Source organism: Thermoflexibacter ruber (assembly GCF_900113045.1).
GTDB classification, from domain to species: domain Bacteria; phylum Bacteroidota; class Bacteroidia; order Cytophagales; family Thermoflexibacteraceae; genus Thermoflexibacter; species Thermoflexibacter ruber.
Genome location: NZ_FONY01000002.1, coordinates 103,523 through 218,865 on the forward strand (window position 1 = coordinate 103,523; position 115,343 = coordinate 218,865).

Annotated in this window: 81 protein-coding genes (1 of these 81 cut by a window edge); 38 read left to right on the top strand and 43 right to left on the bottom strand. The window is 38.4% G+C overall.

Features of this window, described 5'->3' with window-relative positions; translation table 11 throughout:
• From BM141_RS01520 to BM141_RS01555, 8 genes are all read right to left on the bottom strand, one after another.
• A protein-coding gene (locus BM141_RS01520) for a hypothetical protein (protein ID WP_143090750.1) crosses the window boundary here: on the bottom strand, positions 1-902 show its 5' portion. The gene continues 631 nt to the left of window position 1, outside the view; the window shows 902 of its 1,533 coding nt (coding positions 1-902); the start codon lies at positions 900-902; the stop codon falls past the left edge of the window.
• Complete coding sequence (locus BM141_RS01525; RefSeq protein ID WP_143090751.1) at positions 877-1,182, bottom strand: hypothetical protein; 306 nt, start codon at positions 1,180-1,182, stop codon at positions 877-879. The genes BM141_RS01520 and BM141_RS01525 overlap by 26 nt, the downstream gene beginning before the upstream one ends.
• A gap of 19 nt (positions 1,183-1,201) precedes the next feature.
• Positions 1,202-1,579, bottom strand: coding sequence for a hypothetical protein (locus BM141_RS01530; RefSeq protein ID WP_091538822.1), 378 nt, complete (start codon positions 1,577-1,579; stop codon positions 1,202-1,204).
• A 17-nt stretch (positions 1,580-1,596) separates the two neighbouring features.
• Positions 1,597-2,076 carry a hydrogenase maturation protease gene (locus BM141_RS01535; protein WP_091538826.1) on the bottom strand — a complete coding sequence of 160 codons (480 nt, stop codon included), beginning with the start codon at positions 2,074-2,076 and terminating at the stop codon, positions 1,597-1,599.
• An 83-nt stretch (positions 2,077-2,159) separates the two neighbouring features.
• Positions 2,160-3,755, bottom strand: coding sequence for a nickel-dependent hydrogenase large subunit (locus BM141_RS01540; RefSeq protein WP_177217230.1), 1,596 nt, complete (start codon positions 3,753-3,755; stop codon positions 2,160-2,162).
• A gap of 26 nt (positions 3,756-3,781) precedes the next feature.
• Positions 3,782-4,741 (bottom strand): NADH-quinone oxidoreductase subunit B family protein, encoded by a 960-nt coding sequence (locus BM141_RS01545; RefSeq protein WP_091538830.1) that lies wholly within the window; start codon positions 4,739-4,741, stop codon positions 3,782-3,784.
• Between the two features lie 420 nt (positions 4,742-5,161).
• On the bottom strand, positions 5,162-5,896 hold the full coding sequence (locus BM141_RS01550; RefSeq protein WP_091538833.1) for a copper homeostasis protein CutC: 735 nt from the start codon (positions 5,894-5,896) through the stop codon (positions 5,162-5,164).
• On the bottom strand, positions 5,886-7,523 hold the full coding sequence (locus BM141_RS01555) for a tetratricopeptide repeat protein (protein ID WP_091538836.1): 1,638 nt from the start codon (positions 7,521-7,523) through the stop codon (positions 5,886-5,888). The genes BM141_RS01550 and BM141_RS01555 overlap by 11 nt, the downstream gene beginning before the upstream one ends.
• 164 nt (positions 7,524-7,687) lie before the next feature.
• Here BM141_RS01555 and BM141_RS01560 point away from each other — a divergent pair, with 164 nt between their 5' ends.
• Positions 7,688-8,476: an SDR family oxidoreductase gene (locus tag BM141_RS01560; protein WP_091538838.1), complete on the top strand. Its 789-nt coding sequence runs from the start codon at positions 7,688-7,690 to the stop codon at positions 8,474-8,476.
• Positions 8,477-8,536: 60 nt separating this feature from the next.
• Here BM141_RS01560 and sov read toward each other — a convergent pair whose 3' ends face one another.
• The 9 genes from sov to BM141_RS01595 all read right to left on the bottom strand — a co-directional run bounded on the left by sov (position 8,537) and on the right by BM141_RS01595 (position 23,833).
• On the bottom strand, positions 8,537-16,147 hold the full coding sequence (gene sov / locus BM141_RS01565) for a T9SS outer membrane translocon Sov/SprA (RefSeq protein ID WP_091538842.1): 7,611 nt from the start codon (positions 16,145-16,147) through the stop codon (positions 8,537-8,539).
• Positions 16,148-16,523: 376 nt separating this feature from the next.
• A complete protein-coding gene (locus tag BM141_RS01570; RefSeq protein ID WP_091538845.1) occupies positions 16,524-17,999 on the bottom strand; it encodes a TolC family protein in 1,476 nt (491 codons plus the stop codon).
• A 189-nt stretch (positions 18,000-18,188) separates the two neighbouring features.
• The gene (locus tag BM141_RS01575) at positions 18,189-19,223 is read right to left on the bottom strand and encodes an ABC transporter permease (RefSeq protein ID WP_317039422.1); all 1,035 of its coding nucleotides are present in this window, start codon (positions 19,221-19,223) and stop codon (positions 18,189-18,191) included.
• A gap of 23 nt (positions 19,224-19,246) precedes the next feature.
• On the bottom strand, positions 19,247-19,531 hold the full coding sequence (locus BM141_RS23715; RefSeq protein WP_317039423.1) for an ABC transporter permease: 285 nt from the start codon (positions 19,529-19,531) through the stop codon (positions 19,247-19,249).
• A gap of 10 nt (positions 19,532-19,541) precedes the next feature.
• The gene (locus BM141_RS01580; RefSeq protein WP_091538848.1) at positions 19,542-20,828 is read right to left on the bottom strand and encodes an efflux RND transporter periplasmic adaptor subunit; all 1,287 of its coding nucleotides are present in this window, start codon (positions 20,826-20,828) and stop codon (positions 19,542-19,544) included.
• A gap of 539 nt (positions 20,829-21,367) precedes the next feature.
• Positions 21,368-21,595, bottom strand: a complete 228-nt coding sequence (locus BM141_RS22500) for a hypothetical protein (protein WP_143090752.1) — start codon at positions 21,593-21,595, stop codon at positions 21,368-21,370.
• Positions 21,596-21,800: 205 nt separating this feature from the next.
• Positions 21,801-22,190, bottom strand: coding sequence for a MerC domain-containing protein (locus BM141_RS01585; RefSeq protein WP_177217231.1), 390 nt, complete (start codon positions 22,188-22,190; stop codon positions 21,801-21,803).
• A 104-nt stretch (positions 22,191-22,294) separates the two neighbouring features.
• Complete coding sequence (locus tag BM141_RS01590; RefSeq protein ID WP_091538855.1) at positions 22,295-23,434, bottom strand: NAD(P)/FAD-dependent oxidoreductase; 1,140 nt, start codon at positions 23,432-23,434, stop codon at positions 22,295-22,297.
• A gap of 48 nt (positions 23,435-23,482) precedes the next feature.
• Complete coding sequence (locus BM141_RS01595; protein WP_091538859.1) at positions 23,483-23,833, bottom strand: helix-turn-helix domain-containing protein; 351 nt, start codon at positions 23,831-23,833, stop codon at positions 23,483-23,485.
• Positions 23,834-24,430: 597 nt separating this feature from the next.
• On the opposite strand from BM141_RS01595, the gene BM141_RS01600 reads away from it, so the two are divergent.
• Entirely contained in the window at positions 24,431-25,312 is an 882-nt protein-coding gene (locus BM141_RS01600; RefSeq protein ID WP_091538862.1) for a DUF58 domain-containing protein, read from the top strand.
• A gap of 42 nt (positions 25,313-25,354) precedes the next feature.
• On the opposite strand, the gene BM141_RS01605 is transcribed toward BM141_RS01600, so the two are convergent.
• From BM141_RS01605 to BM141_RS01615, 3 genes are read right to left on the bottom strand one after another with little or no spacing between them, the layout of a single operon-like run.
• Positions 25,355-26,422, bottom strand: a complete 1,068-nt coding sequence (locus tag BM141_RS01605) for a DUF4097 family beta strand repeat-containing protein (RefSeq protein WP_091538865.1) — start codon at positions 26,420-26,422, stop codon at positions 25,355-25,357.
• Positions 26,423-26,463: 41 nt separating this feature from the next.
• Entirely contained in the window at positions 26,464-27,045 is a 582-nt protein-coding gene (locus BM141_RS01610; RefSeq protein ID WP_091538868.1) for a hypothetical protein, read from the bottom strand.
• A 4-nt stretch (positions 27,046-27,049) separates the two neighbouring features.
• Positions 27,050-27,646: an RNA polymerase sigma factor gene (locus tag BM141_RS01615; protein WP_245763959.1), complete on the bottom strand. Its 597-nt coding sequence runs from the start codon at positions 27,644-27,646 to the stop codon at positions 27,050-27,052.
• A gap of 198 nt (positions 27,647-27,844) precedes the next feature.
• On the opposite strand from BM141_RS01615, the gene BM141_RS01620 reads away from it, so the two are divergent.
• The 19 genes from BM141_RS01620 to BM141_RS01705 all read left to right on the top strand — a co-directional run bounded on the left by BM141_RS01620 (position 27,845) and on the right by BM141_RS01705 (position 52,665).
• Positions 27,845-29,050: an NAD(P)/FAD-dependent oxidoreductase gene (locus BM141_RS01620; protein WP_091538875.1), complete on the top strand. Its 1,206-nt coding sequence runs from the start codon at positions 27,845-27,847 to the stop codon at positions 29,048-29,050.
• 198 nt (positions 29,051-29,248) lie between these two features.
• Positions 29,249-29,455 (top strand): YgaP family membrane protein, encoded by a 207-nt coding sequence (locus tag BM141_RS01625; RefSeq protein ID WP_091538879.1) that lies wholly within the window; start codon positions 29,249-29,251, stop codon positions 29,453-29,455.
• Positions 29,456-29,458: 3 nt separating this feature from the next.
• Positions 29,459-30,079: a Crp/Fnr family transcriptional regulator gene (locus tag BM141_RS01630; RefSeq protein ID WP_091538883.1), complete on the top strand. Its 621-nt coding sequence runs from the start codon at positions 29,459-29,461 to the stop codon at positions 30,077-30,079.
• Between the two features lie 103 nt (positions 30,080-30,182).
• Positions 30,183-31,607 (top strand): MBL fold metallo-hydrolase, encoded by a 1,425-nt coding sequence (locus BM141_RS01635; protein WP_091538888.1) that lies wholly within the window; start codon positions 30,183-30,185, stop codon positions 31,605-31,607.
• Position 31,608: 1 nt separating this feature from the next.
• Positions 31,609-31,812 (top strand): DUF6132 family protein, encoded by a 204-nt coding sequence (locus tag BM141_RS01640; RefSeq protein WP_091538892.1) that lies wholly within the window; start codon positions 31,609-31,611, stop codon positions 31,810-31,812.
• 91 nt (positions 31,813-31,903) lie between these two features.
• On the top strand, positions 31,904-32,152 hold the full coding sequence (locus BM141_RS01645) for a rhodanese-like domain-containing protein (protein ID WP_091538895.1): 249 nt from the start codon (positions 31,904-31,906) through the stop codon (positions 32,150-32,152).
• Between the two features lie 204 nt (positions 32,153-32,356).
• Complete coding sequence (locus tag BM141_RS22755) at positions 32,357-32,509, top strand: hypothetical protein (RefSeq protein ID WP_177217232.1); 153 nt, start codon at positions 32,357-32,359, stop codon at positions 32,507-32,509.
• Between the two features lie 37 nt (positions 32,510-32,546).
• Complete coding sequence (locus BM141_RS01650; RefSeq protein ID WP_091538898.1) at positions 32,547-34,256, top strand: sodium:solute symporter family protein; 1,710 nt, start codon at positions 32,547-32,549, stop codon at positions 34,254-34,256.
• A 276-nt stretch (positions 34,257-34,532) separates the two neighbouring features.
• Positions 34,533-34,943: an ATP-binding protein gene (locus BM141_RS01655; protein WP_091538902.1), complete on the top strand. Its 411-nt coding sequence runs from the start codon at positions 34,533-34,535 to the stop codon at positions 34,941-34,943.
• Positions 34,944-35,103: 160 nt separating this feature from the next.
• Positions 35,104-36,318 carry a bifunctional phosphopantothenoylcysteine decarboxylase/phosphopantothenate--cysteine ligase CoaBC gene (gene coaBC / locus BM141_RS01660; RefSeq protein ID WP_091538905.1) on the top strand — a complete coding sequence of 405 codons (1,215 nt, stop codon included), beginning with the start codon at positions 35,104-35,106 and terminating at the stop codon, positions 36,316-36,318.
• 289 nt (positions 36,319-36,607) lie between these two features.
• Entirely contained in the window at positions 36,608-36,955 is a 348-nt protein-coding gene (locus BM141_RS01665) for a hypothetical protein (protein ID WP_143090753.1), read from the top strand.
• A 94-nt stretch (positions 36,956-37,049) separates the two neighbouring features.
• Entirely contained in the window at positions 37,050-40,289 is a 3,240-nt protein-coding gene (locus BM141_RS01670; RefSeq protein ID WP_091538912.1) for a SusC/RagA family TonB-linked outer membrane protein, read from the top strand.
• Positions 40,290-40,353: 64 nt separating this feature from the next.
• Positions 40,354-42,075, top strand: a complete 1,722-nt coding sequence (locus tag BM141_RS01675; RefSeq protein ID WP_091538916.1) for a RagB/SusD family nutrient uptake outer membrane protein — start codon at positions 40,354-40,356, stop codon at positions 42,073-42,075.
• Positions 42,076-42,298: 223 nt separating this feature from the next.
• Positions 42,299-43,816 (top strand): FG-GAP-like repeat-containing protein, encoded by a 1,518-nt coding sequence (locus BM141_RS01680; RefSeq protein ID WP_091538919.1) that lies wholly within the window; start codon positions 42,299-42,301, stop codon positions 43,814-43,816.
• Positions 43,817-43,941: 125 nt separating this feature from the next.
• Positions 43,942-47,223: a SusC/RagA family TonB-linked outer membrane protein gene (locus BM141_RS01685; protein ID WP_245763960.1), complete on the top strand. Its 3,282-nt coding sequence runs from the start codon at positions 43,942-43,944 to the stop codon at positions 47,221-47,223.
• Between the two features lie 79 nt (positions 47,224-47,302).
• Complete coding sequence (locus tag BM141_RS01690; protein ID WP_091538923.1) at positions 47,303-49,009, top strand: RagB/SusD family nutrient uptake outer membrane protein; 1,707 nt, start codon at positions 47,303-47,305, stop codon at positions 49,007-49,009.
• A 182-nt stretch (positions 49,010-49,191) separates the two neighbouring features.
• Positions 49,192-49,767 carry a GDYXXLXY domain-containing protein gene (locus tag BM141_RS01695; RefSeq protein WP_091538926.1) on the top strand — a complete coding sequence of 192 codons (576 nt, stop codon included), beginning with the start codon at positions 49,192-49,194 and terminating at the stop codon, positions 49,765-49,767.
• Position 49,768: 1 nt separating this feature from the next.
• Entirely contained in the window at positions 49,769-50,467 is a 699-nt protein-coding gene (locus BM141_RS01700; RefSeq protein ID WP_091538930.1) for a carboxylesterase family protein, read from the top strand.
• Between the two features lie 77 nt (positions 50,468-50,544).
• Positions 50,545-52,665 (top strand): ATP-binding protein, encoded by a 2,121-nt coding sequence (locus BM141_RS01705; protein ID WP_091538933.1) that lies wholly within the window; start codon positions 50,545-50,547, stop codon positions 52,663-52,665.
• 26 nt (positions 52,666-52,691) lie between these two features.
• Here the strand turns inward: BM141_RS01705 and BM141_RS01710 are convergent, their stop codons facing one another.
• Together BM141_RS01710 and BM141_RS01715 are read right to left on the bottom strand one after the other, a co-directional pair.
• Positions 52,692-53,732, bottom strand: a complete 1,041-nt coding sequence (locus tag BM141_RS01710; RefSeq protein WP_091538936.1) for a tyrosine-protein phosphatase — start codon at positions 53,730-53,732, stop codon at positions 52,692-52,694.
• Positions 53,733-53,773: 41 nt separating this feature from the next.
• Positions 53,774-54,544 (bottom strand): glucose 1-dehydrogenase, encoded by a 771-nt coding sequence (locus BM141_RS01715; RefSeq protein WP_091538939.1) that lies wholly within the window; start codon positions 54,542-54,544, stop codon positions 53,774-53,776.
• A 254-nt stretch (positions 54,545-54,798) separates the two neighbouring features.
• Between BM141_RS01715 and nusB the strand changes: the two genes are divergently transcribed.
• From nusB to BM141_RS01735, 4 genes are all read left to right on the top strand, one after another.
• On the top strand, positions 54,799-55,938 hold the full coding sequence (nusB, locus tag BM141_RS01720) for a transcription antitermination factor NusB (RefSeq protein WP_177217234.1): 1,140 nt from the start codon (positions 54,799-54,801) through the stop codon (positions 55,936-55,938).
• 84 nt (positions 55,939-56,022) lie between these two features.
• Entirely contained in the window at positions 56,023-56,325 is a 303-nt protein-coding gene (locus BM141_RS01725) for a YtxH domain-containing protein (RefSeq protein ID WP_091538947.1), read from the top strand.
• Between the two features lie 55 nt (positions 56,326-56,380).
• Positions 56,381-56,911, top strand: coding sequence for a DUF1573 domain-containing protein (locus BM141_RS01730; protein ID WP_143090754.1), 531 nt, complete (start codon positions 56,381-56,383; stop codon positions 56,909-56,911).
• Between the two features lie 103 nt (positions 56,912-57,014).
• Positions 57,015-57,479, top strand: coding sequence for a hypothetical protein (locus BM141_RS01735; protein ID WP_091538954.1), 465 nt, complete (start codon positions 57,015-57,017; stop codon positions 57,477-57,479).
• A gap of 125 nt (positions 57,480-57,604) precedes the next feature.
• On the opposite strand, the gene BM141_RS01740 is transcribed toward BM141_RS01735, so the two are convergent.
• The 8 genes from BM141_RS01740 to BM141_RS01775 all read right to left on the bottom strand — a co-directional run bounded on the left by BM141_RS01740 (position 57,605) and on the right by BM141_RS01775 (position 68,688).
• Positions 57,605-58,135, bottom strand: coding sequence for a YfiR family protein (locus BM141_RS01740; protein ID WP_091538957.1), 531 nt, complete (start codon positions 58,133-58,135; stop codon positions 57,605-57,607).
• A gap of 66 nt (positions 58,136-58,201) precedes the next feature.
• Positions 58,202-58,729 carry a YfiR family protein gene (locus BM141_RS01745; RefSeq protein ID WP_091538961.1) on the bottom strand — a complete coding sequence of 176 codons (528 nt, stop codon included), beginning with the start codon at positions 58,727-58,729 and terminating at the stop codon, positions 58,202-58,204.
• Positions 58,730-59,148: 419 nt separating this feature from the next.
• A complete protein-coding gene (locus tag BM141_RS01750) occupies positions 59,149-59,598 on the bottom strand; it encodes a DMT family transporter (protein WP_091538964.1) in 450 nt (149 codons plus the stop codon).
• Positions 59,599-59,749: 151 nt separating this feature from the next.
• Positions 59,750-62,308 carry an FtsK/SpoIIIE family DNA translocase gene (locus tag BM141_RS01755; protein ID WP_091538967.1) on the bottom strand — a complete coding sequence of 853 codons (2,559 nt, stop codon included), beginning with the start codon at positions 62,306-62,308 and terminating at the stop codon, positions 59,750-59,752.
• A 161-nt stretch (positions 62,309-62,469) separates the two neighbouring features.
• A complete protein-coding gene (locus BM141_RS01760) occupies positions 62,470-63,240 on the bottom strand; it encodes a C40 family peptidase (protein WP_091538970.1) in 771 nt (256 codons plus the stop codon).
• Between the two features lie 287 nt (positions 63,241-63,527).
• Positions 63,528-65,468, bottom strand: coding sequence for a SpoIIE family protein phosphatase (locus BM141_RS01765; RefSeq protein ID WP_091538974.1), 1,941 nt, complete (start codon positions 65,466-65,468; stop codon positions 63,528-63,530).
• Between the two features lie 79 nt (positions 65,469-65,547).
• Positions 65,548-67,254: an AAA-like domain-containing protein gene (locus BM141_RS01770; RefSeq protein ID WP_091538977.1), complete on the bottom strand. Its 1,707-nt coding sequence runs from the start codon at positions 67,252-67,254 to the stop codon at positions 65,548-65,550.
• A gap of 153 nt (positions 67,255-67,407) precedes the next feature.
• Positions 67,408-68,688, bottom strand: coding sequence for an APC family permease (locus BM141_RS01775; RefSeq protein ID WP_091538981.1), 1,281 nt, complete (start codon positions 68,686-68,688; stop codon positions 67,408-67,410).
• 160 nt (positions 68,689-68,848) lie between these two features.
• Here BM141_RS01775 and BM141_RS01780 point away from each other — a divergent pair, with 160 nt between their 5' ends.
• On the top strand, positions 68,849-70,219 hold the full coding sequence (locus tag BM141_RS01780) for a TrpB-like pyridoxal phosphate-dependent enzyme (RefSeq protein WP_091538984.1): 1,371 nt from the start codon (positions 68,849-68,851) through the stop codon (positions 70,217-70,219).
• Positions 70,220-70,751: 532 nt separating this feature from the next.
• Positions 70,752-81,839, top strand: a complete 11,088-nt coding sequence (locus tag BM141_RS01785) for a T9SS type A sorting domain-containing protein (RefSeq protein WP_221407615.1) — start codon at positions 70,752-70,754, stop codon at positions 81,837-81,839.
• Between the two features lie 131 nt (positions 81,840-81,970).
• On the opposite strand, the gene BM141_RS01790 is transcribed toward BM141_RS01785, so the two are convergent.
• The 4 genes from BM141_RS01790 to lon all read right to left on the bottom strand — a co-directional run bounded on the left by BM141_RS01790 (position 81,971) and on the right by lon (position 88,051).
• On the bottom strand, positions 81,971-83,515 hold the full coding sequence (locus BM141_RS01790) for a hypothetical protein (protein WP_091538993.1): 1,545 nt from the start codon (positions 83,513-83,515) through the stop codon (positions 81,971-81,973).
• A 61-nt stretch (positions 83,516-83,576) separates the two neighbouring features.
• Positions 83,577-83,702 (bottom strand): hypothetical protein, encoded by a 126-nt coding sequence (locus tag BM141_RS23610; RefSeq protein WP_262509443.1) that lies wholly within the window; start codon positions 83,700-83,702, stop codon positions 83,577-83,579.
• Positions 83,703-83,975: 273 nt separating this feature from the next.
• Positions 83,976-85,433, bottom strand: a complete 1,458-nt coding sequence (locus tag BM141_RS01795) for a trypsin-like peptidase domain-containing protein (RefSeq protein WP_091538997.1) — start codon at positions 85,431-85,433, stop codon at positions 83,976-83,978.
• 125 nt (positions 85,434-85,558) lie between these two features.
• The gene (gene lon / locus BM141_RS01800) at positions 85,559-88,051 is read right to left on the bottom strand and encodes an endopeptidase La (RefSeq protein WP_091539000.1); all 2,493 of its coding nucleotides are present in this window, start codon (positions 88,049-88,051) and stop codon (positions 85,559-85,561) included.
• Between the two features lie 251 nt (positions 88,052-88,302).
• Here lon and BM141_RS01805 point away from each other — a divergent pair, with 251 nt between their 5' ends.
• Positions 88,303-89,646 carry a hypothetical protein gene (locus BM141_RS01805; RefSeq protein ID WP_091539003.1) on the top strand — a complete coding sequence of 448 codons (1,344 nt, stop codon included), beginning with the start codon at positions 88,303-88,305 and terminating at the stop codon, positions 89,644-89,646.
• A 143-nt stretch (positions 89,647-89,789) separates the two neighbouring features.
• Positions 89,790-91,013 carry an acyl-CoA dehydrogenase family protein gene (locus BM141_RS01810; protein WP_091539008.1) on the top strand — a complete coding sequence of 408 codons (1,224 nt, stop codon included), beginning with the start codon at positions 89,790-89,792 and terminating at the stop codon, positions 91,011-91,013.
• Positions 91,014-91,096: 83 nt separating this feature from the next.
• Here the strand turns inward: BM141_RS01810 and BM141_RS01815 are convergent, their stop codons facing one another.
• Both BM141_RS01815 and BM141_RS01820 read right to left on the bottom strand, forming a co-directional pair.
• The gene (locus tag BM141_RS01815) at positions 91,097-92,800 is read right to left on the bottom strand and encodes a RagB/SusD family nutrient uptake outer membrane protein (protein WP_091539011.1); all 1,704 of its coding nucleotides are present in this window, start codon (positions 92,798-92,800) and stop codon (positions 91,097-91,099) included.
• A gap of 146 nt (positions 92,801-92,946) precedes the next feature.
• Complete coding sequence (locus BM141_RS01820; RefSeq protein WP_245763961.1) at positions 92,947-96,195, bottom strand: SusC/RagA family TonB-linked outer membrane protein; 3,249 nt, start codon at positions 96,193-96,195, stop codon at positions 92,947-92,949.
• 394 nt (positions 96,196-96,589) lie between these two features.
• Between BM141_RS01820 and BM141_RS01825 the strand changes: the two genes are divergently transcribed.
• Both BM141_RS01825 and BM141_RS01830 read left to right on the top strand, forming a co-directional pair.
• Complete coding sequence (locus tag BM141_RS01825; RefSeq protein WP_091539015.1) at positions 96,590-98,014, top strand: circularly permuted type 2 ATP-grasp protein; 1,425 nt, start codon at positions 96,590-96,592, stop codon at positions 98,012-98,014.
• A gap of 48 nt (positions 98,015-98,062) precedes the next feature.
• The gene (locus BM141_RS01830) at positions 98,063-99,016 is read left to right on the top strand and encodes an alpha-E domain-containing protein (RefSeq protein WP_091539019.1); all 954 of its coding nucleotides are present in this window, start codon (positions 98,063-98,065) and stop codon (positions 99,014-99,016) included.
• Between the two features lie 92 nt (positions 99,017-99,108).
• Here BM141_RS01830 and tpiA read toward each other — a convergent pair whose 3' ends face one another.
• Positions 99,109-99,879 carry a triose-phosphate isomerase gene (gene tpiA, locus BM141_RS01835; RefSeq protein ID WP_091539021.1) on the bottom strand — a complete coding sequence of 257 codons (771 nt, stop codon included), beginning with the start codon at positions 99,877-99,879 and terminating at the stop codon, positions 99,109-99,111.
• 185 nt (positions 99,880-100,064) lie between these two features.
• Between tpiA and smpB the strand changes: the two genes are divergently transcribed.
• The 4 genes from smpB (at position 100,065) to BM141_RS01855 (ending at position 104,376) form a co-directional block, all read left to right on the top strand.
• A complete protein-coding gene (smpB, locus tag BM141_RS01840; RefSeq protein ID WP_091539172.1) occupies positions 100,065-100,526 on the top strand; it encodes an SsrA-binding protein SmpB in 462 nt (153 codons plus the stop codon).
• 26 nt (positions 100,527-100,552) lie between these two features.
• Positions 100,553-101,770 (top strand): RsmB/NOP family class I SAM-dependent RNA methyltransferase, encoded by a 1,218-nt coding sequence (locus BM141_RS01845; protein ID WP_091539024.1) that lies wholly within the window; start codon positions 100,553-100,555, stop codon positions 101,768-101,770.
• Between the two features lie 641 nt (positions 101,771-102,411).
• Positions 102,412-103,455 (top strand): ketol-acid reductoisomerase, encoded by a 1,044-nt coding sequence (gene ilvC, locus BM141_RS01850; RefSeq protein ID WP_091539028.1) that lies wholly within the window; start codon positions 102,412-102,414, stop codon positions 103,453-103,455.
• A gap of 84 nt (positions 103,456-103,539) precedes the next feature.
• Positions 103,540-104,376 (top strand): fumarylacetoacetate hydrolase family protein, encoded by an 837-nt coding sequence (locus tag BM141_RS01855; protein ID WP_091539031.1) that lies wholly within the window; start codon positions 103,540-103,542, stop codon positions 104,374-104,376.
• A gap of 53 nt (positions 104,377-104,429) precedes the next feature.
• On the opposite strand, the gene hisF is transcribed toward BM141_RS01855, so the two are convergent.
• The 5 genes from hisF to BM141_RS01880 all read right to left on the bottom strand — a co-directional run bounded on the left by hisF (position 104,430) and on the right by BM141_RS01880 (position 108,787).
• Positions 104,430-105,185 (bottom strand): imidazole glycerol phosphate synthase subunit HisF, encoded by a 756-nt coding sequence (hisF, locus tag BM141_RS01860; RefSeq protein ID WP_091539033.1) that lies wholly within the window; start codon positions 105,183-105,185, stop codon positions 104,430-104,432.
• A 314-nt stretch (positions 105,186-105,499) separates the two neighbouring features.
• Positions 105,500-105,901 carry a GxxExxY protein gene (locus BM141_RS01865; RefSeq protein ID WP_091539036.1) on the bottom strand — a complete coding sequence of 134 codons (402 nt, stop codon included), beginning with the start codon at positions 105,899-105,901 and terminating at the stop codon, positions 105,500-105,502.
• Between the two features lie 94 nt (positions 105,902-105,995).
• Entirely contained in the window at positions 105,996-106,916 is a 921-nt protein-coding gene (locus tag BM141_RS01870; RefSeq protein ID WP_143090755.1) for a hypothetical protein, read from the bottom strand.
• Positions 106,917-106,918: 2 nt separating this feature from the next.
• A complete protein-coding gene (locus BM141_RS01875; protein WP_091539042.1) occupies positions 106,919-107,815 on the bottom strand; it encodes a ChaN family lipoprotein in 897 nt (298 codons plus the stop codon).
• 69 nt (positions 107,816-107,884) lie between these two features.
• A complete protein-coding gene (locus tag BM141_RS01880) occupies positions 107,885-108,787 on the bottom strand; it encodes a histone deacetylase family protein (protein WP_091539045.1) in 903 nt (300 codons plus the stop codon).
• Positions 108,788-108,938: 151 nt separating this feature from the next.
• Between BM141_RS01880 and BM141_RS01885 the strand changes: the two genes are divergently transcribed.
• The 3 genes from BM141_RS01885 to BM141_RS01895 all read left to right on the top strand — a co-directional run bounded on the left by BM141_RS01885 (position 108,939) and on the right by BM141_RS01895 (position 112,949).
• Positions 108,939-109,748, top strand: a complete 810-nt coding sequence (locus BM141_RS01885; RefSeq protein ID WP_177217235.1) for a Cof-type HAD-IIB family hydrolase — start codon at positions 108,939-108,941, stop codon at positions 109,746-109,748.
• Between the two features lie 206 nt (positions 109,749-109,954).
• Complete coding sequence (locus tag BM141_RS01890; RefSeq protein WP_143090756.1) at positions 109,955-112,066, top strand: tetratricopeptide repeat protein; 2,112 nt, start codon at positions 109,955-109,957, stop codon at positions 112,064-112,066.
• A gap of 19 nt (positions 112,067-112,085) precedes the next feature.
• Positions 112,086-112,949 carry a TPM domain-containing protein gene (locus BM141_RS01895; protein ID WP_091539055.1) on the top strand — a complete coding sequence of 288 codons (864 nt, stop codon included), beginning with the start codon at positions 112,086-112,088 and terminating at the stop codon, positions 112,947-112,949.
• Positions 112,950-112,968: 19 nt separating this feature from the next.
• Here BM141_RS01895 and BM141_RS01900 read toward each other — a convergent pair whose 3' ends face one another.
• Positions 112,969-115,323 (bottom strand): TonB-dependent receptor, encoded by a 2,355-nt coding sequence (locus BM141_RS01900; protein ID WP_091539058.1) that lies wholly within the window; start codon positions 115,321-115,323, stop codon positions 112,969-112,971.
• Between the last annotated feature and the right edge of the window lie 20 nt (positions 115,324-115,343).

Below are 115,343 nucleotides of genomic sequence, written 5' to 3' on the forward strand. Positions count from 1 at the left end.
ACCAACTCAGTAAGGTCTTCTGATTCCAAATACTTGATTGCTTTGCTGATATATCCTAAGGATTCTGAAAAGCTATTGTCTATATTAGCAATAAAAGAAGCATCTATAAGTAAGATGCCTGCCTCTGCCCAAATTTGGTTTTTCTCATAAAATTGTAAACATTCCCAAAGTAGTTTTTTCAATTCGGTAACTAATTCAACTTGATAAGGTACAGCTAATTTACTCATCAACGCTTTTACTAAATCAAACTGTAAAGATGCTTTGACATCTTCTCTATTAGTTATTTGCAAAGCTTCTTTAAGCATTTTTTCTGCTTCTGTAGCTTGCCCTATATCTAATAGAAAATTTGCAAAATGCTTAGTTGTGAATAATTTATATTCGTGAGAAGTTGCTCGTTCTATGGCTTGCAAGTATGACTGCTTGATGATTGGAATGTTGTGCTTTTCAAAATAGGCATAGTTATAGGCAATAGCAAGATTGTGTAAATAGCGATATTGGTCAAAGTCAGAGATAATTTTTTGGTTTTTAATTATTTCAAAATCAATAGGATAGCTATTCAAAATACGAATCATAGTATCCCACTCTGTAAGCAAGGAATTTCCTTCTAAGTAGTTCCAAGCTTTCTCAAGATTTCCCAGAAGTCCGAAAATAGTTCCTAAAAACACCTCCTTTGAAAGAGGGAGTGGATTGGGGAAAAGGTAAGGTGGCATTTGGTTGTACCAGTCCAAAGCAATTTGAAATTGCCTTCCATTCACAATGAGTTGAGGCTTTTTTCGAGCAATTAGGGTGTGTATTTGTTCATTATCTACAATTACCTCTACTAACTCACTTAGTCGGTCTTCTATATTAATTAATTGATTTACAGTAGCTAAGTCGTTAATTTGGGTTAATACTAAAAGCATTTTCCTTTGTTTTTTGAGTTCCTCTTGCATCTTTTTGCATACCACGTTTGAAAAGCTCAGCATATATAAGTGCCTTATTTTCAGAGTCATAGTGGTCTATAAATCTACATATAAGCTGTATTGGATTTTCTATCCATACATAGAGCATACACAAATGCCATCTCCCCTTTTCTAAAGAAAGACGGTATCGCACCTCACTGTCTTTAAGCCACTTGCCATTTTTGATGAAGTTCAAGTCACAAGCTAAACCTCTTTGTTCTTGTGAAAATAAAAAGTTCATAATTTTATTTGTCTTTTCTCTAAAACTGAACCACAAGCATTTGTTTTTTCTCACGAATTTCATACTCCAAAGTCCTGTCAATATCTGCTAAATCATTATCAATCAATATCTCGTGCAAGGCTACACTCTTGCAATTATTTTGAGGTAAATCCTTTAACATCTGCTGCGCTGGGTCATGTAACTTTCTAAAAACCTCATCTGTATTAGGTACGATAAACAATCGTTTTATATCTGATTTGAAAGACACGAAGACATGATGTACATTACTAAAGAGAATTTCTGTAATCTCATTGGCAATAACAAGATGACTATTTTTTAAGAAGACCTTTCCTAAGTCTTTTTCTTGCTGCTTTTGTTCTACTAACTTATCGAGGTACTTATTGGGTGGAATAAACATAAACAATGATGAATTAATTATACATTAGGCATCATGTAAACTTCTTTTTCTATCAAATCCACTACTCTATCTCCTGCTCTTTTTACCTCCTCGCTTAACAGTACTTCTAACTTTGTATTGTCTATAGCTATCAAATATACCTGAATGTCAGAGGGATAGTCTTCGCCTAATATTTTCTTGGCATACGAAAGACCTTGATTCCATTTCAAACTATGCAAGAAAACTAAAGGATTGTCTTCTATTGCATCGTCTATTTCGTTAGCAGGCAGTTTAAACAGCGTGCCAACAGACTCACCGGAGTTAATGACTGAATCTACAATAATAATACGCTCATGCCCTTTCAGTTGGAATAATACCTCAAAGGCAGAAGTACCCATATCAAGCAGTGTAATCGCCTCATTTTTTGTAATTTTCTTTTTTAATTTCTCTATGACATATATCCCAACAGCATCATCGCTGCGAACTGGATTGCCAAAGCCCATGATTGCAGTCTTCATTTGTGGAAGTTAAATCAAATGAAACCTGTCAGTTGTTTGAAGTCTGACAGGTTTGAAAATTGAGAGTCGGTTCTGTCCCAGTGTTACAATTTAAAACTTTTAAGTTTTTCTCCATTCTTACCATTATGAGCGTGAACCGTACATACCAAACAAGAATCAAAAGAGCGAGCCACGATACCTACTTCTACAGGGTCATGTGGGTCTTCGATTTCTATACCTGTCAATGCAGCCTCTATCGGTCCGGGATTGCCCTGCTCGTCATTAGGTCCTACGTTCCAAGTAGTAGGAGCGATGACTTGATAGTTTTTAATTACTCCACCTTCTATTTCAATCCAGTGTGCCAATGCGCCACGTGCTGCTTCAGTTGCGCCAAAACCTTGCCCATCAATTTCTTGTGGTTTGATATAAAACTCTGCATCTAAGTCAATCTGAGTAAGCCACTGATTGATAAACTCATATAGTCTTGGAGCTTCGTGCATACGACCCAATACGCGTGTAAATACGCTCGGTCCTAATTTTTGGATAATATCTCCAAATAGAGGGTCTTGGATTTGGTGCGACTTGTTTGCAGGATTGGCATTCATTACTACGCGTGCTAAGGGTCCTGCTTCTGCGGAGTAGCCCATATAACGAGGTGCTTTTGCCCAACTATATTTGCCGTCAAACTTAGTTTCCATGAGGTTTTGCGAAGGAAGTGGCGTTGGCATAGGCTCGTCCCAAGGGTGGGAAGCAGGCACGTCAGCATACCAAGAGTGCTTTACATGTTCCATGACTTGTTTATGGTCAAATACATGATAGTTTTTACCATCAAAAAAGCCACTGGAAGAGATGAGTGCCTCATTTCTTCCTTCAATAGTAGGACGGTTGTATTTGTCTTTGTGCAAATAAGTCCCATAAGCCAAGAACTTGCCTACCCCTTGCCCAAACTTGTCTAAACCGAATTGTAAACCTGCACGAATAAACAAGCCTAAATCACTATTGCGTTGAGATTCATTTTCTTCTACCCATGCCATCATATCGTCCCATGATTTGATTTGTAAATAGCGTTCTATGGAACAGCCAAGCCATACTTTCTCCAACCAGTCGTTTCTAAATTGATTCATAATGGCATGAGCGCGTGTAATATCCTTCAGCGTAGGTGCGCACATTACTCCTCCGGGTATCATATAGCTGGAATGAGGCCACTGACCGCCAAAGAGAGCATATACCTCTACTGGTCTGCCACTTGCGACTACACCTGTTTGGAAGGAAGTACCTACATAGGCAGAAAAACGTTTGGCAACCTCTTGGTAGAGAGGCTTATTAGCAAATTTTTTATTTGCCATATCCGTAGCAAAAATCGCATAAAACCATCGTGGAATACTTTGTATGGTTTCTGTTGCCTGCCCTATTGCTCTCAGTAAGAGTGCATTAGGAGGCAGTTGTGTTTTCCATGCTGTATCCAATGCAGAAGAAGCACAATATAAATGAGAGCCACCACAAATGCCACAAATGCGTGGGGTAACAATCAAACCTGATTGAGGGTCTTTACCCTGCATGATTTTCTCAAAGCCCCGAAACATCGCTGCCTGAGTATGAGCACGTGTAACTACACCATTTTCTATATATACTTTTACGTCTAAGTCACCTTCTACGCGACCTACAGGCGATATATTGAGTTCCTTAACCATTGCTGCCATAGAGATTAATATTTTTTGTAAATTAATTATTTAGAAGTTTCTTTGAGTGCCTTGTTGGTAGGAAGGATTTTTTCCCAGCCTGCACGAATGTAGTATTTTAGCCTACCCTCACCTGTAGGAACGTCTTGAGGTAGGAAGCCTAAGTATTTCAAGGACTTAAATACACTTCCCTTGACCAAATCATGATGTGGGAAACCTGGCTCGGTACAACCTAAGCAGGGATGATTGACCCTTGTTTTACTGGACTGGCGATTCCAAAGAATGCGATTGCAACTTGCACGTGTCATAGGACCTCTACAACCTACTTCGTAGAACAAGCAGCCACCACGCTTACCAAAGTGTCCATCTATTTTTTGAGCAAAATTATTGACATTAGGGCAGCCAGTTTGTACAAAGTCAGTGAAGAAAGTCTTAGGGCGGTGGTATTCATCTATTAAAACGTCTTTTATTCTGCCTGTAGAGATAGCTACCAAAATTTGGGTAATCCAATCAGGATGGGCAGGACAACCGGGAATATTGATAACAGGCAAACCTCCTTTAGATTTATAGTTTGCTCCTAAGAAACCACCTAATTTTTGCTTATGAAACTGCATACCTGTTGATTCACTTGGGTTGGGTGGCACGGCGGGAATCCCTCCCCAAGTGGCACAGTCCCCTATTGCTACCGTGTAAGCTGCAACTGCCGCCAGTTCTTTTACCCAGTCTTTCATAGGTCGGTCGCAAAAGTAATTCATAGTGCCTGTGTTGTTAGGTCCTTGTACGATAGAACCCTCAAAAACAAAAATATCTAATTGTTTTTTACCTTTAATCAGGTCGTTCATCAGGTCAGTAACCTGTTCTCCAATTTCTAAACCAACTGAAGGATGCCAAAGAATATTTACTCCAAAATCTGTAACTAATTCTATTACAGTAGGCTCTTCAGCATTTAGGAAAGACATGGTATTACCACTACATGCTCCCCCTTGTAACCAGAGGACATTTGCCATATTTACTATGTTTTAGTATTTATTAAGTCAAAAAGACTATGGAATATAATGTACTTCTACTTTCGATGTGGAAAGCAAAATAGATTCAGATAGGATATTGCTATTTAATTAAATAAGTTAAGATGAGCAAATAAACTTGCTAAAAAAAATTAAATATTAGTCAATTTATATTAATTCTAAATAATTGGAAATTAGATAATTAATTTGTCTAAAATTTTGCTCTTTTTATAGATGAAAAGTTCGACAAAATAAATTTAATAAAACAAGTATGATTTCTATGAAGATAAGCTAAAAAATGTGATTTAATAAATATAATAAGCTCACCTGCTCTTAGAAAGATAAAAACTTTCAACTGCTTTATATCTAATCTAATAGGATAACACACGAAAATAGATAAGTAATGCCTCCTCCGCAAAAAATTTACAATAGTATTCCTTTCATTTTTCTTATTTTTTCTGCATCTGCAAAACTGTTGACAAACTCAGGAATCCGCAGCTCACCACCCATAAATACTTGATTTTGCTGGTATTGCATATTGCTGCTTACTTTTTTCCTCGCTGAGGAATGAAATTCGGTGATACCTGTCAAGCGATGAATTTTAGCAATATTGCGCTCTGTTACTCCACCTCCAGCCATGATGATAATACGTTGATTGGCTTTTTTTACCAAATCTGCCAACAAATCAGTTCCCTCAAAGGCAGAACGTTCCTGTCCCGAAGTCAAAATCCGACTTGCTCCTAAGCCAATGATGTCCTCTAAGGCTTGGAAAGGTTCTATAGCCATATCAAAAGCACGATGGAAAGTTACTGGTAGAGGGTGGCAATGTTCCATTATGATAGACATTCGCTCTTGGTCTATGGTGCCGTCAGCTTTCAATATGCCCACTACTATACCGTCTGCTCCTAAGTTTTTAGCCACTTTTATATCCTGTTTGATAATTTCAAACTCCAAGTCAGAATATAAAAAATCGCCACCTCTGGGACGAATCAGTACAAAAAGCCCAATTTGAATATGTTTACGACAAAGGGCAATACTCCCTGCGCTGGGGGTAGTTCCTCCCTCAAAGAGATTATTGCAAAGTTCTACACGGTCTGCTCCCCCTTTTTCTGCTTCTATGGCAGAGTGGACGGAGTCTATACAAATTTCAAGTGTCATGTGTATTTCTTTTTGCGTAGGTTTTCTGAACTACTTCTTTAATGACTTTATCTAATTTTTCTGCACTTTCTTGCAAATATTTAATAATTTGTACATTCTCTTCACTACTTGGGTTTTCTTTATCAAAGAGTTGGACAAGACCTAAGATAGTTGCTAAGGGTGCGCGAACTACATGAGAATTGAGCCAGGCAATCTCGGCGAGTTTTTTTTGATTAATTGATTTTTCCAATTCTCGTTTTTTGCGGGTATATAAAATGCCTATGATTAGCAGAGTAGTAAGCATCACAAAAATGATGCTTACAAAGATTAACTGATTGTTTTTATAAGCTATTTGTAATTCCTTTTGCTTTTGCTGTTGATGCAATTTATCTATCATGCTTTGCTTTTGTTGTATCTCAAAATTCGTTTGTAGTTCTTGTATCATTTTTTCTTTTTCCATACTCAGCAAACTATCAGAGATTTTTCTTGATAGAATGTAAAAATTTAGTGCTTGTTGATAGTCTTTTTTCTGATAAAAAATATCATACAATAAATAGCTGATTTCTTTTACTAACTCAGCCGCACCTATCTCTTGAGCCATTTGTAAGGCTTTTTTTGCCTTTATTTGGCTGTTTGCTAAATTGTTTTTATGATAGTCAAAATGAGCAAAATTGAATAAAGTATGAGCAGTTTTTTCTTTGTTTTTTAATTGTTGGTATAAGTTTAGGGCTTCAAAGTAGTACTTTTCTGCCAAAAAATCCTTATTAGTAGATGAGTAAGTATTGGCTAATGCTAAGTAGTTTTCTGCGATACCTTCTTTCTCCTCTATCTGTTTTGAGATAGCTAAAGCATTTTGGAAATAATACAAAGCACTGTCATACTTTTTTTGCTTGTATGACAGACTACCCAGATTGGTCATTGCCATAGAGATGCCTTGTTTATCATCTATACTTTTAGCCAATGATAAAGACTTTTGGTAATAGTAATAAGCTTGGGCATAGTTTTTACGAATATCATAAATATTCCCAACATTATTAGAGGTATATCTTTGCCCTTCTTTATCATCATTTTGCTCAAATAATTGTAGAGCTTTTAAGTAATAGTACGAAGCTGAGTCATAATTGCCTTGTACTTCATGTATCATTCCAATATTATTTAAGCCAACAGGTACACCTTCTCTATTGTTGAGCTTTGTATCTAATTCTACTGTTTTACGGAAATACTGAAATGCCTTTGCATACATGCCTTGTTCTTTGTAAACTAATCCTAAGTTATTGTAAGCACTTGCAAGTCCCTCTTCGTAATTGATTTTTTGACTAATTTTTAAAGTACTATCTAAGAGGTAGGTAGCTGAGTCATAGTTGCCTCTAAGCCAATGGTTTACCCCTAAATGATTTAGAAAAGTGGCTATACCTTTTTTATAATTTAACTTCTGTGCCAAAAGTAAACCTTGTTTTGCCCAAAATACGGCACTATCAGGTTGGGAAAATCTGTATATCCTTGATAGGGAGGATATATAGTCTATCTTTAAGTGGTTGGTAGGTGTATTTTTTATCAATAAACTTAAACTATCTACTTCTGACTGAGCATAGAGATAGGGAGTAAAAACAAGAATAAGTGAAGTTACAAAGAGAAGTTTACTGAACATACTTTAAAAGCGATAATCACAACAAATATACGCTTCACAACGATTATTTTAGATTAATTTTGGAAAACTCAGATAAATCGGATAACTTTCCAAGTAATATTGAGATTAAGTTTTTATCATTTTAGTTTTTTCCAAAAAAATTAATACAAGCCTTACAAACAACAATGAATCTTTCTTTACTAAACAAACAAGCAGTAGTGGCAGGAAGTACTCAAGGCATAGGCAAAGCAATCGCCGTTGAGTTAGCCAACTTAGGGGCAAGCGTTACCCTTTTAGCACGTAACGAGGAAGCCTTAAAAAAAGTATTAGCCGAGTTAAATATTTCTCAAAATCAAAAACATGACTATCTTGTCGCTGACTTTGCCAACTCAGAAGACTTAAAAACCAAAATCTATCAGTATGCTTCTCAAAAGGAGGCAGTACATATCCTTATCAATAATACAGGCGGACCTCCTGCGGGTAATATTTTTGAGGCAGATGTGCAGCAATTCCTCAATGGATTCTCTGCTCACATTATTTGTAATCAGCATCTTAGCCAAGCTCTTGTTCCTTTGATGAAAAAAGAGGGTTATGGGAGAATTATCAACATTATCTCTACTTCCGTCAAAGTACCCATAGCAGGTCTGGGAGTTTCTAATACGATTAGAGGGGCAGTTGCCAACTGGGCAAAGACCTTAGCTACTGAGCTTGCTCCTTTCGGGATAACAGTAAATAATATTTTACCGGGCTATACCAAAACAGCACGTTTGGACTCCTTAATGGCTACGCGTGCCAAAGGAGCGGGTATTTCTGCTGAGGAATACAGTGAAAAACTCAAGGCTACTATTCCTGTACGCAGGTTTGGAGAAGCAGAGGAGATAGCTTATGCTGCTGCTTTTTTAGCTTCGCCGTCGGCTGCCTTTATTACAGGTATCAACTTGCCTGTAGATGGTGGTAATACTCCGTGTTTGTAAAACGAACAGCCAGCTCTATGTAAATTTCTCATAGAGTTGGCTGTTATAATTTTTTATTAGCTACTGTGCTAAGTTAAATCTCACCCTAAGTCCAAAATTGGTGTTGGTACGCTTAAATGAATTAGAAATATAAGGCTGATTGATAGAGCGGTCAAAGTAAAACTGTACATTGACTCGTTGATTGACCGCGTATTGGATAGTAGGACTAATCTGAATGTTCAGATTTCCTGCGGTTACAGTAGTTACTTGCTCTTCGTCATCATTCAAGCGTCTTTGCAAAGTGCGAGTATCGCGTGCGGTCAGTGCTAAGCGAAAGGTCAAGTCATTTTTAAGTACTTTATAGCCTCCGTCAATCTTAAAAGGAATCTTCAGTCCTGCTTTAGTATAGCTTACATCTACGGAAATATCGGTATTTTTCAACTCTGTAACCTGAACGTTAGTAAGATTAAGAGCAATACTTCTTTGCTTGCGATATTGGATATTAAAAGTCATATTGCTAACAGTACGCAAATTGACTCCGAGTAATGGATTAAAGTTCTCTGTAATATTGACTTGATTCATCACCAACACAGGTACAAGGTCGCCTGTAAGCGGGTCAAATGCCGCCAAAGGAATATCCTGTTCTCTAATATTTAAGTCCACATAAGTAGGTCCGTAAAACAATGATGAGGTATAACCGCCTACGTTGTAGTCAGAAGTATAGGAATGGGTAATTTGTACACTTCGGAACATTCTTTTGAACATATCTAAGTTGGATAGTCCAGAGTAAGTAATTCTCCAATTAGGCATAGGAATTTGAGGGAATGCAGACAGAGATTGCCCAGAGGCATCTTTCCCTGAATAGGCTGCTAAGAAGGCAGGAATAAGGACATCTTGGGAGTTGAGGCGATACTCCGTAGGCTCGGGATTTGCTGCATCTAAGCGTGCTTTGATAGTATTTCTATAAGCAATCATGTTGTCAAACAAAGGAGAATTAAAAGCGGCATCATCTCTGGCAAAAGTTGTCCTCAATGAGAAAAAGGAAATGCTATACTGCCCACTGCGAGTAGTAGTTTCAGAGCGGTGTTGCTCCAAAGAAGTATTAAATCTAAATACCTCTGAATAGTTAGCACTTCTGATTTTCTTTGCATCTAATTGCATATCAAAGTCTTTGAAAGGCTCTACGGTTACTCTCAACCCTAAATTAGTAGTATTACCCTGAGCAAAGGAGTTGTTTTGCAGTGGACTGCGAGAAAGCCAACCGTTTTGCGAAGCCATATTTTTAATATTAGAGTTTTGACTTCCCAAAATAAAGCCTACTCCTGGTGCCCCGTTGTTTTGGTCTATTCCAAAATAACTTGGAACGCTTAGCACTCCTGGGAAAACAGTGGAGTTGTTAGCGGAATAAGTAAAATTTACTTTTTGTACTGACATCAGTAAGCGAGTAATCACCTGAACAGGTTTAGCGGGTGGCTTACGAGGCAGTTTGTCTTTTTGCTGTTTCTCCTCTATTTCCTTGATTTTGTCTGCAAACTTTTTTAGTTTTTTTTCTATTTTCTCCAAACGCTTTCTGTACTTGAGCGTATCGCTTGCACTTAGCTTTTCTGCTTTAATAGTATCTACTCGCACGGGCAGCAAGCTCTTTTTCCAGTTGCTTACTTTTTCCTTGTACTTGCTTATTCTTTTAGCAAATTTAGCTGTATCGTATCGCAAGTCTTGGATTTTTAGTTCGTACTTGTCTATTTTCCTGATGAGTCGGCGAACCTTTGCTTTGGTTGTGTCAGGAAGGTTTAAGTTTTTACTTTCTAAAACAATAGGCTTCCCTGACAAGCGAGCTTCTATACCTGCTTTCCTTTTCTCGTATCGTTTAATTCTTGCTTGTAGTCGCCGCTTTTTCTCTTCGCCTCTTGGAGGTAACTGTACAGTTTTATTTGGATTATTGACCTGCTGAAGAAAACGACTTTTATCATATAACTTTCTCAGGTTCAACTGTCCTTGCAAATTGACGTTATTATTATTTTGCATATTATTCCCCAGAGTATCGGCTATGCCTACTGCGCCTGCCGTCCAAGTATAGCCTGCCTGATAGCGAACATCTGCATCTAACCAATCAGTAATGGGAAATTTGTCAAAAGGTAATTTATAAGTCGCCCCAATGGTCTGCTGGTAGTTTTTCATACGACCTAAACGCAAAACATTGCGAATGACCGAATCTCGCTTAGTAACTTCACGGTTAGGGTCCACCAAGTCGCGATTGATTTCGCCCAGCGGCTCGTCTATCATCGCAAAAACTTGAGATTGGTAATCTACATTTAAGTTGCGAGAAATCCCCCAACGCATTTGGTAAAATCTATTGAAAGTAAAGGCTTTTTCATACAAAGGCAAAATGCCCAAGGTAGTCAGGTCAGCATTGCGAAGCTGGGTTTTTACAAAACGTCTATCTACATCAGCTCTGATATTGATGTTGTTGGGTAAAGGGTTAAGGTTAAAGTCTTTGATAAATTTTAAATACTTGGAATCTAATTCTGTACTTTTCTTGAAAGGCTCCCAAGCAGGACGCGTACTGGTATAAGCATACCCAATACCTACTCGGGTAAAACGCTCATTGTATTCGTCTATTCGTATATTCCTGTTTCTCAAATCATTGTAGGAATAGTTTAGTACAAAATTCGACAAACTCCAAAGTTGGGGCTTGGCACCGGGTTTGGGGTTTGTATATTTGACATTGGTAAAGTTGATACTGCGGCGTATGCCTTCCTCTCTGACCAAACGCAAAAACGCATCGCTATCGGTATTAGGTCGAGTTTCTAACGCCAAGTCCAAAGGCATATCTGGGTCTAATGGATTGAAATAAGGTGTAGATAAGCGTCTTTCATAGCTGACAAACATAGGCAGACTGATGCCCAATTTGCCAAGTAAAAATTTGTCTAACTTGACATTGGCAGAAATATCATACTCTAAGTTGTGGTCGCGGGTACGAGCAGAGATTTTGTCTTGGATTCCCCCAAAAAACGGCGAGCTATACCTAACAGAAGCATTGACCAAAGCTAAGTCTGCTAATTGGGTATTTAAGCGAGCTGTTGCCGCCCAGCCTGCACGATTGTTAAAACCAGCTACTCGGAGTTCATTGACCCAAATACATACTTGCTTAGGAGCTTCATCTGCACTTTCTGGATTACGCAAGCCAATCATTAGGGTTTGTACTGAACTAATATCGGGATTACCCACTACCGTCAGTTTAAATCTATCTACCGTTTCGCTATAAGGGATTCTCAATGAAAGGTTTTGGCGATTGCGATTGGCTTTGAGGTTTATCAAATCTTGGATAGCTACATCTATTTCGTTTTCTATTGCCCAAATCAGTCGCGGGTCTTGTGTTCCTTTGGGGGTCATGACCAGAGGCACTTCAATTTCATAGAAATTTTCTTTAAAATCTGTTCCCAGACGCAAGAAAGCAGTCATTTCCCCGTCTTTGGTGGTTTCACTTTCCGCATGGATAAACATTTTTACGCGGTCATAGTTCACCATATCTAAGATGATGTTTTTATATACTGCTCTGCTATCCCTATCTCCTAAATTATCTACACAAAGCCTCAAAGACTGTTCGTTTCTGCGGGCATTGGTGTTAGAGGCAAAATCCAAATCTCTAATAAAACCCGGAGGCAGTACATAGGGAGTATTTACTCCGTCAAACGCTCCATTTTCTTCTGCATTTACTGAGGAAACTGTAAACTGAGCATTATAAGGCTCTTTGGGCAGGGTAAAACCGGGCTGAGTCAAATCCTCTAAGAATGGTCGCCATTGTGTGCCTACAAACTGAAACTGAGCCAGACGTAAGACCACAGGTTGTTGCCAATCTGTAAGATAAGTACGAATAAAACGGATAGATTTAAAGTTCTCAATATTGCCAAACTTACTATCAAACTTTCGGATAGGTATGCGAAACTGATACCAAGTAACCTGCTCGCCTCCTGCATTGGCAATGACCTTAGAAACCACATAGGGATTGTTTGCTAAATTATTGGGGCGTAAATCTACTTGGTACTCAAAGTAGGTTTCTAAGTCATTGAGGGTATTATCTCTGTTCAAATCTTCATTGTCAGGGAAAGTAGAAGAAGAGGCTGTACCTGCATTGGCAGGAGAGTTGCCGTCTTGCCCATTAAAAAAGCGATAGCGGTCAAATACAGAAAATTCTCCACCACCAAAGGTTTCATCTAAATAATACCTAAAATTATCTCCAGAGGGGTCTTGCTCAAATTGGTTATAGACGTTGGGGGCTAATACTCCTCTGATTCTGTCTAAATATCTTCTGAAAAAAGTTCGCTCCTCCTCATCGGTTAGCCCATCCATACCTACATCTTGGCGTTCTCTGGCTCCATTTTCTGCGGAAAAGGCATTGGTCAGGTAAGGCTGTCGGGTAACTTTTCCCCAAGGAGTGATAGAAAAATCTCTTTGATTGTCATTAGAAGGAAGCCCATTTTCAAAGCCATGACGTGAATCTGGAATATAATCTTCTGAAATACTACCAATGTTAAAAACGAGTTTACCACCTGTATTGTTGTTGGTTCTAACGACCTGACCATTGATATTTCTTGAGATTTGCCCCGTTGTCCCTTGAATAAAAGGGTCTAAAAGCCAAAACTCTATGTACTGAACGTTAATATTGTCAAAATCAATATCATGAGTAATTGCTTTGGTAATAGAAGCGAAGTTGCCTCTTGGGTTTTTCAAAGTCCCGTTGTTATTCAAGTCTGGATTGTAGTTATACATACCACGCTCGTCGGGATAGTAGGCTAAATCTAAGGTAAACTCAGGCTGATTGATAATTTGAGGGTCTCTCCCTTTGAAAATTTCGTTGAAAAGGATTGCTCTCGTATAGTGATTGAAGGGTGCGCTGACCACAGGTCTTTGTCCTAAACCTCCCGTACCTGCCCCTTGCGTAGCGAAAGCAGTGATGTCTATGCCGTACCAAGCCAATTTTGCCCTTTTGTAGGCATAAGCTAAAGTATCAGTTTTATTGGTTGGTAAAAACTGAAAAGGGGTAGTTCCCAAAGACCAAGTTTGTGCTTGACGAGTCAAATCATAGGGAATTTCTGCCGCCTCAAAGTCATCTATATAAGAAGTACCTCCATCTTTGCCAATGAGCTGATTAGCTCCCGGTATAATGGTAGCAAACTCTCCCGCAAAGGTAAAATTAGAAGGTTCTTTGGTACTTATAAATGGCAGTTTATCAATAAGTTTAGTCAAAATAGGCGCATCTTTCCTGATATTGACCCCTAAGCCAAACATCGTATTGCGTGTGGGTTCTGTACCTATGCTAACCCTTGTGATGTTCGGTCTTTCGTTCAGGTGCATGAGCGTGCCTGTGAAGCGAATATCTTTGCTAAATCTGTATTCTATATCAGTGCCAAAAAGGTTACGTGTTTGGAAATTGAACAAGTCAGAGCGTTCATATTGGATGATAATTTCTTTTCCTGAACGTAAAACTCCCTCATTGGTAATTCTTACTCGCCCAAACTGATAATCCACAGAGAAATCGCGTCCCTCTTGCAAAACTGTTCCACCTGCTCTGACGCTTACAGAGTTAGGAGAAATATTAATCCCCGGCAGTTGGATTTCTGTACCTAAGGCAGATTGAAAACTTCCTTTTAAGAAAAACTTACTTTTACTCGTCAAAAGAATCGCGTCTGCTTTCGTTCCTCTATACAACTCATTAAAAACGTATTTGTTAATGAGTTGTCTTTCCAATTCAGGGATAAATTTGCTTTCCAATTTACTCCCAAAAGGTTCAAGGACAGGAAAGATAATTTTCCCTAAGCGTGCATCTATAGTAACTCCTTCAATATAATCAAAATTGCCGTCAGGCTGCGGGTCGTTGTTCTGATTGAGCTTGTCCATATTCAGCACTTGCACCAAAGGAATGTCTTTGAAATTTACTCCCTCTTGTAGATTAGGGTTGTCAATGCCTGTGATGTCATCTCTGTAAATAATTCTCAACTGAAAGTTCTGACGGTCTAACTGATTGGTTTGCAAGCCGTAGATATTTTTCATCATCAAATCCCACATTGGCAAGTCTGTACGAATCGTAGAAGGTCGTAACATTTTCATAATGATGACATTATTGGCAGGTTGGTTTTGATAACTTTCGGTGAGTTCGCCTACTTTGTACCTTTGACCATTGTAAGTATATTCATAAGAAACAGCTAAAATCTCATCGTTTCGTAAAGGCGTTACCAAAGAGATGTAGCCTAAATTGGCATTAAAGGTGTATTCTCTTTCGTCTAATTTCCTTGCACCTCTAAGTAGCTCATAATCTGTCCCTTTCACCAGCCTATATTGGTCTTCTAATATCCTACTTACTTGGTCGACATCTCTAATAGCTTGATTTTGAGTAACTGTTTGAAAGAGCTGGTTAGCATCATTGTTAGAAGGGGAAGCAGGATTAAACTGACCAATAGCAGGGTTATCTTTTCTGAAAGGATTGCCTTCTCCCATGTCCATAAAAGCTACTACATTGCGAAGAGTTTGCGTATTGTTATTTCTATTGGTTACATATACTTCCAAGCGAGTAACTACCACCCCAGAAGTTACTACGGGGATAGTGCGCAAAGAAGGCTCATAATTACCTCTAAAAAAATGCCCTAAGAAAAAATGTCTATTATCTTCATATTGGTCAGCACGAATCTCGAACTGCCGAGCCTGCGCTCCGCCTCTTACTCTGAGGGTCTCGGCTGTTCCTCTTTGATTAGAAACAATCGTACTTACCCAAAGTTTTCCAAAACGCAAGCGCGTTTTTACCCCCAATAGATTACGTCCTCCTGTAATCAAACTGTTACTTGTGGGCATACTTACGTTCCCAATTTGTACCTCCTGAACGATGTCCTCCTCAGAAGAAGAATATCCTATTTTAAAATTGTTTTCGTATTGGAAAGTACTTTTGGTATCCCAGTTTACATTGAGATTGAGTTTCTCACCTATTTTTCCTATAAGATTCATCTGGATTTGTTGGTCAAAAAATAAACCTCCGTTGCGTTGTTGGCGAATAGGAATCTGCGGATTGTCAATGCGTTGCCACCTTCCGCCAAAGTCGAGCATGACAGAGCCATTGGGCTGTAGGTCTAAATTACTTCCCCCGAAAAGTCGGTCAAAAGTTTTTCCAAGAGGAATAAGAGGAATTGCTCTATTCCCTCCACCAGAAGTAACTGTTCCTGCTCCGCCTTGCGATTCAGTCAGTTTTTTCCAATATTGACGATTGAGTTCCTCTGACCTGATTTTCAAGTAAGTATCAAAAGGAATATTAGAGGCGGGTCTAAATTCATTATCTCCAATTTTTTCATATACAGTGTAAAACTTGCCACTACTGTCCAGCTCTATGCGGGTATTAAAACCACTTGGGTTTCTCATGAGTAGGGGCGAGGTACGCTGACGAAAAGGAGAGAAAAAGCCACCATACTGCGAGCCATACCTATCTCTAAAAAATAAAGAGCGTTTAGTGGTGTCTTCTAATGGCAAGTTTAGTAGATTGGAAGTCAATAAACTGAAACTATGTTTGGTAAGGTTATGATAATCTACACCTGCTGACTTTTGTTTTTTTTCTTCTTTTTTTGATTCCGCTAATAGACTCCCGTTCAATAAAATAAATTGGGCGAAAACCAAAGCAAAAGTGGAAAGAATATTATTTTTTACAAACATACTATTTTGGGAATTCTTCTAAATAGAACACTAAATTTGGTGTATCATTATCTCATAGGCGTAGTAGTTTTGAGGTTTTGATATTATAAGGTTGCAAGATAGAGTAGTTTTTTAACTTTCTTGTTCATGCAAAGCTAAAAAATGAAAAAAAGAAATCCAAATGTTAATTTTCTAATCGCAAGAAAAAATATATAGCTCATAAGATTGTAGTAGCCTTATTATCACTTTTTTGTGCTTTTTTAGAAATATTCTAATTTTAACACTGTGCCGAGAAAAAGATTGTAAGGGAAAGACAAAGGCGGGTTTGATGATAGTAATGCTAACATAATTTGTGCATCATTACTGCTCCCCCATTTGCCTTATATCCCCTCCAACATTAGTTTTGGTAATAAATGGTTTCCTTCTTCTCGAAATCGTAGAGCGTGAGTTGGCGGAGTTCGTAGTAAGCTGACCAAAAGCTACGCAAAGAAGTGAGATACTGCCTTTTGGCATCATCTTTTGCTTTCAAAATATTAATCAACTCATTAATCGTAATTTTGGCAATGAGGTAGCGGTTTTGAGCAATGTCATAGCTTTTCTGTGCCACCTCATCTGAGCGTTTGGATACTTGCAGCTGTTCTCTGAGAATCTTGAACTGTCGTACTTTTTGCAGGACTTCCTGCTCGAAAGCAAGTACATCTTGGCTTACGATGGACTTAGTAACCTCTTCATTTGCCAAAGCAGTTTGGATTCTTGCTTTCTGCCTCCCCCAATCCAAAATCGGGATTTGCAAGCCTATGTTAAAAATTTGCTGATTTTGCACATTGGCATAAGCCTCGCCAAAACTTGCCGCTCTGTTCGTAAAACCGATAGAACCAGTGATATTGATGTCTATGCCGTTATCGCCTCGTGCTTGGGCTACTTGCCTTTCGCTCTCCAAAATCCTACGTTTGAAGGAAATATATCTTTCTCTATTTGCTTTAGCCTGCTCTAAGGCTACTTGTTCGTCTATCTCGAAGGTGGGAATTTCCTCTGGGGCTACTAAGGTAAAATCACCTAAGTTTGCCCGATTGCCCAAGAAATTTTTAAGGGAAAGTAGATTATTTTGAAAATCCAATTGGGCTTGCGAAAGTTGTTGGGAGGCATTCATTACCCCCAACTCTAATTGAAGCAACTCATTTTCAGCGATTCTTCCCATTTCGTAGCGACCTTGTGCGATTCTGTAAATAGTATCGTTGTTTGCCAAATTCTTTTTTGCCAAATCCATAGTGATTTGCGAGAGCAAAAGGTCAAAAAATAAGCCCGTAGCCCTTACAGAAAGCACTTCTATATCTTCGGAGTATTTTTTTTGTGATTCCTCATAGCGCAATGGTTCTATCTTCTTGTCCCAAAGCAATTCATTAAAAACAAAAAGAGGTTGCTCAAAGCTGATAAAAGCAGGTGTTGCTAAAAAAGATGTGCTGCGATTATCTCCCAAAATATCAAGGCGTTGCAAGCCTGTATTTACCCAAATAGCCCCTCCCGTAGCACTAATGACCTGCCGAAGTCCCAAAGTGAGGTTATTTTGAGCAAAACTTTGATTGATGAAAGCTACTTGCCCGTCAGGAAGAGTAATTGGGTTAATAGCTCTGTTAAAATTGGGCAAGGTACCTCTAAGCACCAGCTGCGGTTTGTAGTTAGATTGAAAAGTGCGATATTGCCAATAGCGGTTATTTTTGGTATTTTTGGCAACTAAGGCTGAGGGAGATTCGCCTTTAGCTATGTCTATGACTTGTTTAAGCGTAAGTTGTCGCTGTGCCTGCGTTTGCGTACTTGCAAATATCCATAGGCAAAGCAAAAGTTTTTTAATGAGGTTTAAGTTTTTAATTCGCATATTGAACTAAGGTTTAGATTTTTCGCCCTGTTTCTTGGGCAAACAACTGATAAGTAAATAAAAATAAGGTAATTGCAATCAAAAATTTCATTTTCAAAATGGTTTAATTTAAACAATGTATTGCTTTCAAACAAATTCAAATTACCTCAAACTTGTATTCAATCATAAGCTGTAAATGATGGATTATTTTTATTCATACCTAAGCGAGGTAATAGGGTCTTGCATTGCGGCACGCCTTGCAGGGGTAATGCCAAAAACGATACCTACCGAAGCCGCTACAAAGAAAGACACAAAAATAGAACTCCCTGATACAATCGTAGGAATCTTAGCAACTTGCTCTATAGACTGAGCCAGCACCACGCCCAGAATAATGCCTATAAACCCTCCCGCTACACTAATTAGCGTTGCTTCGCACAAAAATTGGGTAACAATGTCCGATTTTTTTGCCCCCAGCGAAATCCGCAAGCCTATTTCTTTGATGCGTTCTAAGACAGAGGCAAGCATGATGTTCATAATGCCAATTCCACCTACTAAAAGCGAGATACCAGCAATTACGCCCAGTACAATGTTAAAAATATCTTTGGTACGCTGTTGCTGTTTTAATAATAGTTCAGGGATAGTAATTTCATAATCTACCACTCCGCTATGCCTGCGGTTAAGCATACGCCCAATAATTTCAGAGGTTTTGTCCAACAATTCTGTTTTTTCTATTTGCACTACCAAGCGGTCAAGTTGGTGATAATTGACAGGTTCTTTACTTTTATTCTGTCCTTCTTCGTTTTCATTATTGGCTCGTTGTATCATGGCTTTGGTTACTAAACTGCGGTTTACATAACGCATGAGCAACGTTTTGACGGGCGTATAAACGTCCATATCGTAGTTCCTGATGCCCAGATTAGTCGCAGTATTTTGTGTTACCCCTCTCTGCTCCAAAACACCTATGATTTTGAGCCAATGTTTCCCACATTTGATATACTTCCCGATAGGGTTTTCCTTGCTAAAAAAACGCGTTTGGATACCCCGCCCAATGATACATACTTGGTCGCCGTATTCTAAGTTCTTCTGATTGAATAGCGTACCTTCGGAAAGCTTATAATTGAGCAAGCGAAAATAGGCAGGCTCTACTCCTACCAACTTGGTTTGTCGCTGTACTCCATCTTTGACGATAAAGGTTTCTAATACTATTTCAGGACTTACCGACTGAACATTGGGAATATGTTGCAAAATACTTTGAGCATCTGCAAGGGTTAGCCCTGCGGAAAGGTGAGATTTTTTTCCTTCGAGTTAGTGGTGCTTTCTTGGTTCTCTTCCTTCTTCTTCTCGACAACAGGGGTAATTACTATGTTATTGACACCTACCAACTTGATTTGTTCCAAAATTTCTTGCTGCGCTCCATTGCCAACAGCCAACATCGCAATTACCGCAGATACGCCAAAGATGATACCTAAAGCAGTAAGAGTAGCACGAATTTTATTAGCAAAAATCGCTTCCCAAGCAATGGAAAGGTTAAATAAAAAACGGGTGAGATTCATAGTTTAAGTTTTATTTATGTCTGACTTCTGAAACTGCTTTTTTCTCGTCTTTTTGCCCTTCTAAGCGTACTAATTCTATGTTGGAGGCATTGGAGGGTATAGAGAGCATGACTGACTCGTTTTCGTTCAAACCTGCTAAAATCACTGCTTCGTTGTCGTTGGTTTTTCCTAATTTGACTTCTTGCTTTACCAAGCCTATGCCACTTTTCTTAAATACATAAGTAACGCCATTCTCATTATGCACGCTTTCCAAAGGTACAAAAAGCACATTTCCAAGGGTTTCAGCGATGATGAGATTACTGGTAGTCATGGAGGGGAGCAGGGTGGTGTCTTTCTCACTTACCTCTATATCTACCTCGAAAACCTTAGAATCAGAGTTGGGCTTTTGCTCTCCTACATTAGCTACGGTAATTACCTTGCCTGAGTATTTCTTTTCAGGGAAAGCGTCTAAGCCGATATTAACCATTTGCCCAACTTTAATTTTCTGAATATCTACTTCATTGACATAGGTTTTAGAAAGCATGACCGACATATCAGGTAGCGTAGCCACTACGGGATTCCAACTTGCTATCCTCGCGCCTTCTCTCTTTTTCTGTCCGTTCCAATCTCTTGCATAAATCAACATTCCCGCTTTAGGGGCTTTGATGTTAAAATCTTCTAACAATTTTTGGATAAAATCTACGGCACGCTGTGCTTTTTCTACGTTTGCTCCTGCCTCTTGCAGTTTGGCGATGGCTTTTTCTCGTTTGATTTTATAGTTTTCAGAGGCTTGTTTGAAGTTCCTTTCTGCCTTGTCTGCCTCTATTTCCGCTTGGCGGATAGTGGCAGGAGGTTCGTATTTAGATTGCTGTAAGATGAGTTTCTTTTCCTCTTGGGCATATTTCAAATTGACCAATTCGTCCCTTGCTTGGCGAAGTTCTAAGGTTGTATCTATTTGTGCTTGTGCATATTGTAGATTGGCTTTGTCCAATTCAGTTTGTCGGTCTTTCAGTTTAGCAACCAGTTCCGAGCCGTCCAAAGAGGCAACAAAATCGCCTTCCTTTACTTGCGTGCCTTCTGGAATGATTGTGCTGATTTTGACCTCCCAAACCCCTACGCTATTAAAACCTTGCGGTCCTAAAATATCGACTGAGTTTTTGGCGAAAAGTTCGCCTGAGGAATTGACGCTAACGATAAATTTGCCTTTTTTGACGGTAGTATAAATCTCTTCGCTTTGGGTAGCATTGCGTCCAAAAAAGTAGTAGCCAGCACTTAAAAGTACCACTACAAGAGTAGTAATTAGAATTTTGCGTTTCATTGTCCAAGCTTTTTTATAAATTAATGCTCAAAATACCTCTCCTGCACCAGAGTACTTACTGATATGAAAAAGGTTACAAGTTGTTTGATTTCTGTTCCCAATAAAAAATTATAATCTCAAACTAAAGCCATTGGCTCTGTGAAATTTATGTGTTGTAGCAATTTAGGAACAGATTAAAGATGTGTATGTAAAGTCAAAAGCCAACATCATTTTAGTAGTATTAGGCATACAACAACTATGAACACAACCTGATCTACTAAAAATTTAGTGCAATATAGGTAAAAAAATGAATTTTTCAAGTTCTCATTTGTTAAGGAATACAAAAATATGATAAAATTGTAGAGAAAAGAGTAAGCATTAGGTAATTGTGCAAATTAAAGCAGCCCATCGCCTCTATCTAAATCTTTCCTCTGTGGAGATAAACTTCTTGATAATCAAATACTATATATCCTTCTAACCTTAGACCACAGATTTTACAGATGATACGGATTTTCACTGATAAATTACCCAAAATCTGTGTTTTACTCGCAAAATCAGTATTATCTAATGTTCCATAAATAGCAGTAATAATGGAGGAGTGGAAAGGAAATGATAGATAAACCCGTGATATTGCTTACCATGATGAAAATCAGGAGTAATCTTGATGGGTAGCCTGACGATTTAGAAAATCGCTTAGAAGCAAGTATTGACATCAGTAAGTGGTTCAAATCCAGACGATAAACAAGTAAAACAAAAAAGGTATCTCCAAAGAAGATACCTTTTTTCAAACGTCAAATTAAGTTAATCCTACAAATCTTATGAAAACTTACTATTATCTTTATGCTTATTCTGAATATCTTTTACTTGAAAAACTTTACGCTACAAAAGTAATAAATGTTTTAATCTAATTCAAAAAAACTCTTCTAATAGGCATCTTACTGATACGAATAGGGCAAATATTCAGGTAAATAAATCTAACAAATTCACCAAAGATTATACATGAGATGCACAACAAGTTTGCGCTTGGCAATAACGAAGATTATATAAATGCACTACTATTAGAAATAGTGAAGTAAAGATAATGATATATTCAAAAACTTTTGCATAATTTTCTAAAAAAACTGATGTAGCAAGTATGCTAAAACTAATCCAAAGAATCCACTTAATTGCGGGAAACATGGTATGTTTTGCGGCTTGGAGGACAGCATAAAAACTAAAAATCAAAAATATATAATCCCATTTGAAAGCCCCCTCTATTTCATGCTCGAAGCTAACCGCTCTCCATGCAAATACAATAGGAAGTAAAATACAGTGAATCAAGCACAAACCTGCGCTAAGAATACCAAGATAGTCCGCTCTAAGATGAGTTTTGATTTTATTCATTGATATTAGATTTGCTATTATGTTGCAAAAATATAAAAAAATATTCATTTGCAATCATGTTGCAAAATAATAATTAGAAAAATTGTAAAAATAAGATTTGCCAACTAATTACAAGCCAAATCTGCTACTTGCTTGCCTATCTGCGTCCCAATAGCTACTCCCATGCCACCCATGCGGACTGCTAAAATGATATTGGGTGAGTGATACTTGACGATGGGCTTTTTCTCCTTGCCAAAAGCCATGATGCCTGCCCAGCGATGTGCTATTTGGAAGGACTGATTAGGGAGAATGATAGTGCGTAGTTTTTCTTCTAAATTATTCATTATCTTTTGGGTAATAGCTATTTTTAAAGTATTTTCTGTTTCAAAATCTATATTTCGCCCCCCTCCAAAAATTAGCTGATTTTCAAAATTGCGGAAATAGTAAAAGCCTTCGTCAAAGTGAAAAGTACCTTTGATTTTCAAGTTAGGAATAGGCTCAGTAACAAGAACTTGCCCTCGCCCTGCGGTAATATTTTCTAAGGGGAAAAACTTTGAGGTAAAAGCATTGGTACAAACAATGATCTTCGGAGCAGAAAAAACTATATTTTCACTATCTATATAATTTTTCACCCAAACCTTTACCATTTCCTGTTCGGCAATATCCTCAATTTGCATTACTTCGCATTGATTCAATACTGTTACTCCTTTGGATTGTACGTAACGTAGCAGGGATTGCATCATTTTGCCCGTATCTATCTGCCCTTCATAAGGATTGAAAACAAGCGATTTAGTAAAGTTTTTATCAAAACCAAATTGGGAAATTCGCTCATTTTTTAGTTCATAAACGTTATTTTCAAATAAAGGAAATAACAAATCATTGACCATATCTATTTTCTCCAAAGCGGGAAGTTCTTTTTCAGAAATAAGTTCATATCCGCCGTGTTGCAAAAAGCCGATTTGTGTATCTCCCAGTCGCTTTCGCAAGCTCAAGAGTCCTTGATAACGTTCATTGACTAAACTGACTACTTGGTCAGAAGACATGATTTTCAAATCAGCCAAGATTTCAGTCAAGCTACCAAAGCAGGCAAACCCCGCATTTTTCGTACTCGCTCCAGTAGGGAAAATGCCACGTTCTAAAACCAAAATCCTTGCATTTTTGTCTTTTTCTATAAGCGAAGCCGCCGCAGAAAGCCCTACAATCCCACTACCCACAATAAGGTAGTCGTAATGTAGAAAAGATTGTTTTTCCCAGAAACTAAGCATTTAGGTATAGTAAGAAACAGTTTTTGCAAAAGATAAAATTAGCTTATCTTAGCTAAATTTCTTTTTAAAAATCTCTATAATTTCTTTTAAATAGTGGTTTTCTTGTTTGAGATGCTGGATTTCCTGCTCGTAAAAGGCTCTTTCATAATCTTTGATTAAGGAAGTTTCATGATTAAACTTGTTGCTAAAAACCATTTTGTCATCAAAATTGATAATTTCTGATATACTCACCTCAAGAACTTCTGCAATTTGTTGCATACGCGAATAAGAAATATCTGTTTCTTCTCGCTCTATTTTTCCATAGCCATTAGTGGACATATTCAGTTTCTTTGCCATGTATTCTTGTGTGAAGTTTCGCAATTCTCGCAACTTTTTGATTTTCATTCCTATGGTAAGCATGATTTTTTAAGAAAATAATTAACGTGATAAAAATTTTTAGATAGCTTGATTCGATAATACAGCCTTCTATACAAAGATAGGTTTACCTGTTAATAGCATCAAACTGTTTATTACTAATACGAATAATACTTTATTATAAATAACTCGCAATACTTTTGCAGCGTACTAATAACCTACATATAAAAAAATTGGCTAAGCCTAAAGGTTATTTTTTGCGGTGCAAAATAGTCATTTTAAGGTATATTCCAACAAAATTTTTAACATAAAATTTTGTTTTTCAATAAGTTGCAAATTACTAACTGAGAGTTTCATTAGATACCTTCAAAGTGAGTAGTATTACTTAGGTTTTCAAAATTAACTCTAAAAAGTTTTTTTTAATAAAAATTTAACACTTTTTGAACGACAAATTGCATATTTTACTATTACGAATATGCTTTTTACTTTGCTAAAATCTTTTTTAGTAAAACGAAACAAAAAATGCTTTATTTATTATAGCGAACAATGAGATATTAAAAAACTTTAAACAAAAGGCATATCTTACTAATAAATGAATTAAATTCTTTACTTTTGTACATCTAAATCTTTTAAAAAGCTACAATGGAAGGATTAAGAGAGATTTTATACAAACTTCGCAGGTACGAAATCAAGATTCGCAAGGCTGTCAATACTGAAATGCACGGAGATTTTCACTCTGTTTTTAAGGGTTCAGGATTGGAGTTTGACGATGTACGGGCTTACCAATACGGAGATGATGTGAGGACGATAGACTGGAACGTAAGTGCCAAAGGCGAAGGCACCTTTGTAAAAACTTTCAAAGAGGAGAAAGAGCAAAACGTATTTTTTATCATAGATGTAAGTGGTTCTCAGCATATTGGCAAGGAAGGTAAGCAGAAAATAGATATTAGCAAGGAGATTTGTGGAGTGCTTTCTTTTTCTGCTTTGAAAGAGGGAAGTTCAGTAGGATTGCTTTGTTTTAGCAACCAAAGGGAAAAATACATCAAGCCTAAAAAAGGGGCAAAACATATCTACGAACTCATCGGTAGTCTTTTCAAGTTGCAAACTCAGTCCTCCAAAACCAGCCTGACTAAGGCGATTCGCTTAGCAATGAATATCATCAAACGCAAAAGCATCATTGTGATTATTTCTGACTTTGTTGATGAGAATTACGAACAGAGTTTGAAAGCCTTAGCAAAAAAGCATGACTTAATTGCCATTCACATAGCAGACCAAAGAGAAACAGAACTACCCCCCTTAGGCATCGTTCCACTTTTAGACAAAGAAAGTGGCAATACGATTTGGGTAAATTCCTCTTCGAAAGACTTTAGAAAGGGCATCATTGGCAAATTTGCTGAAAAGCAAGCCAACTTGGAGAAACTTTGCCACAAGCATCGTACTAATTATGTATTCATCAACACAAGTGAAGACTATGTACCTAAGTTGGTGAAAATGTTTAGAGTAAGGAATCTGACTAAAAAATAACCAATCTTTACAGGTTTATTGCCTTATAAAGATTGGTATTCCTTAATAATTGTTCATTTTCACGCTTCCATAACGAGTAGATATAATTACCTTTGCTCCTCCTTTTTTGCCTACGTATCCTTCGTACTCTTTGGAGTTATTAGATTCTATGAGTTTATTGATTTGCGCCCCTGCTATGTTATTCCTAAAACCTCCATAGTGGGTACTTACACTAAAATCAAAAACCGCACCTTGCTCAAAATTGAGGTCAAAAGAAGAATAACCTCCTTCTAACTCTATTTTCTCAAAACCTTTGGCTACTCTGTCCACCGTACAGCCGTTCCCGTAGCGCGTTTCCATGACCAAGGACTTAGTAATCTGACGCACTCTTACGCCTGAGTAGCTTGCCTTGCCTTTGACTATAGCTGCGGTTTCCTCTATTCGTAGTTCACCGTAGCGTATGTCTATTTGCAAAGCCTCTATTTTATCAAATTCTATTTTCCCGTAGGCATTGTCCACATCTAAATTGCCTGCATTGCGAATTTTAGAACCGCTATAGCTGATTCTTAGTCTTGCTCTTTCTATTTCTTCGCTGTCTATGCCTCCGTAAGCTACTTCTATGCTTTTGCTTACTCCTGTTAAGCGGTTAGTACGCAACTTCCCATACTTTACAGAAAGGTCTAACTCTCCTGAAAAATTATCTACGAAAGCCGCACCGTATTTATTTATCAATCTCAAAGGATTGCTCTTGGGCATATTTACTACGTAATTGATTTCAAAACCGCGATTGTTGTTGATGCTGATGCTACTACCCCCTACTTGGGTCTCGAAAGTAATAAAATTGCCACTTTTCCCATATCGGATATTGATGCGGTCAAGTTCCTCTTGCGCTCTGCTGGCAGAGCTTGCCCAAGCCTTCATGGTGATTTCTACCGTAATTTCGTTTTTGTCCCAAGTATAAATATCTACTTTGCCGTATTTGTTGTTGATTTCCAATCTATCATTGGACGAAACTTGGTATTTTTCGGATATTTTCTTTGTAACTTCCTCAAAAGGAAATGCCGAAGCATGAGTTACGAATATCAAACTCAATAAAGCCCAAAGAAAAATGATATATTTAAATGATTTCATTGTGTTAGATTTTTAATGTTAAATGCCTTTTTTGTGATAGTTTATAGTTTTTTTCCTTTTTGTTCTTCCTTTATTTTCTCTATTTGTTTCAATACTTCTAATTGCTGGTTGAGCAAGTCTATCCGTATTTGCAGGTTTCTCACCATTTCGCTGATAACCAACTCATTGCTATTGGTGTTTAGCTCTTTTTTTAGGTCTTTATAAGCCTTGTCCAGCTCGCTAAGGTACTCTTCGGTTTCGCTATCGGTTTTTGTACCTGCTAAGTTGTACTTTTTCAATTCTTGGCGTTTTTGCTCTATTTGCATAAAATAAAACTGCTCTGCTTCTGCCAACTCTGGATAGATACTTTCCAAGCTGATGTTTCCTGCATTTTCTATTTTGGCAATCGTTTTTTGCTTGTTTTGTGAGTTGTAATAGATTTGTAAGCCTATCATACACACAATCAATGCTGTAAATACTGCCGCCATTTGCCAAAGTTTAGTAATAGGCACAAGGCGTACTTGTTTTTGAGCGGGTTGTTTTTCGTCTAACTTTGCCGCTATTTTTTCCCAAAGTAAGTCATTGGGTTCTTCTGAATCAAATGCTTCTTTGTGGGAGCGAATGTATTTTTCAAACTTGTCCATTTTTTTATTTTTTTAAAATTTCTTGTAGCTTCTTTTTCGCTCTATTGTATTGCGACTTAGAAGTTGAAACTGAAATACCTAAAATCTCAGCAATTTCTTGGTGGTCGTAACCTTCCAACAAGTAGAGAGAAAATACGATGCGGAAGCCGTCAGGGAGTTGGGCGATTGCCTTGCGAATCTGCTCAGCTTGGTAGCTCATTTCCTCTGTGGCGATTGCCTCGTGGGGGCTTTCATCTTCGTAATCCTCGTTGCTGTCTATGTCTGCAAACTGAAAACGTCTTTTCCTCACTTGGTTCAGTGCCGCATTGACTACTATTTTTTTCAACCATGCACCAAAAGCAGCTTCGTTCCTATAAGTTTCTATTTTTTCAAAAGCTATTAAAAAAGCCTCCTGCAATACGTCCTCTGCCTCAAGTGTATCGCCAGTAATTCGCAAGCAAACATTATACATTGCTTTGGCGTACAGCTTGTAGATTTCGTACTGTGCCTTTCTGTCGCCTCGTTTACAGCGCAGTATAATCTGCTCGTTAGAGTTTTGGTACTGCGTTATGTCCACTACCTTCGACATCTTGGCTGTTGATAAGTTTACCGAAACTTGCATTGGAAGCCTACTTTTTTGCTTTGTTTATTTCCTTTCTGAACGAAAGACACACAAAGAAATCGCAGAGTTGCATGAGAAAGAAATTTTTTTGAAAAATTAATATCACAAAAACATTTTATTCAAATATTTTATTATATGAAAATATATTAATATATTTGAATAATCATTTAATTATCAACTCTAAATTTTTCAGTAAATATGAAAGCTAAGCATCATCAAATTATTATTGCTGGCGGCGGGAATGCAGGGATTTCCGTAGCGGCACAGCTCTTTTTAAAGAACCCTAAGTTAGATATTGCGATTATAGAGCCTTCAGACAAGCATTATTATCAGCCAGCATGGACGCTGGTCGGCGGAGGCGACTTTGATATTCAGAAAACAGTAAGAGCCGAGGCGGAGGTCATGCCTAAAAAAGCTAAATGGATAAAAAGTAAAGTAAGCAGATTTGACCCAGACAACAATCAAATAACTTGCAGTAATGGAGAAACATACAGCTACGATTTCTTAGTGGTAGCGATAGGTATTCAGTTGGACTGGCATCTAATTAAGGGTTTGGAAGGCAACTTAGGGAAAAATGGAGTTACGAGCAACTATTCTTTTGATACAGCACCTTATACTTACGAGTGTATTAAAAATTTCAAAGGAGGCAAAGCCCTATTTACCAGCCCCGCTACGCCAATCAAATGTGGAGGTGCCCCTCAAAAAATCATGTATTTAGCCGCAGACAATTTCAGAAAAAGAGGTATTTTAAAGCAATCGCAAATCAAATTTAATACCGCAGGAGGAGTCATCTTCGGGGTAAAAAAATATGCAGAAACCTTGCAAAAAGTAGTGGATAGGTACGGTATTATCCTCAATTTTAAACATAACTTAGTGGAAATTAGAGCTAAGGAGAAAATAGCAGTTTTTGAAGTAGAAAAAGACGGTGTAAAAACTTTGGTAGAAGAAAGTTATGATTTTATTCATCTTACGCCTCCTCAATCTGCCCCTGATGTAGTGAAAAATAGCTCATTAGCCGTGCCTAACAACCCGCTTGGTTGGGTGGACGTAAACAAGCATACCTTGCAACACAACCGTTATGCCAATGTGTTTGGCTTAGGAGATGTTACAAGCACGCCTAACGCCAAAACAGGTGCAGCGATTCGCAAGCAAGCTCCTGTTTTAGTAAGCAATCTGATGGCGGCTATTGCTAAAAAAGGATTTGAAAAGCAATACAACGGCTATGGTTCCTGCCCCTTGGTAACGGGTTATGGAAAATTGGTATTAGCAGAGTTCGATTATGACAACAATCCCGTAGAAACTTTCCCCTTTGACCAGAGCCAAGAACGCTGGACAATGTACCAACTCAAAAAGCAAGTACTCCCTTGGCTGTATTGGAATAAGATTTTGAGAGGAACTGCTTAAGAGTGATTTATGTCATTTTTTTGATGTTATTTTTTTGCTTATTTTGGTATGTTTAAAAGAACAGATGCGAGAAAATTGATTCTTTTTAAACTCTGCTCATAGTTACATACCTTGCTATGATTTGCAGGAGATATTGAAAAGCAAGCGAATATTTGCATCAAAACGAACATAATTTTATTTTAATAAAAACAAAAAACTATGAAAGCAAACATGGGAACAGCTGACCGAGTGGTCAGAATTATCGTAGCCTTGATTATTGGCGGTTTGTACTTTGCTAATATGATTTCTGGGACAGTAGCGATTATCCTGTTAGTATTGGCGGGAATTTTTATTGCCACAAGTTTTATGAGTTTTTGCCCTTTATACCTGCCTTTTGGGATTAGTACAAGAAAAAAACAAGGGTAGGTCATGGAGTTAGACAGCCTTGTAGAGTTTAATACCTCCCCTGCCATCAAGGAAAAATTGCTGGCTTACGGCAGGGTGAGGACTTTTAAAGAAGGAGATACAATTTTGCGAGAAAATGCTTATATCAAGTCTATTCCGATTGTAGTCAAAGGAAGCATCAAAGTCATTCGTACTGACGAAGATGGGCGTGAGATTCTTTTGTACTACATCAAGGCTGGGGAGAGTTGCATTATGTCTTTTTTAGGGGCAATGCACGACGATACCAGCAAAATCAAAGCAGTAGCAGAGGAAGACTGCGAAATACTTTTCATTCCCAATGATAAGGTAAGCCTGCTCCTCAAAGAATATCCTGAATGGTTAGATTATATTTTTCGCCTTTACCATAAGCGTTTTGAGGAACTTTTGGAAGTGGTCAATGAGATTGCTTTCAAAAAAATGGACGAGAGGCTACTCAACTTCATTCAGAAAAAATGCGAACTCACCCAAAATAAAACATTGAGCATGACCCACGAACAGCTTGCTAACGAATTAGGCACAGCAAGAGTAGTGGTTTCTCGCTTGCTCAAACAAATGGAAGACGAAGGTTTGGTCAAGTTGGGAAGAAACAAAATTACACTTCTTTGAAAAAAATTTCCTTGTGTAACAAAAGTAACTGTGCAGGTCAAGCACTCACCGTAACTTTGTAACATCAAAATTGATAAACACCAAAAATTAAACAAGTAAAACTATGAAAGTAGAGCAAATATACACAGGATGTTTAGCTCAGGGAGCTTACTACATCGAGAGCAACGGCGAGGCGGCTATCATTGACCCACTTCGCGAAGTTCAACCATATATAGACATGGCTAAAAAGCGGGGAGCAAAAATCAAATACATCTTTGAAACGCATTTTCACGCTGATTTTGTTTCAGGACACGTGGACTTGGCAAAAAAAACAGGGGCTACTATAGTTTACGGTCCTACCAAAATGAAAACAGGATTTGAGGCATTGATTGGGGAAGATGGACAAATTTTTGAATTGGGCGAGGCAAAAGTAAAACTTATTCATACGCCAGGGCATACTATGGAAAGTTCCTGCTTCCTTTTAATAGATGAAAAAGGCAAGGAAAAGGCTATTTTTACAGGGGATACACTTTTTATTGGGGACGTAGGCAGACCTGATTTGGCACAGCACGTAATTGCGGACTTGACAGAGGAGAAATTGGCAGGTTATCTTTTTGATTCTTTGAGAAATAAAATCATGCCTTTGAGTGATGATTTGATAGTCTATCCTGCACATGGAGCAGGAAGTGCTTGTGGAAAAAATTTGAGCAAGGAAACTTCGGATACTTTGGGAAATCAGAAAAAAACTAACTACGCCCTTAATCCTAACTTGACCAAAGAGCAGTTTATCAAAGAGTTGCTTACAGGGCTAACTACTCCACCAAGCTATTTTCCTAAGAATGTGCTGATGAATATTCAAGGGTATGAGAGCATAGATGAGGTTTTGGAAAAAGGGACAAAAGCACTTTCTGTTAATGCTTTTGATGTAGTGGCTAACGAAACTTCTGCCCTCATCTTAGACACTCGCAGTGCTACTGACTTTGCTAAGGGCTTCATTCCCAATTCTATTAATATAGGTATAGACGGAAGTTTTGCGGTTTGGGTAGGAACGCTAATTCCAGACATCAAACAAGAAATCTTGATAGTTGCTGACAAAGGCAGAGAGCAAGAAGTAGTAACTCGCTTGGCAAGAGTGGGGTATGATAACGCAATCGGTTATTTGGAAGGAGGCTTTGAAGCTTGGAAAGCATCGGGCAAAGAGATAGACACTATCCCAACCGTAAGTGCAGAGCAGTTGGCAGAAATTCGGGCTAAAAACCCTAATATCAACATCTTAGATGTAAGGAAAGCAAGCGAATACTACTCCGAACACGTCATAGATGCGATTAATGCTCCTCTGGATTACATCAATGATAGCATGGTTTTAGTCGACAAAAAGAAAACCTACTACGTGCATTGTGCGGGAGGGTATCGCTCTATGACCTTTGTTTCTATCCTCAAAGCCAGAGGCTACGAAAACCTTGTCAATGTGGACGGGGGCTTTAGTGCGATTAAAAATTCAGGAAAGTTTAAGGTTTCAGATTACGTTTGTCCAACAACCATGTTATAGTATGAGTTTCATTCAAAAATACAAATTCACCATTATTGGTTTAGTTGTCGGTGCGATAGGAGGTTATTTGTACTATTTTTATATAGGTTGTGCAAGCGGCACCTGCCCTATCACCTCCCAGCCGCTCAATAGCACACTTTATGGGGCAGTGATGGGAGGCTTGCTGTTCAGTAATTTTGAACAGAAAAAAGATTCGGAGAAATAGCTTTTATGTGTAGTGTGTCATGTGATAACCCATAACACATTAGAAAAAGAGAACTTAATACTTACATTTTTTTATAAAAACAGATAATACCATGACAGTAGTAGATGTACGCACACCCGCAGAATTTAGAGGTGGCAATGTAGCAGGGAGCATCAATATCCCTTTGCAAGAAATCCCTCAGCGTTGGGAGGAGTTTAAAAAGTTAGCACAACCTATCGTACTTTGCTGTGCGAGTGGGAATCGCAGTGGGCAAGCCACTACCTTTTTGAAAAATAAAGGTATAGAGTGCGAAAATGGTGGCGGTTGGATGCAGGTAAATTATAGGCTGTCTCAGGCTTAACTTTTTGCAGAATGATTGACGAAAATCTCATGCGTTTGCATTTCTTATGTAAGCGTATGAGGTTTTTTAGCATGTATAAGCTCTTTTACTATTTTTAACTAAACATTTTAACAATTTTTAAAATCTAATAGGCTTATTGAATCAGTATATTTTAGCTACTTTGAAAATCAAACTCTAAGCGAGGACATCTCAACCCTTCAATTTATGACTGAAAATCCAATACCAACGCCCGAAGAAAACGAAAATGATGGACTTCCTCCAATCTTTAAGACTTGGAATCAGTTGTATATGACTTTGATTTTTTATCTTTTAGGGCTGATAGTGCTATTTTATTGGTTCACTCAACTCTTTAAATAATTTCATGTCTTGTTTTACTTATTGATTCCTTAACCTGATGCGTACATTAGACTGGATAGTATTGATTGGAACGATTGCATTTATTACTGCTTTTGGAATTTGGAAAAGTAGGAAGCATAGAAGCGATGTAGAAAATTATTTATTTCCTAAGAAAATGAACTGGTGGACAATAGGACTGTCTATTGCCGCTACCCAAGCGAGTGCGATTACCTTTCTAAGCACTCCCGGGCAAGGTTTTTCTGATGGAATGAGGTTCGTACAGTTTTACTTTGGCTTACCTTTAGCAGTAATAGTACTTTCTATTACTTTTGTTCCTATCTTCCAAAAACTCAAAGTACGCACTGCTTACGAGTACTTGGAAAATCGCTTTGACCTGAAAACGAGGTCTTTGTGTACCTTTCTTTTTCTCACTCAAAGGGGATTGGCTGCGGGACTTACGCTTTATGCGCCTTCTCTCATCTTATCTACTATTCTAAACTGGGATATTTCTTGGACGAACCTCTCCATAGGGGTCGTAGTACTGACTTATACTTTTTTAGGAGGGACTACAGCCGTAAGCGAAACACAAAAACAACAGCTTTTTGTAGTGTTTTTAGGCATGATTACCGCAGGGGTAATTCTGGTGCAAATGCTTCCCGCTGAGGTATCCTTTGGAACAGCGGTAAGTTTAGCAGGAAAAATGGGTAAATTGAACGTGATAGATACCAATTTTGACTGGAATAACCGATATACCCTATGGTCTGGCTTGATAGGCGGGTTCTTTGTTTCTATGTCGTACTTTGGCACTGACCAGTCCCAAGTGCAGCGATACTTAGGGGGTAAATCAACTGCGGAGAGTCGTTTAGGACTAATTTTCAACGGCTTTATCAAAATTCCTATGCAGTTTTTGATTTTGCTTTTGGGGACTTTGGTTTTTGTATTCTATCAGTTTAACTCATCTCCCATTTTTTTCAACCAAGTCGAGGTACAAAAGATATATCAGAGTGCAGACAGCCTCAAATTCAAGCAGTTGGAACAGCAGTATGAAGTTCTGCTCGCTCAAAAAAGCATTCATGCAGGAGAATTAGCCAGAGCTTTAGATGTCAAAGATGAAGCCTTAATAGCACAAACTCAAAGTGCATTCCAAGACGTAGAAAAACAAGCACAAAGTGTTCGTAAAGAAGCTATTGAGATTATTCACGAATATAATGTTGCTGAGGGACGCCAAAAAGCCACCGACACCAACTATATTTTCTTGACCTTTGTAATTAACTATTTACCACAAGGAATCGTAGGACTGCTGATTGCCGTTATTTTCTGTGCCTCGATGTCTGCAAGTGCTTCTGAACTCAATGCGCTTGCTTCTACTTTTATGGTAGATATTTACCAACGCAATATCAAAAAGAATGGAACAGGGAAACACTACCTAAGAGTTTCAAAATTAGCTATGGTAGGCTGGTGTGTGTATGCTATTCTTTTTGCTGAATTTGCTAACTCTCTAAGCGGGAACTTGATAGAGGCAGTGAATATTTTAGGCTCGCTGTTTTACGGGACGATATTAGGTATTTTTTTGGTTGCTTTTTATTTCAAGACGGTGAGAGGTGATGCTGTTTTTGTTGGAGCAATTTTAGCAGAGGCGGCAGTAATATGGTGCTGGCAGAATACGAGTATCTCTTTTCTTTGGTACAATGTAATTGGGTGTGTATTAGTTATTCTCATCTCTTTGCTTATGAATCTTTTTGTGGCAAACAAGGCACATCACTCATAGAGGTAGTTTTCATAGTATTGTATTTTTTTAAAATTTTTTTGTATTTATTAAGGTAATTTTTTTCATAATTTGTTTACTTTTCGCTTGCTTATTACGTTTATTGAGAATAGAAAGCAAGCAAAGTTTATTACTTAATGTTGAAATGATAAAAACAAACAACTTTTGGGGTAGGTGATAAAACTTTGAAATAAGAAAAACAAAATTTACAATAATTTGTATTTTATTTGTAACAAAGTATATCTTTGGCAAAAGAGTCTTTTTAAGAGTAAAACAATGATGAAGTCCTTAAAATTACGCATACCATCACTTCCAGATAATATTCGTATTGTAGAAAGTTTTATAGACAATGCGAGAGAAAGATTCTCTTTTGATGATGATATTTATGGTAACATTATGATTGCGGTAACTGAATCGGTCAATAATGCTATCATTCATGGGAATAAACAAAACAAAGAAAAAAATGTCGATTTAGCACTGGAAGTAGCAGAGAATAACATCAAATTTACCATCAGAGATGAGGGAGAAGGTTTTGATTATCACAATCTTCCAGACCCTACTGCCCCAGAAAACTTATTTAAAGTAGGGGGCAGAGGAATTTTTCTTATCCAAAACTTAGCAGACGAAGTTGCCTTTGCTGATAATGGCAGAACGATTATGCTTACCTTTTACGTAGCTGAAAATGCTTGAAGCAAAACTTATATATCTTATAGAAAGGCTTTATAAAAAAGAAGAACACTATGAAAGATGCTTACCTCATGCAAATAATTACAAAGCTTCAAAATAGCACTCTCACCTCACTAAAAGATTTTAAGACCTTCAAGTGTAAGTTTTTGACATACCAAGCCTAATGATAAAAAATAAAAAGATTCTTCTTGGGGTTACAGGAAGTATTGCCGCTTACAAATCTGCCTTTTTAGTCAGGCTGCTGGTCAAAGCAGGCGCAGAAGTGAAAGTAATCATGAGCCAATCTGCGACTGACTTTGTTGCTCCACTTACACTAAGCACACTATCTAAAAATCCTGTACTCATTGATTTCCAAAAAGATAAGACAGGTGAGTGGAACAACCACGTAGAGTTGGGGCTGTGGGCTGATGTGATGCTTATTGCCCCTGCAAGTGCTAATACTATTGCTAAAATGGCAAATGGATTATGCGACAATCTACTGTTGGCTACGTACTTATCTGCTCGGTGCCCTATTTTTTTATGCCCAGCGATGGACTTGGATATGCTTGCTCACCCCAGCACCTTGCATAACCTTCAAAAGTTGCAAGAATTTGGTAATCATGTCATTGAACCCAAAGAGGGAGAACTGGCGAGTGGACTATTTGGCAAAGGTCGAATGGCAGAACCAGAGGAAATTGTTGTGAGTCTTGAACATTTTTTTGAATCACAAAAACAAGCAAAAAAACTGCATGGTAAAAAAGCACTCATTACAGCAGGGGCAACGCGTGAGTACATAGACCCTGTTCGCTTTATCAGCAATAACTCCTCAGGCAAGATGGGCTACGCCATAGCAGAGGAATTGGCTGCGCAAGGTGCGGCGGTAACGCTTATCAGTGGAAAAACCTATCTCAGTATTCAAAACAGCCATATTCACAAAATCAATGTGGAAACAGCTGCGGAGATGTTTGAAGCTACAGTAGCGCACGTAGCGGATAATGACATTATCGTTCACTGTGCCGCCGTTGCTGACTATACGCCAAAAGAAAAAGCCTCTCAAAAAATCAAGAAAAAAGAAAACGATTTGACTATTGAGCTTGTAAAGACCAAAGATATTGCTAAAGAAGTAGGTCATCTGTTACAGCCCCATCAATTCCATGTAGGCTTTGCCTTAGAAACAAATGAGGAGATAAAAAATGCCAAAGAAAAGCTACAAAAGAAGAATTTTGATATGATAATACTTAATTCGTTGCAAGATAAAGGGGCGGGGTTTGAACACGACACAAATAAAGTGTCTATTATCGATAAAACAGGACAAATCATAGATTTACCTCTAAAAAGCAAGAAAGAAGTGGCTCAAGATATTGTACGTCTGATAGTTTCTAAGCTACCAAAGACTTAGAATAACATACCCAACTCAAGCCTATTTTCTTAGGCAGACTTAATTTTATACTATTTTTTCAAAAAATTTTCAAATTTTTTCAAACGGCTTGCAACCATTTTTCTATCTGATGGGTCTTAGCATTGAAGTAAACTTAAACCTATTAGTAAACTTTGCTTTACAACATCTTTGGATTTCCAAAGATGTTTTTTAAGAAAACCTAACTTACAAGCTCAATGCAGGAAGTTATTGGTTGTTTTTTTAATAATCAATAACTTCTTTGTTTTATAACATTTAGCATACAACTTAGGTGGTTTTAAAAGTTTTTGATATAAAAGATTTAATATTTAATCCTAATTATATGGTTTTAGATGATGCTATCTTTGGTGGTATCATCTTTTTTTTTGTAAAATTAATTCAACAAATAAAAATGTTGTTCTGCCCCTATCTAAATCTTTCCCGAAAGGGGAAAGACTCCTTGATAATCAAAGACTTGACTCTCTTCCCCTCTTGGGGGCGTAGTGCAACTGAAGGGCTGGGTAGGGAGGAGTTATGTTTCTTGATGTACTTACTTGTCTTTTTCTCCACAAAGTCTTATGCTCATGGCATACTTGCGAATGGATTTTACGAACCTTCAAAAATTGTCAAAAAAAATTAACTATTCTCGAGATTTTTTAAGATTTTTTTTAACTTTATATTAAGATTTACGAATAAATCTTAATTGTAGTTTTTTTAACAAACAAAACTTAAGTATGAAAATGAAAAACAAAGACCGACTCTGGGTAGGTTATATTCCTATCCTTTCCTTCCTATTCTTTTTTTTAATCAGTTCATTCTCTTATGCACAAAAAAGAGTCAGCGGAAAAGTTACTGACTCTGATGGCGGTGCGGCACTTCCTGGCGTAACTGTGTTAGTCAAAGGCACTTCTTCTGGTACTGCCACTGACGCTGACGGTAACTACTCGATTTCTGTTCCTGCGGGTAGTTCTGATGTCTTGGTATTCTCTTTTGTAGGCTACAAGACGCAAGAGGTAGCAATAGGCAATCAAAGTACAATCAACGTAAGTTTAGTAGCTGATGTAACTGCTTTGCAAGAAGTAGTGGTAACAGGGTACGGCACTGAGCAAAAGAAAGATATTATTGGTGCAGTTGCTGTAGTAAGTACTAAAGAACTTTTGGCAACTCCCGCAGGTAATATTACTCAGCAGTTGCAAGGGAGAGCGGCAGGGGTAGTAATCGGTACGAGCGGGGCACCTGGCGCAGGGGCAAAAGTGCGTATTCGCGGGTTTAACTCCTTCGGTGGCAATGACCCTCTTTATATTATAGATGGTGTACCTACCACAGCACCGAACGCCTTTAACCCACAAGACGTTGAATCCTTACAAGTATTAAAAGATGCTACTGCCGCTTCTATCTATGGGGCGCGTGCTTCTAATGGGGTAGTAATTATCACTACTAAGCAGGGCAAGGCGGGCAGACCAAAGCTAAGCTACGATACTTACTATGGTATGCAGTCTGTAAATCGCTTCCCCGAGTTACTCAACCCTACCCAATACGGTGAATTGCTTTGGACTCAGTTTAGGAATGCGGGACAAACTCCCACACATCCCATTTATGGTAGTGGTCCTACTCCTGTTATTCCAGAGTTCTTAGTAGCAGGACCAGACGTAGGAGTAAATTCCAATAATCCTAATACAAATCCTGCCCTTTACAATGTAACAGACTTCAGCCGTCCTATTCACCAAATCACAAGGGCAAACAGAGAGGGAACTGACTGGTACAAAGAAATTTTTAAAAATGCACCTATTCAAAGCCATCAGATTTCGGCAAGTGGTGGAACTGACGCAGCTACTTACTCTTTAGGCTTGAACTACTTTAATCAAAGAGGGGTAGTTATTCATACGGGGTATGAGCGTTTTACTGTTCGTGCAAATACCATGTTCAAACCCAAAGACCGCATTCGCATAGGGGAAAATATGCAGATTTCTTACGAAGAATTGGTAGGTACACAAGCGGATAACCCTGATGCCCTTTTGACAGGGGAAGGTGGTGCGATTGCTCAAGCATATCGTATGCAATCTATTGTACCTGTGTATGATATTAACGGAAACTTTGCAGGTACTCGTGGCGCAGGTTTGGGTAATGCAAGTAGCCCTGTGGCTGACCAAGCAAGAAGCAAAGACAACAAAAACTTTGCTTATCGTATCTTTGGTAATGTGTTTGCTGAGTTAGATATTTTAAAAGATTTGACTTTCCGTTCCTCATTTGGCTTAGACTTCACTACGCGTTATCGTCAAGCATACGGATTTAGAACCTTTGAAAGAGCAGAGAATACGGCAAGTAACTCGTACTCAGAAAGAAATGACTGGGGAAGAAGTTGGACGTTTACTAATACTTTGACCTATAAAAAGACTTTTGCAGAAGACCACAACGTAAAAGTAATGGTAGGGACAGAAGCAATTAAAATCAATGGTAGAGGGGTAGGCGGCTCGAGAATCAACTTTTTCGTAGATGACCCTGATTTCAGAGTGTTAGATAGAGGACAGCCCGTAGGTCAAAACAACTTTAGCTATGGTTTCAGAGAATCTCTTTACTCACTTTTTGGTAGAGCAGACTATACGTTTAAAGATAGGTACTTAATGAACATTACTGTACGTAGAGATGGCTCGTCTAAGTTCGGTCCTGAGAACCGATTTGGGGTGTTCCCTGCCATAGGCTTAGGCTGGAGAATTTCTCAGGAAGAGTTTATGAAGGACATTACTTGGATTACTGATTTGAAACTAAGAGGTGGCTGGGGACAGGTAGGTAGCCAAAATAACGTTTCTGCTGCGAATCAATACAGTTTCTATCGTTCCACACCGGGTAACTCCTCTTATGACATCACAGGCTCAAGCACAAACGTAGTGGCTGGTTTTGACCTTGACCGCATTGGTAACTTAGCGACTAAGTGGGAAACTGGGGTAATGACCAATATAGGTATAGATGCTACTTTATTTGATGGAAAATGGGACATCAATGCCGAGTGGTACACTCGTGAGGCAAAAGGCTTATTAATAGGTCGCCAAGCACCTTTTACGGAGCCTGATGCAGCTCAGCCAGCCATCAACGTAGGTAATGTAAGAAACAGGGGTATAGACTTGGCGATTACAAACAGAGGAAATATCACTGAAGATTTGCGTTATACAGCTACGCTTACTGTAACTCGCTACAAAAACGAAGTATTAAATATTGACGGAAATCCAAGAACCTTCTTCACTGGTGGTGATACCCGCTTCGGTAACGTAACGCGTACACAACAAGGACTACCTGTTTCTGTATTCTGGGGGTATATCATAGACGGCTTCTTTAATACAGAGTCAGAAGCTACTGCCGCTCCGAACCAACCTATACGCAAAAAAGTGGGTGGTTGGAAACTTAGAGATATTAACGGCGATGGAGTAGTCAATGCAGATGACCAGACCAATATCGGTTCTCCACACCCCAAATTGCAGACAGGTTTGAATGTGGAGTTAGCATATAAGGGCTTTGATTTTTCTATGTTCTTATTCTGGAACTATGGCAATAGTATCTTTAACTATAACCGTTGGTGGATTGACTTTAACTCTTTCCAAGGCAATAGAAGTACCAGAATGTTAAACGAGTCTTGGACACCTCAGTTAGGCAATGCGGCAAAACTACCTATTTTAGACGTTTCTGACAATCAAAGTGGCAATATTCCAAGTACTTATTACATAGAATCTGGCTCTTATCTCAGAATGAGAACTATGCAGTTAGGTTATACGATTCCTAAATCTTTGTTGAATAAAGTAGGCATCGCAAGTGCAAGGGCTTATATCCAAGGGCAAAACCTCTTTACTGTTACGCCTTATTCTGGTACAGACCCTGACGTAGCTTTGCAAAACAATAACCAAGGTGACTTAGGCTTAGGGGTAGATAGAGGTTTATTCCCTAACTCACGTCAGTTATTGATAGGTATTAACATTGGTTTCTAAAAATTTTTAAAACCTTTTTTTTCATCATTCTGTTAAAAAGTAATCCATTAAAAATCATAGTGATATGAAAAATATAAAAGTCAAACTTATTTTTACGTTTGCTCTTCTTTTGGGAGTAACGTATGCTTGTAAGGATAGTTTCCTTGACCAGCCTCCCATTGGTACATTCAGTGCCAATGTATTGCAAAACAAAGCAGGGGCTGAGGGTATGTTGATTGGTGCTTATTCTATGTTGGATGGGATAGGTGGACCCGGCGGTTGGCAGTCTGCGGGTAGCAATTGGGTGTATGGCAGTATTTGTGGGAATGATGCTTATAAGGGAACTGATGCTGGGGACCAAGTAGATATTAACTCCATTGAGAGGTTTGAGCCTCTGCCAAATAATGGATACTTTATTACTGTTTGGAGGCATTTGTATGATGCTATTGGTCGTGCTAACGATGCAATTCGTTTTGCAAACGAAGCCAAAGATATGTCCCAAGCAGATAAAACTCGCCTAATAGCAGAAGCACGCTTCCTCAGAGGGCATTATCATTTTGAACTGAGAAAAATCTTCAATAGGGCTCCTTTTATAGACGAAACGGTTACAGATTATCTTTTGCCAAATGATAAGGAGATATTCCCTAATATAGAAGCTGACTTCAAATTTGCTTTTGATAATTTACCTGAAACCTTAGCTGATGCAGGTAGAGCAAACAAGTGGGCAGCAGGTGCATTCTTAGGAAAAACATATATGTTCCAAAAGAAATATACAGAAGCAAAACAAATCTTTGACCAAGTAATTGCCAATGGTAGGACTACCCGAGGAGCCAAATACGCCTTGAATGCATCTTTCCACGATAACTTCCGAGCCGCTACCAAAAATAGTGCTGAATCCGTTTTTGCTGTTCAGTATTCTGTTAATGACGGAGCAAATGGGAACAACGGAGATGCAGGTGGTGTATTGAACTATCCTTATAATAACGGACCTGGTGGTTGCTGTGGTTTCTTCCAACCTACTCAAAACTTGGTCAATGCTTACCAAGTAGATGCTAATGGCTTGCCTTTATTAGAAACATTTAATAATGCAGATGTAAAAAATGACCAAGGCATTGCCTCCAATCAACCTTTTGAACCGCATACAGGTCCTCTTGACCCTCGCTTGGATTGGACAGTAGGTCGCAGAGGTATTCCTTACTTAGATTGGGGACCTCACGGAGGACAGAACTGGATTCGCGACCAAGCATACGGCGGTCCTTACAGCCCTAAGAAAAATGTTTACTACAAAGCAGAAGAAGGCAGACTAAGCGATGCAACAGGCTGGACAAGAGGTTACAGTGCTAATAACTATACTATCATGCGCTATGCAGACGTACTGTTAATGGCGGCAGAAGCAGAAGCAGAGGTGGGCAGCTTGGCAAGAGCTTTAGATTATGTAAATCAAGTAAGGAGGAGAGCCGCTAACCCAGCGGGTTTTGTTAAGAATCCTGATGGTTCAAATGCCGCTAACTACAGAATAGGAGAGTATAGTTCCTTCCCAAGTAAGGAGTTTGCTATCAGAGCCATTCGCTTTGAGAGAAGGCTGGAGTTGGCTATGGAAGGACATCGCTTCTTTGACTTAGTACGCTGGGGAATTGCTGCAGAGAATATCAATGAGTACTTCAGAGTAGAGCAAACAAAACGTCAGTATTTACGAGGTGCGAGGTTCACCGCAGGAAAGAATGAGTACTTCCCTATTCCTGAGCAGGCGATAGTTCGTAGTTTGAAGGATGGTCAGCCTACTTTAAAGCAAAATCCAGGATACTAAGGATTGCTTTGTTTAAAGTTTTTTGTTAATAGTTAATCTAACAAAGTAAAGCGTTGGTAAGATCTTCATTCTTATCAACGCTTTACTTTTAAAAGAAATAAGAATAAAAATCGCATTTATTAGGATTCTATGGGTTGAAAAAACAAAACGTTTTGATAAATGAGAATATACGCTTAACTTCATGTAATTACTGAATTTTGTCTTTCAATCTAATTGAATAAATATGCAGAAAACTCTACTTCCTTTTTTGTCCAAGCTAATTGGATTCATAACTTTAGCCTTTTGTTTATCTAATTGTCAGTCAGAAGGTAGTTCTAAGACAGCAGACTTCACAGGAGAACAACTTGCTCAGAAATATTGTGCATCTTGTCATGCTTTTGTATCGCCTGAACTATTGCCCAAGAATACTTGGTTAATGGGTGTGCTTCCTGAAATGAGAGCAAGGCTGCTTACATACTATAATTTTGAAGATGATTATTTAAACTATTCTAAAAACTTACATAAACCACTAATTACTTCTCAGGATTGGCAAAAAATAGTAAATTATTTCGCTAACTCTGCACCTGATTCCTTAACTTCTTTTGCAAGCGCACCCGTAAAAACAGGCTTAGAATACTTTATACCATACTTTATTAATGAGGGTAGTGATGTCCCTCCTCATATTACTATGCTCAAGGTAAATTCTTTGAAAAAAAGCATCTATATATGCGAAGGAGATAAAAACCAATTACTTATTTTTGATAGGTATGGTAAAAAATATGATAGTTTGCTGGTAGATTCGCCCATTACCGACCTTGTTTTTGAAGGAGATGAACTCTATTTACTTACTATTGGAAAGATGAAGCCCAACGACGATTCTTTGGGTAAATTGCTTAGGTGGAGAAAAGGTGAAGTTCCGCAAGAGGTGATGAATCACTTGAATCGCCTTGTTTTTATGCAGTTAGCAGACCTCAACCAAGACGGAAAAAAAGATATGCTTATTGCAGAATACGGACACGAAAAAGGTAGCTTGGCTTGGTTTGAAATAGGGAAAGAAAAACCACATAAACATGTTTTGAATACTTATTCAGGAAATTTAAAGTCTTATTTGAAAGATATGAATGGGGACGGGTGGGTAGATATTGTATCCTTAGTTGCTCAGATGAATGAGGGCATTTTTACTTATTACAATCAAGGCGATGGGAAGTTTAGGGAAAAAAATATATTGACATTTTTACCCGTTTTTGGTGTTACTGATTTTGAGTTGATAGATTGGGATAATGATGGTGATTGGGATATTTTACTGACCAGTGGAGATAATGCGGACTATTCTGTTACGTTAAAAAATTATCATGGATTTCGTATTTACCTCAATGATGGGAAAAATAACTTTATAGAAAAATATTTTTACCCACTCAATGGAGCATTTAAGGTAAGAGCAAGAGATTACGACCAAGATGGTGATATAGATATTGCCCTGATTTCCTTTTTTCCAGACTATGCAAACCTTACCAATGAAAGCTTTGTGTATTTAAAAAATAAAAACTCTTCTAATTTTAGCTTTGAGGCAGGTACTTTCAAGGAAGCAATACAAGGGCATTGGATGGTTATGGAAACAGAAGATATAGATGATGACGGAGATTTAGATATAGTACTTGGCTCGTTTACCTCAGCTCCCGTAGCCCCTCCACCTCATTGGACTAATCTTTGGAAAAGTAAAAGGTACTCCTTTTTACTTTTAGAAAATCAATATATAAAATGAGAAATGTTAATTTCAACTTAAAAAAACTACATTTTTCTTGCATAATTAACAATTATTATATCTAATTTTATACTGTATTTCACAGTTATAGTTAAGTTTTTTTAACAAACAAAATTGGTATGAAAATGAAAAACAAAGACCGACTCTGGGTAGGTTCTATCCCTATCCTTTCTATTCTATTCCTATTATTTATCAGCTCATTTACGTATGCCCAGAAAAGGGTCAGTGGAAAAGTTACTGACGCTGAGGGCGGCGCTCCTTTGCCAGGAGTTACCGTCTTGGTAAAAGGCACTCAGTCAGGGACAGCCACTGACTCAGATGGGAACTACTCCATTGCTGTTCCTGCGGGTAGTTCTGATGTCTTGGTATTTTCTTTTGTAGGTTTCGTTACGCAAGAAGTAGCCGTAGGCAATCAAGCAGTTATCAATATAAGCATGCAAGCAGATGTAAAGGCATTACAAGAAGTCATTGTAACAGGGTACTCTACTCAACAAAAGAAAGAAATTACAGGAGCGATTGCTACTGTTTCTACCAAAGAATTGCTCTCTGTGCCGGCACCTAACTTTGCTCAACAGCTACAAGGCAAGGCAGCGGGGGTTACTATTGGGAATGATAACTCCCCCGGTGGAAGTACCATGGTGCGTATTCGTGGTTTTGGTACTATCAATGACAACTCCCCTCTCTATGTAATTGACGGCGTACCTTTCAAATCAGACAACGGACAAGGTCTGAACAACATCAATCAAAATGATATAGAGTCTATTTCCATTTTGAAAGATGCTTCCGTAGCGTCTATTTACGGGGCGAGGGCTGGTAATGGGGTAATCATTATCACTACCAAAAAAGGGAAATCAGGTGCGCCCAAAGTAAGTTTTGACGCTTATACGGGCATACAAACTCCACGCAAGTATATTGACTTGATGAATGTAAACCAACTGGCAGAGTTAGAGTGGTTGCGCCAACGCAATACAGGGCTTCCTGCGGGACAGACTAATCCATCTTCTGCTCAGTACGGCAGTGGTCCGAATCCTGTACTTCCTGACTATATTTTCCCTGCTGGGGCAAGAGAAGGCGACCCAAGAGTAAACCCAGCTAACTACTCTAATGACATTGACGACCCAGAGTTTGGAAGAACTAAATTCTTAATTACCAGAGCCAACAAACAAGGGACTGATTGGTGGAGAGAAATAGCAAAACCTGCTATCTGGCAAAACTATAACTTGACTGCGTCTGGAGGTACGGACAAGGCAAGGTATATGTTCTCAGGGAATTACTTAGAGCAAAATGGTATCATTATCCATACAGGCTTTAAGAGATATACTATCAGGGCAAATACAGAGTTCAGTATTAGAAACAGAGCGCGTATAGGGCAAAACTTGCAAATAGGCTATACAGAACGAGTAGAAATGCCTGCGGGAAATCAAAGCGAGGGAAATCCTGTTTCAGGGGTATATAGGGCGCAACCTATCGTTCCTGTATATGACATCGCTGGGAACTTTGCAGGGCATAAAGGTACAAACTTAGGAAATGCACAAAACCCTGTTGCCCAATTAGTTCGCAATAAGGACAATAAATACCGTAATATGAGAATTTTTGGTAATGTTTTCGCTGAGGTGGATATTGCTAAGAATTTAGTTGCGAAGACAAGTTTTGGCTTAGACTATAATTTAGGGCATGGCAGTTTTTACAGTATCCGCAATATAGAAGCCGCAGAACCAAGTGCTTCCAACCGCTTAGACGTAAATACTTATTGGAACTCTAACTGGACTTGGACAAATACTTTGACCTATAATCGTACTTTCAACGAAGTGCATAAAGTAAATGCCTACATAGGCACAGAGGCTATCCGAAACACTTTCAGAGACTTTGGTACAGGACGTAACAACTTCTTTACCGATGACATCAATTATCGTTTCATCAATGCAGGGGCTGGCTTACCTAACTCCTTTGGTGGTGGTGGTGAATGGGCATTGTTTTCTATTTTTGGTAAAGCTGAATATGGATTTAAGGAAAAATATTTGTTTTCTGCTACTATTCGTAGAGATGGTTCTTCTCGCTTTGGTCAAGCCAATAGATATGGTGTTTTTCCTGCCTTCAGCGCGGGCTGGGTACTCTCTGATGAGGAATTCCTGAAAGATAATGGAATTATTAATTTTGCCAAAATCAGAGCAGGTTGGGGACAGTCAGGAAACCATGACGGATTTGGAGATTATCCTGCTTACTCTACGCTTGGTAGTAGCATTAGCGAAACTTTTTATGATATTAGGGGTACAAGCACCTCAGCAGTATTGGGTTTCGCGCCACAAAGTACAGGAAATCCAAATATTAAATGGGAAGCAACAGCTACTACCAACGTGGGGTTAGATGTAACCTTGCTGAAGAACTTAGAGCTGAACATAGATGTCTATAACAGAAAGACTACCGACTTGCTCTACAATATTCAACAACCTGCTACTGCGGGAAATAACATAGGCGCACCTGTATCTATTGTTACAAACATTGGCTCTATGCAGACCAGAGGTTTGGACTTTGCTCTTACCTACAATGGTAATGCGATGAACAATGAATTCCAGTATAGTATTAATGCAAATGTTTCTTTATATAGAAACAAGCTACTTAATATCTCTGGTATTGATAATGACTTCATTGCCGACGGAGGTAGTAGGATAGGCAACCTTACTCGCAGCATTGTGGGGCGACCTTTGAGTATGTTCTGGGGGTACTTCCAAGATGGTATATTCCGTAGCCAAGCCGAAGTAGAAGCAGCAAATGCTTTAGACGGCAATCGTAATACACCTTACCAAGATGCTATCCGTCCTGGTCGTTTTCGCTTCCGCGATATTAATGGAGATGGCGTAGTCAATGCAGATGATAATACAGTAATAGGCAATCCTCACCCTAAGTTTACCTATGGTTTTAACCTCAATGCCTCTTACAAAGGTTTTGATTTGACTGTATTCTTGCAAGGTGTGCAGGGAAATGATATTTTCAACTTCTTCAAATATCAAACTGACTTCAACGTATTCCAAGGAAACAGAAGTACTAGACTGTTAGACACTTGGACAGAGCAAAATCCTAATGCCTCTATGCCAAGATGGGATAGCGATAATGGTAGTGCTGATGCTGTACCATCGTCTTATTATGTAGAAAAGGGGTCTTATCTAAGAGCAAGAAATATACAAATAGGTTATAATTTACCTTCTGCGAGTTTGAGCAAAGTAGGCATAGAGCGCTTGCGTGTGTATTTGCAAGCACAAAACCTGTTTACTATTACCAAGTATAGTGGCTTAGACCCCGAGATTACCTTAGCTAACTTTGGTACAGGGGGCGACCGTACTATTGGGGTGGATTATGGAGCGTATCCTGCACCTAAAACCTTCTTAGTAGGTTTGAGTATTGGTTTCTAATTAGTAAACTTTTTCAAGTTTTTTTAAACAAAAATGTTACTCATCATATTTTAAATAAAGGTCTAATTTTCTGATAAATATGAAAAAAATTTTAGTTTTTACTTTCATTCTAATTGTTGCCTTAGTGTATGCTTGTGGGGAAAAGTTCCTTACAAAAGAACCTTTGGGCGTAGTGAGTGAGCCTGCTCTGCAAAGTGCTAAAGGAGCAGATGCACTCTTGATAGCGGCGTATTCTTCTTTGGACGGGTACTCTGGTTGGGGCAATGGAGGACCTTGGCAAGGGTCAGCAACCAATTGGGTATTTGGTAGCATTACAGGGGGAGATGCTTACAAAGGAAGTGACCCTGGCGACCAGCCTGCTATTACACCTATTGAGAGAATGGCAGGTCTGCCTAATAATGAGTATTTTGAAACTCGCTGGAGAGTATTGTACGATGGAATTTCTCGCGCTAACTATGCACTGAGAGCTATTAAGGGAGCTAAGGATTTAACTGATGCTAATAAAACAGCAAAAACAGCAGAAGGTCGTTTCCTAAGAGGACACTATCACTTTGAACTGAAAAAAATGTGGAATATGGTGCCTTATGTAGATGAAAATGCTACTGATTTTAAAATTCCTAATGACAAAGACATCTACCCACAAATAGAGGCAGACTTGAAGTTTGCAGTAGATAACCTACCTCTGCGTCAATCAGATGTAGGAAGAGCAACCAAAGGTGCAGCACAAGCACTGCTTGGCAAAGTTTTCCTTTTCCAAAAGAAATTCAATGAAGCTAAGCAACAGTTTGATGCAGTAGTAGCCAGTGGAATATATAGTCTTGCTGCTTGCTATCATGACAACTTTAACCCTGCTACTAAAAACGGACCTGAATCTGTTTTTGCTGTGCAATCTTCTGTCAATGATGGTAGCGCAGATAACCTAAATGGGAACTATGGAGAAATTTTGAACTATCCTTACACAGGCGGTCCAGGCGGGTGCTGCGGTTTTCACCAACCCTCTCAGAATTTAGTCAATGCTTTCCAAGTAGATGCTAACGGTTTGCCTTTGTTAGATACTTATAACAATACTGATGTTAAAAATGACCAAGGTATTCCTTCTAATAGTCCATTTACACCTCATACAGGTCCGCTTGACCCTCGCTTGGATTGGACGGTAGGGCGTAGGGGTATTCCTTATTTGGATTGGGGTCCCCACCCAGGTCCAGCTTGGATTCGCGACCAAGCCTTTGGAGGTCCTTATGCTCCTAAGAAAAACGTATTCTACCGCTCTCAACAAGGCACGCTCTCTGGTGCTTCTGGCTGGGCGCAGGGGGCAAATGCTAATAACTACAATATTATCCGCTATGCAGACGTATTGCTCATGTTAGCTGAGTGCGAAGTAGAGTTAGGGAATTTAGAAAGAGCAAGAGCCTTGGTAAACCAAGTAAGAAATAGAGCAAAAAGTGGGTGCGTAGTGAGAAATCCAGATAACACTCCTGCGGCGAATTACAGAGTTGAGCCATACAATACTCCTTGGACAAGCAAAGAGTTTGCTACTAAGGCTGTACGCTTCGAGAGAAGAATAGAGTTGGGCATGGAAGGACACCGTTTCTTTGACTTGGTGCGTTGGGGCATCGCAGAGCAGGAGTTGAACGCTTACTATGCGAAAGAAGGCACGCTGAGAAGCTACTTGCAGGGAGCAAGATTCACCAGAGGGAAGAACGAGTACTACCCTATTCCTCAACAGCAAATCGTGCTTTCCACAGCAGGTGGTCAGCCTACCTTAAAACAAAATCCGGGGTATTAATCACTCAAGTTTTTTCTTTTTTCAAAACTACTTGGTAGAAAAAACTTATGCAAAGCCAGCGTTAGTGAGTCAGATGACTTGCTAACGCTGGCTTTTTAGCTAAAAAAACTCTTTCAAATTCTTATATAAATTTTTGAAAATTACACTATATTAGTCGTTAGATTCTCGCAAATCAGATTTTTATGCAAAAAAGAACATTATTGATGGGCATAATTGCTTTCCAAATATTGATTTTGGTAGGTATGTTTGGAAAAGCTTTTTACCCTCTTTGGATAGGTGAGGAAGTAACGTTTAAGGTGCTTCCCCGTGACCCAAGAGATATTTTTAGAGGGAACTATGTGGACTTGAGATACAGTTTTAACAACATCAATCTCAATGAATTAACAAATGACTTAGATAGGCTAGGCAAATATAGATTTGGTGATAAATTATATGTAGAATTGGCATTGAAAAATGGCTTCTACGAGCCTGTAGGGATATGGCAGAATCCGCCAGAGAATAAAAAATTCTTGCAAGTAATAGCAGAAGATACCTACGGCTACGATACACTCCAATCTATCTCGGTCAATGCAGGCATAGAGTCCTATTTTACGAGTGCCGAAAATGCACTTAAAATAGAAAGGCTAACAGTTAGCGACAGCATGGAGGTAAGCGTAAGCGTCATGGTAGCCCCTGATGGGAAAGCAAGAATAAAAAAAATTAATACAAAGCCTATCAAACGAAAAGAGGTAACTCAAGAAGATAACTCAGCGCAGTAGTATGACAGATTTTAGCGAATATGAAAAATGTACTTTTACAAATCAGGAAGGAGAAAAGTTATTTTATCGATTGTTGAAGCCACATTTAGTTAATAATTGTATGTATCCTCTTGTCATACACTTGCACGGCGTACATGAAAGAGGGCAAGATAATGAAATACAACTGCGAAATGGAGGCTCTCTATTCTTAATACCAACCAATAGGCAAAATTTTCCTGCCTTTGTCATGTTCCCCCAATGCCCTCCCAAACTTCGATGGGGAACTGCTGGCTGGGACGATAGCGTTTACAACCAGACCGTTTCGCCCACTATGCAGTTAGTTTTAGATACTATAAATTTTTTGATAAAAAACTATCCCATTGATGCTAAGCGATTGTATATCATGGGTTTGTCTATGGGAGGATTTGGGGTATTAGATGTAGCTATGAGAAGACCTAAACTCTTTGCGGCTATCATTGCTATTTGTGGAGGAGGCATAGAGCAGATGGCAGAGAGAATCAAAACTACTCCCGTTTGGTTATTTCACGGTACAGAAGATGAGGTGGTCAAAGTAGAATATTCTCGGCGAATGTACGAAGCCCTCAAAAAAATAGGGGGAAAAGTTCTTTATACAGAATATCCTGATACAAAGCATGATTGCTGGGTTAAAGTCTATCAAGAACCCAACTTACTACCTTGGCTTTTCAATCAGCATCTGTAAGTTTTTTATTTAGGTGGTTTATCTTAGTTGTTGTCTTTTTTGAAACGCTTAAAGGTAAAAACTCGTAAGAATAGCTTATGTGTAAGGTACTCAAATGTATATTTTTATACTTACTTGCGGCTATATATCTCCCCTTCAAATTTGCATGGGGACAGAAATCATATGTAGATAGCCTTGAAATAGCCTTGCATAATGCTCAAAATGACACAAACAAAGTTTTGATAATCAGTAAATTATTGGAGATATATCTTATTAGTGGTGATGAAAAAGGAGAGCAGATTAGTGAGCAAGGTATTTTGCTTTCGCGCAAATTAGGCTTCAATAGAGGAGAAATGCTCTTGTCAAGGCAATTAGGAGAATTTTACCAAAGACAAGGAAAATATGCTCAAAGTGTATTTTATACTAATAATTCACTTCAAATTGCAGAAAATCTACAAGACCTTGTAAGTATTGCTGATGCTTATTTTACGCTGGCAATTATCTATACTGATGGGCTAAAACAATACAACTTGGCAATCTTTTACGCATTAGAGGCACTTCAAATTTACGAGAAGCAAAACCACCAAGATGGCAAAGCCAATACCTATAACCTCATTGCTTGGGTATATGGTATGACCAATCAACACCTTGACCTTGCGCATATTTATATTGATAAAGCCATTAGAATAGCCCAAAGAACTAAAGAGAAAAAATTTTTAGCTTATTATTGGGGAACAAAGGGATTAATTTACAAAACAGAAAATCAATTAGACTCAGCTATTTTCTATTTTCAAAAAGCCAATCAAGACTTAGAGAAAATCAATGATAAAGCCATCATCGCTTACTTTAATATTTTTCTTGGGGAGATTTATCTCCAACAGGCAAAAGATAAGGAGGCTCTTCGTATTTACCAACAAGCAGTCCAATACGGCACAGAAGCAGAAGCCCAAGATTTTCTCAAAGATGCTTACTTAGGGCTATCAAAAATATATGCTTCTCAAAATCAGTATGATAAGGCTTATGATTATCAAAAGCTACACTTGCAGATTAAGGATTCTATCTTTAATTGGACTACCTCCCAAAGACTGGCAGTGATTCAGCAAGAGTATGAAAATGAAAAGCAAAAAGTACAAATAGCCTTATTGGAGAAAGAAAAACAACTCATTCAAGAAGAAAAACGCACCTATATAATTTCTTTTCTGGGTGGACTGTTTACAGCTATTATTGTACTATTTTTAGTAGTTCATAACAGTAGGCAAAAAGCTAAGGCAAATATGCTTCTGCAAGCTAAAAATAAAGAAATAGAAGCTCAAAATGAGGAACTTAGACAAAGTAAAGAGGAAATAGAAGCCCAAAATGAAGAATTGCATCAGAGCAGAGAGGAAATACAGATGCAAAGAGACCTCGTAGCACAGCAAAATCTCCAACTTATAGAGGCTCAAAACACGATTATAAGCCAAAGTGAACAAATTAAACAGAGGAATATTTACTTAGAAAAGATAGTGGAGGAAAGAACACAAGAACTAAAATTTACCGTACAAGACCTACTCAAGCATATTCAAGATTTGGAACAGTTTTCTTTTATTATTTCCCACAATTTACGCGCCCCTGTGGCTCGCATCCAAGGACTTATTAATATTTTTAACCAAGAAAAGATAGAAGATAATTTCAACAAACAAGTACTTACACATATCTTTCAATCTGCACAGAGCTTAGATACGGTTATCAGCGATTTGACAGAGATTATCTCTATCCGCAAAAGTTTGAATACTAACAAGGAGTTTGTAAATATCAATGAACTTGTTGAAAATGAGTTGGCAAGTTTGGACAATGCACTCAAACAAGCAGATGCCTTCGTTGAGAAAAAGCTAAATGTAAGTGCTTTCTATTCCGTCAAAGCCTACCTACAAAGTATCATTCATCACTTACTCTCCAATGCTATCAAATATAAATATCCTCATCGTCCTTTGCGAATATTGATAACTACAAGCATGAAAGAAAACTATTTCTGCTTAAGCGTGCAGGACAACGGCTTAGGGGTAGATACAAGCGACCCTTACAAAATTTTTGGCTTGTATCAGCGCATGCATACCCACGTAGAGGGAAAAGGATTTGGGCTTTTTTTAGTCAAAACCCAAATAGAAGCAATGAGAGGTCGCATAGAGGTAGAAAGCATTATTAATCAGGGAAGTACATTTAAAGTATTTTTACCTGTATAGATGAAGCAATGAATAAAATAATATTTTTAAAATGTATATTTCTTAATCAATAATTGGCGTTTGGACTGGTCAAGCCCGATTTCCTGCTCCAGCATATTAATCACACTACCGTACTTGGCTTTGATAACATTTAACGAGGCGATGATGTATTTTCTTTGTACACCTGCCAATACATTGGCTATTGCTGGTTTGATTTGACTTAGCATACCCGTATTTGCCAAATATTTCGTATATCGGTTAGAAAGATAATACTCTTGAATAATAGTTTCTTCTGGCACACCCAAGACTGATAGGATAAGTGCCGCACCCAAGCCTGTTCTATCCTTCCCTGCTGTGCAGTGAAAGAGGACAGATTCGTTTTCATTAGCCTCCAATAAAGTATTAAAAAAAGGTGCGTAGTTTTTGATATTGTTAGGCATTTGCTGATAAAAACCCTCGAACACCCTCTCCACATCATCTGCCATTGCATTGGGGTTGCTCATCACTACGTAGAGTTGCTTCATTCCTTCATCATTGCTTGGGGAAATAGAAGTCCACACTCGCTTGATTTCGTAATTAGCAGGATACTTGTCAGGACTTTGAGCCACCTCTTGCTCATTTCTAAAGTCGACAACGTGTTTGATATTTTGTTGAGCAATCATTTGCAAGTCATTATCAGAGAGTTTTCCCATGTCGCCGCACCTAAAAATTCTGCCCCATGCTACCGTCTTTCCATCAGCAGTTTTCAAACCACCTAAATCACGAAAATTGGGGGACTGCTCCATAAAAAATCTCCTTTCAGAGAATATGATAGTATCTTTTTTATATACTGCTGCAAAATATTTTCGTTGTAATGGAGTAGCCTCAACTATCAAACTATCTTTGAGTATGCGGGCTTTGCTATTCCAACGCATCTGCCTCGGCAATTCGCCTTCATAAATTTTCCATTTTGTTTTATCAGCGGATTTGATAAGATATTGCGTACTTGAGATACGCTCCGCCCAAACTTTCTCGACAGGTAAATGAGCATTTTGAGCAAAGGCAACCTGTGTTTGTATGATAAAGAATAGAATAAAGATTTTTTTCATAAGGTGATTTTGAAAATGAGTTTAAAGCCTTATTACTTAAATTATATCGTATAACCTCCATCTACCGTATAGACTGCTCCTGTCGTATAAGCACTTGCTTCTGAGGCTAAAAATAAAGCCACTCCCGCTAAGTCCTCAGGCTGTCCAATGCGAGAAATAGGCAAGTGCTTGATTGATTTGCTCAACATTTCTTCATTCTTCCAAAGTGCTTCGCTGAACTTGGTTTGTATAAGCCCTGGACAGATGACATTAGCTCGTATGTTGTCCCTGCCCCACTCCTTGGCAAGGACTTTGGTGAGCATCACCAAAGCAGACTTACTTACGCTGTAAATGCCTAAAAAAGGCTCTGGCGAAATCCCTCCTATACTACTGATATTGATAATAGAACCACCACCTCTTGCTTTCATACTTGGGTAGCAGAGTTTGGCTAATTCAAAGGGGGCTTTAACATTGACTTGCATAATTTTGTCGAATGCTGCTTCATCAGTATTGATAACAGGACCAAAAACAGGATTGGTGGCTGCGTTGTTTACCAAAATGTCTATGCCCCCATAAACTGCTATGGTTTTTTCTACTAAGTTTTTTAGTTGGCTTGCCTCTCCCACGTGACAGGCGATAGCTGTAGCTTCATAGCCCTTGTTTTTCAGAGTATTAGCTACTTCTTCTACGGCTTCTTGCTTTCGGCTACTTACGACTACCTTTGCCCCTGCTTCTGCAAAGATAGTAGCCATAGCTTCACCTATGCCTTTGCTTGCACCCGTAACTACAGCAACCTTGTTTTTTAAATCAAACTTTTCTTTTAAGTTGTTCATTGTGTTGTTTTTTTATTTGCTAAATTTTTTCTCTCAAATATACAAGATAATACAAGATTGGAGGCTGAGAAAAATCATTTTGCAAAAGAAGTCTAAATTTACATTCTCAAGCCAAGGCACTAATATAAAATATTATTAGTAAAAAGTAACTTAAATAATAAAAGTATATCTTTGTGTAATTTTTAAGATTAGTACATCAAAGCAGAATGTAAGTACCAAGAATGCTAAACAGAAGATTACTTAGAATTAAGGCAATGCAACACTTGTATGCCTTCAAGCAATGCCGAAAGTCCAATTTTCAACTCGCTCTTGACCAAATAGAGGCTTATTTCCAACCTGATTTGAACTCTATGGAGGTACAAGATAAAAACCTGCTCAATAGCCAAAAGGAAATTGCTCAGAAGATTTTTATCAATAGCTATCAAACCCCTCATCTCAGCCAAACTGAAGCAGCGGTAGAACCTAAAGTGAAAGGAAGTATAGAAAAGGCATTGAACTTTTATCAACAGCACAATAAAAAAGATGCCGAACGCCTCAAAAAAGAAGTACTCGATAGCGTAGATTTGCTTTATGACCGCTATTTGCTATTGCTCAAATTATTAGTAGAATTATCGGATTTTGTTCAGATAGAGTACTCAGAAACAAAGAGAAAGGTTTATACTAAGAAAATAATTTTTGAGCATGAACTCAAATTTTCGTCTAACAAAATACTCATTCCTTTGAAAAAAGATGCTCATTTCAAAGAGGAATTGAGCAGACGCAATCTGAAGTGGAATCAAGAGCTTATCCGACAGTGGTACAAACTGCTCGTCAAAGATGAAACTTACCTTGCCTATCGCCAACTTCCAAGTGCTGATTTCCAACAGGATAGTGAAATAGTACATTATATTTTCAAAGAGTTTATCCTCAAAAATGATGTTATCCAATCCTACTTTGAAAGCGAAGACATCAATTGGGTAGAAAATCGGGCTATTCTAAGAGGAATAGTAATGAAAACCTTGAAAGCAATTACCGAAAATAGCGAAATAGTTTCTCTATTTGAACTTTCACCTAATTGGGAAGATGATAGGGACTTTTTCAAAGAACTGTTTTACTATACCATCAAGCATGGTGAAGAACACGAGGCAAAGATTGCCGAAAAGGTAGAGAACTGGGACGTAGATAGAATCACTGCCATAGACCGCGTATTGTTGGAAATGGCTCTCTGTGAAATGATTTGCTTCCCAAGTATCCCCGTCAAGGTAACTATTAATGAGTACATAGAACTGTCTAAGATTTACAGTACCCCTCAAAGCAATATATTTATCAATGGCGTATTGGATAGTATTTCACAAGAATACCTCAAAGAAGGAAAAATCAAGAAAAGTGCAAGAGGGTTGCTGGACAACAAATAGCGTTTTTTGTTGAACTTTTAAACACTTTATTTTGTAATAAAATATAAACTACTTTTGACTACTTAAACAATACAGGACAAAACTATGAAAAAAGGAGGAAACATATTATTAGGTTTTTTATTTGGCGTGGTCGCAGGGGTAACAGTAGGTATGTTGTACGCACCAGAAAAAGGCTCGCATACACGTAACCGACTTAGCTATCGCCTGGACAGATACCGAAACATACTGTCTAATTTGATAGACCAACTTGTAGAAGAAAAGGAGAAAATGGTCAGTGCGGCGAAAGTAGAAGAACAGAAACGCAAAAGTGAAATGAAAGAAAAAGCAGAAAAACTGATGACTGAAATAGATGATTTAAGCAATAAAATCAAAACCAGAGTAAACTAAATTGTACTTGATTATCTTCAATATTCTTAAAAAAACAGTAAAAAAATCAATTCAGATGAAATCAATACTTACATTTTTGGTCTTAGGGTTGTTTTGGGGGCTTTCTGCTTGTGATTCTAAGCAGTCTGCCGCTACCAACGAGACAGATAGCAATACGCCTCCATCTGCTACCGTAGCAAATGTAAACAATGCTCCCAATACTTCATCTACTACTTCTGATAATACTACGGCTAAGGCAGGAGTTGCTAAGATAGAGTTTGATAAAGTACAGCATGATTTTGGTACTATCAAAGAAGGCGAGGTAGTAAAACACAAATTCACTTTTAAAAACGTAGGTAATGTACCGCTGGTTATTAGTGATGTAAAACCTACCTGCGGTTGTACGACGACCAACTTCACCAAAACGCCTGTGATGCCTAATGGACAAGGAGAAATCGAATTGCAGTTTGATAGCTCTGGTAAGGCAGGTCCTCAGCACAAGCCTGTAACTGTCTTAGCCAATGTGGAAGGAGGGCAAACTCAACTAGTGCTGACAGCTACGGTAGAAGCAAAACCTACCATTGCGGGACCTTATAGAAATCAATAAGCCAATCAATCATTCATTGAGGAATAATAAAAAAAGCTGTAAAAGGTATTCTCTTTACAGCTTTTTTTACACAATTTTACCAAGAAAATCAACTATCTAACTTATGAATGCCATCTTTGCTAAAATGAATTTTAAAAATCAATCTGTTATTCATGTCATCAATGCGCCAGAAAGTTTCGTACCCGTTCTTAATGAGATGAGCAAATTGACAGAAATAAAAGCAGAAGTAGGGGAGGGGGATAAAATTAGTTTTATAGTTGTTTTTGTTTCGAAGCAACAAGAAGTTGATGAGTGGGCGGCTAAAATATCCCCATTGCTACAAGGCGATGGCTTGCTATGGTTTGCCTATCCTAAGGGTACTTCCAAGAAATATAAGTGTGAATTTAATAGAGATACAGGCTGGCAAATCTTGGGTAAGTTAGGCTTTGAAGGAGTAAGGCAAATTGCCATAGATGAGGACTGGTCAGCACTTCGATTTAGGAGGGTAGAGTACATCAAGCAAATGAAAAGGGACGAGAAACGCGCTATGAGTACTGGAGGCAAGGAAAAAGTCAAAAAGAGTAATTAGACATTGGTCATAAGCTCAAATCAAACAAAAAAGGTTAATTTTGCCAAAAGACAAAATCAACCCCAGTAAATCAATCACTAAAACAAAACAAACTTCCAAACTATGAAAACTACAAAACTATGATTTTACCCTACTAAAATGGACAACTTTACTAACTCATTAGAAACCTTCAATCCTGCACTTTCTATGGCAGATTTATTCATCTCAAACTTAAGTTTATCGCCTTGTATGACAAAATTAATCCCTGCTCCTTTTTTAGCTAAATTAGAATCCTCTGTTACTATCAAGATATGATTAGCCTGACTCTTTGGTTGAATACTTTTAAACTTATACGAGAAATTGCGCTCTACAAATATGATATGGCAGTTCACAATGTCTTCTTCTTTGGTAATTTTCTTTACTGAAATTTTCTGATTGCTAATAAACCTATTCTTCATCAAATTTTGTGTGGCAGAGAGCATCTCGTCATCTCCATACACCCCAATCACAAAATCACCTTGTTGCCTTTGAGAAGGCCATTCTACATACTTTGTAAAGTGATACAGCAGACCTGCATAAACCCTATAATTATTGCTCGTGTCTTGTGCTTGCAAGGGTAGATGACACAAGCAAAAAACAATTACCAATAGTTTGAAAATGTTTCCTATAATTTTCATAACGCTACACTTTTAAAGGTGGTTTCTAATTAAAATTTCAGTAAAAGTTAGAAGTAAAGTTAAGGTTTAGCCCACAGGAATAGATAGTTTCACTAATTCGCTGGATACTTTCAATCCTGAGTCCTCTATAGCTGCTTTATTCAATTCAAATTTTAGTTTTTCTTCTATCGTGATAAAATTGATTCCAGCCCCTCTTTTCCCGCCTTCTTCTCCTTCTGTGATGAGAAGTACATGTGCTGATTTAGCTTTGGGATAGATAGCATTAAACTGTCCATTCTGAAATCTTTGTACATAAATGATATGGCATTTATCTGCATCTTCAGCTGACTTCACGTTTACTACACTAATTTTTTGATTCCCTACTGTGCGATTCTTTGCCATTTCCTCTACTGCTGCGTATAAGGTAGCGTTGCCTAACACACCTATTACGAAATCACCATTTCTTTTTGCTGAGGGCCACTCTATATGCTTTGTAAAGTGATACAAAAGACCCGCATGCAATTTATAATTTACATCTTGTGCTTTCAAAAAAGAGCTAATCAGCAAAATAGCACCGATGATTAGAGCGATAATTCTGAATTTCTTGATTGACATAGGAGTAAGTTTTAAATAATTAGAAGTTCTTAGATATAAACTCTTTGCTTGTAAATGTTAGTGATAGTATGCTATTTAATTTACGTTACAAAGGTATAGGGTTTTTTTCAAATATAAAACTTGCACTAAATTGGAAAATTACAAAGGTAACTTTTAGTATTACTTTATGCCTTTGATATAAAAATAGCATCAAATACAACGCCAAGTATGTTAAGAAGTGCCTGTTTTATTCTTTAAGTGAAGTTTAATATTAGAAAAGTACAATAAATACTTTTCTGATGCTATGTAGTTTTCCTGTAATAATAAATCGGAAAATGAAACTTTTTGAGGGCTAAGAAGGGAATAAACCAGATAAAACAAAAAACCTTACATCAGACTTACATAAATTTTTCTCACCTTACATCATCTTACATGATTTTTTATTTTTTAGTAATCAGATAAACCCCTAAAAACAGGCAAATCACACCTACAATTTTGGTGAGAGTAATAGGCTTGACATTGAAACCTACCAGCCCAAAATGGTCTAAAAAAAGAGATGTAACTAATTGACCTGCAATAGTTAAGCTAATAAAACTCACTGCTCCTATCTTAGGGGCTACAAGTACAGTAACCACTATATAAAAAGCCCCTAACAAGCCTCCAATCCATTTCCACCATGTAATTTGAAAAAGTGAATGAATTGCAGGGAAAGAGTTATTTTTTTGCAGACTTACAAAAATTAGTAATCCTGTTAAACCAACAGAAAAAGAAAAAACAGAGGAAATGATAGGGTCGCCTACTGACATTCGGAGTTGGGAGTTAGTACCTGCTTGAATTGCCAGCGCACCACCAGCCACTAAGGTAAGAATGAAAAAAAGTACATTTGCCATTATTTTCAATTTTTAAAGTTAAAACAGCCTTATATTTTGACTTAAAAACACGAAATTTAGTAATAAGTTTGATTTTTACCTCAAAAATTGATGCTATTCAGTAAAATTAGACAAAATTAAAGTAAAGCATTTATACATAGATTAGATACTACTAATCTAAACTTTTCAATATAGTTTCCAATGCTGCCTCGTCTGTGATAAGTACTTTTCTGGCTTTGCTTCCTTCAAATGCCCCTACGATTCCCGCCGCCTCCAACTGGTCCATGATACGACCTGCGCGGTTATATCCCAGACTTAGCTTGCGCTGAATCAGGGAGGTACTACCTTGCTGGTGTGCCACTACTAAGCGAGCTGCATCGTCAAACATAGAATCCCGCTGAGCGAGGTCGACGGCTTTGGTTTCTGCTCCCTCGTCCTCAAATTCGGGCAGTGCATAAGAAGTATCAAAGCCTCTCTGCTCGCCAATAAACTCGCAAATGCGCTCAACTTCGTGTGTGTCCACAAATCCGCATTGCAAGCGAATAATGTCCGAGCCGTTGGAAATAAGCATATCACCTTGCCCTACTAACTGTTCGGCTCCTTTTGTATCCAAAATAGTTCGAGAATCTATACCAGAAGTTACTCTAAATGAAAGTCTTGCAGGGAAGTTTGCCTTAATAGTTCCTGTAATGACATTGACGGAAGGGCGTTGGGTAGCGATAATCAGGTGAATCCCGATGGCGCGAGCAAGCTGTGCCAAACGTGCTATTGGCGTTTCTACTTCCTTTCCTGCCGTCATCATCAAGTCGGCTAACTCATCTATTACCAACACTATATAAGGTAAAAAGCGATGCCCTTCTTCGGGATTCAACATTCTTTTAATGAACTTTTGGTTGTACTCTTTGATATTCCTACAGCCTGCTGTTTTGAGCAAGTCATAGCGTACTTCCATTTCTATACAAAGCGAGTTGAGAGTATGCACTACCTTGCGCGTATCCGTAATGATTGGCTCCTCGGAAGCAGGCAGGGTCGCTAAGTAGTGCCTTTCAATCTTATTATAAAGTGTAAGTTCTACCTTTTTAGGGTCGACCAAGACAAATTTTAGCTCAGCAGGGTGCTTTTTGAATAACAAAGAGGTCAAAATCACATTCAAACCTACCGACTTCCCCTGCCCCGTGGCGCCTGCCATGAGTAGGTGAGGCATCTTTGCCAAATCTGCGACAAAAACCTCATTGGAAATTGTTTTTCCCAAAGCAATAGGCAATTCTTTTTCTGAATCTTTGAACTTGGGGTCATTGATTAAGATGCTCATTTTCACTATTTCCCGATTCTTGTTGGGAACTTCTATGCCTATGGTACCTCGTCCAGGAATAGGGGCGATGATGCGGATACCCAAAGCCGACAAGTTCAAAGCAATGTCGTCTTCTAAGTTCTTGATTTTAGAGATTTTAACTCCTGCTTGGGGGACTATTTCATACAAGGTTACGGTGGGTCCTATAGTTGCTTTGATGCTTTGAATCCCAATCTTAAAATGACTGAGGGTTTCTACAATTCTATCTTTATTTGATTCCAATTCTTCTTTGGTTACTCTCACCTTGCTATCTGTGGCAGGGTCAAGGAGTTCGGCATCAGGGAATTGGTATGAACTCAAGTCCAAGCGTGGGTCGTAGTTGCCAAAGCGAATATGGGGGGGGGTTTTAGCATCAGGCATTTTGATTTCGACTTTGAAAGGGAAGCCTAACTGACCATCGTCTTCTTCTACTATCTCTTGTGCTGTTTTTTCTGAGCCATCATCTATAATAAAATCCACCGACTTATTTTTAGCCATCACCTCAACTTCTTCCTCCTCCTCCACAAAAGCCCCACTTAGGTTTTCTAATTCTTCCTCACTATCAACTTTTGCAGTTTCAGGATTTACATTTTGCTGATTAGCTGTATTATTCAATACGTTTTTCAAGTTTTCTTTAAAGTTAAAAGAAAACTCTCGCAGTGAAAAAGGCTCGTCCTCGATAGGCTCTCGTTTGATTTTATCCTCGCTTGTAGTTTTGACAGGTTCTTTGACTTTTGTGCCTTTATTGAGGTTGCTTGTAATCTTGATTTGGGGGATTCGGTCAGTAACCGCATAAAAAGAATCCAAGCCAAACTTATACACTAAGAAGATTATCATAGTGAAAACCAGCAAGATAGTAGTAGCCCAGCCCAACAAACTGTCCAATAAAATAGCGATGTCAATGCCTATTTTCCCACAAAGAAAAGCCCAAGCACTCTCGCTCTCTAAGTTCAGCACTATGTACCCTAAGAAAGCACTTGTCCAGAAAAGAAGGAATATAGCAGATTTGATAAAACTCCATTCTCTAAAAAGGCTTTTATCAAAAACAAGTTTATAACCTATATTAAAAATCCAAGGAATGAAAAGGAAAGAAGCAATACCAAACCACTTGTAAATGAACAAGTAAGAAAGAATAGCCCCTACAAAGCCAAGTAAGTTTTCTACTTTCCCTCGTGGCACTCTGCTGTTATGCCCTGACCAGACAGACTCTACTATGCTTTGGTCTGCCTGCCCAGTAAAAAAATAAGAGAAAAAGGATAAAAATAAAATAATTGCAAAAAGCATGATAAGCAAGCCAACCGTAACGCTGAATCGCTTGTCGTAATAAACCATGTCCCAAAGGGAAATTTGTTGGGGTTTACTCTTTTTCTTTTTATATGCCGTTCTTTTTTGAGTAGCCATAAACTAATGATTACACATCGATTTTGTGTCAATTTTAATGTAAAGATAGGCAATAATTATATAAGTTGAAAAAAAGAAAAAAAATAGTTAAAGTTTGTGTGTTAGCCAAAAAGATTAGCCTATTATAAGGCTTCTTTCCTTATATTAGGCTAACGTAAATCTTAGCGATGTGTACTTTGTTGAGGCACAAAATTATCTCCTTTGAGGGCAAGTGTTTCATCGTTTTGGGCTTCTATGATGCGTTTAGCAAATAAATACCTGGATTTATAATAGTTTTTCCAAGCAGGCGAGTGCAAGTTATCAATCACAATGCCTCTGCGAGCCGCATGGATAAAGTGGACTTCTTCGCCCTCATCAGAAATAACCATAGCTACATGGCTGATTCTGTATCCTTTACTTTTTTTACTTTTATACCCAAAAAATAACAAATCTCCCTTACGGACTTTCTCAAAATCTACCTGTTCGCCATAGGTTGCCTGTGCCATGCCTGCGGGAATTTTGTAGCCAAAATGCTCCATGATATAAGAAGTAAAGTTAGAGCAGTCAAAACCTTTGGTACTTCGGCCCCCAGAGCGATACCGAGTACCTAAAAAACGCTTAGCATATACAGTTACATCTTCTCTCAAAGCCTCTAAGGGTTCAAAGTCAATACATTCATCTTGAGGAATTTGCACATAAGAAAGTTGGAAAGTAGGAGGAGCGGAAGGTGGTTGGGTGAGCTTAGTAAAAATCTTATCAGGAGAAAACAATGAAGGAAGGATTTGCGGTTCTGCTACTCTAATAGGTTGTTTTTTTAGCTTACCTATGAACTGTACTTGCTTTTCATTCGCTTGTTCTTTATGTTGAGTTACAAGTGATTGTGTAAAACTACAAGCGCTGCACACAACACCAGACAACAAGGCAATCATAAATTGCTTGATTCTTGAATTCATAAGTCCTAATTATATGGTTTATTAATAAGTTTTTGAATTTTGAATCACTTACTTATTTGAGTAGTAACGAGTTCAAAATTGTACGAACTATTCTTAAAGCGAGAGCAAAGTTAGCATTTAGACCAAAAAAAGCAAATTTTCAGCTAAGTTAAATCTAAATAGTTATATAGTTAAGTATTTGATTATTTGGATATTAATTTTTTATCTAAAATTAAAGTATTGAAAATCAATAATTTGTAAAATAGCACTTTTTTAACTTTTTTTATCAAAATATCGTGAATAAAAGTTTATACTTTGAAGCCAATGAGCAAAATGTCATCAATCTGTTTATGAGCATTTTGCCAGTGGGTAAGTGCTTGTTCTACTCTATTTTTTTGTGTTTCCATGTCTTCTAAATAGATAGAAAGCAATAGTTCTTTCAATTTTTGGATAGAAAATTTTTTGTTGTTTTCGCCTCCAAACTGGTCTGCATAGCCATCGGAAAAAATATAAAAAGAAGTAGAAGTTTGAATATCAAAGATATGAGAAGTATATGAGTAATCTGCGTTTTCCCCTATAGAGATTTTATCTCCTTTGATTAGCTCATAGTGATTGTTCTGAATGATTAAAAGAGGGTGTCTTGCCCCAGCAAAAGCAAGAGATTTATTAGCGAAATCTACGGTGCAAAGTGAAATATCCATACCGTCTTTGATGGCATGGTCTTCTTGCCGTAAAGTTTGCCAAACTCCTTTGTGCAACTCATTGAGAATCAAGTGTGGCTCGTGTATTTCTCTGTCATGCACTATTTGGTTTAGCAAAGTATTTCCAATCATGGACATAAAGGCACCAGGTACGCCATGTCCTGTGCAGTCCACCGCCGCAATAATTACCTTATTTCCTTTTTCTGCAAACCAATAAAAATCTCCGCTCACTATATCTCTTGGCTTAAAAAAGACAAAGTGCTGCGGTAAAGCATGGCTCATTTTTTTATCAAAGGATAAAAGTGCATTTTGAATCCGCTTGGCATAGTTGAGGCTGGCGGTCATGTCTTCGTTGATTTTGACAAGTTGGCGGCTAAAATGCTCAATATTATCTCGCTGGGCTATAATTTCCTCAGCTTGTTGTGAAAGTTCCTCATTGGTAACTTGTAATTCTTGCGTTTTGAAGCGTAGGCTTTTCACCATAAACTTGAAATCTTTGGCAAGCCTTCCTATTTCATCATTGGCTTCATAGGGATACAATTCTATTTTCTCATCAAAATTGCTTTGGATAATCTCATGAATAGAAAGAGAAAGATACTTGATAGGACGGCTCAGTTTTCTATATACCGTAACAGCCAATAAGATATTTAGAATCAAACAGATAACTATTAAGATAGCTACTCTTTGATTAATATTTTTTACCAACTCCTCTATCTTTTGCGATATTTTTTGGTCTATGATTTCAAGTTTTTTTTCTAAAAGGGTAGAAATCTGACTAATTTGCTGACGAAAACCCATGTTGTTGCTATAGCCTATCTGTGCTTCGATGCGAGTAAGCTCTAAAAAGGTAGCTTTATAATTAGAAAGCAAGTAGAGTATCTCCTCTTTATTTTTGTTATTTTTTTGCTCGTTTATTTCTTCTATCAAGTCATTTACTTGATTTTGCCAGCGTTCTATGTAAACCCCTTCTTTTCTAAGAAAGAAGTCTTTTTCATGTCTGCGAATAGTGAGCAAAATAGTTTGGTTAATCTTGTAATCTTTATTTTCTAACTGATGAACGAAGTCCCGCATTTTGCCCTCTAAGCCATAGTCCTTAAAGCCTCTTATTTTTTGTAAGCGAGTAAGTGTATCAAAAACATGCTGATATTGATTAATTAAAATAGATAAGGTATCTATGTCTGTATCTATTTCATTTTCTATGACTTGTGGTGAAAGTTTGAGGTTTTGTAAATCTTTTAAAATTTTTCTTAGAGCAGTATTGTACTTTAAGATATAAAGCGATTTGCCATCAGACTGATAAAATTTGGGATTGATGCTCTCGTTGTTAAAAAAGTCTTTTTCTATGTTATCAGCTTTTTTGAGGTTATGATTAATCTGATACAGCGTAGTGGCAACTTGATTAAATTTATTTTTCTGATTATCAAACCAATAAAAAGTCGTGATGACGATGATAACTAATAAAAAGTAAGCAGAGAAAGCAAGGGCAAATTTTGCTTTGAGTGTAGTCAATGGAAGTATAGAAGATATTTTTTGAAAAATACGATTCATGCTATTGTTTCGTGGTTTGTGTTTGGCACTTTTCTGCTTACCTTACTAATTTGAGAAAAAAGTTCAAATAACATTCTAATTACAACTTTCTTTTAAAGTATTCTTCATACAGTTTGTTACTTACTCTATAATTGGGGGCATTCCCTTTGACAAGTCCTATGGCTCTCAACGCCTCACAAGCTAAGTGATTTTGCGTTTGTCTTTGGTGCAAGATGTTGCTAAGTGCCTCTGATTTGTCAGGATTTTTTTGTAAATACTGCAAATGAGTGTTGAGGTGAGCGGCAAAATATCCATCATCTTGGGTAGCATTTTTTAGAAAATCTGATAGGCTAAGTTGATTTAAGGCTATCTGATACAGTGCTTTGCGGACTAAGAAAGGATGCCCGCCTACCATTTCCATAAGTGAACTAATCTCAACAGCAGATAGCGTCAGCTGATGCCTACTTGCCAACTCCGCTACCTCTGTTTCCGAAAAGTCCAAAAGATTGACCTGCATCCCTACATTAAAAGGGGACTGATTGAGATTAGTGATGGCGTATTGGGCTTCGGTGGCGTAGGTAATTATCATTTTGAATTTTGCCCACTCGGGTTTTATCTTGCTATCTTCGTGCCATGCGCGCAACATACCAAAAAACTCTGTTGAAACTTGGGGAAAATCAAATAATCGGTCTGCCTCGTCCAATACTAAAACAATATTGTCTGAACATTCTTTGAACAAATATCGCTCAAAATAGCGAGAACATTTGACCTTATCAGTGAGAAATCGCGAGTTGAAGTACTCCTCTACTTTTTCTTCTATGTTCAGGCTGTAGGAAGCAAAACCACAAATAAATTTGAGCAAAGTTTCCAAATCGCTCATTTCCTTAGCAGAGAACTCTTGAAAGTTCAGGTCTATGACTTGATGTTGATGGTCTTTGGCATATTTGCTAATGCGTTGGGAGATAGAGGTTTTTCCGTACTGTCGTGGTGCTTTTATTCTAATAAGCGCATGAGGTTGCAAGATTTGTGCCTTGCATCGCTCATCTACTTCTCGTTCTATGTAAAAAGGAGAGCCAAGAGGCACTGCTCCTTTGGGTTCTTCTATTTTCAAGGAAGTAGGCATTTTTTTTATCTTAGGCACGATGCCTTTGTTAATATTCCAAGTGCTAATATAGTCATATTCTTCTGAAATACGTAGTTGCCAAGGAAAATTATCAGAGGCTTCTGGAGCATTTTTACGGTACAAGCCTCTTACGTTGCTTGTGTCGTATGAAATTTTGATGCTATCTACGGCATCAGCCCAAGCAGTCGTCAAATCATTTTCGTTGGCTAAGGCATGGTAAAATCTCGAAGCCAACTGAGTGGCTATGTCGTCTTGGATAGCAGAGGAAGTACTAATGACGGTAGGAATACCCTCTTTGATGAGTTCCTCAGCTTGTTTTTCCGTAGCACAGCCGTTTAAAAAAACCATTTGCAAGCTATTTCTTCGGGCTAAAAAAGAAACTAAACCTGCTCCCTCAGCTACTGTGGGTTTGCCTTCTGTATCTTCTAAAAGTAATTGGTAGCCGTCAGCATGCCCTCCAAAATGAAAAACAGCAATTCGGTCTTTGTAACGGCTATCTTGAAAGGTATTTAGGATTTCGTCAATGGTAGTATTTGCCTCAAAAATTACTTCACATTTCCCTTGTAATACAGCCCTGTCCAATGCTTTGCGAATCTCGTCTAATTCTTTGGGTAAGTTCCTCAAATAGCGTGCATTGTCTTGGCGGTCATTGGCAAAAGCAAGAAAGAAAATTGGTTTGCTCATGAATTTTTTATCTAAAACTAATCTATCATTTAGCTAACAAATATATCAATAAATTCAAATACAAAGTATTGCGTTTCAAATATTAATAAATAACAAACAAATTTATAACAGAGTTAAATCCTATGCAATCAGCATTATAAACGATAACAATAGCTATTTTCTTTTGCTTAAAAAATAGAAAATCAGACCTAAACACATGATACCTATGCCTATCATGGACTCTACAGGTCTATCCAAAAAAACATAGACCAAGGTCCATAAATTAAGTAATAAAAAAATTGCTGGGGTAAAGGGATAGCCCCAAACCTTATAAGGTCTTGGGAGATGAGGCTTAGTTATCCTTAGCACAAATACACCCAATACGGTCATAGAAGTTACTGATATTAAGGCAAATGAGGCATAAGTTAGTACCTGATTGAAAGATGAGGTATAGATAAAAAGTAAGGTCAGCAAGGTTTGGAAAAGCATAGAAAAGATAGGGATTTGCTGTGGATTTGTTCTTGCAAAAAGGCGTAAACCTTTGAAATCTTCGCCCATGCGTTTGGTGATTCTGGGACCTACGAAAATCATAGCACTCATAGTAGAAACCAGCAGAAGTGCAATGATAATAGACATAATTTCTGCTCCCAAACTGCCAAAAATCTGTTTAGCAGAGAGAAAACCTATTTCCAACTGCCCTTTCAAATCTGTGAGTGGTACTGTATAGAGAAATACAAAATTGAGCAGTACATACATGACTAAAACTATCAATGTACCTATAAAAAGAGCCTTAGGAAGGTTTTTTTGAGGCTCTGCTATCTCGCTGGTGATATATACCGCTGCATTCCAACCTGTATAAGCATAGGAAACATAAATCAACGAAACCGCAAAAGAAGGACTTACCATAAGGGCAAAACTCTCTAAGTTGGGAATGAGGTCAGTAGGCTGAGGATTGGGTACGAAAAAAGCAGAGGCGATAAAAACAACGATAAGCGTAATTTTGATAAAAGTAAAAAAGTTATGAAAACGACTCCCCCAATGCACGCTATTGGCATGAACAAAGGAGATGATGACGACTGCTCCTGCGGCGTAGTGTACTTCTGGTATAGAAGGAAAAACTGTTTTGATGTATTTCCCAAATGCCATTGCCGCTAAAGCAGTAGGGGCGGCAAAACCCACAGAGGCAGATACCCAGCCTGCCAGAAAACCTACGGCGGGGTGGTATATTTCTGATAAAAAGTGGTATTCTCCTCCGGAGCGTGGCATACTTGCCGCCAGCTCTCCATAGCTGAACGCCCCACAAAGCGCAATAATCCCTCCCACGAACCAGAGCATCAACAAAGTAAAAATGGACTGAATGTCAATTACTTGAAATCCCAAACTTGTAAAAACTCCCGTTCCTACCATATTGGCTATGACAATCGCAACAGCCGTATGCAAACGCAAACCTTTCATTTTTTCTAATTGATTCTAAAAACAGGCTGCAATTAAGGTATTTTTCCTCACATCGTTAGGGGTAGCGAAAATAAATAAGGTAAAGTATTTTCTAAAATCGTAAAATTTTACCTATATTGCCTTTGCATCATTTTATTAATCCTTTAATAATCAAGTAAATATGAGTAAGCTGAGAAAAATTATTCTTCCTGAGAGTGAGATACCTCGCCAATGGTATAATATTCAGGCAGATATGCCAACGCCTTTATTGCCACCATTGCACCCTGCTACTAAGCAGCCTGTAGGTCCTGCGGACTTAGCTCCGCTTTTTCCTATGGATTTGATTATGCAAGAAGTTTCCAAAGAACGTTGGGTGGATATTCCCGAAGAGGTATTGGATATTTACAAAAAATGGCGACCAACACCTATGTTTCGTGCTTATGATTTTGAGAAAATGCTCGATGCCCCTGTAAAAATTTATTACAAATACGAAGGTACAAGCCCAAGCGGTTCGCACAAACCTAATACGGCTGTTCCACAAGCCTACTACAACAAAAAAGCAGGTATTAAGCGATTAACTACCGAAACAGGTGCAGGGCAGTGGGGAAGTGCTTTGAGCTATGCTTGCCAGCATTTTGGCTTAGAATTGGAAGTGTATATGGTAAAAATCAGCTACCTGCAAAAGCCTTACCGCAAAATCATGATGAATACTTGGGGGGCAGAGGTCATTGCTTCGCCAAGCGATAGGACAGAGGCAGGTAGGAAAATTTTGGCGGCAGACCCTAACTCGAATGGTAGCTTAGGTATTGCTATTTCAGAAGCAGTAGAAAGAGCCGTCATGCGAGAAGATACTAACTATTCTTTGGGTAGTGTGCTAAACCATGTATTGATGCACCAAACTATTGTAGGGTTGGAAGCGGTAAAGCAAATGGAGATGGCAGGTGATTTTCCCGATGTAGTGATTGCTCCTTTTGGTGGAGGCTCTAACTTTGCAGGGCTTGCTTTACCTTTCTTGCATCAGAAATTGGTCAATGGGAAGAAAGTAAAGTTATTAGCTTCAGAACCTGCTTCTTGTCCTAAACTAACCAAAGGAGAGTTCCGCTATGATTTTGGAGATACCGTAGGCATGACCCCTCTGATGCCCATGTTTACCTTAGGGCATAATTTCATGCCTCCAGCCCTTCATGCTGGCGGTTTGCGTTATCACGGCGGGAGTCCTATCATTAGCCAACTGATGCGAGATGACTTGGTGCATGCAGAGGCTATTCAGCAGTTAGAGTGCTTTAAAGCAGGGGTAATGTTTGCCAAGGCAGAGGCTATTTTGCCTGCTCCAGAGGCTACTCATGCGATTGCTTCGGTGATTCGCCAAGCAGAAGAAGCAAAACAAGAAGGAAAGGAAAGAGTAATTTTATTCAATCTTTGTGGGCATGGACATTTTGATTTGCAGGCTTATGAGGATTACTTTGCAGGCAAATTACAAGACCATTACTTTACTGACGAGCAGTTGTATGCTAACTTAAAGGAATTAGAAGACATAGCCATTCCTGCCTGATTGATATTGGTGATGAAATGTTTTATTAAAGTACCACTTTCTCAAAAAAGTGGTATTTTTCTTGTCTGAGTTCTGCTTAATGAAATAGAGAGCTTAGACTTTAAAGCAAGAAAATACAATTTTATGCTTGAAATATTATCTGCAATAAATTTTGTATTATTTCAATAAAATCTTAAAATTTTCGTTATCTCTATGCCTTGATGCGTCTTTTAAAATAGCAGGTTTAGGTATTTTTTCTCATATAGTTTTTAAACGTTAATTTTAAATAAAATTATACTTATATGTAAAAAAATATTATTTTTATGTAAAATATTACTTACAGTCCAATAAGTACTTTTATTCTTTGGTACACCATTTACCGTTCTATATCCTGAAATATATCAGATTTTATCTTGTATAGCATAAAAGGAAGTTTATCATAGCAATTATACACATTAAAAAGGCAGATAGCATAATTATAAAATTAAACTTATATCATTAAACATATTTTGCATAAAGTCAGCATATTGAAACTAAATGTATGAAAGAAATTATGAAAAAAGTAAGTACGTCAAATAGTTATTTACAGAAGAGGAGCATTTTATTTAGTATTATTACTGTCTTATTAGTGGGTTTTTCTAATATTTACGCCGCTGACCGCTATTGGGTAGGAGGGACAGGCAATTGGAATAATACAGCGCGTTGGTCTACTACAAGTGGCGGAGCGGGAGGGGCAAGTGTCCCTGTCGCAGGAGATAATATTTTCATAGATGCCAACTCTGGTAGTGGGACTATTACTATTAACGTAGCAGCAGTTTGTAATAACCTTAGTTGGACTTCCAATGCTCTTACTATTAATGGTACAGGCACTAATACCTTGACTATCAATGGCAATTTGTCTGCGGGAAATGGTATTAATTGGACGATGGGCGGGAATGTTACCGTGAATGGTACGGTAAATATTGGGATAAATACAGTGATGACTTTAAATGGGGCAGCTAATACTTTTAATGGGAATGTAACCATTTTAGGTACAACAGGCTCGGCTGTAACTATTAATAATGCAACTTTTAACGGGGCTAATAACCAGTTCTATCAAAGATATACTTTTACAGGTGATGCCACTTTTGGAGTAAACACAGTTACTACCTTTTTAGGTGGTGCCTTTGCCAAAAGTTTTCAAGACCTTGTAGTAAAGCAAGGGGCAACCGTAGATTTCCAGACGCTTGCACCCGCCGTCGACCAATTCACTAATATTTACTTAGAAAGTAGTACGACTTTCCGATTTAATGAACAAAGCCTTTGCGACCCCCCTTCGCCACCTTGTACAGATTTTAGTAGCATAGTTACAGGGAAAATTGTAGTGAATACCACTATTTGCACTACAGGGGCAAAGAATGCAGTCATTACCTCTACTAATGGAGATTTGTCTAATATCCGCTTTGATACCGACCAAGAATGGAACAACGTAAACATCAGCAATATTTTTAATGTAGGGAGTGCTAATATTAGGGTAAAAAGTGGAATTTTTGGTGTTCCCAGCATCAACGGTTTTGAGGACTGGGTAAGTGCGGGACGTAGGGTATATTGGATAGGTGGAACAAGAAGTATGGGTTCACAAGATTGGAATGATTGCTTGAACTGGGCTACTTCCTCTGGGGGAACAGTAGAGGGTTCTAATGGCGTCGACCCACCTACAAGCGGTTTGGATACTGTATATTTTGATGCCAATTCTTTTTCTGCTTCTCGTAATCAAGTAGTTATTAATACAGGGGCGGGAGCCAAAAACATGATTTGGACAGGAGCAACCCATACACCTACACTTGCAGGCACTACAGGTTCTTTGACTATCACAGGAAATTTGGTTTTCATTCCTGCGATGAACGTAACTACGACTGTACCTGTGGTATTCAGTTCCAATAACGTAGGGAATACGATTACTATGGCAGGTAAATCGTTTAACGGGAATGTAGATTTTATTTCTCCATCGGCTACTTCTATGGTAGCGGGGACAGGAAGTTGGAATATATTGGACAATCTAAGTACCAATAGCACAAGTACTATACGCTTCCAATCAGGCACTTTTAATTCTAATAACAATCCCATTACTACAGGCTTTTTTAATGCTAACTCTTTATTTGTTCGCAGTGTAAACTTAGGTTCTTCATTGATTACTGTCAATGGTATAGGCAATGTACTTGACTTGATTAACGGACCTCTTGACGATGTTACTACACCAACATTTGACTTCAATCCCGGTACATCTACTATGGTATTTAACAATAGTGGGGCGGGGAATATACAATTAGATATTGGTCGGAAGGCGAAAACATTGCCCAACTTTGTATTTAGTGGATTTGATAATGATGTTATTAGTATCAATACAAGTTCTGATGTGGCAGAACGTATTACATTTCAAAATATCACTGTAAGCACAAGTGGACTACCTAACGCAACGCTTACTATCAGTGGTAAATCGCCAAAGACTTATGGGGCGATTACTTTTGCTAATAATATTTATGCCAACTTTGACGGTGTCCCCAACTCTACACCGGGCAGCAACAATATCTTTAATGGTGCTATAGTCATGGGTATAGGCACGCAAGTAAACTTTAATAACTCCAATACCTTTAATCAAAATGTAACTGTAAGTGGTACATCTGGTACAGGGGTTACATTTACAGGTGATGTTGCAGGCATCAACAATATTTTTAATGGTACAGTGAGCGTGCCGGGGATAAATAGTAAAGTAGCTTTTGCTAATGAGGGTAATAACAACTTTAATCAAAATATTTTGGTAGGTGGCAGAGTAACTTGGAGTTTTAACTCTTGTGCTTCCTGCCTTTCTACAGTAGCTACAGGAAGAAACTTTATAGTAACTGCGGCTTGTGGTGATGAGTCTTTGATTAATTCCTCTGGGCAACCTACGGCAGGTGCCGCCAATGTAAACTTTGGTTTGGACTATCAATGGGAAAATGTAACTGCTCAGAACCTGAACAACTCTACGGGTGTAACGGTGAATATTATTTTAGGAGGCTCAGGCTCTATAGGAAATACCAATATCAATGTAGCAACGACTTCTCCAAGAACACTCTATTGGGTAGGAGGCACAGGTAATTGGAGCAATGCAAATATGTGGTCGACAATAGACCCCACGATGGGCGTACCTAATAATCCCCAGTGTCCGCCAAGATTAATTGATAATGTAATATTCAATAACGGCTCGGGACCTGCGACGTATGATGTTACTCTTGATACGGATGGGCAAGCCAATAATATTAGTTTTAACGGTACTACTTCTATCCCTACTCTGAGAGGCGCAGCAACAAGGACTTTGACTATTGCAGGTAATTTTACTCTGGCTGCGGCAGGTTCTTTGGTACAAAATGCTAATACACCTACCAACTATCAAGGCAGAGTCATTTTTACTAACTTGAATCCTGTACCGATGACTCCTCCAAGCATTGCGCTCAGAGGTACGGTCATTTTTAATAATGTGGCTTTTGGCTCGGTAGCTACGCCTGCGGGAAGTGCGTGGAATTTAGATGCTACTAATGGCAACTTAACCGTTGTAAACAAAATAGAATTAGTTTCAGGAACACTCAATACCAATGGAAGAGCAGTAAACACGGCTTTCTTTGACGCTAATCCCAAAGGTCTGCCAAGTCCTGTAAGTAACTTACCACGCACTTTGACTTTGGGGAATACCATAATGACGATAACAGGGGCTGGCACTGCATCGCCTGATGACCCCGCCTTAGATTTAAGAGGAAGTAATTTAACAGTTACAGTACCTGGTGCCTCTTCAAGGATAGACATGACCAATGTAGGCAATATTATAGTTTATACAGGCTCACAAACAGGTGGTAGAACGCTCCCACGTATAGACTTCACTGCCAACGTGGCTACTGCTAATACTATTACAGTTAATACAGAGAACAACACAGACCGCCTCACTTTCAGAGAGCTAAATATCAATGCGAATAGAACCAATCTTACCTTTTTAGTAAATGGAACTTCTCCCAAAACATACAGCACAGGCTTTAATTTGGGTAGTGGCGCCTCCAATGGCAATATTACGGTGGTCTTGGACGGTTCTTCTGACAATATGAATCCTAACATCTTTGATGGCTTAGTTACCTTAGGTCGCTCTGGTGGCGCAGGTATTACAGCTACCATTCGCAATGCCAATGTTTTTAATAACAATGTGATAGTGAGGACAACCACAACCACAGGCATTACTTTCACAGGAACCGGCAATAACAACTTTGATACTGACCCTGCACGTACTTTTACCTTTGCCAATACAGGAGGTAGAGTAACTTTCTCTAATACAGGGACTAATAGCTTTGCCAATATTACTATGAACTCTAGCGTAATTATGAGGCTTACACCTAATACTATTGGTAACAACACATTAAGCGGAATACTGAACCCCAACGCAAATTGTAATGCACCCGCAACGCTCAGAGCAACTACCCCATTGGCTAACTTAAATGCAAGTGTAGCACAGTCTTGGAGTGATATTGTGGTGAATGATATTAATAGCACGGGAGCCAATATTACGATTCTTAGCAAAGACTTAACAGGCTCTACAGGCAATTTTACTTTTACACCTGCTTTGCGAAATCTTTATTGGGTAGGGGGTAGAACGGATAATACACTTTCTACTAATACACTCTGGAGCAATCCTAACAATTGGTCAGAGATAGACCCTACCTCTGCTATGTATAACCCCACAACAAGTCCAGGTGTTTGTATTCCTAATTCATGCTCAGACAACGTATTTTTCAATGCAGGCTCTTTTACTAATCCTGCCAAGGTAAATGTCAATATAGATGTGGTGGCTTTGTGTGGAAATATGGATTGGACAGGTGCTACTAACACACCAAACTTGTCAGGAACTACTGATTTGACTATTTGTGGTAGCCTCACTTTTATCAATGCTATGACTCAGGACGGTACGGTTGCTACTTATTCTGGAACAGTAACCTTCCGAGGAGAACCAGCCGCCACAGCAAAAACAATTACTATGGCAGGCAAGCGTTTGAATAATGCCAATTTCACAGGTTCATCAAATACAAGTGAGTGGAATATTCAAAACACACCTGCAAGTGTAAATAATACATTCCATGTATTAAATACAATCAGATTGATTAGAGGGAGGTTAAATGTAACTGATGTAACTGGTGATGCCAACCCTGATGTAATTTGTAATGTTTTTGATGCTGATAATGGAAGTGATTTGGTCAGGAGATTAGACTTTGGAGCAGATGCGTTGATTCAGGTAAGGGGAACTGGCGATGTATTGGACTTAGCTGGGAATACGGGTAATTTCACTATTACTTACAGTACAGACCCTACGGGAACTTCTACTATTGAGCTTAATAATGCAGGAAATATCAATGTATATGTAGGTACGCAATCCAAGACTATTCCTAATCTGAATTTTTCTACTGCTTCAGGAAATACAATTAATATTAGCGATAATAATCCTACTACGAATCCTACCACCAATCGTATTACCTTCCGAAATATTACTGTAGCTAACAATAGGGTCTTTAATATGCAAACCAATGCTCCTAAAACCTATGGAGATATTACGGGAACAGGTGTCATTACTTTTGGCAACAATACCAACGCTACCTTTAATGGAACAGACAACCCTGCTTTAGCCACTGTAAATACTACAAGCAATGTTTTTAATGGAACGGTAACTTTTGGAACAGGCACGAGGGCTTTATTTAATAATAACAACCTGTTCAATGCCGCAGTGCAGTTTGGAAGTACAACTACCAATAACACCAATACGCAAAATGTGTATTTCTCACGAAGTAATACCTTCATGAGTACCCTTACGTTCACCAATGCAGGACCGGGTTGGGCTACTTTTGGGCAAAACGGGACACAAAACATTTTTGAAGGAGCGGTAGCTTTCAACGGTCTGCGAAATAACTTGACTACTTTGGGGAATAATACTTCTTTTGCGAGGTATTACAGTACGCTCTATGTCAATTCTGGTGTACCCGGACCTGAACAAAGCACAGGCACTTTTAATTCTCAGGTAGAGTACAGAGATAATGTAACTTGGGGAGATGGAGCAGGCGGCATTGCAGTTGCGCCTGTTACTTATAACCAAGAAGTAGATATGCACAACACCTTAGGAACGAATGGTGCCGCAGGTTCCCCCGCAGGTAGAGAATTTTTGACAGGCATAGATTCTCGTTTTGTTTTTAATGCTATCAGCAATTTCAGAAATATGCGACATGGACAAAATAACCTCATCACCTATAACCGCATTACAAGCCATGATAATTACTTCCTGACTCGTTTTGATATAGTGCTTTACCCTAATGTTATAGCTGATGCAGGAACAAGTGTAATACGCCAAAGAATGGAGGCATATGTAGATTGTAACTCTTGGATTCGCATAGCATCTACTTTGCCGACCGAACAAGCAAACCTTCAATTTAATGAACCACATACTAACTCTACCCAACCACCTATAGGAACAACACCACACAGAAGATTTGAGTACACGCTTTTCCAAGACATTAACAAAGTGGCGGCTGGTGGAGCGCATGTGCAGGCATTGCCAGCTAATACAGCAGACATCTCCAATAATACAGATTATAATCCTGTTACTCAAGCAGGTATTAACTTTATCAATCCGATTACTAAACGAACTTTTTATTGGGTAAGAAGTGTGAACCAAATTAATGCGGCGGCTACAAATGCTTCTGGTGATTGGGCTGATGAAGCCTTAGACAACCACTGGTCTTCTCCTGATTTGCCTGTAATGGTTAATCCGATGACTATGATGCCTACCCCCAATGTAGGTGGCTTTGGCGGTTCAGGTTTAGGACCCTCAGGCTGTATTCCTACGCCCATAGATTCAGTAGTATTTGACAATAACTCATTGGCAAGTACAGTAGTAACCGTAGATAAATACTCTGTTTACTCCAATGGTCAAAATTGGGCAAATACAGTTCCTATTACCTTACAAGGGTCTGATGTTTATACCATTCACGTTTATGGCACTTTCAAAGGTTCACCAAATACTACTAACAATTTTGGAGGTACTTATTTCTTTACAGGCACAGACACGCAAAATGGTCAAATAGAGTCTATTACAAGCAATACACAGCGTTTCTTCGGTCCTGTAGTATTTAATAATGAGCGAGATAGGTGGGTAATTACTGATAATATGAATATAGAAAACAATGCAAGGGGTAGTTTTACTATCAACTATGGCATTGTGGATATGGGTGGATTAATCAACAATCCTACCCCGCCAACGCTTACTTTAGATGGCAACTTTACTATGACTGCCAGAGTAAGTGCAGCCTTACGTGTGCCTTTATTTATCCCAAGAAATAGTACAGTAATTTTTGATGGAAAAAATAACGACCAAGAAATTCGAATGGACGGTAATACCACCAATGGGCAAATGAAAAGTACCGCTGGATGTGTGGAGTGTACCCAATATACCACTGACCCTACTACCAACGCACATGTAGAGGTAGTACCCGGTGTAACTACCTTGAATCCACCTGCTAACAGTACACATTTAGATTCTCGAGTAATTTCTTGTAATAGAAGTCCTTTTTATAATATTATCGTAGATAAGCGATGGGATAGAACACTTAATATTCAAGGGCAAAATGGTGCTATTGCTCTCTCTATTTACAATGACTTTAAAATTCTTAATGGTAGAGTAGTCGATAACGGTAATCAAATTAGAGGAAATGTTACTAATCCACTCAATACTGGTGGCAATAGCGGGGTAATGGAAATGTCCAATAACACAGCCCTAATTTTAGGGAGTAATGGAACTCCTACCGTTTTTCCTACATGTTTTCGAACTGCCAATATTTCGCTTGCGCCCATGCCAAGAGGCAATGTCTATATAAATCCCACTGTAACGGGTAATAATATGGCACCTATGAACCCGGCAGGAGCGGGCGGAAATGGTGCAAATAACTCGCCTGAAGTACGTTATATATGTAGAGATAATAGACAAATGGTAGCAGGAACGTTAGATAGAACTTTTGCTATGCCCGTAGGCACAGTCGCAGTAGGTCCAGCTGAGTACGGCACACTTACTTTAGCAGGAGTTACAGGTGCGGCTGTACGCTCCAAAGACTTGACAGGTCCCATTACTATTCATGGTACTCTACGCATTTTAGGAGGAAACATTTTTAGGGACATGGGTAAACAAATTACTGGGAATAATTATTTGAATACTACTGCTCCACAAACTTTTAATATGATTTTTATTAATGGAGCAAGTAACTCAGATAGAGCAGTTTTGGAGTTGGGAACAGCGGAGAATGTGGCGGCTTCACCTCTGACATATAGCAATACTTCTCTTCCTGCCAATATCCCAAGACCACTTACTACAGCGGCTGACCCTGTTACTGCCAATGTAGCTACCACCTTCCCAAGTTTCACTAATAATGTGGCTAACTTTGTTATTGGGGCTCCCAATACAGGCAAAATGGTCTTACGTGAGTTTAGTACCGTTATCTACAATGCGGGTGCAAACCAACAGGTTTGGGGTAACTTTACTTATGGGAACTTGACAGTACGCTCTCCCGGACGAACTGCCTTGCCTTTAGTACGTAAAACAGTTACTCGACACCCTTCTATTCTGACAGACATAAACTTAGATGTTGCAGGAGATTTGAGATTAGAAGATTTTAATGACTTAATAGACGATGGCTGGCAAATTGACGGTAGAGTAAACAAAACTTACACTGCCTTACCTAATTCTCGACTTACTTTGGGTATTAGCAATAAAGCAACTGAGTTCCCTAAGGAGTATGTCAATGCAAATATCAACTTAGATGCTACCAATGACACATACTACAATGCAGGCGCACTCTCGAGCATAACAGACCCGCGACAAATCATGTCAACTGTACCTACTTATGGTAGTTTAGTGCTTTCTGACCCTGATTCTTTGACTAATTTGATATTGATAGAAAAACGTTTCCAGCCCGTAGCTCCCGTAAGTATCAAAGGAGATATTACAGTAAAACGTCATAATCACCTCAACGACAATGGTAGCCAGATTAGTCGCTTAACTGCAGGGGGAGTTTTGACGTTGGAAAATGGCGACCCTACCAATGTGCCTTTGGATAGTAGCCAAGTTACTCGCTTGACTCTGGGAAGTGCTACCTCAAGTACAACTTTACCTTTGAACTTTACTACTACCTTGTTGAATGATAATACTACTGTAGTTTATACCTCTGGTCTTACCCAGTTGGTAGCTGGAGGGACGAGGCTCAACGGAGCTCCCCCCAATAGCTATTACAATGTTTGGTTGCAATCACTCCCGGCAGCTACACCTGCTGTTAAAAACTTGGAAGGAGCGATTACAGTAAGAAATGACTTAGTAATAAGACATAGTATTCGCTTTAATGATGCTAATAGTGATGTAGCCCCTACCAATGCTTTCCAAATAACGGGAAATGCCACAGGGAATCTGACTATGGAAGCAAGTAGTGAACTGCGTCTAAACAAGGCAAATACCATGACTTCTACAGTATTTCCTACTAATTTTATCAGAACAAGAATAGGTTTGCATACATCAAGCAAAGTAATTTATAACTCTAATGTAGCCCAAGACGTATCCAGTGTGCCGATGTATGGATGTGTAATTTTCAGAAAATTTACGCCGACTGCTCCTATGATTAATAAAACAATCACTACTGTTCGTCCAACTTTAGATGTAAGAGGTGATAGCTTAAGAATAGAGGCTTATAATCACCTGATAGACAATGGAGTACAAATTGACGGAACCAGTGATGGATTTATGTTTATGGATTACAGAAGCCAACTGACCTTAGGAACTCCAGCAACAGCCACTACTTTCCCTATGGACTTTTTGACTTCTAAAATTGATATGGATATTTGGTCTAATTATCCGACAAATACCAATCTCAGACCTAAAACTGATATGAACTTTGTGGTTTATAATTCTGACCAACCGCAAAACATCACTGCCGCCTCACCATCTAGCACCGTAGGACCAGGTAAAACTATTGCTACAGGAGCAGATAAGGCTTCTTGGTATGGAAATGTGAGGCTTAGTTCTACTGTACCTGTAACTAAATTTTTACAAGATAGCGTGAACATCAGAGGAGGGCTTTATATAGGCACGAATAACACCTTAGATGCTACTACTAATAATTATAAAATTTACTTAGGTGGCGACTGGGAAGCCTCACCAAACTCTGATTTCATTGCACGACAAGGAAGAGTAATTTTAGACGGCATAGACAGAACACAAAATATCACTACCGATGCCGCTCCTTTCTACAACTTAGAAATCAATAAGCCCGGGACAAACCGTACTGCTGTACTTCTCGACCCGTTGAGGCTTACTAATTTGGCATTCTACAAAGGAGGATTCTTTATTTCTGATGTAGGTAGGGAATTTATTTATGATGTCAATGCCAATCATAGTACAGAATGGGGAACAGGAAAGGAATATACTACCGCAGACCCTCTTTCAAATGGACCAAGTGCCTCAAGCCACGTATTTGGTCCTGTAACCAAGATTGGGGTAAGCGACGTAACACGCTTTTATTTCCCTGTGGGCAATACTTCGGTATATGCTCCTGCCGGTATCCGCGCCCCAGCAGGTGCAAACCCTGCAACGACTATCACAGGTCGTTACTTTGGAACAAACTCAGGGCTAACAGGCATAGATGCTACGCCTTGCCCTTCATTGCCTATGAATAATGTAAGTACGGCAGAATATTGGACTTTAGATGCACCGGGAGGTACTACTGCCCCTACGGGTATCCAAGTAACACTAAGCTGGGCGGCAAATAGGAGTGGAGGTGTTACTAATTCAAGCCTACTTAGAGTAGCACACTATTATAACGGAGGCACAGGATTAAAATGGTATTGTGAAGGCAGGGACAATACGCTAAGTCCAGACAACGACCTCTCGGCAATGCCCGCACCTCCATTTGCCGGTGGTATGGTAACTTCTTCTAATACAAGCATCACTGTATTTAGTCCATTTACTTTAGGTTCTCTAAGTCCTGTCAATCCTTTGCCTATCCAGTTGGTAAAGTTTGAAGCAAAAGCAGTGGCTGAGAAGAAGATAGTAGAACTTTTCTGGCAAACTGCTACTGAAATCAATAATGACTTCTTTACTTTGGAGAAAAGCAAGGACGGAAGAAATTTCATTGAATTTAAAAGAGTGCCTTCTAAAAATGGTAACAGTAGAGTAACTAATGATTACTTTGAGATAGACACCGAACCTATGCGAGGACTCTCTTATTATCGCCTCAAGCAGACGGATATAGACGGAACTTTTACTTATTCAAAAATTGTGGCAGTGTATTTTGAAGGAGAAAATAGTGAAGGAGGGTTCTTGCTCTATCCAAATCCAGCAGAAAGCGATATTAATATACAAATCTTTGATAAAGGCTTGGAGGAAGGTATGGTAAGTATTTCAGATATGCTTGGTAGAGAAGTATATAACACATTTATAGAAGATATTTCACCTGATAAAGTATTTAATATTCAGTTTAAGCAAAGTCTGTCCTCTGGGGTGTATATATTGAAGTTTGTGGGGAGAAACAAGTCTTATGTGCGCTCTTTTGTAGTAAACAAATAGCCATAAGCTATAATACTGAAGTAAATATCAAAAGAACCCTTTACAACATGCCTCGTAAAGGGTTCTTTTTTGCTCTAAGAATATAATACTTTCCTTAATATATTTGGAAAGAATAACCAAGTTTGTTCAACTTATTGATTACGCAACATAAATTTGATAAAAGGCTCATGTTTTTGGTAAATGCTATCTTGCAAAAAAAGACTTTTATCTTTTTCCTTAAATATCTGTATGATTTTGGGAGATTCCTTGATAGCCTGCCCCCAAGTTCCTGCTTTGACAACTTGGTAGTGCTGAGGAAGAGAGAGTACATTGCTCAGGCATAAAATAAGTAATATATAAGTAACAATCCGTTGATTTAAAATTATGTTATTATTTTGCATTTCTACCAATGCGTAGCCTAAGAGCAAAATAAAAACTGTAGTGAGTGGAATAGGATAATAAATTCTATAGTAATCTTCCTTGGCTACAGAAGGGTGTGTAAGCACCATCAAGAAAAACATGGCAAGTAAGCTCACTAAAAATAGAAAATACAATGTAAGATGTAAGCCACGCACACTCTCCCATGTATTTTTACTGAATACATACCCCACAGCTATCAAGTAAAGAAAAGCAAACATCGTAGGTATATTACCTAAGGAAACTCTTAATATACTGAGAAAAGAATATATCGACTTTTCTAAGACTAACAAATCATAGTTGCTTCCCCAAAGCCAAAGATTGGAGAAAGGGATTGTCTGATACTCATAATTAGGTTCAAAACCATTGAAATACTGTGTAATTGGCGGTGCTAAAAGGTAGTTATAGCAATTATTTAGTAAGACTGCTCCCAAAAAAATAATAAAAAGACAAATGTAAGTTTTAGTAGGGGAGGAGAGGCATAAGAGAACCAGAAAAGCACAAATCAAAAGTATAAGGAAGTAACCTTGCCTATCAAAAAGTGTAGTACAAAAAGCAAAAAAGAAAAGTACAAAATGCTCTTTTTTAATAGTAGTAAAATTACTTTGTTTTAGTTGTGAATATAATAGGGAAAAAGTGATAATAAAACAGAGCGAAGTTCCTATTTTGGCAGAGCGAAAGAAACTCGAGGTCAAAGGTATGCAAGGGGCTGATAACCAAAGGGAAATTAACAATATAGACCAAGCCTCAGAGAGTTTGAACTGCTTTTGAAATACATAATATAGTACAAAAATGGAGATAACAGTAAATAAATAATGCGTAAAGGAATAAAAATGTGGATAGCCATTTTGCATACTCCAATAAATGAATTGGCAATCCAGATAATCAAAAACATGGCTCAGTTCTCTTGCTTGGAAATTGCCTACATCTGTATAAATTTTTTGGAAAAAAGAGGTAGAGGGATTCAAATAAACAGGTAAAAAGCCTGCAATCCTATTTTCTTTTAGAAAGTCCAATCCCTCCGCTTCATAATCTAAAAAGCCTCCTTGTGCATTGATAATAGAAAAAATACAAAATGATACACTTAGGAGAGAGAGCAAAAAATACGGATTAGTATGCCAAGTATGAAATCGGAAGGAGTGTTTGAAGCGGAAGTCTGTCTTAGTAAACCAAAGCAAATATCCTACACAAAAAAGAAGGGAAAGTACAATTTTAACAAGAGATATTAGCACATAAAGCCGAGGTGAGTAAATGTATCCGTCTTTATCGCCCCAAATCATATCAATTAAATATTCTGACAGCCTAACAAACAGTAACAAAACTAAAAATATGAAACGAAGCCTAATAAGAAAAGAAAAAAATAATGCTACCATGTAAAATTTTTTGTCTGTTAATAAAAGCAGCTAACTCTGCAAGCACCTCTCGCAACAGGCTTTGTAAACTTCCTATGTCATCAGGTGATTTCATAATACCAAGCTAAAACTTTTTTCTTAATTTTACAAGACCTAAGTATTTACAATAAAAAAAAACTTCACCAACTCCAAAGGTGTTGGCGAAGTCCACAAAAACCTATTAATAAACCTAAACTTACAATCTCAACGGCATTTCTCCGTAAGAAGAACCTGCCTGAACTATTTGTGGTAAAGTACTCACAAATAAACTTAACCCTACTAATACTCATTACTGATTAGAAAATGAATTAACTATCTATCTATGAACTACAAAGGGCAATAATTTCTTTTAAAAATAGTAAGAGTAATAACCTTTTTGTCCGTTTTTAGTTACTCCTTTTACAATCACTCTTCCCCTAATTCGTTCCAATATGTCTGCCAATTCACGTGGTTCTTCTATCATTCTATTATTGATAGAGGTAATGATAAAGCCTTCTTCTATACCCATTTGAGCTATCAAACCTCTATTGCTATTTATTTTTGCTATTCGTACCCCACTTTCTATATTAAGTTTAGCTCTTTCTGCTTTTGGCACTACCTCGAGTTCTGCACCTATACTCTCAGCTTTATACACTTCTCTTTTGACTATGGAGGTAGTTCCATCTATATTAGTAAGTGTAATCTGCTTTTCTCCCATTTTCCCTTCTCTACTGTACTGAATATTGACCTTATCTCCAGGTTTAAAATAGCTCATTTGCTCATCAAAAGAACTTTTGGAGTTTACAGGTTTTCCGTTGATTTTCAAGATAACATCTCCCCTTCGCAAACCTGCCTTATCTGCCGCCCCATCTGGTTCTATATATGTAATAATAACACCTGCGATGTCATTTAAGTTCAATTCCTTATAGACTTCTTCTGTTACTTCTAAAACATCTGCTCCTACGAATGCTTTTTGTACCTGCCCGTATTGCTTAAGGTCTGTAACTACTTTGGTAACAATGTCAGAAGGCACGGCAAATCCATAACCTGCATAAGAACCAGTTTTTGATAAAATTGCAGTATTAATGCCTACCAATTCTCCTCTCAAATTAACCAAAGCCCCTCCACTATTGCCGGGATTGATTGCCGCATCGGTTTGAATGAAAGATTCTATAGGGAACTGACTATCTAAAATATTGATATTACGTCCTTTAGCACTTACTATCCCTGCTGTAACAGTAGAGGTTAGGTTAAAAGGATTCCCCACGGCAATCACCCAATCCCCTACATTTACAGTTTCCGAAGAGGCTATTTTTACAAAAGGCAAATTGTCTGCTTCTATTTTCAACAAAGCTAAGTCAGTAGAAGGGTCAGTTCCTTTGACCGTAGCCTTGTAAGTACGTTTGTTGTGTATTACCTCTATCTCACTTGCGCCTGCTATTACGTGATTGTTTGTAACTATATATCCGTCCTTAGAAAATATAACCCCTGAGCCTGAGCCAATCACCTTGTTTTCGTAACCTTCTCCACCAAAAAACATATCAAACCATGTGTAAGACCTTTGATTGCGACTTGCCGTCTTGATGTAAACTACGGAAGGAGTACTTACCTTAGCAGCTTCGACAAAACTCGGCATTTCGCTGAATCCTCGTGAGTCATTAAAATCTACAAAATTTGGTCTATCTTCTTCTACACTTAACTCATTGGTAAACTGCTTGCTAAGCGGTTTTTCCTGCTCTTGATTCAGTGGAATGACATTGATAAAAACATAAGCTCCCATGAAACCTGCTAACCCACCTATTAAAAAAGTTTTAATTAGATGCTTCATAATCATTTAAGTTTTTATAGAGATAAATTAATTATAACATTTACTATTTTCCAAAATTAACGATTTTGAATGGAATTTGATTGCTTTATGCTGTTAAAAATTCCTAAGTAACCGCTTTTATCTCATTAATTTTGACTTGTACTCGGGTTGTTTTCTTCTATCTTAAAAATGAGTGGTTTTTTTACTTTTTCCTTTGTTAGTGCCAAATCAAGGACTTCTTGTATGGTTTCTACGAAATGGAATTTCAAATCTTTGATGTATTCTTTTTCTATTTCGTCTATGTCTTTTTTATTTTTTACTGACAAAATGATTTCCTCTATGCCTGCTCTGCGAGCCGCTAAAACCTTTTCTTTGATACCTCCTACGGGTAGTACCTTTCCTCTCAGAGTAATTTCCCCTGTCATAGCCAATTTCTCTTTGATTTTTTGTTGCGTGTAAACCGAAGCCAAAGAGGTAAACATAGTAATCCCTGCCGAAGGACCGTCTTTGGGAACTGCTCCTGCGGGAACGTGGATGTGCAAGTCGTAGTGACTGAAGATGCGGTAATCTATACCCAACTCCTCTGCGTGGGCTTTTAAGTAGGAAAGTGCCGCCATAGCAGACTCTCGCATGACTTCGCCTAACTGCCCTGAGAGAGTAAAAGTACCTCTGCCCTTGCTTAGACTTGACTCTATAAAGAGAATTTCTCCGCCGGACTGCGTCCAAGCCAGCCCTGTGGCTACACCTGCTACGCTATTATCTTGGTACATCTCTTTGTCAAAAATAGGGGCACCCAAAATCCTTTCTATGTCCGTTTCTTTGACGATTTTACTGTAATCCTCTGCCATAGCTACGGATTTGGCTATATTTCTGACTACTGCCGCTAATTTCTGCTCTAAATTTCGCACTCCAGATTCATGCGTGTATTCGCTAATAACTTTTAAAATTGCTTTGTTGTCAATAGTAAAGTCTTTGCTTGTCAAGCCGTGTTCTTTCCTTAGTTTGGGGAGTAAATGCTTTTTAGCAATTTCTAACTTTTCTTCTTGTGTATAGCCATTGATTTCTATAATTTCCATTCTATCCCTAAGAGCAGGGTGGATAGTATCTAAGGAATTTGCCGTAGCGATGAAAAGTACCTTAGAAAGGTCATAGTCCACCTCCAAATAGTTGTCCATGAAGGAATGATTCTGCTCAGGGTCAAGGACTTCAAGCAAGGCAGAAGAAGGGTCGCCTCTAAAGTCAGAGCCTACTTTATCTATTTCATCTAAAATGAATACGGGATTGGACGAGCCAGCCCGCTTGATGTTCTGCAAAATACGTCCCGGCATCGCCCCAACATAGGTTTTGCGATGTCCTCTAATCTCTGCTTCATCGTGCAAACCTCCCAAAGACATTCTTACATACTTACGTTTCAAAGATTCTGCGATGGATTTGCCCAGAGAAGTTTTGCCGACACCGGGAGGACCGTAAAAGCATAAAATAGGTCCTTTCATGTCATTTTTTAGCTTTAATACAGCTAAGTATTCTAAAATACGCTCTTTGACTTTTTTTAGCCCATAGTGGTCTTTGTCCAATATTTTCTTAGCATTTTTCAAATCAAAATGATCTTTGGTAAATTCCTGCCAAGGCAAGTCCAAGAGAAACTCTAAGTAGCCCAAAGCCATGGGGTACTCTGCAGCGGCAGGGTTCATACGCGCAAGTCTATCTACCTCTTTTTGAAAATGTTTAGCTACTGCCTCTGACCACTGCTTTTTGGAGGCTCTTGCTTTGAGATTTTCTATTTCTTGCTCTGCACTATCATCTCCCAGCTCATCTTGCAAGACTTTGATTTGCTGACGTAAGAAATAATCCCTCTGTTGCTGGTCTATGTCAGAGTGAGTTTTAGAGTGGATTTCTTTTTTTATTTCCAATAACTGAATATCTCTCCACATGTGTTCTAACAGTTTAGTTGCTCTGTCTTTGATATTGTCAAACTCAAGCAACTCCTGCTTATCTTTCAATTCTGCGTTAATGTTCGAGCATAGAAAATGAATCAAGAAATTGATGCTTTCTATATTTTCCAAAGCTATCTGTGCTTCTTGGGGAATTTCTGGATTCAGGCGAATGATTTTTTGTGCTGTTTCTTTCAAAGATTGTGTCAATGCTTTGGTTTCTCTTTTAGAGGTGTCCAAAGGGGCATCTACGGGAAACTTGACTTTTGCTGTGAGGTAAGGAGTATCTTTGATAAGATGAGCTATTTCTATCTTTTTAAGTCCTTGAATAATAATAGTCGTATTCCCATCGGGAAGAATAATTAGTTTTAAAATTCTTGCCAATGTACCTACAGAATAGAGGTCGTCCAGCGTAGGCTCGTCAGCGGCAGAGTTGCGCTGAGCAACCACCCCTATCAATCTATCTCCCTTATATGCTTTTTTGACTAAGCGGATGGATTTTTGCCTACCTACAGTGATAGGGAGTACCATGCTCGGAAACAAAACAGTGTTGCGAATCGGAAGAATCGCCAAGTCTTCTGGATATTTGGCATCTTTGATGTCCTCCTCGTCTGTTGAAATGATAGGTATAAATTCTTCTGAGTCGCTCCCACCAAGAATATTGGCTCCTCCCCAAAGTAGAAATATGTTGTTAAACTGTTTTGCCATATTTTCAGCTTTTCATGTTAGTTTTCTGCCAAATTGTCTTATTTTTGGTAAGGCATTGGAATAGATTTTGGCAGGTAATTTAATTAAAAAATAAATGCGAACCACAAAGATATGCTAAATTACTGATATTTACTTTATTTTGTTTTTGAATACTTATAAATAATTTAGCGTTAAATTTGGAAGTTGCCTTTTTATCAATCTATATGCCACTTAGATTTTTACGGATTCCTTTTAGTTCTCCAAGATAGTATATGAATTTACAAGACCTTATAGTTACGCCTATTTATGCCTTTATTTTGTACCTTATCTTTTATTCCCAAAGAAGAAAATATACGAATAAGCTCAATCGTAAGTATTTTATGCAGCTGCTTCACGCAAAGTTTGCAGGAGCGATTGCTATGGGCTTAATTTACTATTTTTACTATGATGGTGGCGATACAACTTTGTATTTTGATTTGGCAAGGTATATTGCTCGTAGCTTTTCCGAGAATCCAAGTGCTACTTACAAACTTATTTTCCTGCCCATAGACACTAACGATACTTCTCTATATCCTTATATTGCCGCTAACCTTTTCTATATGAAAGGCGACTCAGACACCTATTTTTTTATTCGCTTCGTGGCACTGTTCAATATTCTTTCATTTAATACATACAGCGTTTCTGCTTTATTTTTTGCTTGTCTAAGTTTTATAGGTTCTTGGGCGGTGTATTTAGTTTTTATAGATGTATATCCTCAACTTACTAAGCAACTATCATGGGCAATTTTATTTATCCCTTCAGTAGTTTTCTGGGGTTCTGGCATGATGAAAGATAGCATTACGCTCTGCGCGATTGGTTTGATATTTTACGGGTTTTACTATGTATTTGTCAAAAAGAAAAATATTACCAAAGGTGGAATACTCTTAGCAGTTGGTTTGCTGATGATTATGTCTATTCGCGTGCATTACTTGTACTGCCTTATTCCTGCATTGATGCTTTGGTTATACCTCCAGTTTAGAGATAACATCAGGTCAAGAACTTTCAAGGTAGTGGCTACTCCATTTTTATTGGTTATAGGGACTATTTTAGGCTATTTTGCCTCTGTAAAACTCACAGAGGAAAGTGCCTATAACATTGACAATCTGGCAAATAAAACCAAAATTACTTCTAACTACCTGCAAGCTGTAGGGCAGGGGTCTGCCTATGATTTGGGAGAATATGATGGGACCTTATTAGGCATGGCAAGGCTATTCCCTCAAGCCACAGGAACGGCACTTTTCCGTCCATTTTTGTGGGAGGCTCGTAACCCTGTTAGTTTGATAGCTGCTTTGGAAGCTACACTTTTTTTGTTTTTTACACTAAGACTTTTGTATAAAGTCAAGTGGAGGCGATTAGTCGCAGTAGTTTTTAGCGAACACTTGGTATTTGTAAGTTTAGCTTTTGCGATTGCCTTTTCCTTTTCAGTAGGCATTGCTTCAGGGAATTTTGGTACTTTGGTACGCTACAAAATCCAGATGATGCCCTTCTATATGGCGGCTTTAATTATTATTCAAGAATTAACTAAAAAAGTAAAAAAGCGTACCGTAGTAATTACCTATCCGAAAGAGTTTGCATAGTTTTTATAAATTTTGACATTTCAATCCTTGCATTTTCTAAAATTGAAATTTATTATAGAAATTTGCAGAGTGAAAATGTAACAAAACAATATGGACAGTATGTTTTGTTATCTACCAATAGACACATCTAAATAAATACAAAAATGACCGACATCTTAGTAGAAATAGAACAAAAAATCAATAAATCAGCCAAAGTCGATGTATTCGAGTCGCCAGATTTTTATCAAATAGATGACCTCCTTAGCGAGGAGCATCTGATGATTCGCTCTGCGGTTCGTGATTTTGTCAAGAAGGAAATTAGCCCTATCATAGAAGACTGTTGTCAAAATAATATTTTTCCTAAGCACTTAATCAAAAAATTTGGTGAAATAGGTGCGTTCGGTCCTACAATTCCTGTAGAGTACGGTGGTGGAGGGTTGGACAATATCGCCTATGGACTCATCATGCAGGAAATAGAAAGAGGCGATTCAGGTATGCGCTCTACGGTTTCTGTGCAAAGTTCCTTAGTGATGTATCCTATCTATGCCTATGGGTCTGAGGCTCAAAAAAGAAAATACTTGCCTAAGTTAGCAAGCGGGGAGATGTTAGGTTGCTTTGGCTTGACTGAGCCAGACCACGGTTCTAATCCGTCTGGTATGGTAACAAATTTCAAAGACATGGGTGATTACTACCTACTCAACGGGGCAAAAATGTGGATTTCTAACTCACCAGAGGCTGATATTGCAGTGGTTTGGGCAAAAAATGAGCAAGGACGTATTCATGGGTTGATAGTAGAAAGGGGTATGGAAGGGTTCAGTACGCCTACTACCCATAATAAATGGTCTTTGAGAGCAAGTTGTACTGGTGAGTTGGTTTTTGATAATGTAAAAGTTCCCAAAGAAAACCTATTGCCTAATAAATCGGGCTTGGGGGCACCGCTCGGTTGCTTAGACTCTGCTCGCTACGGTATTGCTTGGGGGGTGATAGGGGCAGCAATGGATTGCTATGAAACTGCACGTCGTTATGCCAATGAGCGTATCCAATTTGGGAAGCCTATTGCTTCTTTTCAGTTGGTACAGAAAAAGTTAGCAGAAATGCTCACTGAAATTACCAAAGCCCAGCTGTTAGCCTTGCGTTTAGGTCAGTTGAAAAATGCAGGGAAAGCTACCACAGCCCAAATTTCTATGGCAAAAAGGAACAATGTCGCTATGGCATTGGAAATTGCGAGAGAAAGCCGTCAGATTTTAGGAGGCATGGGCATCACAGGCGAATATCCTATCATGCGACACTCTATGAACTTAGAGTCTGTGATTACTTATGAGGGCACACACGACATTCATTTGCTCATTTTAGGTAAAGAAATTACAGGTATTGCCGCTTTTGTGTAAAAGGATAAAAAAGAAATTGATTAAAAAGAAATAGCAGAAGTCAGCATTTGCTAACTTCTGTTATTTTCAAAATAACTTACCTATCAGTATCCCGGATTCTGCTTCAGGGTTGGTTGTCCTTTCAACTGGCTATTGACAATCTCCTGCAAAGGTATAGGGAAATATTCATGCTTATTGGCAGTAAACTGTACGCCTCTGAGGTAAGCACGCCTTGTGCCTTCAACGGCATAATAAGCGTTCAAAGTAGGGGCAGCTATTCCCCAACGTACTAAGTCAAAGAATCTATGCCCTTCCATAGCTAACTCCAAACGAGTTTCGAAGCGAACAGCATTGATAGCAAACTCTTTGCTTGTCCATGGAGTATCATAAGTGCCTACTCTGTAATTAGCTGCAGGGGCACCACTGGCAGTTCTTACAAATCCATCTGGGTTAGCGGCACGTCTGCGAATTTGGTTTACTAACTCTCTTGCTCTTTCCAAGTTCCCTAACTCAGCCTCAGCCTCAGCTAACATTAGCAATACATGAGCATAGCGAATCATGCGATAGTTATTGGCATTGAAGCGAGGGTTATTCCCGTTTCCTGTCCAGCCTGCGGCGATGTCAGAAGCATAAGGCACATTTTTCTTAGGAGAGTAAGGTCCTGCATAAGACATATCGCGGATATAGTTAGGAGTCATTGTTCCCCAATCCAAATAAGGCAGACCTATGCGTCCTACTGTCCAGTCTAAACGAGGGTCAAGTGGTGAAGTGGTTTCGCTGGTTACTTCTGGAGCATTATTGAAAGTATCAAACAAAGGTAAGCCGTTGGCATCTACTTTGAAGGCATTGACTAAATTCTGGCTTGGTTGGAAAAATCCGCAGCAAGTAGTCTGTCCGCCGTAAGGATAGTTCAAAGTAGCCCCACGATTTCCATTGTTAGAAATAGCCGCACCATCATTGACAGAGTGTTGTACTTCAAAAATTGATTCTGCATTGTTGTTAGTAGCAGTTCTAAAATTATCATGGTATCTGTCCATCAATCTATACTGACCACTTGCTACGATAGCATCAAATAAAGTTTTTGCTTGAGCAAATTTCTTTTGGAACATATAAGCCTTGCCAAGCATTGCGGCAGCAGCCCACTTGGTAGCACGTCCCGGCTCACCTGCCCATCTTGTAGGCAAGTTGTCATAGGCAAACTTGAGGTCTTCTTCTATATTTGCCCAAATGTCTTTGTCATTAGGAACTTTAGTGCTATTGGCATCGGCAGAGTTGTAGGTTTTGTCATCTATATAAGGAGCCATGTTCCACATTTTTTTAGCTTCAAAGTGGTAATGCCCCCTCAAAAATCTGGCTTGAGCAATGGCAGAGGTTTTCTCAGCATCAGTCATATCTTTGGCTTTTCCTGTCATTTGGATTACGTCATTGGAACGAGCTACCCCATCATACACCGCTCTCCATTTGCCTCTAAAATGAGTATTGTCAGGTAGGATTTGTTTCTGCTCAATGAAGGAAATCTCAGGCTGGTCGCCAGAGGTAGAGCCTTTATAAGCATTATCCGCATTTACCTCACCGTAAATCCAGTTGTCTGCTGACCCATGCCAATCTGCATTAGGAGAACCTACGTTGGTTTGTACTCCATCAAGCAAGGAATAAGCACCTATGAGTAAATAGTTTACGCCAGCCTTATTAGCGAGCGTGGCTTCACTCAGACCTGTTTTTGGAACTACCTCCAAAAATTCGTTTTTGCAAGATGTAGAAAATCCTACAATGATAAGTGTAAATAAAATTGAAAATATCTTTTTCATATTACAAATTCAATTATGAGTTATATGTTATGAATTAGTTTTTTACAGTTTGATAGTTCATAGATTAATAGTTTTTGATAATTTAAAAATGTCAGCATAAAAACTATTAAAGTGTTTTCTAAATAGCTATTTAACTATCTAAAGGCTTAAAAACTAAGATTTACCCCTACCAAAATAGACCTTGAAGCAGGGTAAGCACCTTCGTCAATGCCTATTTGGCGGTCTTGGAAGTTAGCACTTGAGTTACGCAAGTTGATTTCTGGGTCTAAGCCTGTATATTTGGTAAAAGTAAACCAGTTCTGTAACTGAATGTAGGCAGTAAAGTTTGCGATATTTACTTTTTCTAATAATACTTTTGGCAGAGAGTAAGAAAATTGAATATTCCTCAAGCGCAAGAACCCACCTTTTTCTATGTAATAAGTAGAAGGATTGGAGCTAATATTGTCATTAGAACGCAACTGAGGTAACAAGGCATCAGTTTTACCCGGCTCCCAAGATTGGTTAAGCATACGCAAACTTCTATTTCCACCAAAAGTAGGGAAGTCAGTCCAATAGCGAGTATAGTTGAATATTTGATTCCCAGAAACTCCCGCCCCAAAGATAGTTAAACCGAAGTTCTTATAGCGCATATCTATATTCAATCCATAAGTAAACTTAGGGTGTGGACTACCTATGATGGTTCTATCTGCTGCATTGATTACTCCGTCGCCGTTTACATCTCTGAATCTGAACTGACCTGCTTTGTTGTTTACGCCTCCACCAAACTGTACGGCATGTCTGCTTGCTTCCTCATCAGTTTGGAAAATACCATCAATAATATATCCAAAGAAAGAAGAAAGCGGATAGCCTTGCTGAGTAACTGTGGCGGGTGGCAGACGAGTAGTAAAGCCAAAGTACTGAGTGCGAGGGTCGCCTGTGGTTTTGTCCACCATATTTCTATAGGTAGCAAAGTTACCACCTACATTAAACTGGAAGTCATCACCAATATTTCCACTGTAGTTCAAAGAAAGTTCTACCCCTTTATTGGTCATTTGTCCAATATTTTGGAAAGGATTGACTGCCACCCCTTGTGTAAATTGCACTTCTACAGGGAAGAGCATATCGGTAGTACGTCGTTGGAACCAGTCAAAAGAAACATCTAAGTTCTTGAATACGGTAGCATCAAAACCGAAGTTGATAGAAGTGGTGGTTTCCCACTTTGCATTGGCATTACCAAACTGACCAAGGTCATATCCTTGCAAAGAAGAGGTGCGAGAACCACGTAAATCATAATAAGAAGATTCTATCACACTATTGAAGATAGTTGCAAAGTTGTAATCCCCGATTTCTTGATTTCCTGTTTGCCCATAACCTGCACGCAATTTGGCATCATTTAGCCAAGAAATGCCTTTGGCAAAGTCTTCTTCGGTGATTCTCCAGCCTGCACTTGCGGCAGTGAACAAAGCAGAGCGATTAGAGGCAGAAAAACGAGAGGAACGGTCGCGACGTATAGTGAAATCTACTAAATACTTGTCTTTGAAAGAGTAGTTAGCTTTGGCAAATTCAGAAGCCAATCGCCAGTCGGCAGTTACCCCACCTCCGTTGATTTGTCCAGAGCTACCATTGTCCAAATAACGATTGACAAGGTCATCTACCGCGAACCGCTGTCTTTGTCCAAAAAAGCTTTCACCATAAGCCTTGATAGCTTCTGTACCTGCAATTACACTTACTCTATGCACATCGGCAAAGGTTTTGGTATAGTTCAGGGTATTGTACCAAGTCCAAGAAAAATCATAGCTATTGGTAGTTCTGAGTGTATTGACGAGGGCTTGTTCAGAAGATTCTATATCATTAGCACGGAAGTTTCTTAGGTTAAAAGTATTGTAATCTACTCCATACTGAGTTTTAAAGGTCAAGTTAGGCAAAATGTCATACTCTGCATAAGCACTACCGAAGAAACGCAGTTCTATGTTTTTATTGTCTTTGTTTCTCACAAGTTCTGCCAAAGGGTTACGAGAATTGTCCAAATCTGCCCCAGATGTTCCTGCAAAATAACCAGCTACATCGTAAACAGGGATAATAGGCTGGATACGGTAAGCAAAGTTGATGGGATTGCTTTCATTGTTGTTCCCATTGGGCTGTCCTATCCTCTCTCCATAAGCAAATTGGAAGTTCTCGCCTACTCTAAATCTTTTTGTTACATTGAACTCTGTATTAGCACGAATAGAGTAACGCTTATAGCTGGTATATTTCATGATACCTTGCTGGTCAAAATAGTTTACTGACATGGCATAACGAGCCATTTCATTGCCGCCAGACACCCCAATTTGGTGATTTTGGATAGGAGCGGAACTAAAAATTTCCCTTTGCCAGTCCGTTCCCTGTTTGTTGGTTTTGGTAATCAAAAATCTACTTGCAGGTGCGGTATTAGGATTATTGTTGTAATTGATGTAGTTTCCATTGGCATCTCTGGCTACTCTTGGGTCGCCTTCCATAGCACCTGCTGGGAAAAGATAATCTGGAAGAACAGGCGTAGGACCGTTGCCAAATTGGGCATGACGGGGGAAACCGTTGGGTGCGACTTGCCCTGCATTGATGCGCGATTTCCAGACTAAGTTTGCATAATCTTGGCTATTGGTAATCAAGTCCAAGAATTTCCATGGACTTTGCGAGCCGTAGTACATATCATAAGTGAACTTAGGTTTACCTGCTTTCCCTTTCTTAGTAGTAATAATGACCACTCCGTTTCCTGCACGCGCACCGTAGATAGAAGCCGCAGAAGCATCTTTCAATACCTGCATATTTTCTATATCGTTCAGGTTCAAAGTATTTAAATTACCTTTGGTAGGTACACCATCTATTACATACAAGGGAGAGTTGTCCCCAATCGTTCCAAAACCACGCACACGCACCATTACTCCTCCGCCCGGTGAGTTGTCATTACTTACGTTTACCCCTGCAATGCGTCCTTGCATAGCTTGGGCTACGTTAGCGGCGGGAACGGAAAGCAATTGCTTGGAATCTATGGTTGCTACCGCCCCTGTAACATCTCGTTTAGACTGAGAGCCATAGCCAGTTACGATGATTTCTCCTAAGGTTTTTACATCTGCTACTAAGATAATGTCAATAACATTACTGCTACCTACAGCGATTTCTTGGGTTACATAGCCTACGCTTGAGAATACAAGCGTAGCCCCTTCGCTGGCTTCAATCGTGTATTTGCCATCGGCATCTGTTACTGTACCTCTGGTTGTACCTTTGACTAAGATAGAAACTCCCGGAAGTCCCGTGTTAGTTTCATTGTCCTTCACAGTTCCCGTTACCCTTTTTTGTGCAAAAGCGGTAAAAGTAAGCAAGGTTAAAAAGATAGCAAGGCAGCAACCCGCAATCATCTTTTTAAAGTAACTTTTTTGCATAGATTAAATTGGTTAAAAATTAGAAAATTTAACTGAAAAGATTGATAATTAAAAGATTGTAAAAATAGTAGAAAAGAAGTTTGTTAGAATATTTACAGCCCTTAGATGTGATGAATATTCCTAAATTGAAAATTAGGAGAAAGAAACGAGATTAGCAAACGTTAAGTAAAAATTTTATTGAAAGTTAAAAAAATGATAATTTAGAATGTATATTACATCGGAAAACACGATTCTTACTTAATATTTAATCCGAGTAATTTTTAAAATTTATCAAAAAAGGCTTACTTTTTTTCCTTTTTTTTAATGAAAGTATTGTTTTATTCAAGATTGTTGTTTATTTTTAAACTTATGTAATGTAAAAAATACTCTTTTGAATTAAAACACGTTTTCCTTTATGACATTCGAAGATTATGACATTGAAGGTTTTTTTGATGAAATGTTTACTCCTGACCACCAAATCAAGCAGGGGTATGTGCCTTTTAGCGAGTTTGTAGCTAATTTGAGCATAGATGACCTTGTGCAGAAGCAACACGCCGCTGAGCGCTCTCTCATGGCTCTGGGCATTACTTTCAATGTGTATAATGCAGAAGGGGGTACAGAACGCATTATGCCCTTAGATATTATCCCAAGAATCATAGAAGGGCGCGAGTGGGATAAATTGGAAGAGGGACTAAAACAACGAATTACTGCGCTTAATCTTTTTATAGACGATGTTTATAATGGTCAGAAAGTTTTTACCGACGGAGTAGTACCCAAAACCTTGATAGAATCAAGTAAATGCTTTTTAAAGCCTTGTTTGGGTTTACAGCCCCCCAAAGGAATTTGGTGTCATATCACAGGAACAGACTTGATTAGAGACCAGCATGGAATTATGCGTGTGTTGGAAGATAACTTGCGGTGCCCTTCTGGGGTTTCCTACATGCTTGAGAACAGGGAAATTCTGAAACGAACTTTTCCTAAGGCACTTGATGATACACAAGTACGCCCTATTAACAACTATGCGATTAGCTTACGAGAAATGTTAGAGTATATTGCAGACAAACCCTCACCCACTATTGTAGTCTTAACGCCCGGAATTTATAACTCTGCCTATTTCGAGCATGCTTACTTAGCACTGCAAATGGGGGTGGAATTAGTCCAAAACTCTGACTTAGTAGTAAAGAACGGACATGTGTATATGCGAACTACCAAAGGGTTAAAAAAAGTAGATGTCATTTACAGACGCATAGATGATACCTTTTTAGACCCTTTAACTTTTAATCCTGAATCGCTTTTAGGCGTGCCGGGGATTTTTGAAGTATATAAAAAAGGAAAAGTAGCTCTTGCCAATGCGCCGGGTACGGGTGTAGCTGATGACAAGGTGATTTATGCCTATGTCCCTAAAATTATTAAATATTATCTCGGCGAAGAGGCTATTATTCCCAACGTGCCTACCTATCTATGTGAAAATCCAGAAGATATGCAATACGTGTTAGATAACATTGCTGATTTGGTAGTCAAGGAGGCAAACGAGGCAGGTGGCTACGGTATGCTCATAGGACCTAAGGCAAGCGCAGAAGAGCATGAGATATTTCGCAAAAAAATCAAAGCTAATCCCAGAAATTACATAGCCCAGCCAACTATCCAACTCTCCAGAGTCCCCTCTTTGGCAGGAGAACGCATAGAGGGCAGACACGTAGATTTAAGACCATATATCCTATATGGAAAAGAAATTGTCATTACTCCCGGAGGGCTGACCAGAGTGGCTTTGCGTAAAGGCTCTTTAGTGGTCAATTCTTCTCAGGGCGGAGGAAGCAAAGATACTTGGGTACTGTATTAGTAAGTAGTTGAAAAATAGTTAAATCACCATTAGTTAAATACTAAATCAATGTTAAGTAGGGTTGCCAACTCGATTTATTGGATAAATAGGTACATAGAGCGTGCTGAGAATTATGCGCGCTTCGTAGGAGTAAACACAAGTTTGGCATTAGATACTGCCAATATTCCCGATGCCATGCAGTGGATGCCATTAGTAGCTACTACTGCTGATGAGGAGTTATTCAAGGAACTCTACGGAGAGCCTACTCAAGAAAATGTTTTCAATTTCCTCATTTTTGATGACAGGAACTTTAACTCAGTCTATTCCTGCGTAATGAATGCACGCGAAAATGCGCGCACTATACGCGAGAATATTTCTATAGAAATGTGGGAACACATCAATGGTTTTTATTATTTAGTTCGCAACGCCGCAAAGAACAGGCACAATATTTTCCCCAGTTCGAGAGAGTTTCTCAAAGAAGTAGTCCAAGGAAGCCAGCTACTTATGGGCATAGAGGACTCTACTATTTCGCATACAGAAGGCTGGCATTTTGGTAAATTGGGTCGTTACATAGAACGCGCCGACAAAACCGCCAGAATCTTAGATGTAAAATATTTTCTCCTTTTACCTTCCATAGAAGAAGTAGGTTCTGTTTTAGACATGATTCAGTGGTCGTCTGTTCTCAAGTCAGTCAGTGCTTTTATGATGTATCGTCGTACCTATGGACAGCTTTTTCCTCAAAAAATCATAGAATTTCTCATTTTAGATAGGTATTTCCCTCGTTCTGTCTATTACTGTACCGTCAATGCACAACACATACTCAAAAGCATACTCAAATCTCATCGAGGTTCTATAAAAACACCTGCCATGAAAAAGTTAGCCATGCTGAGTTCAGAACTTTATTATACCAATGTCAAGGAAATCATCAAGTTTGGTATGCACGAATACATAGACCGCCTTCAGACTATCATTAATGAAGTAAACGATAATATCCATGAAACCTTCTTTGCTATGAAAAATTAGTGCATTTTCCAACAAGTAAGGACAGAATGCTGTTGCATGGTATTATTATATACTACACAACAGCAAACTTTAACGCTTCGTTAAGCTTTTGCTTACCATTTAAAAGATTTAGCTATATCTATAAAATCTCTTGATTTCAAAGATGCTCCACCTATCAATCCACCATCTACATCTGGGCAGGCAAATAGCTCTGGCGTATTACTTGGCTTGGCACTGCCTCCATACAAGATAGAAATTTCATCTGCTAATTTCTGCCCGTGTTGGCTGGCAATGTGTTTCCTTAGTGCGGCGTGCATTTCTTGGGCTTGTGCTGAGGTAGCCGTCAGCCCCGTACCAATAGCCCAGATAGGCTCATAAGCAATGACTACTTTAGCAAACTGTTCGGAGGACAGATGAAAAAGACTTTGAGTAATCTGCCCACACACAAACTCGATGAAGCCACTTCCTGCTTGTCGCTGAGCCAGAGATTCACCACAGCAAAAGATAGGAGTGAGCTGGTTAGCTAATGCTTGGTCGACTTTGAGTTTAAGGAGTTCATCGCTCTCTTGGAAGTATTCTCTGCGTTCGCTATGCCCTAAGATGACATAATCTACATCAAAAGATTTAAGGATAGAGGCAGATACTTCACCTGTGTAAGCCCCTGAAGTCTTTTCATGACAGTTTTGCGCCCCTAAAAAAATATTTGCTTGAGATTGGAACATTTTTTTCGCATAACCTAAGTGAGGAAAAGGTGGGCATAGCACCATCACCACTTGCGAGTTTACTTCGTCTTTTGCCATATTAACTACCTCAGAGATAAGTGCTTGTCCTTCCTCTTTGGTCATATTCATTTTCCAGTTGCCTGCTACTATTTTTTTTCTCATTGCCTAAGGTTTTATTTGTTTAGTAATAAAAAGCCTAATACCTAATTTGAAAACTTCGGTAAAGATAGTACGATAAGCAAGATAAAATGAAAATAAAATCCTGAAAAAATTATAACTTGCAGCCCCAAAACAAATGGCAAAGGCTCATTATCTTTCAAAACCTAAGCATTAATGGTACTAAACAAATGGCAAAACTAAAAGATAAAATCATCAAAAACGTAAGTATTCGCAACAAGAAAGCTGCTTTTGAATACCAGTTTTTGGACAAATATGTGGCGGGCATACAACTCAAAGGCTCAGAAATCAAGTCTATCAGATTGGGAAAAGTCAATCTCGATGCCGCCTATTGCCTTTTTTTGAATGGGGAATTTTTTGTTAGGGACATGAACATTACTGAATACGAAAAAGGCACATACTACAATCACCAACCCAAAGCAGATAGAAAACTCTTGCTCAAAAAAAGGGAACTTCGCCGAATCCAAAACGAACTGAACAATGTTGGGCTGACCGTAGTCCCTACGCATCTTTTTGTCAATGAAAAAGGCTTGGCAAAGTTAGAAATTGCGATTGCAAAGGGTAAAAAACTCTTTGACAAGCGCGAAACTATCAAGGAGAAAGATGTAAAAAGACAAATGGAAAGAGAGTAAAAGTCGAGCAAGAAAACCTAAATACAATGAGATTACATCGAAACTTGGTGGCAGCAGTGGTAGAGGCACTTCATCAGATTTTTGTAGAGAAAAAATATGCGGACAAGGTCATAGAAAAAATCCTCCAATCCAACCCGAAGTGGGGGGCAAGAGACCGCGCTTTTATTGCTGAAAATACCTACGAAGTAGTGCGGTGGTGGCGATGGCTGTTATTTTTAAATGAAATAGAATACACCGATGCTTACTTCCCGACCAGAGAGGACTTGTGGAAAATCGTAGGCGTATGGCAGATAAGTTTACAAACCCAACTTCCTGATTGGCAAGAATTCACAGGTATTTATCCCAAAAAGGTTTTTCAGAAAATAGAGGAAAGCAAAAAAATCAGAAAGGTTTTTCAATCTATCCCTGATTGGTTAGACGAAATTGGGGAAAAAGAATTAGGCAAGTTTTGGGAAAAGGAAATATATGCCTTGAACCAATCTGCCCCTGTGGTAATTCGCGCTAATACGCTAAAAACTACTCCCTTGCGTCTACAAAATCTTTTATTGCAAAGCGATATTCCTACCGTAGAGGTCAAAAATGTCCCTACGGCTTTGGTTTTGCAGAAACGCATGAATATTTTTTCCTCTCCACATTTTAAAAATGGACTTTTTGAAATCCAAGATGCGTCCTCTCAGCAAGTAGGGACCATGCTTGAGGTCGAGCCTGCCATGCGTGTGATAGATGCCTGTGCAGGAGCGGGAGGAAAGACCTTGCACTTGGCGGCACTCATGGAAAACAAAGGGAAAATTATAGCTATGGACGTAGAGCAGTGGAAATTGGACGAACTGCAAAAAAGAGCCAAGCGTGCTAATGCCCAAAATATTGAAACTAAGCTGATTGACTCCAGCAAAGTCATCAAACGCTTAGAAGCCTCCGCTGACCGCTTGCTCTTAGACGTTCCCTGCTCAGGTTTGGGTGTACTGAAACGCAACCCCGATGCGAAGTGGAAAATGCAACTAAATTTTGTAGAAAATATCAAAAAAACGCAAAGAGAAATCCTACAAAACTACTCCTCTATGCTCAAAAAAGGGGGAAAAATGGTCTATGCTACTTGTAGCATCTTGCCTTCGGAAAGTGAAGAGCAGGTCAGGTGGTTTCTTTCAGAACAAAAAGGGGATTTTGAACTCTTAGAAGAAAAACGCATCTCCCCAGCCCAAAGTGGATTTGACGGGTTTTACATGGCGAGGTTAAGGAAAAAATGAAGCATGATGAGCCTTATTCATCTTTTTTCTACCACAAGAACCAAAGTTTCACAAGAAAAACATCAAACTTTTGTTGTGTGTGTTTTTGTGGTAAAGTATTATTTTTTACAAAAAATGACTACAAGTCAGAAAATAACTAAAATTTATTGTGCTTATAATCAATAAGTTATAAAATATTGTAATAAGTTTTTTACTTATTATGCTATTCAGAAAAAGTATTTTTATCATATTTGCAAACTATCAATTTCAAGTTTCTTGTTTTTAAAATCTGTTTTTTAAACGTGATAAGCTTTTTTACATTCCATTCGTGCTTTAAGTTATTATACACCGTTAGGTGTTAAATATTGGTAGTAGAAAAATAAATTTGAAAGTACACCAACTCCGTTAGGAGTTGAATAAGGGATTGAATATTAGACTCTTAATGGATTTTAGGGCTAATTTATGATATAAATTTTCTACCAATATGAAGTACCTAATGGGACAAGCTATTTTTATAACAATTCATTGCACGAGTCTATAAAACTTTATCACGTTTGGGGAGGCAAACTTTAAACCATAAACAACAAAGCAGGAACTAATAAACTATTAAAAAACAAGGAACTACTCATAACAAACAATTATCAAACAATTTAAGTAAAACTATGGCAGTAATCAATTTTGGCGGCGTAGAAGAAAACGTAGTAACCCGTGAAGAATTTCCACTCGCAAAAGCAAGAGAAGTTTTAAAAAATGAAACCATTGCCATCATCGGCTATGGGGTACAAGGACCAGGACAAGCCCTCAACCTGAGAGATAACGGCTTTAACGTCATTGTCGGACAGCGCAAAAACAGTAAAACTTGGGACAAAGCGGTTGCTGACGGTTGGGTAGAAGGCAAAACACTTTTCGACATTGAGGAGGCTTGTGCCAAAGGAACTATTATCCAATACTTGCTTTCTGATGCTGGGCAGATTGCTTTGTGGGATACAGTAAAAAAATACTTGACGGCAGGCAAGGCTTTGTATTTTTCTCATGGTTTTGGCATTACTTTCAAAGAACAAACAGGAATTATCCCTCCTGCGGACATAGATGTAATTTTGATAGCTCCCAAAGGTTCAGGCACGAGTTTGAGAAGATTGTTTTTAGCGGGAGAAGGGCTAAACTCCAGCTATGCGATTTACCAAGATGCTACGGGCAGAGCCAAAGAGCGCGTACACGCCTTGGGCATAGGGGTAGGGTCTGGCTACTTGTTTGAAACTACCTTCCAAAAAGAAGTTTATAGCGACCTTACAGGCGAAAGAGGTACGCTAATGGGAGCTATTGAAGGGATTTTTGAAGCACAATACGCGCTACTGAGAGAAAAAGGACACAGCCCAAGCGAGGCTTTCAACGAAACAGTAGAGGAATTTACTCAAAGCCTAATCAAATTGGTAGCAGAGAATGGCATGGACTGGATGTATGCCAACTGCTCCACTACCGCTCAAAGAGGGGCTTTGGATTGGAGGCATAAATTTAGAGAGGCTACTGCTCCTGTTTTCAGAGAGTTATACGAAAGCGTAGCAAGTGGGAAAGAAGCAGAAATTACTATCAAAGCCAACTCACAACCCGATTATAGAGAAAAATTGGAAAAAGAATTGGCAGATTTGCGAAATTCAGAAATGTGGCAGACAGGTAGAGTAGTAAGAAGCCTCAGACCTAAAAGCTGATTTTGAAATCTGTCAGGTTTTTGAAACCTGACAGATTTAGCTTTCACTAACAAACTTTTTTCATCTTTAAAATTTTGTCTTATTATGAAAATCTATAAAACTCGCAATGGAATTTTAGTAGAAGAAAACCAACAAGGTTATTTATTAACGGATAAAGATTGGGATACTTTTATCTTGCGAGAAAACCTCCTTCAAGAGTTAAAGCACGAACTTCCTTACCTTACCCCTGTGCATAACAAGGAGTGGCTGCTGCAACACGCCTTACTACCCCCTATTGGCAAGCAAGAAATTTGGGCATCAGGCGTTACCTATTTCCGTAGCAAGGAAGCGCGCATGGAAGAATCAGAAAAGTCGGGAGGTTCTATCTTCTACGACATGGTATATGAGGCAAAGCGTCCAGAATTATTTTTCAAAGCTACTGCCGCAAGAACTGTAGGCTCTGGGGATTATGTGAATATCCGAAAAGATTCAACTTGGGACGTGCCAGAGCCAGAGCTTACCTTATTTATCAGTCCACAAGGCAAAATCATGGGCTACACTATTGGTAACGATATGAGTTCGAGAAGTATAGAAGGAGAGAATCCCTTGTATCTTCCCCAAGCCAAAGTGTATGAGCGATGTGCAGGTTTAGGTCCTTGTATCTACCTCACTGACGAGCCTTTGTCCAAAGATACACTGATTGAGATACAAATTCTTCGCCAGCAGAAAGTTATGTTTGAAGGAAAAACAGCCATAAACCAAATCAAGCGCAGTTTTGAGGAGTTGGTAGAATATTTATATAGAGAATGCAGCTTCCCTTATGGTTGTTTTTTGATGACAGGTACAGGCATCGTTCCGTCTTCGGATTTTACCTTGCAAAGCCAAGATGAAATCCGCATCAGCATAGAGCCTATAGGAACTTTGGTGAACTTTGTGGCTTAGCTGGTGCGTTTTGTAAGATTGATAAAATTACTTACATGATTCCAAATCCAGGTTCAAACTCGTACTACTATTCCCCTTTGCCTCAAGAATTTTTTTAAGTCAGGAATCTCGATTTCGCGGTAGTGGAAGATGCTCGCTGCCAGAGCTGCATCAGCATCTTCATTGTCAAATATCTCCGCAAAATGTTCCATGCTTCCTGCACCTCCCGAAGCGATGACAGGAATAGACAAACCATGAGTAAGTTTGCCTGTGAGCCTTTTGGCAAAGCCGTTTTTCGTGCCGTCATGGTTCATGGAAGTCAGCAAGATTTCACCTGCACCTCTTTCTTGTGCTTCTTTTGCCCAAGCGAAAGTTTCCAAGTGGGTAGGGGTACGTCCGCCGTGTGTGTGTACGATGTCCTGTCCTGCTACCTCTTTGGTATCTATGGCAACCACTACGCATTGGCTACCAAATTCTTTGGCTAAGTCGTTGATTAATTGAGGATTTTTTACCGCAGAGGAATTGATGGAAATTTTATCTGCTCCCGATTTGAGCAAGAGGGCTACGTCCTCTACTGTACTGATACCGCCACCTACGGTAAATGGGATATTGACGTAGCGAGCGATGTTTTTGACCAACTCGACCAAAGTTTTGCGTTTCTCTACGGTGGCAGTGATGTCTAAAAAAACCAACTCATCTGCTCCCTGCTCGGCATACAGTTTTGCTAATTCGACAGGGTCGCCTGCATCAGTCAAATTGACAAAATTCACGCCTTTGACTGTTCTTCCGTCTTTGATGTCTAAGCAAGGAATAATTCTTTTCGTAAGCATATTTTTAAATTCATTAAACAAAAAGTGTAAAAAAATCAGTGTAATATCTGTTCAATCTGTGTCATCGGTGTTCTATTCTCTTTTTTTGGAACGCGGATTTAACGGATTTTACAGGTTTTCACGGATAAAAAAATCAGTGTAATATTTGTTCAATCTGTGTCATCGGTGTTCTATTCTCTTTTTTTGGAACGCGGATTTGACGGATTTTACAGGTTTTCACGGATAAAAAAATCAGTGTAATATCTGTTCAGTCTGTGTCATCGGTGTTCTATTCTCTTTTTTTGGAACGCGGATTTAACGGATTTTACAGGTTTTCACGGATTTCTTAAATGTCTTTTTCTATCATTAGTAAATATTAAACGCTTAAATTCTGCTTTTTTACCAAAATTAAGCAATAAACCAACTTCTTTGTCAGTAGCACGAAGGTAGTTCAGTAATTGTAATTCATTTTCATATACTAAAACTTCGCTTGCCTTTAGTTCTAAAATAATCACACCATTGACAACTAAATCTGCATAATATTCGCCAACTTCAATGCCTTTATAATAAACCTTGATTTGTTTTTGGGCTTCCATCTGAAAACCTCTATGTTTCAGTTCTAAGTACATTGAGTTTTGATAAACTTTTTCCAGAAAACCATAGCCCAACTCATTACATACATCATAATACGTTTTTATGATAGCATCTGTGATTTCTTGATGTAGTAATTTTTCCATAGTTATTACTTTTTTGGAACACGGATTTTACAGGTTTTTCACGGATAAAAAATCATTGTAATATTAGTCCAATCTGTGTCATCGGTGTTCTATTTCATTTAAAATAACTCATATTTCTAATTGCCCTGCGATAAGCCCTGACGAGTAGAAAAATACTCACAGGAAGCAAAAAAGGCAAGGCAAAACTAACTAAAAAAAGGAGATGTAAAATCATATTTTGTTGCAAAGAAATATGAACTTGCCAACTTGCATATTTTTGGAATACTACGAAAAAAGGAGTAAGTAAGGAAAGCATCAACAAGATAATTCCTACCAGCCAAAATTGTATATGATTGATAAAGAATAATATAAAAACAGGACTTAGAAAAATAATAGATAAAACGAGGTAGTCTTTTACTTTTCCAAACAAAAAAGCATGAGGAGAAACCTGAGCAAGTTGGAGGAGAATCCGACCTTCTGCTTGCAAATAAAAGGTAGAAAAAAAAGCAATGAGCAAAATCCAACACAAAATAAGCACGCTTTCATGGGCATAAAATACCAAAGCAAGCAAATACATCAATAGTAAAAAAAGCCAAGAAACTCGCAGACCTGCACGCCACTCAAAAATACGGGCAGGAATCAAAGCAAAAGAAAAAGATTGCATCTGCCTGATTCTAAGGCTAATTTTAAGAAAGCTAAGGAAAAAAATGCAAGCGAGGAGAATAAAAAAATGGATAAAGGCCTGATTTGCTAAAAAATAAATCAGGAACAGAGAAGAGAGTAATAGGTACTCTGCTATAAATAGCACGGGAGAATAAAGAGGAGTTTGGGCTAAAAACGCCTTGTCATTGCGAGTAAGGTGTAAAGGAAATATAATCAGCAAATTAACCGCTAAGACGGCATGAAAGTTTTGTAAGGCAAGAAACTTGGAAAGTCCAAATACGAGCAAACCGATGACGAAAATACTCCGCCACCAGCCAAGTTCTAACAAAATACGATAAGCCATCTTACAGCGAATCCAAAGAAAATTTCTCATCGCTAATAAGTCTTAGTCATCTCTGAATCAATGCAGAGGATAAAGTTGGCTAAGTTTTTGGATTCAGCTTTTAATGTGCTAACCTCCTCTTGCTCTACGGAGGAGATAGTTATGATTTTCAAATTCGGTTTGTATTGATTTAAGTACCAAGCAATTCCTTCAAATTTATCTGAGTGGAAAGTGCCGTGATAGTGCAAAACGGTCTTTCCTTTTTGCCACGCTCCTGCAATGCGATGTGCCATAGTTGCATCTTTGACAGCTTGGGCATAAACGATGTTCCAACCGTTTGTGCCTCCATGACCGCTGCCACCTCCCATCATTTTATACATTTCCTTGTAAGAAACTAAAGAAGTATCCACCGTAATAGGCTGAGGAGCAATCAGTTCTGTTGCCGCTTTGTCTAACTTTTTCAGTGCCTCTAAGCCGCCACTGGCTACCATGCTCGCATAGCGACGCGGGATATTAGAAGCCACAAAAGGAATCTTATTTTGCTTGGCAAACTCCACCAAAGGACGATAGTCTGTTTTGTAGTTATTCCAAAGTTTGGCTTCTTTTTCAAAATTGCTTTCTTTGATAAAGCTACTTAGGTACTCATTTAGCACTAATTGGTCATCAGACTCGAACATTTCTGCGGCTAAAACTAACTTGTCTGTCTTTACCTTGAACAAATCTTTGGTGAGTTTGAGTTGAAGCCAATGACAAATAGGATTGTTGTGCAATTCACCAAAGAGAACAATATCAGCTTCTTGTGCGGCTTTGAGTACCTCACTGTACGAACTTTGCTTTCCTTCTTTGTCATAAAAAAAGTAAGCAGGTTTATCGCTTTGCATAGAAAGTAAGGAAAAGGATAGAAAAATGATAGACAAGCCCAAACGCTTATTTTTCAGTGTATTATTCATCAAAGTAAATGTTAAAGTAAACAACTCTGTCAAAAGTAAAAAATTTGTCCCATAGAATTAGGAGTGTACTTAAAAAAATATCTCTTGGGCAAGCCTAAACGTATTGGCGTGTGCTTCCACAATATCGCTGATTTTTTCTGAATATCCACCACCCATGCTCACTGCCACAGGAATTTGATTGATTTTGCAAGTTTCAAGTACAAAACGGTCTCTTTCCTTGCACCCTTCCCTGCTTACTTTGAGTTTGCCTAATTTGTCTGTGGCTAAAATATCCACACCTGACTGGAAAAATACAAACTCAGGCTGTACCTCGTCTATCAATCTTGGCAAAGTATTTTTGAGTAAAGACAAGTAGGCTTCGTCCTCTGTGCCGTTAGGAAGCCCTATGTCTAAGTCAGATTTTTCTTTTTGCATAGGATAGTTGTTTTCTCCGTGCATACTAAAAGTAAAAACTCGCTCATCGTCTTTAAAAATTTGGGCAGTGCCATTGCCCTGATGCACGTCTAAGTCAATGACTAAAATCTTTTTAATATTTTGATATTGAAGTAAATAATTAGCAGCAACCGCTATATCATTGAGCAAACAAAATCCTTCGCCTCTGTCCGTAAAGGCATGGTGCGTACCCCCTGCAATGTTCATAGCAATCCCGTATTGGAGGGCAAAAAGCGTACCCTGTATGCTTCCTTGCAAAATAGTAACTTCCCTGTCCACCAAAGACTTAGAAAGTGGGAATCCTGTTTTCCTTACTTCAGAAGGCGAAAGTGTAAGGCTTTTTAGCTTTTCCCAATAAGTTGCCTCATGGGTAGTCAAAATCACTTGCTCAGTAGCAGGAGAGGGAGTAAAAAAATTATCCTCATTTACTGTACCTTCATAGAGAAGTTGGGTAGGCAGTAGCTCGTATTTGAGCATAGGGAAACGGTGTTCAAGCGGTAAAGGGTGAATATAAATAGGAGCAAAGGCAATTTTTAGCATAAACTTAATATAGGCAGTGAAATTTAAAATTAGTTTTTTGTAAACCTAAATGGAAATTTTTACTTTTATTGAAAAAACGTTAGGTAACGTATTTTGTTTGCTAATTTCAAAAGCAAAAATAGCTAAATTTAAACTAACAATATTTATCATTATGATTTTCATAGACATAGATGGAACGCTGCTTACCTCATCTCATACGATTACTCCAGCAACTAAGCAAATAATTCAACACATTCATCAAAACTTACATATTCCTATTATTCTGACAACAGCTCGCCCTCCACAAGGTACTTTTTTTATTTACAATGAGTTAGCATTGGATACTCTTTTGATTTGCTTCAATGGAGGTTTAATTCTGCACAAGAATCATCAATCTGAATGGGAATATCTTGTTAATCAGTCTGTCCCAGCCCATGAAATAGAAATTATTTTGCAGGAAGCATTACAATATGACATTAATCCTAATCTTTATAGGGAGCAGGAATGGTACGTGCAGAATATAGATGATTTGGTGCATAGGGAAAGTAGAAATACTAAATCTACACCTATACACACAGACTTGTTGAAAATCAATAGTTTGTGGAAAGAAAAGCATAGAGGAGCCAATAAAATTCTCCTAATGGGTACACCAGAGAATATCAATGCTTTAGAAAAAAATGTGAATTATTTACTTCCACATCTCAATATTTCTAAGTCAAAACCTGTTTACTTAGAAATCACCCACCCTGCGGCATCTAAGGCACAGGCGATAAAGTGGATAGCAGACAAGTGGAACGTGCCACAAAAAGACGTCGTAGCCATAGGAGATAATTACAATGATGCAGAAATGTTACAGTGGGCAGGAACAGGAATAGCAATGGGCAATGCCCCTATGGAGGTAAAACAAGTAGCTGATTACGTAACTCACACCAATAACGAAGAAGGGCTAAGGTTTGCTTTGGAAAAATTTTTCGCTCAATAAAAATAATTTTTAAAAATTAGTTCTATTTTTGAAAACTTTTGCAATATTTTTGTTAATAACCTAAGGTAAAATTCTGCTTGTTTCCTAATAGCACCCCCAATGCACAGTGTACTCGCATCAGAAATTGTTTAATTTTCAATATTTTTTTCATATATTGTTTTAACTTTACAGTTTATACAACATTACTTACTAAATCCATTGCGACCATGAAAAGGGGTTTTGTGTTATTTTTATTGATTTTGCAAACATTGATTGCTGCCGCTCAGCAGAATCCAACCGCACTTTTGAAAGTTAAGATTGATAGTTTAGAAAAGGCTTTATCCAAATCCAAAGGTGATAAATCTAAAATAGCTAAGATTTATCAAGATTTAGGAATGATTTATCAAATGAATGATGATAGTGAAAATGCACTCAAAAACTTTCAAGAGGGGCTAAAACTTTATGAAGAACTAAAGAATAACCAACAAGCTGCAAGTCTTTATACAGCTATCGGGAAAATGTATTTTGACCGAAGAGATAACAACAAAGCTTTAGAATACTATCGCAAGGCACAGAACGTTGTTCAGCAATTAAACGACCAAAAAGAAATCACGAAGCTAAACCTGCTTATTGCAGAGGCACACGAGCAGAAAGGCGACCTGAGAACTGCAAGAGAATACAACTTAAGAGCCTTAGAATCAGCAGAAAATATGCGAGATGAAAAACTTACAAGTAACGCTCTTAGCAACTTAGGTGATGTATTTATGAAATTAGGGAGTTACCAAGATGCTTTGCAGTACACACTTCGTTCTTTGGAGATAAAAAGGGGAGAAGGCGATAAAGCTGGCATGGCACACGTACTGACCACTATGGGAGAGATTTATACAAAATTAGGGCAGTATGAAAAAGCCAATGGGTATTTTCAAGAAGGTTTGCAGTTAGCCCAACAAATCAATGCCCGCCAACTTCAGTTGAACTTGTATCTTTCATTGTTTGAGTATCACGAATCTAAAAAAGAATATCAAAAAGCTTTAGAATACCACAAAGATTATGTAGCTCTCAAAGATAGCCTTTTCAATATTGCGAGAGATAGACAGATGAATGAACTTGCTGTCCGCTACGAGTCCGCTAAAAAAGAAAGAGAAAATCTCGAGCTTCAACAAAAAATAACAGAAGACCAAGCCGCCATCCAAAGTAAAAACCAGCTATTGGTTGCAACAGGGATAGGGGCGATTGTGTTACTTGTATTTGGGCTTTGGATTTTGCGAGATAACCAAAAACTCAAACAGCTCAATGCTTTGCATCAAAAAGATGAATTAGAGATTAAACGGAAAAATGAGGAGTTAGAAAAGCAACAAGAGGAAATCCTAAAAAGGCAGGAGCAAATCAACCAGACTAAAGCAGAGTTAGAAAAGCAGAAAGAAGAACTTGAGTTGAAGTCAGAACAATTGCAATTTGCTTATGAAGCTATCAATGATACAAATGCAGAACTTCGCCAGCAGAAAGAAGCAATGAAGCAACAAAACACTGAGCTTCGTCATAAAAATCTCCAAATCATGGAGAGTATCCGCTACGCCAAAGATATTCAGGAAGTCCTGCTCCCTTCTGAAAAACGTATGCAAGAGGCTTTCCAAGAATATTTTATCCTTTCTCGTCCGAAAGATATTGTTTCAGGAGATTTTTATTGGTTATCTCAAAAAGAAATAGACGGCAGCAAAAAAACAATACTGGTTACGGCAGACTGCACAGGACATGGAGTTCCCGGTGCCTTGCTTACCATTATCGGAGGTAACATCTTAAATCAGCTTATCAATGAGCGAAATATGAGCAAACCAGAGGAGATTCTGCAAACGCTTAATGATAATTTCGTAGCTACCTTACAACAAGAGGAAAGCCAGATAGGGGATAGCATGGATATTTCGCTTTGTATCATAGACCACCAGCAAAAAGAAGTAGCTTTCTCTGGGGCAAAAACACCCATATTTTATGTGCAAAATGGAGAAATACACGAACTTAAAGGAAGTCCAAGACATATCGGAGGCTTGCATAGACAGCGTAAAAGAAATGTTGCGTTCACTACTACAACCTTCTCTATCGCCGCTCCTACGACCTTATATATGATTTCAGACGGCTTTTATCATCAGTTTGGGGGCAGACCTTTCCGCAAGTTCATGAGAGATAACTTCAAAAAATTACTTTTAGAAGTTTCTGATAAACCACTTGCCAACCAAAAAGAATTGTTGGAAACACACTTAGATCACTGGATGCAGGATACCGATGCTTCTCTTAGTCCTTTCCCACAAATAGATGATATTTTGGTAGTAGGGGTAAAAATATGATTCTCGTAAATGGATTAATATGAAATATGCACTAATTTTTCTATGTTGTTTTGGGATAAGTTACCAGACTTTTTCCCAAAACTCTTTGGTTAGACCAAAGCCAGAACCTGCGGTCTTTGTCAATGACTATGCAGAAGTCCTTTCTCGTGCAGAAATACAAAAATTGGAAGAAAAATTAAGGCAATTTGATAAAACTACTTCCAATCAGCTGGCTATTGTTATCTTACCTTCTTTAGAAGGAAATATCATAGATGTACTTGCTAATCAGTGGTTTAAGGCATGGGGTATAGGACAAAAAAATAAAGATAATGGATTGCTGATTTTGATTGCTATACAAGATAGAAAGATGCACATAGAGGTTGGTTACGGACTAAATAAGGTTGTTACTAGTTCGGAAGCCCAAAAAGTAATCGAGAATCAACTAAAACCTAATTTCAGAAATAATCAATTTTTTAAAGGCTTAGATGAGGCTACCACCTATCTCATGGGCTTAGCTATACAAAAGTTCCCTCCACAAGCGAATAACTCTCCCGCCTTGCCCGATTCTAATAATGTAATAAGTAGTTCAATAGATGGGCTAATACCTTATGTAGCCATTGCTACCATAATTATTATAATTATGGTTCTAAAATACGGACATCCTAAATATAAACAGCCGCATGTTTCGCAAAATAATTCTTTCTCATATCGGAAAAACAATACTTCTAACCGCAACCCTTATTATCACAATACTAACTATCATAACAACAATGCCTCTACTTCTTACTACTATTACACAAACAACGATACCTCTTCCAACGATTCCGATAGTTCCTCTTCAGATTCAGATAGTAGTTATGGAGGAGGCGACTCAGGGGGCGACGGAGCAAGTGGAGATTGGTAAATTATTATTATGGTAGTTTCTATTTCCTCAAAACTACCCTTAAACTGAAGAATCTCTGAGAAAGCCCATTAGGTACGGCATACTGATTGCCTAAGTAATCAGGAATCCACAAGTAGGAAATCTTGTTGTCTATGCCAAATAGGTTTAGAATGTCTAAACCCAACCAAACCGATTCTAAGTATTTTTTATCTTTGAGGTTAAATATTTTTGAAAAGCCAATATCTACCCTATTATATTCTGCCCCATTGAAAACTGCCCTGTACTCGGGTCTTTCAGGCACGCCGAAGGGCAAACCTGAACCATACATCAGCCTCATATTTACTCTAACAGTAGGATTATTAGGTAAATGGTCTTCAAAGAAAATAGTCAAAGTTACTCTTTGGTCAGTAGGACGGCGGATAAAACCTCTTTCATCTCCCTCGACTTTTTCTTTGGTAGAGAGTAAGCCCAAATTAAACCAAGATTCTGTCCCCTCGACAAATTCACCACTTATCCTGAAATCGGCTCCCACAGCATAAGCAACCGCATTATTTTGAGCGTAGTATCGCAATCGCATATTGTCCATGTCGTATGGAATAACATTGGTTAAGTGCTTGTAATACAGCTCGGAAATGAACTTAAAAGGTCTGTTCCATTTTTTAAAATTCCAATCCATGCCTAAAATTGCATGAATAGAAGTTTGGGCTTTCAAATCTTTGTTAAGTTGCCCTTCAAAATTTCTCAGCTCTCGATAAAAGGGAGGTTGTTGGTAAAGTCCCAAAGAAGTACTGAACAAAATATCTTTTTTCCAATTGGGTTTGACGGCGTATTGGATTCTTGGGCTAATGAGCCATTGATTGTTCAGCGACCAGTAGTTTAGGCGAACCCCATACGTCAGCGTTTGCCTTTCCCCTATCCAATGGGCTTGCTGTACATAAGCAGTTAGTCGTGAGGAGTTTAAGCTAACTTCTGTATTCAGTCTTTCCGTAATAGTTACATAATCAGCAGAGTCAATAAAATTGTACTGATTGATTCTATCCTCAATATTTTCATTAGAAAAGCGAATACCAAATTCTATTTTCCTTTTGTTATTAGGGCGATACTCATTGCGACTCTCCGCCGCAAAAATATGGGCATCAAGGAAATTTCTGCCATAGTTATACAAACTACCAAAACCCCTGATAAACAGACATGTATTAAAATCAGGAGAATTTAAGTCTGTATTTACATCGCAAAGTCTGTAACCTCCTTCTGTATTAATAAACTCTCGTTCAAGGGTTTTCATTCCAGAAAACAGGATTCGGGTAATGAATTTTTCTGAAAGATAATAGGCTAAGTTTGTTCCTATCTGCCAAGTGTCATAGTTCATTGCTTCCTGCCCCCTGAAGTCGACAGTCAGCCGCAAGGATTGGTTAAATGTGCCAAAATCCGTCCTACGTGTCTGGGGAATGGTCAAGTAGCGATTGCGAGCATAAGATAGCAAGACGGAAAGTTCTGCTTTTTTTCCTATGTCTATATTGAAAAAACTTTGCACATCGGTAAAATTGGGGAAGTACTCCCCACGAGTCGGCAAAGTATTAAAAAGGTAACGCCCTAATTTCTGCCTGACTCCTATTAAATAGCTGAATTTCTGATTTTTAGTACTTCCCTCTATATGCCCTGAGCCACCCAATAAGCCAGCAGCAAAGGAAGCATGAAACTCTTTGGGCTTTTTATAGCTAATACTCAATACCGAAGAGAGTTTGTCCCCATATTTTGCTTGCCAACCTCCTGAGGAGAACTCCACACTTTTGACCATCTCAGGGTTAATGAAACTTAGCCCTTCTTGTTGCCCTGCACGCACTAAAAAAGGGCGATAAATTTCTATGTTATTGACATAGACCAAGTTTTCCTCAAAATTTCCCCCCCTTACGTTGTAAGCACTTGATAGCTCACTATTCCCACTTATCCCTAAGCCGACTGTGCTAATAGCTTGGTTAAAATCTCCAAAAGGAGAAGGAATATTTTTCAAAGCATTGGGATTCAGGTCTATCGTTCCCGCTTCTACTCTTGCTTTGTCCTGACTTTCTTTGACTTCTACTTCTTTGAGGGTTTGTGTTCTTACGTTTAGTATCACATCAATTTTCAGATTTTCTCCATTTTTGAGCGTAATCTTTTTATTTACAGAAAGATAGCTAATGTGAGTAAAAACCAAAGTATAAGAGCCTTGTGGTACATCAAACTGATAGTAGCCCAAAGAATCTGAGGTAGTGCCTATATTTTTCCCTTGCAAGGCAATATTGACCAGAGGTACAGCCTGCCCTAAGTTATTAGTAATTCTGCCGCTAATAGTTTGAGCAAGAGAGAGTTTTGAGAAAAATAATAAGACCAAAACAAGAGAAAAGAGGCTTTTCATTATATTAAGTTTATAAGTGA

What these genes read in the sequence shown, in the direction of transcription:
- BM141_RS01590 (WP_091538855.1), bottom strand. Translation starts at nt 23,434, where the DNA reads ATGCTTAGTTTCTGGGAAAAACAATCTTTTCTACATTACGACTACCTT.
- BM141_RS01530 (WP_091538822.1), bottom strand. Translation starts at nt 1,579, where the DNA reads ATGTTTATTCCACCCAATAAGTACCTCGATAAGTTAGTAGAACAAAAG.
- BM141_RS01820 (WP_245763961.1), bottom strand. Translation starts at nt 96,195, where the DNA reads ATGCAAAAAAGTTACTTTAAAAAGATGATTGCGGGTTGCTGCCTTGCT.
- BM141_RS01670 (WP_091538912.1), top strand. Translation starts at nt 37,050, where the DNA reads ATGAAAATGAAAAACAAAGACCGACTCTGGGTAGGTTATATTCCTATC.
- BM141_RS01615 (WP_245763959.1), bottom strand. Translation starts at nt 27,646, where the DNA reads ATGCAAGTTTCGGTAAACTTATCAACAGCCAAGATGTCGAAGGTAGTG.
- BM141_RS01785 (WP_221407615.1), top strand. Translation starts at nt 70,752, where the DNA reads ATGAAAAAAGTAAGTACGTCAAATAGTTATTTACAGAAGAGGAGCATT.
- BM141_RS01570 (WP_091538845.1), bottom strand. Translation starts at nt 17,999, where the DNA reads ATGCGAATTAAAAACTTAAACCTCATTAAAAAACTTTTGCTTTGCCTA.
- BM141_RS01630 (WP_091538883.1), top strand. Translation starts at nt 29,459, where the DNA reads ATGGAGTTAGACAGCCTTGTAGAGTTTAATACCTCCCCTGCCATCAAG.
- nusB (WP_177217234.1), top strand. Translation starts at nt 54,799, where the DNA reads ATGCAACACTTGTATGCCTTCAAGCAATGCCGAAAGTCCAATTTTCAA.
- BM141_RS01745 (WP_091538961.1), bottom strand. Translation starts at nt 58,729, where the DNA reads ATGTCAATCAAGAAATTCAGAATTATCGCTCTAATCATCGGTGCTATT.
- BM141_RS01580 (WP_091538848.1), bottom strand. Translation starts at nt 20,828, where the DNA reads ATGAAACGCAAAATTCTAATTACTACTCTTGTAGTGGTACTTTTAAGT.
- BM141_RS01680 (WP_091538919.1), top strand. Translation starts at nt 42,299, where the DNA reads ATGCAGAAAACTCTACTTCCTTTTTTGTCCAAGCTAATTGGATTCATA.
- BM141_RS01525 (WP_143090751.1), bottom strand. Translation starts at nt 1,182, where the DNA reads ATGAACTTTTTATTTTCACAAGAACAAAGAGGTTTAGCTTGTGACTTG.
- BM141_RS01550 (WP_091538833.1), bottom strand. Translation starts at nt 5,896, where the DNA reads ATGACACTTGAAATTTGTATAGACTCCGTCCACTCTGCCATAGAAGCA.
- BM141_RS01855 (WP_091539031.1), top strand. Translation starts at nt 103,540, where the DNA reads ATGAAAATCTATAAAACTCGCAATGGAATTTTAGTAGAAGAAAACCAA.
- BM141_RS01620 (WP_091538875.1), top strand. Translation starts at nt 27,845, where the DNA reads ATGAAAGCTAAGCATCATCAAATTATTATTGCTGGCGGCGGGAATGCA.
- BM141_RS01555 (WP_091538836.1), bottom strand. Translation starts at nt 7,523, where the DNA reads ATGTTCAGTAAACTTCTCTTTGTAACTTCACTTATTCTTGTTTTTACT.
- BM141_RS01810 (WP_091539008.1), top strand. Translation starts at nt 89,790, where the DNA reads ATGACCGACATCTTAGTAGAAATAGAACAAAAAATCAATAAATCAGCC.
- BM141_RS01690 (WP_091538923.1), top strand. Translation starts at nt 47,303, where the DNA reads ATGAAAAAAATTTTAGTTTTTACTTTCATTCTAATTGTTGCCTTAGTG.
- BM141_RS23715 (WP_317039423.1), bottom strand. Translation starts at nt 19,531, where the DNA reads ATGAATCTCACCCGTTTTTTATTTAACCTTTCCATTGCTTGGGAAGCG.
- BM141_RS01875 (WP_091539042.1), bottom strand. Translation starts at nt 107,815, where the DNA reads ATGAATAATACACTGAAAAATAAGCGTTTGGGCTTGTCTATCATTTTT.
- BM141_RS01870 (WP_143090755.1), bottom strand. Translation starts at nt 106,916, where the DNA reads ATGAGAAATTTTCTTTGGATTCGCTGTAAGATGGCTTATCGTATTTTG.
- BM141_RS01685 (WP_245763960.1), top strand. Translation starts at nt 43,942, where the DNA reads ATGAAAAACAAAGACCGACTCTGGGTAGGTTCTATCCCTATCCTTTCT.
- BM141_RS01540 (WP_177217230.1), bottom strand. Translation starts at nt 3,755, where the DNA reads ATGGCAGCAATGGTTAAGGAACTCAATATATCGCCTGTAGGTCGCGTA.
- BM141_RS01735 (WP_091538954.1), top strand. Translation starts at nt 57,015, where the DNA reads ATGAATGCCATCTTTGCTAAAATGAATTTTAAAAATCAATCTGTTATT.
- BM141_RS01790 (WP_091538993.1), bottom strand. Translation starts at nt 83,515, where the DNA reads ATGATTTGGGGCGATAAAGACGGATACATTTACTCACCTCGGCTTTAT.
- coaBC (WP_091538905.1), top strand. Translation starts at nt 35,104, where the DNA reads ATGATAAAAAATAAAAAGATTCTTCTTGGGGTTACAGGAAGTATTGCC.
- BM141_RS01600 (WP_091538862.1), top strand. Translation starts at nt 24,431, where the DNA reads ATGGAAGGATTAAGAGAGATTTTATACAAACTTCGCAGGTACGAAATC.
- BM141_RS01805 (WP_091539003.1), top strand. Translation starts at nt 88,303, where the DNA reads ATGAATTTACAAGACCTTATAGTTACGCCTATTTATGCCTTTATTTTG.
- BM141_RS01765 (WP_091538974.1), bottom strand. Translation starts at nt 65,468, where the DNA reads ATGAATCGTATTTTTCAAAAAATATCTTCTATACTTCCATTGACTACA.
- BM141_RS01650 (WP_091538898.1), top strand. Translation starts at nt 32,547, where the DNA reads ATGCGTACATTAGACTGGATAGTATTGATTGGAACGATTGCATTTATT.
- BM141_RS01715 (WP_091538939.1), bottom strand. Translation starts at nt 54,544, where the DNA reads ATGAACAACTTAAAAGAAAAGTTTGATTTAAAAAACAAGGTTGCTGTA.
- BM141_RS01885 (WP_177217235.1), top strand. Translation starts at nt 108,939, where the DNA reads ATGATTTTCATAGACATAGATGGAACGCTGCTTACCTCATCTCATACG.
- BM141_RS01880 (WP_091539045.1), bottom strand. Translation starts at nt 108,787, where the DNA reads ATGCTAAAAATTGCCTTTGCTCCTATTTATATTCACCCTTTACCGCTT.
- BM141_RS01675 (WP_091538916.1), top strand. Translation starts at nt 40,354, where the DNA reads ATGAAAAATATAAAAGTCAAACTTATTTTTACGTTTGCTCTTCTTTTG.
- BM141_RS01795 (WP_091538997.1), bottom strand. Translation starts at nt 85,433, where the DNA reads ATGAAGCATCTAATTAAAACTTTTTTAATAGGTGGGTTAGCAGGTTTC.
- BM141_RS01775 (WP_091538981.1), bottom strand. Translation starts at nt 68,688, where the DNA reads ATGAAAGGTTTGCGTTTGCATACGGCTGTTGCGATTGTCATAGCCAAT.
- BM141_RS01755 (WP_091538967.1), bottom strand. Translation starts at nt 62,308, where the DNA reads ATGGCTACTCAAAAAAGAACGGCATATAAAAAGAAAAAGAGTAAACCC.
- BM141_RS01560 (WP_091538838.1), top strand. Translation starts at nt 7,688, where the DNA reads ATGAATCTTTCTTTACTAAACAAACAAGCAGTAGTGGCAGGAAGTACT.
- ilvC (WP_091539028.1), top strand. Translation starts at nt 102,412, where the DNA reads ATGGCAGTAATCAATTTTGGCGGCGTAGAAGAAAACGTAGTAACCCGT.
- BM141_RS01635 (WP_091538888.1), top strand. Translation starts at nt 30,183, where the DNA reads ATGAAAGTAGAGCAAATATACACAGGATGTTTAGCTCAGGGAGCTTAC.
- BM141_RS01730 (WP_143090754.1), top strand. Translation starts at nt 56,381, where the DNA reads ATGAAATCAATACTTACATTTTTGGTCTTAGGGTTGTTTTGGGGGCTT.
- BM141_RS01845 (WP_091539024.1), top strand. Translation starts at nt 100,553, where the DNA reads ATGAGATTACATCGAAACTTGGTGGCAGCAGTGGTAGAGGCACTTCAT.
- BM141_RS01625 (WP_091538879.1), top strand. Translation starts at nt 29,249, where the DNA reads ATGAAAGCAAACATGGGAACAGCTGACCGAGTGGTCAGAATTATCGTA.
- BM141_RS01695 (WP_091538926.1), top strand. Translation starts at nt 49,192, where the DNA reads ATGCAAAAAAGAACATTATTGATGGGCATAATTGCTTTCCAAATATTG.
- BM141_RS01710 (WP_091538936.1), bottom strand. Translation starts at nt 53,732, where the DNA reads ATGAAAAAAATCTTTATTCTATTCTTTATCATACAAACACAGGTTGCC.
- BM141_RS01770 (WP_091538977.1), bottom strand. Translation starts at nt 67,254, where the DNA reads ATGAGCAAACCAATTTTCTTTCTTGCTTTTGCCAATGACCGCCAAGAC.
- BM141_RS22755 (WP_177217232.1), top strand. Translation starts at nt 32,357, where the DNA reads ATGACTGAAAATCCAATACCAACGCCCGAAGAAAACGAAAATGATGGA.
- BM141_RS01610 (WP_091538868.1), bottom strand. Translation starts at nt 27,045, where the DNA reads ATGGACAAGTTTGAAAAATACATTCGCTCCCACAAAGAAGCATTTGAT.
- BM141_RS01825 (WP_091539015.1), top strand. Translation starts at nt 96,590, where the DNA reads ATGACATTCGAAGATTATGACATTGAAGGTTTTTTTGATGAAATGTTT.
- BM141_RS01645 (WP_091538895.1), top strand. Translation starts at nt 31,904, where the DNA reads ATGACAGTAGTAGATGTACGCACACCCGCAGAATTTAGAGGTGGCAAT.
- BM141_RS01725 (WP_091538947.1), top strand. Translation starts at nt 56,023, where the DNA reads ATGAAAAAAGGAGGAAACATATTATTAGGTTTTTTATTTGGCGTGGTC.
- BM141_RS01890 (WP_143090756.1), top strand. Translation starts at nt 109,955, where the DNA reads ATGAAAAGGGGTTTTGTGTTATTTTTATTGATTTTGCAAACATTGATT.
- BM141_RS01605 (WP_091538865.1), bottom strand. Translation starts at nt 26,422, where the DNA reads ATGAAATCATTTAAATATATCATTTTTCTTTGGGCTTTATTGAGTTTG.
- BM141_RS01780 (WP_091538984.1), top strand. Translation starts at nt 68,849, where the DNA reads ATGAGTAAGCTGAGAAAAATTATTCTTCCTGAGAGTGAGATACCTCGC.
- lon (WP_091539000.1), bottom strand. Translation starts at nt 88,051, where the DNA reads ATGGCAAAACAGTTTAACAACATATTTCTACTTTGGGGAGGAGCCAAT.
- sov (WP_091538842.1), bottom strand. Translation starts at nt 16,147, where the DNA reads ATGTTTGTAAAAAATAATATTCTTTCCACTTTTGCTTTGGTTTTCGCC.
- BM141_RS01705 (WP_091538933.1), top strand. Translation starts at nt 50,545, where the DNA reads ATGTGTAAGGTACTCAAATGTATATTTTTATACTTACTTGCGGCTATA.
- BM141_RS01535 (WP_091538826.1), bottom strand. Translation starts at nt 2,076, where the DNA reads ATGAAGACTGCAATCATGGGCTTTGGCAATCCAGTTCGCAGCGATGAT.
- BM141_RS23610 (WP_262509443.1), bottom strand. Translation starts at nt 83,702, where the DNA reads ATGAAATCACCTGATGACATAGGAAGTTTACAAAGCCTGTTGCGAGAG.
- BM141_RS01740 (WP_091538957.1), bottom strand. Translation starts at nt 58,135, where the DNA reads ATGAAAATTATAGGAAACATTTTCAAACTATTGGTAATTGTTTTTTGC.
- BM141_RS01545 (WP_091538830.1), bottom strand. Translation starts at nt 4,741, where the DNA reads ATGGCAAATGTCCTCTGGTTACAAGGGGGAGCATGTAGTGGTAATACC.
- BM141_RS01700 (WP_091538930.1), top strand. Translation starts at nt 49,769, where the DNA reads ATGACAGATTTTAGCGAATATGAAAAATGTACTTTTACAAATCAGGAA.
- BM141_RS01760 (WP_091538970.1), bottom strand. Translation starts at nt 63,240, where the DNA reads ATGAATTCAAGAATCAAGCAATTTATGATTGCCTTGTTGTCTGGTGTT.
- BM141_RS01895 (WP_091539055.1), top strand. Translation starts at nt 112,086, where the DNA reads ATGAAATATGCACTAATTTTTCTATGTTGTTTTGGGATAAGTTACCAG.
- BM141_RS01640 (WP_091538892.1), top strand. Translation starts at nt 31,609, where the DNA reads ATGAGTTTCATTCAAAAATACAAATTCACCATTATTGGTTTAGTTGTC.
- BM141_RS01830 (WP_091539019.1), top strand. Translation starts at nt 98,063, where the DNA reads ATGTTAAGTAGGGTTGCCAACTCGATTTATTGGATAAATAGGTACATA.
- hisF (WP_091539033.1), bottom strand. Translation starts at nt 105,185, where the DNA reads ATGCTTACGAAAAGAATTATTCCTTGCTTAGACATCAAAGACGGAAGA.
- BM141_RS01595 (WP_091538859.1), bottom strand. Translation starts at nt 23,833, where the DNA reads ATGCTTACCATAGGAATGAAAATCAAAAAGTTGCGAGAATTGCGAAAC.
- BM141_RS01585 (WP_177217231.1), bottom strand. Translation starts at nt 22,190, where the DNA reads ATGAATAAAATCAAAACTCATCTTAGAGCGGACTATCTTGGTATTCTT.
- BM141_RS01815 (WP_091539011.1), bottom strand. Translation starts at nt 92,800, where the DNA reads ATGAAAAAGATATTTTCAATTTTATTTACACTTATCATTGTAGGATTT.
- smpB (WP_091539172.1), top strand. Translation starts at nt 100,065, where the DNA reads ATGGCAAAACTAAAAGATAAAATCATCAAAAACGTAAGTATTCGCAAC.
- BM141_RS01900 (WP_091539058.1), bottom strand. Translation starts at nt 115,323, where the DNA reads ATGAAAAGCCTCTTTTCTCTTGTTTTGGTCTTATTATTTTTCTCAAAA.
- BM141_RS01655 (WP_091538902.1), top strand. Translation starts at nt 34,533, where the DNA reads ATGAAGTCCTTAAAATTACGCATACCATCACTTCCAGATAATATTCGT.
- BM141_RS01750 (WP_091538964.1), bottom strand. Translation starts at nt 59,598, where the DNA reads ATGGCAAATGTACTTTTTTTCATTCTTACCTTAGTGGCTGGTGGTGCG.
- tpiA (WP_091539021.1), bottom strand. Translation starts at nt 99,879, where the DNA reads ATGAGAAAAAAAATAGTAGCAGGCAACTGGAAAATGAATATGACCAAA.
- BM141_RS01865 (WP_091539036.1), bottom strand. Translation starts at nt 105,901, where the DNA reads ATGGAAAAATTACTACATCAAGAAATCACAGATGCTATCATAAAAACG.